Here is a 112651-nt window from a genome sequence, read left to right as displayed (position 1 = left end):
TCCGCGAGTACGGAGCGCCGGAGCCCGGACCGGTCGGGGTCCGCATCGCGGATCCGCTTCTTGGTGGCAGTGGCCACGGCGGCCTTCTGCCGGGCCAGTTGGGAGGCTCGCGCGGGGTCCTCGGGCCCGGCGTCCGTCTCCGGCCCGGCGTCCTCCGCCGGGGAGCCGTCCGGGCCGGTGGAGTCGTCCTCCGTGGCGGCCTCGGCCGGCGCCTCGACGGCGGCCGTCGTCCCCGCGGTCAGCCGGGCGGTCCAGCGTCGTGAGATCCAGGCGATCCCGACCAGCACCGCGACGAGGCCCACCTTCACGAGCAGCAGCTGCCCGTACCGGGTGCCGGTGAGCGCGGACCAGGAGCCGACCTGGCGCCAGGACTGGTAGATCCCCGTCGCGGTGAGGACGAGCACGCTGCCGAACGCGATGCGGGAGAAGCGCCGTACGGCGGTGACGCCGATGTCCGGGGTCCGGTACAGCGCGACCAGGAGCGCCGCGAGTCCGCCCAGCCAGGCGGCGACGGCCAGCAGGTGCAGGACGTCCACGGGCATCGCGATTCCGGGCTGGAGTCCGGTCGAGGCGTGCTCGGCCAGGGCCCAGGTCCCGGCGATGCCGGCGGCGACGACCGTGCCGCCGACGGCGAGCCCGAAGGTGAGGTCCTTCTTCTCCTGTTCGTCCTCACGTTTCGCGTACGCCCCGAACAGCACGGCGATGAAGAGTGCGGAGGCGCCGAGCAGCAGCAGCCGGGAGACGAGTGCGGCCCCGGGCTTGGTCTCGAGCACGGCTTTCAGGCCGTCGAGGTCGAAGGCGTCGGCGAGTTTCCCGGAGCCGGTGTACGGATTCCGCAGCAGCAGCATGGCGAGGGTGGCCGCGGTGAGGGTCAGCCAGCCGCGTACGACCAGGCGCTGCAACGGGCGTGCGCCCGCCCCACGCTGCCAGCAGGCCAGGATGAAGGCGGCGCCGCCGGCGAGCAGGATGAATCCGGCGTACGCGGCGTACCGCGCGATGCCGTAGAGCGTGCCCACCAGGCCGCCGCCGGCCTGGTCCGTCGGAAGGGCGACCGTGGTCTTGGACGGGGCACCGATGGAGAAGGTGAAGGCGCCGGAGACCGGGTGGCTGTCCGCGGACACGGCCTGCCAGGCAACCGTGTAGGTGCCGTCCGGGAGCCCGGAGTGGAGCGCGACGCCGTACTTCGCGGTGGAGCCGCTCCGCAGATCGCGGGGGGCCGCGCCGGTGTCGGCGCGCTTGCCGCCGGGGTCCAGGACCCGGATCGAACCGGCGCCCACGGCGACCTGTTCGGAGAAGGTGAGCGTGACCTCCTTGGGTGCGGAGGCGACCACCGCCCCGTCCTGCGGATCGCTCCCGGTCAGCGCGGCGTGCGCGGATGCGGGCGCCGCACCGCCCAGCAGCAGGCCGGCCACCGCGGTGATGAGCGCGGCGAGGAGCGCGGCCGCGGCGAACGGCCGGCGGGTCGGGGACGGGGAGGGCCCGAAGGGCGGGGCGGTGGCTGTCATGGTGTGTCAGTCCCTCACTGCTGCTTCGGGTTGTGGGTGGTCTCCTTCACGGGAAGGTCGACCTTGATGGGGTCGGCCTTCTCGAAGTGCAGCTCCACGGACACCTTCTGGCCCTGTCTGGGCTGCTGCTTGAGCTTCATGAACATGATGTGGTTGCCGCCGCGTTCCAGGTCCAGCTCGCCGCCCGCGGGCACCTCGAAGGACGTCACCATGCGCATCGTCTGGTTCGTCGTCTCGTGGATCGTGATGTTGTCGGAGAGCGGGCTGGTGACCGAGGTGAGCCGGTCGGAGCTGCCGCCGCTGTTCCGCACGACGAGGAAGCCCGCCGCCATGTCGTTGACGGGCTGCGGCATGAACGCGCCGGTCACCTTCAGCTCGGGTCCGCCGTCCGAGGAGCACCCCGCCAGCGTCAGCCCGGTGGAGAGGGCGAGGACGCCGGCGAGGAGGGTACGGCGGTTCACGGAGTCTCCCCCTTGGCGATCTTGGGGAGGTCCTTGGCGTAGTCGTCGGGCGTGGTGTCCTCGCTGTACAGCACGTACCCCTTGTCGGTCTTCGGGGAGAACGCGATGACCTGCGAGCCGTGCATCGAGATGACGGTGCCGTCCTTCTCCTTCTTCGGCGGGTCGATACCGATGCCGATCTGGCGGGCGCCGGCCTGGATGGCCGTGAAGTCGCCGGTGAGGCCGATGAAGGAGGCGTCCTGGGCCCGCAGCCAGCTGCCCAGCGAGGCGGGGGTGTCCCGCTCGGGGTCGGTGGTGACGAAGACGACCCGCAGCTTGTCCTGGTCGGTCTTGGACAGGGACTTCTTGGCGACGGCGATGTTGCTCATGATCAGTGGGCACACGTCGGGGCAGTTGGTGTAGCCGAAGTAGATGAGCGTCGGCTTGCCCTCGGTCTCCTTGCGGAGGTCGTACTTCTTGCCGTGGGTGTCGGTCAGCACGAGGTCCGGTTTGGTGAACGGCTGGTCGAGCACCGTCGCGGCCTGGGTCTTCGTCTCGGCGGACACCTCGGCGAGGGGCTTCTGTGCGCTGTCGTCGCCGCTGCCGCAGGCCGTCAGGGTGAGTGCGGCCGCGGCGACGAACGCCGCGGCCAGCACTGTCTTCTTACGCATGTATCGCTGATTCCTGGTGGGTCGGTGAAAACGATGGGGCTGGTGTGTCAGGCGGTGCGGCGGCGGCCGGAGAGCACGCCGAAAGCCACCCCCGCGGCGCCGATGACGATGCCGACGATGCCGAGGACACGGGCGGTGGTGTCGCTGGAGGAGTCGGCGGAGGCGGACGCGGCGGACGTTTCCGTGTGGTTGTCCTTCGCCGCGTCGGCACCGGCCACGCCGCTCTTGTCGTCGGCGGCGCCGTGCTCGTCGGTGGTCGCGGCGGTCAGCTTGAGTACCGGCGCGGGGGTCTCGGGCTCCGCGGCGCCGTCCTTCTGCTCCTCGATCCAGCGGACGACTTCCTTGTTGTCGTACGTCTGGATGGCCTTGAAGACCAGCTGGTCGGTGTCCTCGGGGAGCTGGCCGACGGAGAGCGGGAACTGCTGGAACCGGCCCGGGGCGATACCGAGGTCGTCCTTGCCGCCCTCGGCGGTCCAGGTCACCTTCGAGACGGCCTCGTCGATCTTCTGGCCGTGCATGGTCAGCGGCTTGGCGAGCTTGCTCCTGGTGACGGCGATCTTCCAGCCGGGGACCGCCTGGGGCATGACGGAGGCCAGCGGGTGGTCGGTCGGGAAGTTGACTTCGAGCTTGGTCGTCGAGGCGTCGTCACGCTCGTTGGGGACCTTGAAGTTGATGGTGGCGTAACCGCCCTTGGCGGCCTCACCCTGCGGCTGCACGCTGACGTGCGCGGAGGCCGTACCGGCGAGGATCAGCACGGTGGACGCGGCGACGCCGCCGGCGAGAGCGATGCGGGAAACGTTCATGGCAGGAATCACTCCACTGAGCAGGTGGGAAGGGTGGTGGCCCGTCGCGCGGGTGCGCGACGGCATCGCGACACCTCTTCCTCACGTGCGGCGTGCGTGTGCCGGGCCGGGCGGGCACCACCGGGCGTGCGACGGGGTGGTGCCTGCGGAACGGTCCGAGCGTGCAACGGGCGGAGGGTGTCGCGTCAGGCTGCGAGGGTGAATACGGACGGAGGCCCGCGCCTGATCACCAGATGCTGCAGTGGATCGCCGGTGGCCGGTGCCGGTGCGTCTGCCGCGGTACGGGGGAGCCGCGGCCCGGCCGCCGGTTCGCCGTGGAGACCGGCGCGCAGGGCCCGTACGAGAACGAGCGCGGCCCGCAGCGCGCGCAGCCGGGCTCCGGCCGCGAGGTGCTGGGCGCCGTGCGCGGAGAGCCTGGCCAGCCGGAACAGGGCGATCTCGCCGTGCCGCAGGAGCCAGCCCGCGGTGAGCGCGGCCAGCAGGTGACCGAGCAGCATCGGCAGGCCGGGCAGCAGCCCCGGAAGCAGTTGGGCGAGGGCGGCCGGGTCGGTGGCCGCGGCCATGTGCTGATGGCCCTGGCCCGCCACCGTCGCCGGATCGATGCCCGCCGCGGTGACGATGCGGTGGGCGTCGGCGGCGTTCAGCTGCGCCGGTCCCGCGCCGCAGACGAGGCTTGCCGCGAACCGGATCAGCGGGCCGTCGCCCGCCGCGGTGCTCGCGGCGGTGCCGGACGCGAGGTGCGTGCTCAGACCGAAGAGGGTGTGCAGCGCGATCTGCCCGCCGGCCAGGGCGGTGGCGATGGACGGCAGGGAACGCTCGCGTCCGGCGAGCGGCGCCACCACCGCGAAGACCCCGAGGAAGCCTGCGAGCAGCGTCCACCGGGGGACGGTCGCACAGGTGGCCAGTGCGTGCCCTGCCGCGGACAGCGCGACACAGGCCGCGGTGAACACCGCGGCCCTCAGGAGCCGCAGACCGGCTCCGGCGCGTGCGACAGGCGTAGACATGGCCGGGTCATCATCGCACTGCGCCCCCGGTCTCCGTGCGGCAGGTCCGGAAGGTCACCTTCCGTCCGATTGGCTGTGCGGTGGGTCCGCTGTGCCGGACCTGTCATACACAGGTGCACGGAGTGCGGGTATCCGCCGAATGAGCGGTCTCACATCCGGTCTGTGCTTACGAACCGCCCTGTGCGGCAATACGTATCGGTATGTCGAGCCGCAGCCAGGAGGCTGGAGCATGAGCATCTGGTGGTCACTCCATTTGCGGCGCGAAGCTGCGAGCGTCCCGCTCGCCCGTCGCTTCCTGCTCGGCACCATGGAGACCGCGGGCGTGGATCCGGACGTCTCCTTCGACCTGTCGGTCGCGCTCAGCGAAGCCTGTGCGAACGCCGTGGAGCACGGCGGGGGCCGCAGGGACGACGACCTCGATGCCCCAGGGGACCCCTGGGATACGTGGGACGCGTGGGGCGAGCAGCCCGCTACGGCCTCCGGGCAGTACCGGGTCACCGCGTATCTGGACGGCGAGCGATGCCGGATCGAGGTCGCCGACGCGGGGCCCGGGTTTCCCGCCCTGTGCGAGCTCGGCGCGGCGGGGCAGCCACAGCCGCAACTTCCGTCGCTCAGCGCCGAGGACGGCCGGGGGCTCTGTCTGATCGAGCAGCTCGCCGACCACGTCCACTTCGGCAACCGCCCCGGCCGCGGTGCGGTGGTGAGCTTCGACAAGGTCCTGAAATGGCGGGAGGGCGCCCTGCTCATGGTGTCCTGAGCGGGGCGCCCTCCGGCGCGGTGCGGATCTGCCGGTGATCAGCCCTTGAGCTGAGCCATCCAGGCCTCGACCTCGTCGGACCGGCGCGGCAGCTTGTCGGAGAGGTTCCGGCTGCCGTCCTCGGTGACGAGGATGTCGTCCTCGATCCGGACGCCGATGCCGCGGTACTCCTCCGGCACGGTCAGATCGTCGGCCTGGAAGTACAGGCCCGGCTCGACGGTGAGGCACATGCCGGCCTCCAGCGTCCCGTTGACGTACGTGTCGGTGCGCGCGGTGGCGCAGTCGTGGACGTCCATGCCGAGCATGTGGCCCGTGCCGTGCAGGGTCCAGCGGCGCTGGAGACCCAGCTCGAGGACCTTCTCGACGGAGAGGTCGCCGAGCAGGCCCCACTCGACGAGCTTCTCGGCGAGCACGCGCTGCGCGGCGTCGTGGAAGTCGCGGAAGGCGGCGCCCGGCCTGACGGCGGCGATGCCCGCCTCCTGGGCCTCGTACACCGCGTCGTAGATCTTCCGCTGCAGCGGCGTGAACGTGCCGTTGATGGGAAGGGTCCGGGTCACATCGGCGGTGTAGAGGTCGTTGGTCTCCACACCGGCGTCGAGGAGCAGCAGCTCGCCGGAGCGGACGGCGCCGTCGTTGCGCACCCAGTGCAGGGTGGTGGCGTGCGGACCGGCGGCGCAGATCGAGCCGTAGCCGATGTCGTTGCCCTCGACGCGGGCGCGCAGGAAGAACGTTCCCTCGATGTAGCGCTCGCTCGTCGCCTCGGCCTTGTCGAGGACCTTCACGACGTCCTCGAAGCCGCGCGCCGTGGCGTCGCAGGCCTTCTGCAGTTCGGCCGTCTCGAAGGCGTCCTTGACCAGCCGCGCCTCGGAGAGGTGGACCCGCAGTTCCTCGTCGCGCTCCGCGGTGACCTTGTCGGTGAGCGCGGCGTCGATGCCCGCGTCGTGGCCGCGGACGTTGCGGACCGGTCCGGTGGCCTCGGCCAGCGCGGCCGGGAGCTCACGTACGTCCTTCGCCGGGATGCCCAGCAGCTGCTCGGCCTCGGCGAGGGAGTGGCGGCGGCCGACCCAGAGTTCGCCCTGGCCGTCGAGCCAGAACTCGCCGTTCTCGCGGTTGGAGCGCGGCAGCAGGTAGACCGTCGCCTCGTGGCCGTCGCCCTTCGGCTCCAGGACGAGCACGCCGTCCTGGGTCTGGTCACCGGTGAGGTACGCGTACTCGGTCGACGCGCGGAAGGCGTACTCGGTGTCGTTCGAGCGGGTCTTCAGCCTGCCGGCGGGAACGACCAGGCGCTCGCCGGGGAAACGTGCGGACATTGCGGCGCGGCGGTCGGCGGTGTGCCCCGCCTGCGCGATCGGCTCGAGGCCGTGCAGCTCGGTGTCGGCCCAACCCGACTTCATGCTGGCGGCGAGCTCATCGGAGACGCCCGGGTACAGGCCGTTCTTCCGCTGCTTGACCGTCTCTGCTTCTTCGGTCTCCGGGTTCTCCGGGGTGAGCTCCTCAGACACGACGTGACTCTCCTTGATACGACATTGGACCCCGTCCATCGTACGGGCGTACGGAAGGGGGCCCAGGGTCGAAGGGCCTGTTACACGGGCCGGCCGGACCACGCGGCCCGGAGGCGGTCACGGAACACGGCCGGATCGCCGCCCGGCGTGTGCTCACCGGGCCGGGACGGCGCCCGGCCCCATCGGGCGTCAGTCGAAGCGTGCGGCCAGGACGACGACGTCCTCCGTGCCGTCGGCCCGGTCCCGTCCGTCCGGCAGAACGGTCCGCAGTACGTGGTCGGCGACGGCCCCGGCGTCGTGGCGCAGCGCCTTCGGCACACTCGCGGCCGCCGAGTGCAGCCGTGCGAACGCCCGGTCCATCGAGTCGCCGGTGCGGCGCAGCAGCCCGTCGGTGTAGAGCAGTACGGTTTCGCCGGACGCGGGTGCGATCTCCACGCTCGGCGCCTCCCAGCAGGCGAGCATGCCCAACGGCGCCGACAGCGACGTCTCGACGAACTCGGTGCGCCGGTCCCCGATCACCAGCGGCGGGGTGTGCCCGGCGCCGGCCAGCAGGATCTTGCGGCGCGCCGGCTCGCAGTAGGCGAAGAGCGCGGTGGCCGACCGGGCGGGTTCGGTCAGCCGGAGCAGCAGCTCCAGGTCGGAGAGGACGGCGACCGGATCCTCGCCCTCCATCACCGCGTACGCCCGGAGACTCGCGCGCAGCCGGCCCATGGCGGCCAGGGCGCCGGGCCCGGAGCCGCTCACCGAACCGACGGCGAGGCCGAGCGTGCCCTCCGGCAGGGCCAGCGCGTCGTACCAGTCACCGCCGCCGTGCGGTGCGGGGCGGTGCCGTGCGGCCAGTTGTACGCCGGCGACCCGGGGCAGTCGGCTGGGCAGCAGCTCCTCCGTGAGGGTGGCGATGTCGGCCCTGGCGCGTTCCAGCTCCAGCAGCCGGGCCAGATGGTCACTCGCGTAGCCGGCGTACAGGCCGACGAGATGGCGCTGGCGTTCCACGGGCTCGGCGGGCTCGTCGTAGAGCCAGACGGCCGCGCCGAGCCTGCCGGTGGAGCCGGCGGTGATCGGCAGGGCATAGCTGGCGGCGTAGCCGAGCCGGGCGGCGACCTCGCGGTGGCGGGGGTCGACGCCCGTGTCGCCGAGCAGATCGGGGCTGGTCAGCGGCGTTTCGGTGGCCGGGAGTCCTTCCAGGATCCGGCCGAACGAGGTGGCGCTGCGCGGCAGTGTCTCGATGTGTCCGAGCTCGGCATGGGCGAGGCCCAGTCCGATGGTGGAGACCGGGCCGCGACGGTCGGAGGGTTCGAAGACGATCAGTCCGCGGCGGGCACCGACCAGGGCCGCGCCGGCACTCAGGAACTCGTGCAGCGCGTCGTCGAGCGTGCTGGTTCCGGCCAGTCGTTCGGTGAGTTCGTGGAGCGTGGTCAGATCGGACACCCAGCCGGCCAGGCGGTCCTGGAGGAAGGATCCCGGGGCGGCGGGCACTTCGGCCAGCGGCCCGGCAGTGTGCGTCGAAACAGGAACTGAGGGATGGATTCCAGCCACTTTCGGCAGGTGAGGGGCGCTCATGGCAACCGGCTTTCCGACCAGGGCGTTTCGTCGAATAGCATCGCAAACCCTCATGCCATTCTGCGCCGCTATCAGTGCATCCACATGTACACGCACAAGTAAGGCGATGTCCAGCATTGTCCCTGCGGGATTCGTGGTGTCCATGTGACCAGTAAGTTGGCTAAAAATTGCACCCTATGGCGGCCAATTGCGGTCGACTGGGTCCGGCTCGACACGGTGCGCCCTCGGGGTTGAAGTCCCCGCGGGAGCGTCATTGACGGCCTGTGGGGTACGTAATCGGTGAAGGATCGGCGACGGTTCAGGCCGTCCCGGAACCCGGCGGCGAGCCGGGACGTCCTCACTACGACGACCGCGCCCCACCCCCGAGTGGCGGGGTTGTGCACCATGGGGCGACAGGCGCGACGCGCGCTGCTCCTCGCCATGACTGTGGCTGGACCTGGCTCGGCTCGACTCGGCTCACGCTCGGTACCGACGGGGTACCCGTACCGCAGATTTAGAGAGCTTGTACGCACGGTGAAGTAACACGCACGTGGTGTGACGCACGCGTGGTGTGATGTGGCCCTCGGCGTTCAACGGAAAGGAACGAGCGCTCATGCGCGAGATCCTCGGAAGGCGACGCAGGCTCCGGCTCCGGCGCAAGGAACGGCCCGCCCAGCTCGTAGCGGCCCTGACCTGCGCCACCGCATGGCAGTGGCCCGTGCTCCCCGGAGTGGGGCTGAGTGCAGCAGGCGGTCGCGGTGACCGCGGTCGTGGCTGCGCCTGTCCCGATCCCGAGTGCGCCGTACCCGGCGCACATCCCTTCGATCCCGGTCTCCTGGCGGCGACCACCGACGAGCGCATGGTGGGCTGGTGGTGGACCAACCGGCCGACCGCGCCGATCATGCTGGCCACCGGCGGCCGCGCCCCGTGCGCGCTGAGCCTTCCGGCCGTGGCGGGCGCCCGTGCGCTCACCGAGCTCGACCGCATGGGTGTGCGGCTGGGGCCGGTGGTGGCGACGCCGACGCGATGGTCGCTGCTGGTCGCCCCGTACACCCTCGAACAGCTCGGTGAGCTGCTGCACGCCAAGGACTGGGTGCCCAGTTCACTGCGCTTCCACGGGGAGGGCGGCTATCTCGTGCTGCCTCCGTCCGGGGTGGGTGCCGGGCAGGTGCGGTGGGAACGGTCTCCGCTGCCCGGCCCTGCGGCGCCCTGGCTGCCGGGTGTGGAGGCGGTCCTGGACGCGCTGGTCACGGCGAGCACCAGTGCGCCGGACGGCGGCAGCCGGCTCGCGTTCTGACGGGCGGGCCGTCGGTCCGGTGCGGCCCCGGCCCGGCGCCGGGGCACAGTCACCGGTCCGGGCTCACTCGTTCGGGTGTGAGCCGGTCCGGGTTTCCGCGTTGAACGGCGTACTCCACCCGGGCGCTCGCATTCCACCGATATCTTCGGCGCTCCGTCAGTAATTCCCGTGCAGTCGTCAGGTGGGGCCACCGTGAATCTCCGCGTGATCGCCATGACGGGTATGGCGGTGTCCGCCGTCGTGCTTCCGATCGCCGCTTCGGCCGCACCCGCCGGTGCCCCCGATCACCTACCCCGTAATGCAAAGGCCGCCCGTGCAAAGACATACGCCGGAGCGCATTTCGGCGGGCCTTCGGGAAGAGGCCGGGGGCGGACCCCGGTGACGGCGTCGCCGACGCCGTCGGAGGCGGGTTCCGGGGACGGACTTCCGTCCGGTACCGATCGGTCCGGCGGGGCGGCCGGTGCCGACGGGCCCGACGGCGAGGGGGCTGGTGACGGTGGTTCCGCCGTAACCGGGGCCGCCGGTCCCGGTCGTCGGACCGTCGCCCGGTGCGGGCCCGAACTGACGTCCCCCGCGGGTGTCGAGGCACAGACCTGCGTCATGACCGACGGTCGGGACACCTGGTCGCGCAGCTACTACCGCAACACGACGGGGAGCGAACTACGGTCCGTGCTCACGCTGATGGAGCCCGGCGGCAGGACCGTCGAAGTGCGCTGCACCGTGGGGGCACAGGATGAGCCGGGTCTCTGTGAGACGCCTCGCCATCCGTCGCTCGCCGACGTCGACGCGTACACGGCGGTGGCCGAGTACGCCGGTCGGGGGCCGGTCGAGGAAGCTCCGCTGCTGCTGAGAGCCGGTTCGCATCGGGCGTGGCCCGCATCGCGCTGACGGCGGCGCCGCGCGTCGTCCCGGCCGCTCCGGTGCGCCCTGCACGGGACGGCTCCGGGCATGAGAATGCCCGGTCGCTGGCGACGGGGGATGCACCAGCGACCGGGCTTCCAGAACCGTAACAAGAGATCTGCCGTTCGCAAATTCGATCTCTCTTATTCGGACAGCGATTTACCTGCGGGTACGGCAAGTTGTGATGCGAGTCACCGGGTCGCCGCCCGCGGGTCCCGTCCTGTCCTCACGGTCAGCTGAGGGTCACCTGGCGGTTGGTGAGCCCGCCACGGGCCCGGCGCTCCTCGGAGGTGAGCGGGGCGTCCGAGGCGAGCGCCTTCGCCAGCCGCTCGGCGAGCTCGGCCGCGGGCTTCTCGCACTCCTCGGCCCCCATCGCGCTCGGCAGGTCCCAGACCGGGACCATCAGGCCGTGCGCGCGGAAGGAGCCGACCAGCCGCGTCCCCTCGCCGAGCGAGGAGGTGCCTGCGGCGTGCAGCCGGGCGAGGGCGTCGAGCAGCTGCTCCTCGGCGTGCGGCATGACCCACCGCAGGTGGTTCTTCTCCGGGGTCTCGCACCAGTACGCGGCGTCCACCCCGGAGAGCAGGACGGTCGGGATCGCCGCCTCGTTGGCACGTTCCAGGGACGCGGACACCTCGGGCGTGGCGTTCTCCGCGTCCGGGACCCAGAACTCGAAGCCGGAGTGGACGGCCGGTTCGAACGCCGCTTCCGGGTCGAGGACGTCCTGCAGGCGCGGCCCGTCGGCCGGTACACGCCGGGCCGCGACGGGTGAGCCGGGCTCGGCGGCCAGCGCGCGCTGCAGGGTGTCCGCGAGGTCGCGGCTGAGGTCACCGGACGAGGTGTCGTTCTGCAGCGCGAGCAGGACGGAACCGTCGTCACGGCGCAGCGCCGGCCACGCCATCGGCAGGACGGTCGCGAGCGTCACGGACGGCACGCCCTCGGGCAGCCCGCCCTTGAGTGTCAGCTCGACGGTGGCGGCCGGCACCAGCTCGCGCAGGGCGACCCAGTCGCACTCGCCCGCGAGTCCCTCGAAGGGACGGTGGACCAGCTCGGTCACGGCATGGGCGGCGGCGCGTCCGTGACACGCCTTGTAGCGGCGGCCCGAACCGCACGGGCAGGGTTCGCGAGCCCCGACCACCGGGATCTCGCCGTCCTTGAGTTGCTGCTTCCCGGCCTTGGTCTGAGGGCGCTTCTTCGCCATGGTGGGCTTTCTCCCGATTGCGACAGTGCGGTCTGGGCCGCGAGCCTAGCCGCCCGTGTCGCGTGCGGGGCACAGACGCCCGGGCGCCTGCGGCGCGTACGCCGGAACGCCGGTCCGTACGCAGGTATGTTCGTAGCCCGTCCGCCGGACGGGCTGCCGGTCCGTACGCCCGGGGGTGCGGCTGCCCGCCCCGCCCCCGCACCGGTCCCGCGCGACGCGCAACCGGTGCGCCGGAATCAGCTCATGTCGTCGAAGGCGTCGGCGAAGTCCAGCCCGTCGAGCCCCGGCATCCGGCCGTTTCCCTGCCCCTCGCTGACGACCACCCACACGGTGACCTCACCGGAGGAGCTGTCGCGTACGCCCCACTCCTCGGCGAGCGCACTGATGATGTTGAGCCCGCGTCCGCCGCGCGCCGTCACCGAAGGCGTGGCCGGAACCGGTCTGGTCGGGCCGCCTCCGTCCGTCACTTCGACGGTCAGTCCGCCTCTTCTGTCGACGCGCCATGCGGCGCGGACGTCGCCGTCACCCACATCCGCGTGCAGTCCCAGCGGCCTGCCGTGCCGGCAGGCATTGCTGAGAAGTTCGGAAAGGATCAATACAGCATCGTCGACGACCGAATCCGACATCCCGTAGCTGCGCAACTGCTCGCGCATCCGGTGCCGTGCCTGGCCCACGCCCGCAGGGCCATGGGGTACGGCCATGCTCGACGACGTGGGCACTTCCTGTGCCACCACCAACGCCACCCCCGAGACCTCCTTTGCCCCACGCCACGGAGTGGATGCCCCCCTGGACTGGACCGGAAACCGGCCAACCGCCTGTCGGTGACGCACTCGTAACGATCGAATACTGGCCGAATGCGCCGGTGTACTCCCCGTAACGGTGTTAAAGGCGACCCAGTTGGGACAGAACCTGTTTTGGGCGGTTCGTGATGATCGCCTCGACGCCGAGCCGGGTGCAGAGCTCGACGTCCTCCGGCTCGTTGACCGTCCAGACGTGCACGCGGTGCCCCGCGCGGTGCAGCCGCTCGATGTATCCGGGGTGACTGCGTACGATCCGCAGGCCCGGGCCGGCGATCCGGGCACCCGCCGGCAGCCGCCCGTCACGCAGTCGCGGCGAGACGAACTGCATCAGGTAGACGGTGGGCAGGGTGGGTGAGGCCACCTGGATGCGGTGCAGCGAACGCGCCGAGAAGCTCATGATGCGCACCGGTGAGGGCCCGTCGGCCGGTGGCGCGTCGAGTCCGAACTGCTTCAGCATGTGCAGCAGCCGCTCCTCCACCTGGCCGGCCCAGCGCGTCGGGTGCTTGGTCTCGATGGCCAGCTGGAGGGGGCGCCCGGCGGCCCGTGTCTCGACGACCAGTTCGAGCAGGCGTTCCAGGGTGAGTACGGAGGTGAGCTCGCCCGGCACCGGGTCCCATTCCGGGGATTCCTCGCGGTCCTTCCAGGAGCCGAAGTCCAGGGCGGCGAGCTCGGAGAGCTCCAGGGCGGAGACCGCGCCGCGTCCGTTGGACGTACGGTTCACCCGGCGGTCGTGCACGCAGACGAGATGGCCGTCGGCGGTGAGCCGTACGTCGCACTCCAGGGCGTCCGCCCCGTCCTCGATGGCCTTCCGGTAGGCGGCCAGGGTGTGCTCGGGTGCGTCGTCGGAGGCCCCGCGGTGCGCGATGACCTGGATGGGATGGTGCAGGGTTTGCTGCCGTGCAAGGGTCACCGCGTCATGGTGCCACCGCGGGGCGACGGCTGTGCGCACCTCGCGATGTGGGACCGTTTTGCCGGATATAAAGATTGGTGTGCGGACGCACAGGTCCTGCTTACAGTGGCCTGACGGGTCATGGTAAAAGCTGACTCCAGACACGTACGCAGCGGATCTCTTGCCGAAACTGATGAGGAACCGAGGAGTAAAGAGCTGTGAGCACAGAGAACGAGGGCAACGAGGGCAACGCGGCTCCGGCCGTTCCGTCCGCACCTCCCGTGCCGGCCGCTGCTCCTGAGGGCACGCCGGCGTCCCCGCAGGCGCCCGCCGGGACGGACTCGTCGGACGCGACGGCGACGCAGGCCCAGCGCTCGAACGACTGGCCGCCGCCGCAGCCGCCGCACTCCCCCGCCCCGCCGCACACGCCGCCGGTCCCGTCCGCGGAGAACCCGGCGGCCTCGACGACCCCCATGGCCACGGTTCCCGGCGCCCCTCCGGTCGCGCCCCAGCCCGCCGGCGCCTGGCCGCCGCCCCCGCCCGCCGTTCCCGCGTACGCGCACGGCGGCGCCGGCGGCGACGGCGGTCCCGTGTGGGGCGCGCCCGGCCAGCTGCAGACGCCCGACGCCCCGCGCAAGCGTCGCGCCACCGGCCTGGTGGCGGCGGTGGCCGTGGCCGCTCTCGTCGCGGGCGGTATCGGCGGCGCCCTGGGCTACTGGGCGGCCGACCGGAGCGACAGCAACTCCTCCGGCTCGACCACCGTCGCCGCGTCGTCCAACCCGCAGGCCCTCAAGCGTGATCCCGGGACGGTCGCGGGCGTCGCGGCCGGCGCGCTGCCCAGCGTGGTCACCATCGACGCGCAGAGCGGTGACGGCGAGGGCGGCACGGGTACGGGCTTCGTGTACGACAAGGAGGGCCACATCCTCACGAACAACCATGTGGTCGCCTCCGCGGCGAGCAGCGGACAGCTCACGGCGACCTTCTCCAACGGCAAGAAGTACGACGCCGAGGTGGTCGGTCGCGCCGAGGGCTACGACGTCGCCGTACTGAAGCTGAAGAAGGCGCCGTCGGGTCTGACCCCGCTCGCCCTCGGCAACTCGGACCAGGTCGCGGTCGGTGACTCGACGATCGCCATCGGCGCGCCGTTCGGTCTGTCCAACACGGTCACGACAGGGATCATCAGCGCGAAGAACCGCCCGGTCGCCTCCGGTGACGGTTCCGGCAGCAGCAACTCGTACATGAGCGCGCTGCAGACCGACGCCTCGATCAACCCGGGCAACTCCGGCGGTCCGCTTCTCGACGCGCGCGGCGCCGTCATCGGCATCAACTCCGCGATCCAGTCGACCGGCAGCAGCGGCCAGTCCCAGGCGGGTTCCATCGGCCTCGGCTTCGCGATCCCGATCAACCAGGCGAAGAACGTTGCTCAGCAGCTGATCAAGACCGGTCAGCCGGTCTACCCGGTGATCGGTGCCACGGTCACGATGGACGAGAAGACCGGCGGCGCCGTCATCTCGGACCAGGGCTCGGGCGGCACCCCGGCCGTCTCGCCGGACGGCCCGGCCGCCAAGGCCGGTCTCAAGGGGGGCGACGTCATCACGAAGTTCAACGACCAGGTGATCGACAGCGGGCCGACCCTGATCGGCCAGATCTGGACCCACAAGCCGGGCGACAAGGTGACGTTGACCTACAAGCGCGACGGCAAGGTGCGCACCGCCGAAGTGACGCTGGGACAGCGCGAGGGCGACAGCTGACCGACCGGACCGTCCCGCGTCGCCACCGGTCCGTGGCCGATGACGCGGGACGGACCGCCCGGGTCGCCCCGGAGGCGGTCCGGCGGTCTTCCCCGGCCGGCGATACCCGCAGGAAGCACTCACCCGGTAGGCTGTAGCCCGCTCCTCGGCAGGTGTGACGGAGCGAGGGTGGGTTGCCCGAGCGGCCTAAGGGAACGGTCTTGAAAACCGTCGTGGCAGCGATGTCACCGTGGGTTCAAATCCCACACCCACCGCAGCAGGTCAGAAGCTTGCAGGTCAGAAGGGGTGTCACTCTCCGGAGTGACACCCCTTTCTGCATGCACCCCGTCTCATCCCGACTCGGAGTTCGGTGCCTCGGCGAGTGGCGATGCCGCGTCTTCCTTGCTGAGGAGTCTCCACCGGTCGCATGGCCGCACAGCACCGCCACGCGCGGGCGCGGCCTGGGGTTGCCGGTGGGTCAGGGCTTGGGGCAGAGCGTCTTGCGCGGCGAAGGCTGAAGTGGCAGCTGCGGGGTTCCGGCCGATGGCCGGTTCAGGCGGACGGTCCGGCGGCGTTCTCCGGGCCCGGGGGACGGCCGGACGTGAGGCGGGCGGCCGAGGCGATGGTGGCCCGGGCCTCCTGCTCGGTGAGCCCGGTGCGGACGGCCGCCCTCGTCAGGGTGGCTGCGAGGGCGTCGCCGAAGCCGTGTTCGTAGGCACGGCAAGCGGCCCAGAAAAGGCGGGTGTTGCGCTGGCCCTCGCGCGCCGCGAGGACGAACCGCACGAGCCCGCGGCCTTGGTCGGGCCGGCCCGGCGGGCGGTGAGGGCGTGCGGGCGGTGCGAGCAGGCGGAGGAGCGCACGGGGGCAGGGGGCCGGGAGAAGGTCCGCGGCGCCGGGGGCGAGCCGGTAGGCGCCACGGGTGGTGACCGAGCCGGGGCCGACCAGGTAGCCGCCGGCGCCACGGATGTCGATGCCGGGGGCGAGGCGGCCGGCGGAGTTCGGTACGGCCACGCCGGGCGGCCCGGTCAGCCAGATGTGGCGGCCGCCGCTGGGTGTGATGACCGTGACGGTCGGCGGGATGGTGAACAAGTGGTGCAGCGCCAGCTGTTGCAGGGCCGCCGCGGAGTCGCTCCGGCCGGTGGCGTCGATGTCGAGGTCGACGCCGATGAGGTGGTGCGGGGCGCGGCCGCAGGCGATGCCGTAGCCGGTGGCCCAGGGCGCGGCGGCGAAGAGGGCGCGCACGGCGGCGGGGTTCGTGGTGGCGTCGTGGACGCCGTGCCCGGGGAGGCCGCAGGCGCCCCGGCAGCTGACCGGTCGGCCCTCGTCGCGATGAGGGGAGCGCAGGGCGGGAAGTTTGGTGGCGGACAGCGGAATGACGGGGAGCCCGTGCTCGGCGGCGGAGAGTGCGTGGGCCAGGGCCAGGGTGGCGGTCTGCCGGTCGGTGATGGCCATGCTCCATTTTCGTACACATGTTCGGTAAAGGAAAGGGGGCGGGGCGTACCGGCACCGAGGCGCGGCCGGATGGGGTCGTCGGGGTGGCCGGGCGCGGAGTGTGCCGGAACGCTTCTCCTCCCGGGCCGCGCGGGATCCGGGGTGTGCGGCCGCGTGCGGGGCGGGTGAGCCGGGACTTCGGGGCAGGTGGGGTGTTTATCCGGTGTTCCTCATTCCTGCGGGGGAATCAGGGGTCCTGGGTGATTCATACGGGGTCCGGCGGGCAGCTTTGGTCTCGCGACGTCGTGACCAGCACCGGGGCGGTCGGCCAACTGCTCCGGAACAAGCCGTACTTCCGGTTCCTGGAGGAATTGACATGGCAAGCATCCGTACCGCTCGTGCCCTCGCCGCTGTTGCCGCACTGCCTCTCGCCGTCACTCTCTTCAGCGGCGCGGCCCAGGCCGACAACGGCTCGTTCGCGAGCGACGGATCGAACGCGGGGGTGGCGACGATCGGCAGCGCCGGAGTCGGTGGGAACAACTCCGGCAATTCATCCACGACTCAGCAGCAGGCCACCGGCCCCGGAGCGTCGAACCAGAACAACTCGGCCCAGGTGACCGGTCCGGCCTTCGCCGCGATCGACCAGTCCACCCGGACCATCGCGGTGAACTTCGTCAACTTCTGGTGAGTCCGGGCCGTCCGTGACCGGTCGGGGGGCCGGGGCACGGCGGAGCGAACGGCGGCCCGCGCGAGGAGCGTTCTCGCGCGGGCCGTTCGCGTTCCGCGGGACGCGGAGCGCGGTGCTCGCGCGGCGGCGGCCGCGAGCGGCTGACGGGGGGTTTCCTCCGGGCGACCCTGACCCGTGATGACGGGCCCTACTCCTTCAGGAGGTGGGCCCGGCCCCGCCCCTACAACCTGAGGCGGAGGCGGCTTCGGGACCTGGGGCCGATCCCCCGGGTAGTACGCGCTCCTAGCGTGGACCCATGACCACGCCAGTCTGCACGGGCGCCTCCAGGGGAGCCGCTGCCGCCACCGGACATGCGCCGCACGCCTCGACGGCGACGCCCACGCAGCATGCGTCGCACGGTTCGCACGGATCCCACGGGGGGCGTGCTGCGCACGCTCCGTACCCGTCGTTCTCGTCGTACGTACGGGCGCGGGGACCCGTGCTGCTGCGCACCGCCCGCTCGCTCACCGCGAACCCGAGCGATGCCGAGGATCTGCTGCAGACCGCGCTGACCAAGACGTATGTCGCATGGGAGCGGATCGAGGACCACCGGGCGCTCGACGGGTACGTACGCCGGGCCCTGGTGAACACCCGTACCTCGCAGTGGCGCAAGCGCAAGGTCGACGAGTTCGCCTGCGACGAACTGCCCGAGCAGGAGGCCGCCCCGGCCTCCGACCCCGCCGAGCAGCAGTCGTTGCACGACGCGATGTGGCGGGCCGTGCTGAGGCTTCCGGACCGGCAGCGGGCGATGGTCGTCCTGCGCTACTACGAGGACCTGAGTGAGGCCCAGACGGCCGAGGTGCTCGGGGTGTCCGTCGGCACCGTCAAGAGTGCGGTGTCGCGGGCGCTCGGCAAGCTCCGCGAGGACCCGGGGCTGATCCCCGTCCGCTGACGACCGGCTGCGGCGGGGCTCCGTCTTCGACGAGTGCATGGAAGACGTCGAGGTCAGCGGCGGCTTCCGGTGCCGAAGCCCCGTTTCTCCGGTCACGGGGTATCCGGTGGTCCGTCCGGGAGAATCCGACGGAGACCGATTCGTACTCCCGGGAGTAGTGACATACCAATCGGTATGTGCGCAGAATCAGCGGAACCTTACTGCCGCGTAGCGCCCACCGGGAGGACGCCGTGCTGAGCACCATGCAGGACGTACCGCTGACTGTCACCCGCATCCTGAGGCACGGGATGACGATCCATGGGAAGTCGCAGGTCACGACCTGGACCGGCGAGCCCGAGCCGCAGCGGCGCAGCTTCGCCGAGGTGGGCCGCCGCGCCACCCGGCTCGCCAACGCCCTGCGCGACGAGCTCGGTGTTGTCGGCGACCAGCGGGTCGCCACCCTCATGTGGAACAACGCCGAGCACATCGAGGCGTACCTGGCGATCCCTTCCATGGGCGCGGTGCTCCACACGCTCAACCTGCGGCTCCCCGCCGAGCAGCTGGTCTGGATCGTCAAGCACGCCGACGACAGGGTCGTCATCGTCAACGGCTCGCTGCTGCCGCTGCTCGCTCCACTCCTGCCCCAGCTGATGTCGATCGAGCACGTGGTCGTCGCGGGCCCGGGCGACCGTTCCGTGCTCGACGGCGCGGCCCCGCGGGTGCACGACTACGAGGAACTGATCGCCGGACGTCCGACCACCTACGACTGGCCCGAGCTGGACGAGCTCCAGGCCGCCGCCATGTGCTACACCTCCGGCACCACCGGGGACCCCAAGGGCGTGGTCTACTCCCACCGTTCGATCTACCTGCACTCCATGCAGGTCAACATGAGCGAGTCGATGGGGCTGACGGACAAGGACACCACGCTGGTGGTCGTCCCCCAGTTCCACGTCAACGCGTGGGGTCTTCCGCACGCGACGTTCATGTCCGGTGTCAACATGCTCATGCCGGACCGGTTCCTGCAGCCCGCCCCGCTCGCCGACATGATCGAGCGCGAGAAGCCGAGTCATGCCGCTGCCGTCCCCACCATCTGGCAGGGGCTGCTCGCCGAGGTCACCGCCAACCCGCGCGACCTGAGCTCGATGGCCCGCGTCACCATCGGCGGCGCCGCCTGTCCGCCCTCCCTCATGGAGGCGTACGACCGGCTCGGCGTCCGCCTCTGCCACGCGTGGGGGATGACGGAGACGTCGCCGCTCGGCACGATGGCCAACCCGCCCGCCGGGCTGACCGCGGAAGAGGAGTGGCCGTACCGCATCACCCAGGGCCGCTTCCCGGCCGGCGTCGAGGCACGGCTGGTCGGTCCCGGCGGCGAGCAGCTGCCCTGGGACGGCGAGTCGGCCGGTGAGCTGGAGGTCCGCGGTCCCTGGATCGCCGGCGCGTACTACGGCGGTGCGGACGGCGAGGCGCTCCGCCCCGACGACAAGTTCAGCGAGGACGGCTGGCTGAAGACCGGCGACGTCGGAGTCATCAGCGAGGACGGCTTCCTCACCCTCACCGACCGTGCCAAGGACGTCATCAAGTCGGGCGGGGAGTGGATCTCCAGTGTCGAGCTGGAGAACGCCCTGATGGCGCACCCGGATGTGGCCGAGGCCGCCGTCGTCGCGGTGCCGGACGAGAAGTGGGGGGAGCGCCCGCTGGCGACCGTCGTCCTCAGGGAAGGCATCACCGTGGACTACAACGCGCTGAAGGCGTTCCTCGCCGAGTCCGGAATCGCCAAGTGGCAGCTGCCGGAGCGCTGGTCGGTCATTCCCGCGGTGCCGAAGACGAGTGTCGGCAAGTTCGACAAGAAGGTCATCCGCCGGCAGTACGCGGAAGGCGGGCTGGACATCACCCGGATCTGACCGGCGGCCGGGCCGTACACAGGGGCGAGGGCGGTACGGGAAGTCCCGTGCCGCCCTCGTCGTATGCCTGACGTGCCGTCCTCCGGCAGCCGCCTCAGTTCGTGCCGATCTTCGCCAGCAGGTCGACGATGCGGGCCTGCACCTCGTCGCTGGTCGAGCGTTCCGCCAGGAAGAGCACGGTCTCGCCGGAGCTGAGCTTCGGCAGCTCCGCCCGGTCGATGTCGGCCGAGGTGTACACGACCAGCGGGGTCCGGTTGAGCCGGCCGTTCGCACGCAGCCAGTCGATGATCCCGGCGCGGCGACGGCGTACCTGCATCAGGTCCATCACCAGCAGATTCGGCCGCGTCCGAGTGGCGAGCGCGACGGCCTCGTCGTCGTCGGCCGCGCAGGCGACCTGCATGCCGCGGCGTTCCAGCGTTGCCGTCAGCGCTGCCGCGATCTCCTCGTGCTCCTCGATCAGCAGTACCCGCGGCGGGTGCTGCTCGCTGTCGCGCGGGGCGAGCGCCTTCAGGAGTACGGCCGGGTCGGCACCGTACGCCGCCTCCCGTGAAGCCTGCCCCAGACCGGCGGTCACCAGCACGGGCACCTCGGCGGCGACCGCCGCCTGGCGCAGCGACTGCAGTGCCGTACGGGTGATCGGGCCGGTCAGCGGGTCGACGAAGAGCGCGGCGGGGAACGCCGCGATCTGGGCGTCCACCTCCTCGCGGGAGTGCACGATCACCGGACGGTAGCCGCGGTCGCTCAGCGCCTGCTGGGTCGAGACGTCGGGCTCGGGCCAGACGAGCAGCCGGCGCGGGTTGTCCAGCGGCTCGGGGGGCAGTTCGTCGTCGACCGGCTGCGGTGACGGGCGGTTGGCGACCTCGACCGCGCCCCCCGGGCCGTCCAGCGGCTCCGGTCCCTCGGCGCCCTCGTCGGGTGCCCCTATGGCGTACGAGCGTCCTTCGGCGGACGTGGCGGAGAGCAGCTGCCCGGAGGCGGCGCCGGTGGTGGGCTGCGGCGCGGCGGCGGGTACTCCGGCGGGCTGCGCCGCGCGCTCGTCCGCCGGCGGGGCGGCGAGCCTGCGGCGCCGTCCGGCGCCGCCGAGCGTCTGGTTCTGCTGATGGGTGAGGTGCTGGGCGAACGGCACGCCCTGCCCGAGCGTCCGCACGCTGAACGCCCGCCCCTGCGTCGAGTCCGCCGGCGCCGGCATCGGCTCCTCGGCGGGAAGCGGCTGGCGCCGCGCGTCCGGCACCGGCTCGGCGGCCGGAACGGGTGCGGGCGCGTCGCCGCGCGGCCGGCTCTCCATGGCGCCTGCGGGCGCGCCGGTGGTGTGTGTGGTGTGCCCCGCACCGTCGCGGTCCAGGTCGTTGCCGGGGACGTTCAGGGCGGCCGGGCCCTGTGCCGAGGCGCCGTTCTCCGGCCATCCGACGGGCTGCCCGGGCTCCGGCCGCTGCGCAGCCGGCTGAGCGGCCTGCGGCAGCGGCTGCTCCCGGGTCGTCTCCGGGACGTGGCGGGCGCGGCGCCGGCCGGTCGGCTCCGGATGGGTCTGCGGCGGCGTGCGGGCGTCGTCCTGCGGTGCCCGTACGGTGTCGTGGCGTCCGGGCAGCGAGGCGTCCGCATCACCGGCCGTGGGCGGGATCCGGTCGGCGTCGGCGGGCGGGAGGGCGAACGCGGTACGCGGCTCGGCCGGGGCCGGCCGCTCCTGCGCGGCCGACAGCGCCCGCCGGGCCCGCCGACCCGCAGGCTGCTGCTGGGCGGCCTGCTGCGGTGCGTGCGCGTGCTGCTGGTCGGGAGCGAGAGCGAGCTGGTTGTCGTTGCCCGGGCGTGCCCGGTGTCCGCCCGCGGATGCCTGCGCATCGGCCGACACGCCCTGCGGCGGCACGGTCTGCCCGAGCTGCGGACGGCTGTTCGCGTGCTGTGCGCCCTCGGCGGCCGTCACCACCGACCCCTCGGACGGCGCCGCGCCCGCGGGCAGCGCCAGGGCCTGTCCGGGGCCCTGCGCCTCCGCGGCCCGCGCGGACGGAGCCTGTACGGGCTGCTGGACGCCGGGCGTCTCGGCCGGGCTGGGCCGCCCCCGCCGGCGTCCGGAACCCTCGCCCTGCTGTGCCGGGATGAGCTCGTGAGGCGTCTGCAGACCCGGCCCGCCCTGCGGAACCTGCTCGTCCTGCGTCGCGGCTCCGCGGCGTGCCCGGCGGCGCCCCGTCGGCTCCGCGGCCGCTGCGTCACCACCGGACTCGGCCGGCTGGGCGGGCATCTCCCCGCCCACCGGGCTCTCCAGGAAGGCATCGGTCGACGAGCGCCGCGCTCTGCGCCGCCCGCCGCTCGCCGCGTCCTGCTGCTGCCCGGGCTCCTCCGGCGGCGCCTGGACCGGAGATGCCTCCGGCGGCGGCACGGTCCCCGAGCCCGTGCCCAGCGGCACTTCGAGCACGTACGCGCTGCCGCTCATCCCCGGCATCTCGTGCGTCTGCAGCACGCCGCCGTGTGCCCTTACGATCCCGCGCACGATCGGCTCGTGCACCGGGTCGCCGCCGGCGAACGGCCCGCGCACCTCGATCCGTACGACCTCACCGCGCTGCGCGGCCGCCACGACCACCGTCGAGTCGACGTAACCACCGCCCGGCATCAGCCGGGTCTTTCCGGTCGAGTCGACCCCGGCGACGTCCGCTACCAGGTGCGCGAGCGCCGTCACCAGCCGTCCCGCGTCCACCTCGGCCTCGATCGGCGGCGCGTGCACCGCGAACTGGGCGCGCCCGGGGCCGATCAGTTCGACCGCGCCGTCGATACCGGCCGTCACGACCGAGTCGAGCAGCACCTTCTCCTTGACCAGCTGTTCCGCCCCGCTGTCGAGCCGCTGGTAGCCGAGCACGTTGTCGACGAGGGTCGTCATCCGCGCATAGCCGGCGGCCAGGTGGTGCAGGATCTGGTTGGCCTCGGGCCACAGCTGGCCCGCCGGGTCGGCGGCAAGCGTGGCGAGTTCGCCGCGCAGCTCCTCCAGCGGTCCGCGCAGCGATTCGCCGAGGACGGCGGTCAGCTGGCCGTGCCGGGCGGTCAGCTCCGTGAGCCGCTCGGTCCGCTCCTCCGACTCGGCCGCGTACCGCTCGGTCCGGTCGGCGAGCTCGGCGGCGTGCCGCTCGGTCAGTTCGGTGACCTCGGCGGTGTGGTCCTCGGTCAGCCGGGTGATCTCGGCGGTGTGCTTCTCGGTCAGCTCGGTCAGCTGCGCCGCGTGCTCGGTGGTGAGTTCCTCGTACGGCCTGCGGTCGGTGAACGTCATCACCGCGCCGACCAGCTGGTCGCCGTCACGGACGGGCGCGGTCGTCAGGTCGACCGGCACCTGCGCGCCGCTCTTGGACCACAGCACCTGCCCGCGCACCCGGTGCTTGCGCCCGGACCTGAGCGTGTCGGCGAGCGGCGACTCCTCGTACGGGAACGGCTCGCCCTCCGCACGCGAGTGCAGGATCAGCGGATGCAGCTCCTGGCCGCCCAGGTCGCTGGCGCGGAAGCCGAGGATCTGCGCGGCGGCGGGGTTGACCAGGACGACCCGGCCGTCCGTGTCTGTACCGACGACGCCCTCCGCCGCGGCCCGCAGGATCATCTCGGTCTGCCGCTGCGAGCGGGCCAGTTCGGCCTCGGTGTCGACGGTGCCCGACAGGTCCCGCACGACGAGCATGAGGAGCTCGTCGCCCGTGTAGCTGCCGCTGTAGCCCGGCTGGAAGTCGTTGTAGGCGGCCTGCCCGTCCTCCAGGCTGGCGCTGGTCACCTCGACCGGGTACTCGTTGCCGTCGGTCCGCCGCGCGGTCATCCGCGTCGGCTTCGTCCGGCCTCGCTCGTCCGCAGCCTCGGGCCTGCGCATCGACCCCGGGATCAGCTTGGAGTCGAACTCCGGAAGCAGATCGAGCAGTCCGCGGCCGACGAGCGCGGTGCCCGGCGTCTCGAACATTTCGAGGGCGATGGTGTTGGCGTTGACGACCGTGCCGTTGCAGTTGACGAGCAGGAGCCCGTCCGGGAGGGCGTCGAGTATGGCTGCGAGGCGAGCAGCGCCTCGGGATGGCCTGCTGCTCACGACGACGCTTCCTCCCTGATTACCGCACCTTGCCGACAGCGGGCCCCATCTTGCCCCTCGGGCCGCAGGCTGTCACTTGAGGAGTCTAAAGGCAGGGGAGTCACATCCGACGGCGGATGAGGGGGAGCTCTCACCAAGGTTCTGTGCATACGGTGTACAACTCCTGCTCCTGACGTGCCCTGCGACGTACTCGGTCACCCTGGTCACCGGACGTTCGGCAGCACCGGTCGCAGGTTGTTCCAGCGTGCGATCTCGCAGCCGTTGGTCCGGTCGAACGACGCGTCGACACGCTGACCCTGCCAGGTCCCGGTGATCCTGGCCGTGGCCGATCCACCGAACTGCTGGGTGCACATCGCGTCCGAGGGCACCGGCCGGAAGGGGTCGGCGGTCCCGTCCGCCGGCTTCGCCAGCTCCGTCAGCCGGTCGCACGCCTGCTTCGCCACGGGGTGGTTTCCCCCGGCCGGGGAGCACTTCAGTTCGTATACGCCGTCCGCGGCCCGGTCGCCGGAGCCCGAGACCGTCACGGTCAGCTCGGTGTTCCGGGCGTCGTCGCCCTGGAGCACCGGTACGGGCAGCGGGAGGGACAAGGGCAGCGGCGCGGTGGCGGCGAGCGCGGACGGGGCGGCGGACAGCACGGCGAAGGATGCGGCAGCGGTGAGGGCGAGACGGCGCAGCATGCGTACTCCTGTGGACGGGTGCGGACGGGAGGCCATGCCCCCCGTAGTGACTAACGCTCCGCACGCCCCGGCGTTGCGCAACCCGAACGCTTTGCCCTGACGGCCGCCTGCCTAGTACCGTAGGCGGCGATTGGTGAGGCAGCGTTCGGCTGTGTCATCATCTGCACGCACCACTCGCGTTCGCGCGGGGTGTGCTGGAGGCGTCGCCTAGTCCGGTCTATGGCGCCGCACTGCTAATGCGGTTTGGGTTTTAAAGCCCATCGAGGGTTCAAATCCCTCCGCCTCCGCTTGATCACTGAAGCCCCGTGCCGATCGCACGGGGCTTCAGTCGTTCCCGGCCGGGGTGCGCGTCCGTTCCGGCCGGGGTGCGCGCCCGGGCCGGAGTGCGACAGGCCGCCCAACATGGCGTTTTCGCAGCTCAGAGGGGGTTTGGCTAATGGATTTCGCGTGACGGCGCAGGTCATGTAATGTTGTTCTCGCAACGCCGACCAGGCAGAAAAAGCCCGGAACGCCAAGCACTCGTAGCTTAACGGATAGAGCATCTGACTACGGATCAGAAGGTTGCAGGTTCGAATCCTGCCGAGTGCACAGCAAGCCAGAGGCCCCCAGGAGAAATCCAGGGGGCCTCTTGCGTTGCCCGTACATCAATGAAGTACGGCTGCCCTCCCGGCCGGTGCCACCCCTCGCCCCGGACAGCCGGCCCGGCGCCGCAGGCACCTCTTCCTCGCCCGCCTCCGCGCAGGCCTGATCTGTGAGTGCCGCGGGACCCGTTGCGCCAATCTTCGGGTGCGGCTCGAACGCCGCGATGGGCGAACCGGACGTGTGGCGGGGTTCCTGCTTTGACGTGCGGCGCTGAACGCCGACCGTCGAAGATGGCGGTGAACGGCGTGAGGTCTCGGTGGGAGTTGGTTGCACATGGGGTGGCAGGGCCGGCAGAGCTGGCGGTGCGGCGGGCTGCGCTGGCCTGAGGGCGCCGACGGGCCGGAGCTGGGATGGCTGGGAAGTCCGGCGCGCGCGAGTGCACTCGGGTACGGGAAGGAGCTCGGCTTCCGAGCCGAGGGCGAGCGGCACTGTGTGGGGGCGCGGGGGAACGCGTGTCCGACGGCCGCCGTGGTGTCCGCGCGGAGTACGGGGGCGCGGTGCCCGGAGTGCGCGCGGCTGGACCGGGCGCATTCGGTGGCCGCCGACACGATCGCCGACGACCCGCGGACGTACCGCGTCTATCTCGCCTGGTTCGGGCCCGGAATGGTGAAGGCCGGGATCACCGCCGAGGAGCGGGGGGCCGCGCGGCTGCGGGAGCAGGGGGCCGTCGTCTTCAGCTGGCTGGGGCGCGGACCGTTGATGGCGGCGCGGCGGACCGAGGAGCTGCTCCGCTCGGCGCTGGGCGTGCCGGACCGGATTCCGTACGCGCGCAAGCGGGCCGTGCGGGCCGCACTGCCGGGGGCGGCCGAGCGGGTCGCGGAGGTCGAGGGGCTGTACGGGCGGGCGGCGGCTCTGGAGGCACCCGGGGCCGGGTGGCCGCAGTCGCTGGAGAGGCTGCCGTTCGATCCCGTCGATCACACGGGACTGTTCGGGCTCGACGGGCCGGTCGAGGTCGCGTGGGCGGTGACCGGACTGGTGGACGGCGGAGTCGTCGGAGGGCGGCTGGTCGCCGCAGCCGGGCCCGATCTGCATCTGGCCGCCCCGGGCGGAGTGGTCGTGCTGGACACCCGGCTGATGACCGGGTGGGACCTGGTGGGGGCCGACCCGCGGGCGGGGGTGTCGGTGCCGGTGGCCGACATCGGGGGCGGCGGTATCCAGCACGGGCTGTTCTGAGATCGTCGAGGTGTCAGGGGCGGACCTGGAACGGGTGGTGAGCGGCGTGAGCGGCGAGGGCGTGGGCGGTGTCGACGGGCCGGCCGGTGGGGACGGCGCCGACGTGGTGCGGTTCTGGGAGCGGCTCGGACTGCCGGGACTGATCGACATCCACACGCACTTCATGCCGGAACAGGTGCTCCGCAAGGTGTGGGCGTACTTCGACTCAGCCGGTCCGCTGACCGGCATGGAGTGGCCGATCGCCTACCGCCACGACGAGGACGAACGGCTCGCGCTGCTCCGGTCCTTCGGGGTCCGGCGGTTCACTTCGATGCTCTACCCGCACAAGGCCGGGATGGCGGCCTGGCTGAACGGCTGGGCGGCCGAGTTCGCGCACCGGGTCCCCGACTGCCTGCACACCGCGACCCTGTTCCCGGAGGAGGGGGCGCAGCGGTACGTCCGCGAGGCGGTGGAGGCGGGGGCGCGGGTCTTCAAGTCGCATCTCCAGGTCGGCGCGTACGATCCGAACGACCCACTGCTGGACCCCGTGTGGGGACTGCTCACGGACGCCGGGATCCCGGTGGTGATGCACTGCGGGTCCGGGCCCGCGCCCGGCGCGCACACCGGGCCGGGGCCGGTCGGCCGGCTGCTCGCCCGGTATCCGCGGCTGCGGCTGGTGGTGGCACACATGGGGATGCCCGAGTACTCCGAGTTCCTGACCATGGCGGAGACGTATCCCGAGGTGCGGCTCGACACGACGATGGCGTTCACGGACTTCACGGAGGACCTCACACCCTTCCCGGTGGCGGAGCGGGGGCGGCTCGCCGGCCTCGGGGACCGGATCCTGCTGGGGACGGACTTCCCGAACATCCCGTATCCGTACGCGCATCAGCTGCACGCACTGGAGCGGCTCGACCTGGGGGACGACTGGTTGCGCGCGGTCTGTCACGGGAACGCACGGGCGTTGTTCGGCGAGGGCTGAACGGGCCCTGCCCGCAGGGTTTCTCAGCGAATTCACAGAAACGGGAAAGAACCCTTTCAGAGACGTCGCACAGGGTTGAGGCATGACGACGACCTCGCCCCAGGGGCGCACCGAACTGCTGAGGCCGGATCGCAGCCCCGTCCGCGTACTGGTCGTGGACGACGAGGCTCCGCTCGCCGAGCTGCTCTCCATGGCCCTGCGTTACGAGGGGTGGGAGGTGCGCAGCGCCGGGGACGGGGCGAGTGCCGTCCGGACGGCGCGCGACTTCCGGCCCGACGCGGTGATCCTCGACGTGATGCTGCCGGACACGGACGGGCTGTCGGTCCTCGGCAAGCTGCGCCGGGAGCTCTCCGAGATCCCCGTGCTCTTCCTGACCGCGCGGGACTCGGTGGAGGACCGTATCGCCGGGCTCACTGCGGGCGGCGACGACTACGTGACGAAGCCGTTCAGCCTGGAGGAGGTCGTGGCGCGGCTGCGCGGGCTGATCCGGCGGTCGGGGACGGCGGCGGTGCGGAGCGAGTCCACGCTCGTCGTCGGCGACCTGGTGCTCGACGAGGACAGCCACGAGGTCAGCCGGGGAACGACCTCCATCCACCTCACCGCGACCGAGTTCGAACTGCTGCGCTTCCTGATGCGCAATCCCCGCCGGGTGCTGAGCAAGGCACAGATCCTCGACCGCGTGTGGAACTACGACTTCGGCGGTCAGGCGAACGTCGTCGAGCTGTACATCTCGTACCTCCGCAAGAAGATCGACGCCGGCCGGACGCCGATGATCCACACCCGGCGCGGGGCCGGATATCTGATCAAGCCCGGTGAGTAGCCGGGTGATGCGCTGGCGGAAGGGTCCGTGGACGCTGCGGACCCGGCTGGTGGTGTCCGCGGTGACGCTGATCGCCGTGGTCGCCTCGGTGATCGGCTCGGTCACCACCATCGCCTTCCACAGCTACATGTACGGAAAGCTCGACGACCAGCTGCACTCCATCGCCATGCGGGCCGCGAAGCCGCCGGGCGCCACCGGCGGCCTGCCGATGCCCGGCGCCGCACCGGACGACGGTCCACTCGCCTTCATCGATGCCCGCGGGCAGCCCTTCGGCACGCTCGGCGCGGTGTCCACGGATGGTTCGATCACTTCGTCGAGCGTGGTCGAGGACAGTGCCGCCACGTCCGGCCGGCCGTCCGCGGCGACCGGTGGGAAGCCGCTGAGCGACGCGCAGGAGGCGGCGCTGGAGGCGGCGCACGTCGAGGTCGGGGCGGGGGCGCGGAGCGTCGACCTGCCGGGGCTCGGGTCCTACCAGGTGGAGGCCGTCGCGGGGGCGAACGGGGCGACGACCGTCCTCGTCGGCATTCCCGCCACCGAGGTGCGGTCCGCCCTTACCATGCTCATCCTCGTCGAGGTCTGTGTCACCGGGGCCGGACTGGTCGCCGCCGCGATCGCCGGGATCGTCATGGTCGGGGTCGCGCTGCAGCCGCTGCGCTGGGTCGCCGCGACCGCCACCCGGGTCTCCGAACTGCCGCTGCACAGTGGTGAGGTGGCGCTCCTGGAGCGGGTCCCGGACGCCGAGGCCGATCCGCGCACCGAGGTCGGACAGGTCGGCGCGGCGCTCAACCGGATGCTGGGGCATGTCGGCTCGGCGCTGACGGTGCGTCAGGAAAGCGAGATGCGGGTACGGCAGTTCGTCGCGGACGCCAGCCACGAGCTGCGTACGCCGCTGGCCTCGATCCGCGGCTACGCCGAACTGACCAGGCGCGGACGTGAGGAGACCGGGCCCGACACCCGGCACGCGCTGGGACGGATCGAGTCCGAGGCGGAACGCATGACGGGCATGGTGGAGGACCTGCTGCTCCTGGCGCGTCTCGACGCCGGGCGCCCGCTCTCGTACGAGAACACCGATCTGTCGCCGGTCGTCGTCGACGCGGTCAGCGACGCGCGCGCCGCCGGTCAGCGGCAGGGGCCGGGGCGCGGGCACCACTGGCGGCTGGAACTGCCCGACGAGCCGGCGGTCGTGCACGCGGACCCGACCAGGCTCCATCAGGTGCTGGTCAATCTGCTGGCGAACGCCCGTACCCACACGCCGCCCGGCACCACCGTCACGGCACGTGTGCGGTCCGGCGGCGGCCGTCCGGAGGGCGGTCGCCCCTGGGTGACGCTGGAGGTGGCGGACGACGGGCCGGGCATTGCGCCGGAGCTGCTGCCGCACGTCTTCGAACGGTTCGCACGCGGCGACGCGTCGCGTTCGCGCGGCGCGGGTTCCACCGGGCTCGGACTCGCCATCGTGCAGGCGGTCGTCGTCGCGCACGGGGGGCGGGTGGAGGTGCGGTCGGTGCCGGGGTGCACCGTGTTCGCCGTCCGTCTGCCCGCGGTCCCGGCCCCTTCCGGGGCGCCGGCGAACCGCGCGGAACTGCCGGCGGAAATCCTGGACCGCGCCGACTCACAGCGCCGGCACAGGCCCATCACACCGATGTGACAGCGGGCCCGGCGAGTGTCGTCGGCATGCGAACCGACTCTTCTTGGAGCACCCTGCCGGCCCGGGAGCATCTCCTGGCCGGAGCGGTCGACGCGGCTGGTGCCCCGGTGCTCGATGTGGTGGTACCCGTCTACAACGAGGAGAAGGACCTCGAACCCTGCGTGCTGCGGCTGCACGACCATCTGGCGCGTACCTTCCCGTACGCCTTCCGGATCACCGTCGCCGACAACGCGAGCACCGACCGCACACCGCAGGTGGCGGCCGCGCTGGCGGCGGCGCTGCCGCGGGTGCGCTCGTACCGGCTGCCGGAGAAGGGGCGCGGGCGGGCGCTGCGCACGGTCTGGTCGCACTCGGACGCCCCGGTCCTCGCCTACATGGACGTCGACCTCTCCACCGATCTCAACGCACTGCTCCCGCTCGTGGCGCCGCTGATCTCCGGACACTCGGACCTGGCCATCGGGTCGCGGCTGGCCCGTAGTTCGCGTGTCGTACGCGGGTCGAAGCGGGAGTTCATCTCGCGGGCCTACAACCTCATCCTCCGCTCGTCGCTGGCTGCGCGGTTCAGCGACGCACAGTGCGGATTCAAGGCCATCCGCCGTGAGGTCGCGCAACGGCTGCTGCCGATGGTCGAGGACACCGGCTGGTTCTTCGACACCGAGATGCTGGTGCTCGCCGAGCGTGCCGGGCTGCGCATCCACGAGGTGCCGGTCGACTGGGTCGACGACCCGGACTCCACCGTCCACATCGTGCGGACGGCGACCGAGGACCTGAAAGGCGTGTGGCGGGTGGGGCGGGCGCTCGCCGTCGGGGCGCTGCCGCTGGACCGGCTGGCCCGGCCCTTCGGGGACGATCCGCGCGACCGGGGGCTGAGCGGGGTGCCGGGCGGTCTGGCCCGGCAGCTCGTCGGGTTCTGCGTGGTGGGCGCGCTCTCCACACTCTTCTATCTCGCCCTGTACTCGCTCTTCCGGCTCGGCGTCGGCCCGCAGTTCGCCAACGGCGGCGCGCTGCTGGTCTCGGCCGTCGCCAATACGGCAGCCAACCGGAGACTCACCTTCGGTGTACGCGGCCGGGGCGGAGCCGTACGCCATCAGGCACAGGGCCTCGTCGTCTTCGCCATCGGCCTCGCGCTGACCAGCGGCTCGCTCGCGGCGCTCGGCACGGCTTCCGGGGCGCCCTCGCACGGCACGGAACTCGCCGTGCTGATCGCGGCCAATCTCGCGGCGACGGTGCTGCGCTTCCTGCTCTTCCGCGCCTGGGTCTTTCCGGACCGGCGGGCGGACCGGCACCCGGTGGCCGTAGGCCCCGCGCCGATGACCGGCCTCGCCGACGACACCCACCACGAACCGAGGAACGTCCGATGACCACCCTGCATCCCGACCACCCGCCGGCCCTGCCGGCCACCGCTCCGCAGGCCGCGGCCGTGGCAGCCCACGGACGCCCGAGGGAACCGTTCCTGCGGCGCGTCCTGCGGGGCAGGCCGGAGGACCCGCGCTGGGTGCGGCCCGCCTTCCTCGTCCTGCTGCTGGCCATCGGCCTGGCCTACCTGTGGAATCTCAGCGCCTCGGGCTACGCCAACTCCTTCTACTCGGCGGCCGCACAGGCCGGCAGCCGGAGCTGGAAGGCGTTCTTCTTCGGCTCGCTGGACGCGGCCAACGCCATCACCGTCGACAAGCCCCCGGCCACGCTCTGGCCTATGGCCCTGTCGGTCCGGATCTTCGGGCTGGGCTCGTGGGCGATCCTGGCCCCGCAGGTGCTGATGGGGGTGGCGACCGCCGGGGTGCTGTACGCGGCGGTACGCCGCCGGTTCGGCGCGGCCGCCGGACTGATCACGATGGCGGTGTTCGCGCTCACGCCCGTTGCCGCGCTGATGTTCCGCTTCAACAACCCGGACGCGCTGCTCGCGCTGCTGATGACCGTGACCGTCTACTGCGTGCTGCGCGCCCTGGAGCACGGCCGGACGAAGTGGCTGGTGTGGGCCGGTGCCGCGGTCGGTCTCGCGTTCCTGTCGAAGACCCTGCAGGCGTTCCTGATCCTGCCGCCGCTGGCCGTGCTGTACGCGGTGTGCGCGCCGACGACGGTGCGGAAGCGGTTCGGCCAGCTCGGGCTCGCGGCGCTCGCGATGGTCGTCGCGGGCGGCTGGTGGGTCGCGATCGTCGAGCTCTGGCCCGCCTCCTCCCGTCCGTACATCGGCGGTTCGCAGAACAATTCCTTCCTGGAGCTGACCTTCGGCTACAACGGGCTCGGCCGGATCAACGGCGACGAGACCGGCAGCGTCGGTGGTGGCGGTGGTGGTGGCGGTCAGGCCGGTGGCCAGTGGGGTGAGACCGGTATCGGCCGGATGTTCAACTCCGAGATCGGCAGCCAGATCTCCTGGCTGCTGCCCGCCGCCCTGCTGCTGCTCATCGCGGGCGTCTGGCTCACCCGGAGGGCGAAGCGCACCGACACCGCCCGCGCGGCGTTCCTCGCGTGGGGCGGCTCGCTGCTGATGACCGCGGTCGTCTTCAGCTTCATGGCCGGCATCTTCCACCAGTACTACACCGTTGCCCTGGCCCCCTACGTCGCAGCGCTCGTCGGCATGGGCGTCACCGTGCTGTGGGAGGAGCGGGCCCGGTGGGTGGCGAGCGGGGCGCTCGGTGTCACGGTCGCCGTCACGGCGGTCTGGTCGTACGTGCTGCTGGGGCGGACCCCGGACTATCTGCCGTGGCTGCGCTGGGCCGTACTGGTCGGCGGTCTCGTGGGCGCGGCGGGCCTGCTGCTCGCTGCCAGGGCAGGGCGCCGGGTGGCGCTCGCCTCGGTGGGGCTGGGCCTCGTCGTGTCGCTGGCCGGGCCGGCGGCGTACACCGTGAGCACGCTGAACACCGGACATCAGGGCTCGATCGTCACGGCGGGACCGTCGGGTGCCAGCACGATGGGCGGCGGCCGCGGCGGTCCCGGCGGCGGGATGCAGACTCCCGGCGGGGGCCCGCAGGGCGGCACCATGGGCCGGCCCCCGACCGGCGGACAGCAGGGACAGGGGCCGGGCCAGGGTCAGGGTCAGGGCCAGAACCAAGGCATGGGCCAGAACCAGGGCATGGGTCAGAACCAGGGCCAGAGCCGGCCTCCGGGCATGACCCAGGGCGGTGGGCAGACCCCGCTGCCGGCCGGAACGGGCGAGGGCGGCATGCCGGGCGGTGGCGGGGGCGGTGGCATGGGCGGTCTGCTCAACGGCACGTCCGTCAGCTCGCGGGCCGAGAAGCTCCTGGAGAAGAACGCCGGCACCTACACGTGGGTCGCCGCGGCCATCGGTTCGCAGAACGCGGCCGGCTACCAGCTCGCCACCGGATCCCCGGTGATGGCGATCGGCGGCTTCAACGGCAGCGACCCGTCCCCGACGCTCGCCCAGTTCAAGCGGTACGTCGAGGACGGGAGGATCCACTACTTCATCGCCGGAGGCATGGGCGGTGGCATGGGCGACAGCGGTGCCTCGTCCCAGATCTCCTCGTGGGTGGAGAAGAACTTCAAGAAGGTCACGGTCGGCAGCTCCACCTTCTACGACCTGACGTCCGCGGCCTGATCCGGCCGGCTGCCCGGCCCGGTGTTCAGCGCCGGAGCAGCAGCAGATCCGCGACTACCGGGCGGTGGTCCGAGGCGAGTGTCTCGGCCACCGCCACGTCGCGTACCCGGACGGAGGTCTTCGACACGGCGACGTAGTCGATCCGCTCCACCGGGTCCAGCGCCGGGAAGGTCGGGGCGTCCGGTCCGGCGTCCGTCAGGTCCGCCCAGAGCGGCGCCAGTTCAGGGGCGTCCGGCGTCGCGTTGAAGTCGCCGAGCAGCACCTTCCGCCCCTGGTCCGCCGCCATGATCCGCCGGGTGTCGGCGACCTGCGCGACCCGCACGGACGGGTCCGCGCGGTAGTCGAGGTGGGTCACGTACACATGTACGGGGAGCCCCTTCACCCGTACGACCACCTCTCCGAAGCCGGGTGCGGGCGCCGGAACGGGGTCGGGCACCTGGGTGGAGAGCCGGGTGATCTCGTGGTTCTCGGCGTTCACGATCCGGTACTTCGACAGCACCGCGACCCCGAACTCGCGCCGGGGCGCACCGGGGGTCTCCGGATCGAGGCTGTAGATCGGGGCGAACGACACCCGCATGTGCAGCCGCTCCGCGAGTTCGCCCGCGACATCGCGCCACTCGCTGCGGGTTCCCCAGCGGACGTCGACCTCCTGGAGCCCGATCACATCGGCGTCCAGCGAGCGGAGTTCCGCCGCCTGCCGGTCCAGATCGAAGACGTTGTCCATGCCCGCGCCGGCATGGATGTTGTAGGTGGCGACGCGCAGCGGCACCGGATGTCCCGGCCCGTGCCCCGCGGCTCCGGCGGGCGGGGCGGCGACAGCTCCCAACAGGCCCGCTGCGATCAGGATCTCCACCGTACGACGACGCAGTGACATGCCACTCCAGCCCTAGTCGGTTCCCTGGGATCAGCGTCGAGCACGGTACCGCGCGAAAGCCGGTTGTACGGCGTATGGGAACTGTTTTACGGTGTACAACCGCTTTTCCCGTACACCGTACAAGTGCGCCTGCAGCTCAAGGAGCCCGTATGACGGCGACCGCCGCCGAGCCCGACCACGTCTCGCCGCCGAGCCACCCGCAGCGCTGGCTGATCCTCGGCGTCATCTGCCTCGCCCAGCTCACCGTGCTGCTGGACAACACCGTCCTCAACGTCGCGATCCCGTCCCTGACCCGGGAACTCGACGCGTCCACCGCCGACGTGCAGTGGATGATCAACGCCTACTCACTGGTCCAGTCGGGTCTGCTGCTCACCGCGGGCAGCTCCGCCGACCGCTACGGACGCAAGAAGATGCTGCTCGCGGGGCTCGCCCTGTTCGGTATCGGTTCGCTGGTGGCGGGGCTCGCCCAGTCGTCCGCGCAACTGATCGCAGCCCGGGCGGGCATGGGCATCGGCGGTGCGCTGCTGATCACCACGACCCTGGCCGTCGTCGTCCAGATCTTCGACGACACCGAGAGAGTGAAGGCGATCGGCATCTGGTCCACCGTCAACTCGCTGGGGTTCGCCGTCGGGCCGCTGATCGGCGGGGCCATGCTCGCCCACTTCTGGTGGGGTGCGATCTTCCTGGTCAACATCCCGGTCGCGGTCGTCGGCCTGATCGCCGTGGTCCGGCTCGTACCGGAGTCCAAGAACCCGCGCGGCGACCGCCCCGACCTGCTCGGCGCGCTGCTCTCCACGGTCGGTATGGCAGCCGTCGTCTACGCGATCATCTCCGGACCGGGGTACGGCTGGACCTCGGGCCGGGTCATGCTCACCGCTCTCACCGGCCTCGCGGTGCTGACCGGCTTCGCGCTCTGGGAGCTGCGCATCCCGTACCCGATGCTGGACATGCACTTCTTCCGGAACCAGAAGTTCATCGGGGCGGTCGCGGGCGCGATCCTGGTCGCCTTCGGGATGGGCGGTTCGCTCTTCCTGCTCACCCAGCAGCTCCAGTTCGTCCTCGGCTACGGGCCGCTGGAGGCGGGGCTGCGTACGGCTCCGCTGGCGCTGAGCGTGGTCGCGCTCAACCTCACGGGCCTGGGCGCCAGGCTGGTGCCCAGGCTGGGCACGCCCGTCACGATCGCCTCCGGGATGGGCCTGCTGGCCGCTGGTCTCGCCGCGGTCGCCCTGCTGGGCGGCGACGGTTACGGCGGCATGCTGCTGGGCCTGGTCGTGATGGGGGCGGGCATCGCGCTCGCCATGCCCGCCATGGCCAACGCGATCATGAGCGCCATCCCGCCGGAGAAGGCGGGCGTGGGCGCGGGGGTCAACGGCACGCTCGCCGAATGCGGCAACGGGCTCGGGGTCGCGGTGCTCGGCGCCGTCCTCAACTCCCGGTTCGCCGCGCTCGTACCGGCAGCGGTCGGGGCCGCCTCGCTGCCCGCGGCGCTCGCCGCGGCGGCCGGGGGCGGGGAACGGCAGCGCATCACGGACGCGTTCTCCTCGGGGCTCGAGACCAGCCAGCTGGTCGGTGCGGTGGCGGTGCTGGCGGGCGGACTGCTCGCCGCCGCGCTCCTGCGTCGGGCGGAGCGGGCAGAATCTCTTCAGGCAGACTCCGCCGCGGCAGCGGCATAGCATCGGACGAGGTGTATCGGACCGCGCGAATCCGGTTGCCGCGCACGGGTACGTGTCCCACGACGCGTATCCGGGCCGGCAGCCGGCCCGCGTCCCGTCCGTTCCGCCGGCAAGACGAGGAGAGTGCGCCATGGTGCCCGCGGCCGACCGCGTGAAGAACCCTGCCAGGACCAGCGTGTGGCTGGATCAGCGGGCACCGTCGCGCACCCGCAGAGCGGACCAGCCGGCGGGCCTGGACCGCGAGCGGATCACCGCGGCGTCGGTCCGGCTGCTGGACGCGGAGGGCCTCGCCGGATTCTCCATGCGTCGGCTCGCCGCCGAGCTGGACGTCACCGCGATGTCCCTCTACTGGTACGTGGACACCAAGGACGACCTGCTGGAGCTGGCCCTCGATTCGGTCTACAGCGAGATCGCGCCGCCCCGGGAGGAGGCCCACTGGCACGACCGGCTGCGCGAACTGGCCACCACTTACCGGGAACTGTTGGTCCGTCACGTATGGGCGTCCCCGCTGGCCGGGCACTTCCTCAACATCGGCCCGCACTCGATGCTGTTCTCCCACGCCGTCCAGGACGTCGTCCGGGCGACGGGGCTGCCGCTGCACCAGCAGACGGGCGCGCTCTCCGCGGTCTTCCAGTTCGTGTACGGATTCGGCGCCATCGAGAGCCACATCGTGCAGCGCTCCGCGGAGGCGGGGCTCAGCCAGGACGAGTTCTTCCAGCAGGCGATGGGCCAGATCCGCTCCCAGCCGCAGTTCAGCCGGATGGTCGAGACGTCGCAGGACCTGATGGACGCCCGCGGCGGCGACACGGTCGAGGAGATGCGCGAACGGGACTTCACCTTCGCCCTGGACCTGCTGATCGCGGGCATCGAGGCGATGCGGGACCGCTGACGGTCACGGCTCGGCCGCAGGACCATCCGTCAGTAGCCGCGCACCACGTCCACGGCCGTTGCCGGCACCCGCCCCGCCGCCAGCGCGTCCCAGCACGCGGCGAAATCCGTGATGATGTCCTCGTCCGCCGTGATGCCCGCGGAGTGCGAGGTGACCACCGTGCGCGGCAGCCGCCAGCAGGGGTCGTCGGGCGCGGCGGGTTCCACGGGCAGCACGTCCAGCACCGCCCGGCCCACCGCACCCGAACGCAGGCCGTCCTCCAGCGCCCGCATGTCCACCGTCGCGCCCCTGCCGACATTGACGAACGTGGCGCCGCCCATACCCGCGAACCGCTCCGCTCCGAAGAACCCGGCCGTCGCCGGGGTCAGCGGCAGTGTGGAGACCACCCAGCGCGCGGAGGCGAGCGACGCGGTGTCGTCGTCCGCTGTGACGACCCGGTCGAAGCCCGCCCGTTCCGCGCCCGGCGCGCGTCCCACGCCCACCGTCCGGATGCCGCACGCCCGCAGCAGCCCGGCGACGGACGAGCCGATGCGACCCGTCCCGTACACCACGGCCGTCTGCCCGGAGGCGAGTTCGGAGGGGACGCGGCGCCACTCGGCCCGCGCGTGCGCGGCGGCGAACCCCGGCACCGACTGGCAGTCGGCGAGCACCCAGGCCAGTACGTACTGGGCGATCCGCTCGCCCATGCGGCCCACCGTCCGGGTGAGCAGCGCCCCGGACGGCCACGGGCCGGCGCTCAGCAGGGCGTCCGTACCGGCGTTCACACTGTGGAACCAGACCAGCGGTCCGCCGCGCAGCGCTTCCGGCAGTGCGGCCCCGACGCAGATGAAGGGCTCCTGCGGCGGCGCGCCGGAGAAGCCCTGTTCCACCGGAAGGCCGGTGATCCGCTCCAGATCACGTACGACGGAAGCGCCGACGGCCGGTGCGGCCAGCAGCCGGGCCCGCGTCAGCAGGCCCGGCGCCGGGACGTTCTCGTTCATCTCGGGGGAGCCGTCAGCTGCCGGGAGCCAGGTGGGCGGGGAACCCGCCGGTGGCGATCGGCCCCCACCGCTCGGGGGTGATCCGGATGATCGACTTCCCCTGCTTGACCATTGCGGCCCGGTACTCGTCCCAGTCCGGGTGCTCCCCCGAGATGTTCCGGAAGTACTCGACGAGCGGCTCGACCGAATCGGGGGAGTCGATCACCTCGGCCGTGCCGTCGATCTGCACCCACGCCCCGTTCCAGTCGTCCGACAGGACGATCACGCTGACCCGCTCGTCCCGCCTGGCGTTGCGGGTCTTGGCCCGTTCCGGGTACGTCGACACGACGATCCGGCCCGAGTCGTCGACGCCGCAGGTCAGCGGGGAGCCCTGGGGGCGGCCGTCGGACCGGGTGGTCAGCAGGATCGCCCGGTGCCTGGGCCGTACGAACGCCAGCAGCTCATCGAGGTCCACGGCGGTGTTGGTCGCGATGTTGGGTGCCATGTCCGCAGACTACGACGGCAGGGACTCACCCTGCACGGCCTGGATGTCCAGCTCCACCCGCAGAGTCGTGCCGATCGCCGAGATGCCCGCCTGCACCACCTGGTTGTAGTTCATGGCGAAGTCGTCGCGGCGCAGTTCGGCCGTGGCGCTGAACGCCGCGCGTACGCCGCCCCACGGGTCGGGGCCGGTGCCGAGGTAGCTCAGGTTCAGATCGACCGGACGCTCGACGCCGTGCATGGTCAGCCGGCCGTGGACGGTCCAGCGGTCGGGACCGGCCGGGGTCAGCCCGGACGAGCGGTACGTGATCTCCGGGAACCGGTCCGCGTCGAGGAAGTCGGGCGACCGCAGGTGCTTGTCCCGCATGCCGTTGCCGGTGTCGATGCTGGACGCGTCGATGACGGCGTCGACCCGGGACCGGTGCACCTCCTCCGCGATCTCGATCCGGCCGGTGAACTCGGTGAACCGGCCGTGCACGCTGGAGATCCCCAGGTGCTGCGCGACCGCGCCCACCGAGGAGTGCGCCGGGTCCAGCGACCAGGCACCCGGCGGCGGCAGCTCCACGCCGCCCTGGCGGCTCAGCACGACCGTGCCGGCCTCCACCCGTCCGCTCGCGGTGACGAGGGCGGTCGAGGCGGCGGGGGCGTAGCCGACCGCGGTAACGATCACCGTGTACGCGCCGGCCGGGAGCCGGTCGTCGGTCCGGACCGCCCCGTCCTCGTCCGCGGCCGCTCGCAGCACCTGGGTTCCGGTCATGTCGGTCACCGTCACGACCGCGTGCTGGACGGCCCAGCCGTCCCGCGTCCGTACCTGTGCGCGAAGTCCCATCCCGTTTCTCTCCTTGCTCCATGACTCAATGAGTCGGGGGGCGGCGCGGGGGGGGGGCGCGGCCGGGCCGCGGCGGGGGCGCGCGCGGCCGGCCGGGCGGCTCCCCCCGCCCCGCGTCCCTCCCTGCGCGCTAACCCCCACCCCGTTCCGCCCCTCCCCCCATGACACACCGTGGGGCCCCCCGGGGGGGGGCCGGCAGGCCGTCCCCTGCCTGCCGTCCCCGCCACCGGGGCCCATTTCCACCGGGGGCAGCCTCTCCGCTCGAAGCGCTGTCCGCCAGGGGTCTGTGTTACCCGGTCACTCGCCGGGGTGGGCGAGCTCGATGTCATGGCCGTCGACCCCGCGACCGGCCACGGTCAGCGCGCCGGCCACCGGCGGGTAACCGGTTGCGATCACCGAGTACTCGCCCGCGTCCAGGTCGGCGAAGGCGTATGCCCCGTCCTCCCCGGTCGTGGAGGTGGCGACCACGTTGCCCGCCGCGTCGACCAGCGTGACGCGGGCGTCGGGCAGCGGACGCCGCGCGGAACCGGCCCGCACGACACCCGTGACGAGCGCACCGGACTGCAGTGCCACGTCGACCCGGGTGACACCCTGGCCGCCGATCTCCACCGGCAGTGCCATCGGACGGAATCCGGTGGCGTTCACCGCGACGGTCACCGCACCGGGCACCAGCTCGGCGAAGGTGAACTCGCCGGTCTCGGCGGACTTGCCGGTGGCCAGCACGTCGCCGCGGACGTCGGTCACGATGACCATGGCGCCGTCGACCGGGGTGCCGCCCTCGGCGGTCCGCACGGTCCCGGCCAGGCCGCTCGTACCGGAGAGCAGGATGTCGTACGAGAGCTGCTCGTCACCGACGACCACGGTGGACGCCTGCGGCTGGAAGCCGTCGGCGGACGCGATCAGGACGTAGCTGCCGGCGCCCGGCGCGTCCAGTCCGTAGCTGCCGTCGGCCTGGGCGACGGAGCGCCCCAGCTGCCGGCCGCCCAGCGAGATCAGCGTGACGGCGGCCCCGGCGACGGGTGCGCCCTCGGCGCCGCGCACCACACCGCGGACCGGGGTGCCCTGCACGGTCGCGACCGGCGCTTCGAGCGTGTCGACCGCGGTGACGCCGGCTGTGCCCTCGGAGACCAGTACGGCCGTACCGGACGGAACCTCGGCGAGAGCCGCGGCGGGAACCTCGGCCTCGGCCTCCGGCGCGTCCTTCGGGGCGTCGTTGGCGGCGTTCGTCCTCAACGCGACCTCCTTGATGAAGATCGTGATCACGAAGGCGATCAGCGCGGCCGGAGCGGCGAACATGAAGACGTCGCCGACACCGTGCCCGTAGGCGCTCTCCACGACCGTGCGGAACGGGGCGGGCAGCTTGTCCAGGTCGGGGATGGCCCCGCCGCCGGTACCGCCGTGGCCGAGTGCCGCGCCCTTCGGACCGAGGTCCGCGAGGCCGTCCTTGACGTAGTGGGTGACGCGGTTCGCCATGAGGGCGCCCAGCGCCGAGACGCCGATCGCACCACCGAGGGAACGGAAGAACGTGACGACCGAGCTGGCGGCACCGAGGTCGGAGGGGGCGACCTGGTTCTGCGTGGCGAGGACCAGGTTCTGCATCATCATGCCGATGCCGAGACCCATCACGAACATGAAGATCGCGATGTGCCAGTACGTCGTGTCGTACCGGATGGTGCCGAGCAGTCCGAGACCGGAGGTGACCAGGAAGCCACCGGTGACCAGCCAGGCCTTCCAGCGGCCCGTCTTGGTGATGACCTGACCGGAGATGGTCGAGGACAGGAACAGACCGGTGATCATCGGGATCGTCATGACGCCGGACATCGTCGGCGACTTGCCGCGTGCCAGCTGGAAGTACTGGCTGAAGAAGACGGTGCCCGCGAACATCGCGACACCGACGAACAGCGAGGCGACCGAGGCCAGCGTGATGGTGCGGTTGCGGAAGAGGCGCAGCGGGATGATCGGCTCGCTGGCCCGGGACTCGGTGAAGACGAAGAGCAGGACGAGCACCAGGGAGCCCGCGAGCATCGCGCCGGTCTGCCAGGACATCCAGTCGTACTTGTCGCCCGCGAAGGTCACCCAGAGCAGCAGCAGCGACACGGCGGCGCTGATGAAGAACGCGCCCGTCCAGTCGACCTTGACCTCGCGCTTGACGACCGGGAGCTTCAGGGTCTTCTGGAGCACGATCAGCGCGACGACCGCGAACGGCACACCGACGTAGAAGCACCAGCGCCAGCCCATCCAGCTGGTGTCGGTGATGACGCCGCCGAGCAGCGGGCCGCCGACGGTGGCGACGGCGAAGACCGCGCCGAGGTAGCCGCTGTAGCGACCGCGCTCACGCGGGGCGATCATCGCGGCCATCACGATCTGGGCGAGGGCGGAGAGACCGCCGACGCCGATGCCCTGCACGACACGGCAGGTGATGAGCATGCCGCTGCTCGTCGACAGGCCGGCCACTATCGAACCGGTGACGTAGATGATCAGTGCTATCTGGACCAGCAGCTTCTTGCTGAACAGGTCGGAGAGCTTGCCCCACAGGGGGGTGGTGGCGGTCATCGCGAGGAGCGAGGCCGTGACGACCCAGGTGTACGCGGACTGGCCGCCACCGAGGTCCGAGATGATCTCGGGCAGAGCGTTGGAGACGACGGTCGACGACAGGATCGCGACGAACATGCCGAGCAGCAGTCCGGTCAGCGCTTCCATGATCTGCCGGTGTGTCATCGGCGTGCCGCCGGGGGAACTGGTTCCCCCGTGCTTGGCGTGGCCGCCCCGCACACCGGTCGGTGTGGTCGTAGCCATTGAGTTCCTTGTCTTTGCTTCTGTTACACGGGTGTACGGGTGTACGAGTCGTCGTCGCTGTCGACCGGCCGCGAGCGGCACTCGCCGCTGTGCTTTCCGGGGGCGCACCCACCGGGGCCGCGGCAGGCGAAGCTGTCGCGCAGCCGGGCCAGCAACGTGTTGAGCCGTCCGACCTCGTCGTCGGACCATTCCTGAAGGTGGTGGGCGAACATCTCGGTGGTCCGTCGGTTCAGGTCGTCGAGTACGTCCTGTCCCGCGGGGGTCAGCCGCAGGATGCGGGACCGCTTGTCCGCCGGGTCCGGAGACCGCTCTATCCAGCCGCGCTCGGCCACGTGGGCGACATGGCGGCTGGTCACCGACATGTCGACGGCCAGCAGCTCGGCCAGTCTGCTGATCCGCATCTCACCGTGCTGACTGAGAAGAGCCAGTACGGCGGCGGACCCGCCAGGGCATTCAGGAGGCAGGATGCGGGCGAGCCCTCGTTTGACGGACCCGATGGCGCTGAGCTGCCGGGCCAGTTCTTCGTACTGACTCCGTGCGGCCACGGGACCTCCAGACGGTACTCACTGCATCTTGTTGCTTAGGGCAACCATAGAAGCTGTTGGTTGCTGCAGGCAAACGAAAGGGGGCTTGCAGAAGTAAAGGAACGCAAAAGGCTGTGTAGGGTCCGAGTCAAAGGCCCAGCGTGCGCCGGGGTCGTGGGTGGGGGCGTGTGTCTCGCGACACATGTCGATGACCGGCGGATATCCGTGGGGTCGCGTCCGGACCGGTCCGCGAAGCGCGTCGACGAGGGCGACTGCGGGGCCCGCACCTCGCGCATATGTACGGGAACGACGGCGCACGGGCTGGGCTCCGCCCCGAAAACACCCGGGGGGCGGCAGCCGGCGGGATCCGTCGGCCGGGGTCCGTGCCGGTCACGGCCCGCGCGCCGCCCCCGCCGTTCCTTCACCGGATCCCCGGTTCCGGCCTCGCGCCTTCACTGACCCGGGGGTTGGGCGGTACCGCCGAGTTCGCTAGGGTCCTGGCCCATGGCACACAACCCCCATGCCCCGCAGGGCCCCGAGGGCCACGACCCGGCGGGCAGCACCCAGATGTTCCGCGCCTTCGTCGACGAGGGCGAGCCGCAGCGCCGGCAGCAGCCGGCCGCGTCGTCCGGACCGAAGACCGGAGTGATCGTCGCCGTCGTCGCGGTGATCGTCGTTCTCGGTGCGGTCGCCTGGCTCGCGCTCGGCTGACGGCACTCCCCTCACTCCACCCGTCACTTCCAGACGGCGGCGACTGCCCGGGGCTCGGCATGCATACCCGGGGCACCCGCCAGGCGTCCACACGGACGGTGCACGTCTCTCCCGTGCCGTTCCCGCGTCGACCGGCGCGGGAACGGCACGGTCGGCCCGGTGACCGGTCCGTCCCGGGCCCGTCGATGACGTGCGGGGCGAAGCCGGGCGTTCCCGCATCAGCCGGTACCGCCGCTCCCCGCCGCTCCTCCGGACCTCTCCTCCGGACCCTTCTCCGGCGCGATCGCCGCCGCCGCTTCCCGAGGCGCCACCGCGGCACCACCGCCCCGTTGCCCCGCGGGGCAACCTGCCACTGTCCCCCGGGGCCGTCGCACACCGTCCACGCGCCCCCGGGCAGCTGCCCGGCCCGGGCACGGCACGGCCGCCGAGGCGGCGATCACGGTGCCCCGGCGGCCGGTCGAGCCGCATGCCCGACGTCGCGCCGTGTCCGCGCGACTGACGGTCCATCCCTACGTGACCCGCGCGCGGCTGCGCACGGGTCAGTCGGCGATGAGCCCCTCCCTGAGCTGGGCGAGCGTCCGGGTCAGCAGGCGCGAGACGTGCATCTGTGAGATGCCGACCTCCTCGCCGATCTGCGACTGGGTCATGTTGGCGAAGAACCGCAGCATGATGATCTGCCGTTCCCTGGGCGGGAGTTTCGCCAGCAGCGGCTTCAGCGATTCGCGGTACTCGACGCCTTCCAGCGCCGAGTCCTCGTAACCGAGCCGGTCCGCGAGCGAGCCCTCGCCGCCGTCGTCCTCCGGGGAGGGCGAGTCCAGCGAGGACGCGGTGTACGCGTTGCCGACGGCGAGACCGTCGACCACGTCCTCCTCGGAGACCCCGAGCGCCGCGGCCAGCTCCGGCACGGTCGGCGAGCGGTCGAGCTTCTGGGCCAGCTCGTCGCTGGTCTTGGTCAGCGCGAGCCGCAGCTCCTGGAGTCGGCGTGGCACCCGTACCGACCAGGAGGTGTCGCGGAAGAAGCGCTTGATCTCCCCGACGACGGTGGGCATGGCGAACGTCGGGAACTCCACGCCCCGCTCGCAGTCGAACCGGTCGATCGCCTTGATCAGGCCGATCGTGCCGACCTGGACGATGTCCTCCATGGGTTCGTTCCGGCTGCGGAACCGCGCCGCCGCGTACCGCACCAGCGGGAGGTTGAGCTCGATGAGTGTGTCCCGGACGTAGGCACGCTCCGGGCTGTCCGTGCCCTCGGGCCCCGGAGCGGGTCCCAGCGCGGCGAGCCGCAGGAAGAGGGAGCGGGACAGAGTGCGGGTGTCGATGGCTTCCGACGAGCTGGTGAGCACAACGGGTGCGGGTTCGCTCTTCGTGAGCGTGAGCACCTTCGAGCTGCCCTGTTCTGCGGACATGCCACCCCCTTGAGGTCGCGGACGGTCGCGGTAGCCACGACCATCGGAGGAACGCAGCCTCCACCTGAATACCGGAGGCGGGGCTGCGGCAAACGCGGTTCACGCAGAATGTCACATGTCGGCAACACGCTGTAGTGACATGTCGACAAGTCCAGGTGCTGTATGTGCAGTTAACAGGGGGTGTGGGGCGTTCGGGCCGCCCGAAGCGGCCTGAGAGGTGTCTACCCGTTCCGGTTACGCTTCGATCCTGTTTGCGGATCGAAGTCGCGCGAAGCTTCTGGCCAGCAGTCTTGACACATGCATCTGGGAAACGCCCAATTCGGCGCTGATCTGCGATTGCGTCAGATTGCTGTAATAGCGCAGCAGCAGGATCCGTTGCTCCCGCTCGGGCAGCTGGACGAGGAGATGCCGGACCAGGTCGCGGTGCTCGACGCCGGCGAGGGCGGGGTCCTCGTAACCGAGGCGGTCGAGCAGTCCGGGCAGTCCGTCGCCCTCCTGGGCCGCTTCCAGCGAGGTCGCGTGGTACGAGCGGCCCGCCTCGATGCAGGCCAGCACCTCGTCCTCGGAGATCTTCAGCCGTTCGGCGATCTCCGCGGTGGTGGGCGAGCGGCCGTGCGCGGTCGTCAGGTCCTCGGTGGCGCCGGTGACCTGCACCCAGAGCTCGTGCAGCCGCCGCGGCACGTGGACGGTCCGCACGTTGTCCCGGAAGTACCGCTTGATCTCGCCGACGACGGTCGGCATGGCGAAGGTCGGGAACTGGACACCGCGTTCGGGGTCGAACCGGTCGATGGCGTTGATCAGGCCGATCGTGCCGACCTGGACGACGTCCTCCATGGGCTCGTTACGGCTCCGGAAGCGCGCCGCGGCGTACCGGACCAGGGGCAGGTTCGCCTCGATCAGCGCGTCCCGCACCCTGCCGTGTTCCGGAGTTCCCGGTTCCAGCCCCTTGAGCTGCCCGAAGAGGACCTGGGTGAGCGCCCTGGTGTCCGCGCCCCGGGTCCTGGCGGGCGTCGCACCGTCGGGCGTCTCGGTCTGAACGGTCTCGGTCACCGGGCCCTGAGCGGCGGTCGCGGTGTGCGGGACGGCCGGAACCGGTTGGCCCGGTTGGCCCGGTTGGGCCGCTGCCCGGACCGGCTGGGCCGTCTGGGCGGTCTGGGGAGGCACTTGAGGCGCTGTACTGGCCGGCACGGTGAGGCCACCCCTTTGCGGTCAACTTCGGTCAACTCATCCGTCAAAAGCGGTCATAGCATCACAAGACATGTCCACTGTGTGCAAGCACCGCATAGCTTCGTGTTGAGGTCATGTTGGTTTAAACACATGGAAAAGCCCCTCACCGAAATGGTGAAGGGCTTGTGGGAACGGTGACCGGGGCGTCAGAACGGGTAGTCGGCGATCACCCAAGTGGCGAACGCCCGCCACTGTCCGGCGGCGTCCTGATGGGCCGGATGCTCGATGTAGCGCTTGAGGGCGGCCTCGTCGGCGACGGCCGAGTTGATGGCGAAGTCGTACGCGATCGGCCGGTCGGTGATGTTCCAGGCGCACTCCCAGAACGTCAGCTCCGGGATCTGTCCGGCCAGCTCCTGGAACGCCTTCGCCCCGGCGACGACCCGCGGATCGTCCCGCTCCACGCCGTCGTCGAGCTTGAAAAGAACCAGGTGGCGGATCATGGGGTACTCCTACTTCACGAGCTCGGACATGAAATCGCCGACGCCCTGGGCGGCACTCGAAACGCCCTCGAAGCCTACCTGGACAAGATCCGCGGCCCGGGCCGGTGACGTGATGATCGTGTACAGCACGAAGACCACAATCATGTAGAGCGCGATCTTCTTCGCTTGCACCATCAGCCCCTGCCTGCCCTTCGATCCCCTGTGCAGTCGGGTGATTCTATCCGCACGAATGGCCGTATCCGTTGGCCGTTTCCGATCGTTCACGGGACTGTTGAGGACCGGCTCCGGCGATCGGGGGCCCTTTGCCCGGTCGTACGGCTTCTCGCGGGGTGCGGCGGGGACCCTGGGTTCCAGCCGGATCCGACAGCCGGTCAGCGGGTGCCGACGGAGCCTGTTCCGCCCGGGGACCCGGCCCGGGCCGGGTCAGGTGCGCAGGGCCTCGAGGGGCTCCACCTTGGCTGCCCGCAGCGCTGGATACAGTCCGGCGAGCAGTCCGGTGAGGGATCCGATCACCGGAGCGGGGAGCACCGTGTACGGGCTGATCACCGCTGTCCAGTCCTGGGCCAGTGAGACCGTCGCGACCACCCCGACACCGATGGCCGTTCCGGTGAGACCGCCGAGTGTTCCGAGCACCGTGGACTCGGTCAGGAACTGAGCCGCGATATGGCGTGGTCCGGCTCCCAGGGCGCGGCGCAGACCGATCTCCCCGCGCCGCTCCAGCACGGCGACGAGTGTGGTGTTGGCGATCCCGACAGCGCCGATGACGAGGCAGATCCCGGCGAGCACCAGGAAGAGGCCGGACAGCGAGGTGTCGACCGTGTCCCGCAGGCCGTGCGGGTCGGGTGGAGGAACCGCGGTGAGCAGGTCGGGCCGGTCGGGTCTGAGGGCCGGTGGAGCCTGGCGCGCGATGAGTTTCGCCGCGCCGACATCGGTGTGGATCAGCATCTGGGCCGGGGAGTCGGTCGGCGGACCGTAGGCGCGCAGGGCCGTGGACTCCGGGATCATCACCCCGAGCAGGAAGTCGGGCAACCGCTCCACGTCCGACAGGATGCCGACGACCGAGTAGGGGGTGCTGTTGATGAAGACGACCGGCTGGTTGTCGACCCGGGAGATGCCGAGCAGCCGGGCCGCACCCGAACCGAGCACACAGACCTGCTCCGCCCGTCCGCGGTGGAACTCGTTGTAGAGCCGTCCCGTCGCCACCGTCGGTGCGGCGGCTTCGAGGGCCCCGGGCGACGCGGCGAAGAGACGTACGTTCCGGACGCTCGACTCCGCCGGCGCGGCCGGTCTGGTGCTCACCGAGGGGTTCCGCAGGGAGAGCTGCCACCACACGCCCGCGGATGCCACGCCGTTGAGGCGCTGGACGCGTTCGTCGGCGTCCGCGGGAAAGTCCGGTTCGGTCCGGCCCGTGGTGCCGGCAGCCGCGTGGGCCTGAATCGTGACGGTCGTGGCGGTCAGGGCGTTGAAGGCGTCGCCGATCTGCTGGGTGGCGGTGGAGGTCAGCCCGAGGACCGCCACGAAGGCGCCCACGCCGAGCACGGTTCCCAGCATGGTGAGCACGGAACGGCCCGGACGCTGCACGAGTCCCGCGAGCGCCTCGCCGAGCCCGTCGCGCACCCGGAGCCGGGAGAAGGGCGGCAGTCCGACGGGGCCGGTGTCCCCGGAGCCCGCGCGGATCATGCGCCCGCCTCCGCTCCGGTGCCCAGCACTCCGTCGCGCATGACCAGCGTGCGCTGGGCCCGTGCGGCGACCGTCGGGTCGTGAGTGATGATCACGATGGTCTGGCCGCTCCGGTGCAACTCGTCGAAGAGCTCCATGATGATCTCGGAGGTGTGGCTGTCGAGGTTGCCGGTGGGCTCGTCGCAGAGCAGCAACTGGGGCCGGTTGACCAGGGCGCGGGCGATGGCCACACGCTGCCGTTCACCGCCGGACAGCGTGGGCGGCAGCGCGTCCAGCCGGTGGTCCAGGCCCACCCGGCCGAGCGCTTCGACCGCCCGGTCCCGCCGGGACGCGGCGTCCCGCCCGACGTAGAGCTGTGCGAGTTCCACGTTCTCGGTGGCCGTCCGGTAGGGCAGCAGCTGGAACGACTGGAACACAAAGCCGATCCGGTGGCCGCGCACCGCGGTGCGCTGCCGTTCGCCGAGCCCGGCCACATCGATGCCGCCGAGTTCGTACGTACCGCTGGTGGGGCGGTCGAGCAACCCGAGGAGATTGAGGAAGGTCGACTTGCCGGACCCGGAAGGCCCCACGACGGCAAGGAACTCGCCGCGTTCGACTTCGAGTTCGACGGGGCGCAGGGCATGCACCTCGACCGTGCCGGGGAAGGTGCGGCCGAGCCCGCTCAGCCGGATCACCGGAGCGTCGGCCCCGCCCACCGCGACCGGTGTGCGGGTGCGGCGCCACCGCCCGCGCGGCAGCGACCTCACTGGCCGATCACCACCCGGTCGCCCGCCTTGACCCGCTCTCCCGCGGCGGGGGTGATCTGGACCATGCCGTCCGCGGACACGCCAGCGATCACGACGACCCGGCGCTCGGACCCGTCGGCGGCCAGCACCGTGACGGTCGTACGGGCGTCGGCACCGGTCAGCATCGCCGCCTGCGGCACCGCGAGCACCTCGGAGTCGGTGAGCGCCGAAGAGATCTTGATCATGACGTTCTGTCCGGCCAGGTTCTCGTTCCAGGACTTCGAAGGGGATACCGAGACGGGCAGGAACGGGACCCCGCCGTTCACCGTGCTGGTGTCCTGACGCGGCTGGCTCTGCGCGCCGGACTCCTTCTCCTGGTTCGAGGTGTCGCCCGGCGTGACCTTGGCACCGATCGAACGGATGGTGCCGGTCGTGGTCGTTCCCAGGCTCTCGGCGGTGACCTCGACCCGCATGCCGGCCGTGACGCGTTCCTTGAGGTCCGGGTCCAGATAGCCGGTGAGCTGGGGGCTGCCGCTCGTGAGCACGGCGACCGGGCCCTCCACCTGCTCTCCGACGGCGAGCGGCAGGGATGTGATCCTGGCGGGCAGCCGCGATACGAACACCGCCTCCGACATGGGGACCATGGCGCCGTCGCCGGCCACCGCCCGGTCGTAGGCCTTCCGTGCCTCGGCCAGTGCCTTCGTGGCCAGTCGCAGCGAACCGGCCGCGCCGTCCGGCTCCGTCTGCGACGGGGCGACCGGTGAGCCCGACGGCGTCGGCTGCTGCTCCCCGGTCGCTCCGGAGGCTAGCCGGTCGACCTGCTGCTGCTTCTCCTCAAGAGCGGTGCGTGCCTGTGTCACGGCCTCCCGGGTCCGCTCGCCCGTCACCGGGGCCGCATACCCCATGCGCCGGTAGAGTGCCGCGACCGCCCGCTTCGTGCCGGCGCCGAAGTGACCCCTGGCGTCGCCGCCCCGGGAGTGACCGAGATCCGCCAGGGCGTCCTGCAGCTGGGCGATGTCCTCGCCGCTGCTGCCCGGCACCAGGTCCCGGTAGCTGGGCACCTTCCCCGGCAGTACGAACACCGGCCGGCCGGAGACCTCGGCCAGAGGGCGGGCGGACGCGGCCTCGTCCCCCGGCTTCGCCAGCACCTTGGTGACGACCAGCCGGCTCGCCCCGCCGCCGCTGCCCTCCCCCGAGCTCCCGCCCGCGGCCGGGGATCCGGTGGGGGTGATCTCCGTCTGCCGGCCCGTTCCGAAGTCGCCTCGGAAGACGATGGATTTCACCATCCGGCGCTTTTCGACCGGTGCCGTGATCACACTTGCCTTCGGGGCTTTGCTGTCGGCCATTGCCTGAGCGGGCGATTTGATCGCCATCGAGCCGAGAACTCCGCCGATCGACAGCAGGGCGGCTCCGGCGGCGGCCGACAGCGCCAGACGCCGCCGCCGCGTGAGCGCCGATGCCATCAGGAGGCCGCCCCGCCGGTTCTGGCGATGATCGCGTCGATCCGCTTGTTCTCCTCGACCAGTCGCTTCTGCTCTTCCTTGAGCGTCTCGGCGTTCTTGTCGATCTGGTCGTTCTGGTAGGCCGTCTCCACCGCCACCCAGGTGCCGACCACGTTGGCCTCCTTGCCGCAGTTCCAGGAGGCGACAGCCACCGTGATCTCCGCCGAGGTGGCCTTCGGGGTGTTCCAGCGCGTGTCACCGGCCGCGGCGAAGGATTCCTTGTAGTGGGTGAATCCCTTGCCCGACATGCAGGTCGCCCACTTCTGCTCGGCCTTGATCACGCGGGGATCGTTCTTCGCCACCTCGAACGACCGTGCCTTGATGGCCGCCGCCATGTCGGCATGCCCGCTACGTGTCCCCTTGGGCTCGCCCGCCGAGAGCTTGCGCTGGGCCTCGCCGACGCAGCCGCCCTTCGGGACGGCCTGGCCCCGGAAGGAGGTCACCAGGGTCCCGGACCCGTCGCGCTTCATGCCGTCCATGACGTCGAGGACATCCGCGGGGTGACGGACCATCTTCGTCCCGGAAGCCGCCCGCGGATCACCCTGCGCCATGTGGAACCCGTATTTCCGCGCCGCTTCCAGGCTCTCGGGCGGGCCGTAGCGGCGGGCGTGCGGCGAGCCGGTGTTGACGGTTGCCTTGGGGTATTCGACCGTCAGTCCGTAGCGCGAGAGGCAGTCGACCACGAGCGCGTTCTGCGCCAGTTGCGTCTTGACGATCTGGCTCATCGACACGTCGTAGGCGTCGATGGGCAGCGTCAGTGTGTCGGTGTCCGACTTCTTCTCGACCTTCCCCACACCGGGCACCGCACGCGGTTTGTCCGGGGCTGCGGCGCGCCCGCCGCCGTGGTCCTCGTTCGAGGACGCGGCATCCGAGGAACAGCCGGACACGAGGGTCATGAGGACGACGGCCGCGACCGCGGCGAGCGGACGGCGGGAAGCATTCATGGCTGATCGCACCTTGGAGAGAAGTGACGGTGGGGAACGGGAGCGGCGGCCGCATCGGGTGCTGCGGCCGCCGCCGGTGGATCAGTAGATGCTGCCCCAGGCGATGCCGGTGCCGACCATGGTGGCGGCGTCGTCGTTGTACGTGTAGTACAGCGGACCGCCCTCACCGTCCTTGGCCCAGTCCCAGTTGCCCTTGTAGCCGCTGTTGAACCAGATGGTGCCGCCGCGCCCCTGGGCGTACTCGACCTCCATGGCGGTGGCGTCGTTCTTCACGTACGAACCGGACCCGGTGCCGCTGTTCTCACGGAACCTCTGGCCCGCGAGGTCCGACCAGCTGCCCTCCTGCGCCCACACGGCCTGGGTGCCCGTGTGGTACCAGAACAGACACATCGGCATGCTGCCCTGGACACCGGGGACGTAACACTTCGACGAGCGGGCGTTGCCCGACGAACGATGGTTCGGGTTCCAGTACTCACCGGTCGCCGAGGCAGGCGCCGTGCTCAGCGCACCGAAGGCCAGCGCCCCCAGCGCGACGGCGAAGATTCTGCGTTTCACGTACTCCTCCAGATGCTCGCGGAAGGTTCGGCGCAGGAGGCACCCACAACCCACGAACACCCGCCCCCCGGGCTCGAACCATGGACGTGCATAACGTTCATGAAACGATCACTTCAGTTCCGAACGATATTCACACGGCTCTCGCGAAACCGTCAACGACCTTTTGAGCAGGGGGAGTTGAGCGCACGACAACCGGAGGGAGCTGTGGGCGCCCAACCGGAATCCGGGGCCCGGTCGCCGGCACCCCGCGACAATCCGAGCGGCCGGGCGTGGACCTCGGGCGCGCAGAAAACCCCTCCGGATCACGTTTCCGCAATCGAGAGGGGTTCTGCCGACGGTAGTGGAGGGGGCCGGATCCTCAGCGAGTTTGCCCATATTTGCCTTCGAGGCCCGCTCCGACGGGTCGCGCGTCCGTACGCCACTGTGCAAGGCAGTCTCCCGGCGCTCGGCTCTGTCCGGCGGATCATGTGACCGCAACGCACGATCGCGTCGCGGATTCCGGTCTCGCACGAAACGGAGGAGTTCTGCGTGTTCGTGGTGAGGACGTCCGGCCGAAGCGCGGCGGTCGACGACGACCGCCGTGAGTTCAGCCTCCTGGGCAAGCGCCAGGTCAGCGGGCTGGCCCTTGCACGCCCGGTCACCACGGGCGTCCGGTCCCGCGCGGTCCTGGAACTGCAGCAGAACTACGGCGGTCTGCGGTTCAGGGCTCTGGTGGGTGGCGAGTTCGCGCCGGGAGAGGGCGACCGGCTGGCCTGGCGGGTCAGGTTCTGGGAGACGGTCCGGTCCACTCCACAACAGGGGCTGCTGCGCGGTGCGCTGCTGCCGGGCCTGCCCGAAGGGCTGGATCATGCTGCGGCGGCCGGTCTGCATGCAGACCTCAACAGCGGGGCTCTACCAGCCGGCCGGCTGGTGATCGACCGGGCGGGCTACGACCGGGAGTCCTCCCCGGTGCTGTTCGCGACGGCCGCCGAGCTCTTGCTGCACATCCTGCTGGCGGGCACCTTCGGATCGCCTGCGCAGCCGGTCATCAGGTCCTGGGTGACCACCGGTCGAATTCCGCTGGCGCTGCCCGGAGTTGATGTTCAGGCGTAGGCACCTTCCATCCGGTGCCGTGCATGACCGGAGGCTACGACGCCATGATCCGCCGGGCAGAACCCGGCACCGGCCAGCCTGTCGGGAGGGGCGCGCCTCCTCCCGGAGTGATCGCCGACGGCGGTGATCGGCGGCCTCTGCATGCCGTCGTTGCCGTCGGGGCCGGCATCACTCACGGATCACTGATGGCTGCACCGCCGTGCGAGCGGAACCGTCCACAGAACCCTTGGCCATGGATATTCTCCGGTGATGTCGAATCAGTCAGTGACGGCGGGAGTCGCTCTCGCCGGTGTGATGGCGCACTGCGGTGGAAGCCCGGTCGGCGCCGTGGAGCTCCTGGTGGGGGCGATAGCCTCCGCGCCGGCGGCCCCGGAGCCCCATGCGGCCCTCGCCGAGTTGTGGCGGTCCCGTCGCTCGGAGCTCAAGGAGGGCCTCGAAGGGAACGGGTCCTTGAGCGCTGTGCTGGCACAGGCGTACTTCCTGTTCCTCGACGGGGACATGGACGACGCGGTGATGACCCTCGGTTCGGTCACGGGGGCGCGGCCCGACGTGGCGTGGGGCACCGCCCCCTGGTTCGGCGATGCGCGGTTCCTCGGCGCGGTGAGTGCCGAGGCGTTGGCGGAGGCGTGTCTGCGGACGTTGGACCGTGGCCACAACCTGGACACCGACGAGATGCGCGAGCGGTTCACGCCCTGGTTCCATGCCATCGACGTGGTGTCCGAACGGAGTCCCGTGCCGGAGTCGCTGGCGGCCATGGCCCGGTTGCCCCGTGCCTGCGGCCGCTACGAGCTGGCTTTCGCCCTGTGCGACCGTGGCGATGCTGTCGATCGGGTCATGTGGACCGCGGTCGCACGCGCGAACACCTGGCGTGCGATGGGCGACCTGGACCAGGCTGCGGCGTCCTTCGAAGGCGCCCTGGCCCTGGACCCCGCCAACTGGTCCCTCTATCTGGACCTTGCCGACGTGCGCGCCGAGCAGGGTGATTTCGCCGCCGCCGTGGGTCTCGTCGAACAGGGTCTGCAACACGAACCGCGGGAAGTCTTCCTGCGCGCGGCGGGTGCCGCCTATCGGACGCGCCTGTCCGGCGCGTCCGACGACCTGCGGGCCCTGATCGTCCTGGCCCCGGAGCTCGCGAGCACCTCCTACCGGGACCTGCTGATCGACTACGCGTGCGCGGGGCCGGGGCTGCCCGACCCACTCGTGGCCGAGGCGCGCCGTATCTGCGGGAACTGAACATCCTGGGTGCGTCGGTCGGGTGCACGTGTGTGCGAGGCGGGACCGGGTGGAGGATCAGTGAGCAATCGCGCCGGCGACCTGAGGGACGTCTGAAGAGGTTGCCCGGACTGCGATGAGCTCCAGCACGGTTTCGGGTCTTCAGCTACATCCACCTTCCGCGCGCGCATTTGGAGGCACCTTGAAGCTCTTGCTCACGTCAGGCGGCGTCACGAACCCGAGTATCCACTCGGCGCTCGTAGAGCTTCTCGGCAAGCCGATCGCCGAGTGCCACGCCCTCTGCGTCCCGACGGCACAGTGGGGTCACCCGATGTGCGGTCCGGCATCGGTGCGGGGCTTCGTAGCCGCCGAGCCCGGGTGGCGGCACCTGTCCGGCCTGGGCTGGGCGTCGCTCGGTGTCCTCGAGCTCACCGCGCTGCCCACCATCGGCGCGGAGCGATGCGTCCCCTGGATCCGGGAGGCCGACGTGCTGCTGGTCGACGGCGGCGACGCGACGTACCTGTGCCACTGGATGCGGGAGTCCGGGCTGGCCGATCTGCTGCCTTCGCTGCCCGACACGGTCTGGGTGGGAGTGAGCGCCGGAAGCATGGTGATGACGCCCCGGATCGGAGCGTACTTCGTCGAGTGGCCGTCCGCGCCGGACGACCGCACCCTGGGAGTCGTCGACTTCTCGATCTTCCCGCACCTGGGCGCTTTTCCGCAGAACACCCTGGCCGACGCAGAGCGGTGGGCCGCCGACATCGGCGTCCCGGCCTACGCCATCGACGAACAGACGGCCATCAAGGTCGTCGACGGCTCCGTCGAGGTGGTCTCCGAAGGGCAATGGACGAAGTTCGGGTCGTAGCCGCCCGGCATTCGTGACGTCGCGTCGTCGGACGTGACCGCCCTCTGCCCGAACTGCCATGCACTCACGACGTACGGCGAGAACGAGGAGGGCATGCACGAAGGGTCCGGCTCGATGAGCCGGACCCTTCGTCTACCTGCGGTAGCGGAGGGATTTGAACCCTCGGTGAGTTTCCCCACACTCGCTTTCGAGGCGAGCTCCTTCGGCCGCTCGGACACGCTACCGAGAGAGAGCTTAGACCATCTCGGCCGTGGGTCGAAATCCGATTCTCCCGAGGGGGTGGGGGCGGGGTCGGCGACCCCGGGACGGGCCGGCTCAGCGGTCGCGGAAGAAGGCCGTCAGCTGGGCGGAACAGGCCTCCTCCAGCACGCCGTGGATCACTTCGGGGCGGTGGTTGAGCCGGCGGTCCCGTACGACGTCCCAGAGGGATCCGGCCGCGCCCGCCTTCTCGTCCCGTGCTCCGTAGACCACACGGGCCACCCGGGACTGCACGAGCGCACCCGCGCACATCGTGCAGGGCTCCAGGGTGACCACCAGTGTGCAGCCGGTCAGCCGCCATTCGCCGAGCGCCTCGGCGGCCCGGCGGACGGCGAGGATCTCGGCGTGCGCGGTCGGGTCGCCGACCACCTCGCGTTCGTTGTGTCCCGTGGCGAGCAGGGCGCCGTCCGGGCCGAGGACCACGGCGCCGACCGGCACATCGCCGGCCTGCGCCGCGTGTGCGGCCTCGTCCAGGGCGCGGCGCATGGCCGCCCGCCACGGGTCCCGTACGGGATCGTGCGGAGAATCGTCGGTCGGGTCGTGTAGCTCTGACGGTCCGTGCGGGCCCGGTGGTTCGGTCACCCGCGGACCTTAACGGACGGTCTCCAGGACCTCGGCCGCTCCCAGCGCGTCCGCGATCTCCACCAGGGCGTCCGTCCGCAGCATCAACAGCTCCTTCTCCGGGAGCCCGAGGTCGGAAAGGACCCCGGTGTCCCCGAGCGGACCCGTCGGTACGGCGTCGGCGTCGAGCCCGTCGTCGTCGTTGTCGTTGTCGTCGTCGTGGTCGGTCTGGTTGTCGGTGGCTTGGTCCGGCTCGCCGTCCTCCGTACCGTCGAGGCCGACGAGCTCTTCGAGGGCGGCGATGGAGTCCTCGGCCCCGGGTTCTCGGCCGAGCAGTTCATCGGTGAGCAGGATCTCCCCGTACGAGGAGCGGGCGGCGGCGGACGCGTCCGAGATGTAGATACGGGGGTCCTCCTCACCGTCCACCCGGATGACGCCGAACCAGGCGTCCTCCTGTTCGATGAAGACGAGCACCGTGTCCTCGTCCACCGAGGCCTCACGGGCCAGATCCGTCAGATCGGACAGGGTCTCCACATCGTCGAGCTCCGTGTCGCTCGCTTCCCACCCGTCTTCGGTGCGCGCGAGCAGTGCGGCGAAGTACACCGTGACTCTCCCACTGGTCATAGGGGTGTCGGTCCGGCGGGAGGACATCCGGTGATCCGGCTGTCCTGTGCGCCCCGCCCATCGGAATCGTGGCAGAAACGAAGCGTTCGCGAGAGTAGTTCGACCGTTGCGTCGGCCATCAGTTGTCACGGACGGCGTTCCGAGGGGGCCGGAAAGCCCGTCCCTGCGGCTACCAGCGGAACGTCCGCATCCGCATGGCTTGGCGCATTCGGGCGGCCCTGGCGCGGCGCGGCTGGACCCGGTCGCGCAGCGCCTTGGCCTCGTGAAGCTCGCGGAGGAACTGGGCGCGGCGCCTGCGTCGCTCGGTGTCGGTCTCCGGCGCGTCCTGCCCGGCCTGCGTGTCCTGCGGGGCCGACCGGTCCCGTTTCCGCTGCTCCCCGTACGGCATCGGCACATCACTCCAACGCTGGGTCCGTATGCCTCACCTTCCCTCCGAACGGACGGTTGATGCCAGCGCACGAGTGCGGGTGGCCCGGCTACTGTTGAACCCATGCGGATCCACGTCGTCGACCACCCACTGGTCGCGCACAAACTCACCACCCTGCGCGACAAGCGCACCGACTCCCCGACCTTCCGGCGGCTCGCCGACGAGCTGGTCACCCTGCTCGCGTACGAGGCCACCCGGGACGTGCGCACCGAGCAGGTCGACATCGAGACCCCGGTCACACCCACGACCGGTGTGAAGCTGTCGCATCCCCGGCCGCTGGTCGTGCCGATCCTGCGGGCCGGTCTCGGCATGCTCGACGGCATGGTGCGGCTGCTGCCGACCGCCGAGGTCGGGTTCCTGGGCATGATCCGCGACGAGGAGACGCTCCAGGCGTCCACGTACGCGACCCGTATGCCGGAGGACCTCTCGGGGCGGCAGGTGTACGTCCTGGACCCGATGCTGGCCACCGGCGGCACGCTGGTCGCGGCCATCCAGGAGCTGATCAAGCGCGGTGCGGACGATGTCACCGCCGTCGTGCTGCTCGCCGCGCCCGAGGGCGTCGAGGTGATGGAGCGCGAGCTGGCGGGTACGCCGGTGACCGTGGTCACCGCCTCGGTCGACGAGCGGCTGAACGAGAACGGCTACATCGTGCCGGGGCTCGGCGACGCGGGCGACCGGATGTACGGCACCGTCGACTAGGGCCTCTGGTCCCTTTCGCCCGGATCGGGCCGGATCAGGGTGCCGGGGCACGCGAGCCCGGCATGATCCGGGCGGAAGACGCAGGGCTCTCCGGCCCCCGCGCCCCTCCTGCTAGCGGCAGGAGGACGGTGTGGGGGCCGGCTTGTTCAGGACGGCGAGAGCGGCCGCGGCGTCCTTCGGGGTGCTCAGCTTCTTGAACGCCGTACCGAGAATCAGATCGACGTCCGCGGTCCTACGGGCGTCGGTCTTCGGCGTGGTGCCCTTCAGCTGCGTGCCGAGGACCGGGAACATGCCGTTCGCGGCCGCCGGGGCGCCCAGCAGTATCCCCGTGCCGGGGACCTTCTTGTCGTACGTGGCGGAGGCGTTGCCCACCTTGCCGATGCGGAAGCCGCGCTTCTTCAGCTCGTCGGCGGCGGACTTCGCCAGTCCGCCGCGCGGCGTCGCGTTGTAGACATTGACCGTGATCTTCGCCGGTTTCGGCAGCACCCTGGCGGGCGCGGACTTGGCGGTGGCGCATCCGGCCTCGCGGTCGGCCGCGCTCGCCGCCCTGTCACCGCCCGTGAAGACGTCGATGAGCTGCAGGGCGCCCCATCCGGCCAGCCCGAGGGCGACCACGGAGGCAATGGACGCGAGAACCAGTTTGCGGCGGCTCCGGGGGCGGCGCATACGCGGGTACTTGTCTCCCGTGATGCGGTACTTTCCGCCCATGCCGGGGGGAGTGAGCATGCTCATGGGCGCAGCGTAGTGCGACCCGGTGAAGATACGTACTAAATGATCAACCGATGGCACCCGTCCGAGTGTGAAAGCACCCGAAAGCACCCGGGAACGTGCCGTTCGCGGAGCGCCGCGGCCGACGGCGAGCGCCGGACGGCCGCCGGAGTGTCAGCAGGCCGGTCCGTCAGCCGAGTTCGAGAACGCGGGCGTGCAGCACCTGGCGCTGCTGGAGCGCCGCGCGGACCGCGCGGTGCAGCCCGTCCTCCAGATAGAGGTCGCCCTGCCACTTCACGACGTGGGCGAAGAGGTCGCCGTAGAACGTCGAGTCCTCGGCGAGGAGGGTTTCGAGGTCCAACTGGCCCTTGGTCGTCACCAGCTGGTCGAGGCGGACCGGGCGCGGCGCGACATCCGCCCACTGACGGGTGCTTTCCCGGCCGTGGTCGGGATATGGCCGCCCATTTCCGATGCGCTTGAAGATCACACGGAAAGCCTACCGGCCAAGAGCCTCCGGGCGCAGCCATGGAGCGGTACTGCGATGCTGGGCAGAACGCCGCAAAGCCATGCATTCCTGGATAGGGGCCGTGATGAGTGACAGCGACAGCACGGGCGGGGGCGCGGGAGCGGGCGCGGACGGTGGCACCACGGCGGGTGCCGGCGCGTCCCCGGGCGTACTGCCGCAGCAGGCACGGGAGATCGCCGACGGATACGCCGTCGACGGGGCCGCTCTCGAGCTCGGCGCGCTGCTCTGGGGCGGTGTGTGTCTGCCCGGCGCGCAGATCCGGATCCCGCTGGCGATGCTCAACCGGCACGGACTCGTCGCGGGCGCCACCGGCACCGGCAAGACCAAGACGTTGCAGCTGATCGCCGAGGAGCTGTCGGCCAACGGGGTCCCGGTCTTCCTCGCGGACATCAAGGGCGACGTCTCCGGGATCGCCGCTCCCGGTGCGCCGGGCGGCAAGGTCGCCGAGCGGGCCGCCCAGGTCGGGCAGGAGTGGGAGGGCAGGGGCTTCCCCTGCGCGTTCTACGCGCTCGGCGGCATCGGCCCCGGCATCCCGCTGCGGGCGACCGTCACCAGCTTCGGTCCCGTACTGCTCTCCAAGGTGCTGCGGCTCAACCAGACGCAGGAACAGTCGCTCGGGCTGATCTTCCACTACGCGGACACCAAGGGCCTGGACCTGGTGGATCTGAAGGATCTGCGGGCCGTCGTCGCCTTTCTCGTCTCGGACACCGGCAGGACCGAACTCAAGGGCATCGGCGGGCTGTCCACGGCCACGGCCGGGGTGATCCTCCGGTCGCTCACCGCCTTCGAGCAGCAGGGCGCGGCCGACTTCTTCGGTGAGCCGGAGTTCGACACGGCCGAGTTCCTGCGGCAGGCGCCGGACGGGCGGGGGCTGGTCTCCGTACTGGAACTGGCCGCCGTGCAGGACAAGCCGCAGCTCTTCTCGACCTTCCTGATGTGGCTGCTCGCCGATCTCTTCCACGATCTGCCCGAGGTCGGCGACCTCGACCGGCCGAAGCTCGTGTTCTTCTTCGACGAGGCCCATCTGCTCTTCAACGGGGCGTCGAAACCGTTCCTGGAGTCGATCACGCAGACCGTGCGGCTGATCCGGTCGAAGGGCGTGGGCATCTTCTTCGTCACGCAGACGCCCCGGGACGTACCGGGGGATGTGCTGGCGCAGCTCGGCAACCGGGTGCAGCACGCCCTGCGCGCCTTCACGCCGGACGACGCGAAGGCGCTGCGCGCGACGGCGAAGACGTTCCCGAACTCGCCCTACGACCTGGAGGAGTTGCTGACGGGGCTGGGCATCGGCGAGGCGGTGGTCACGGTGCTGAGCGAGCAGGGCGCGCCGACGCCGGTCGCCGCCACCCGGCTGCGGGCGCCGCAGTCGCTGATGGGGCCGTTCCCCGCGGCTGAGCTGGACGCCGCGGTGAAGGGGTCCTCGGTGTACGGGCGTTACGCGCAGGCCGTGGACCGGGAGTCGGCGTACGAGAAGCTCACCGCGGAGCACGAGGCGGAGCAGCGGACCACGGCGGACGAGGCGGCGGCCGGGACCGCGGCGAAGGGCGGGCGGTCCGGGAAGCGGCCGAAGGCGGCGGAGGACGATGCCTCGCTGGTGGAACAGGTGGTGGGGAGCGGGATGTTCCGGTCACTGGCGCGGTCGGTGGGGACGCAGCTGGGACGGGAGATCTCGCGGTCGCTGTTCGGCACGGCGCGCCGCAGGCGGTAGCGGGAGGCCGTCCCCCCTCCTGTCCTGCCCTCGCGCGGCCGCCTCACTTCGGCTTCGCGGCCGCCTTCGCCGCCGCCTTCGCCTCCTGCTTGTACGCGCGGACGCGGGCGAGCGATTCGGGGCCGGTGATGTCGGCGACCGACCGGTGCGAACCCGCCTCGCCGTAGGGACCGGCGGCGGCGCGCCAGCCGGCCGGCCGCACATGCAGCTGCTTGCCGAGCAACGCCAGGAAGATCTGCGCCTTCTGGACGCCGAACCCCGGCAGCGCCTTAAGCCGTTTCAGCAGCTCGGCACCGGTTTCGGCGTCGCTCCACACCGCGCTCGCGTCCCCGCCGTACTCCGCGACCAGGAACTGGCACAGTTGCTGCACGCGCTTGGCCATGGAGCCGGGATAGCGGTGCAGGGCGGGCTTCGTGACGAAGAGCTCGGCGAACGCCTCGGGGTCGTAGGCGGCGATCTCATGGGCGTCCAGGTCGTCGGAGCCCATCCGCTGTGCCAGGGAGTACGGGCCGGAGAACGCCCACTCCATCGGAACCTGCTGGTCCAGCAGCATGCCGACCATGGCGGCGAGCGGGCTGCGGCCGAGGAGCTCGTCCGCCTCCGGCTGCTGTGCGATCCGCAGGTCGACGGCCTTGCCCCGGTTGTTCTGTCTCATGCCTCGATCATCGCGACAGTGGCGGGGGACGGCGAGTCCAGTGGCCGCCCGCGGACGTGTGCCGGGCGAGCCGGTGCGTTCTCGACACGGTCGCGGAGCCGACCGGGGCGGCCGGGCCCGGGGTTGTGCCCGTCCCCTGCTGTCGGGGTGGACGGCGAGCGGACCGGCACCGGCGCTGACCGCGCGGAGATCAGCGGGCGGCGTGGTGGTCCTGCCGGCTCCGTCCGGACCGAGCACGCCGATCACCTTCCCGGCCGGCGGCCGGGACGCCCTGTCCGGGCGTGGCCGGCCCCGTTCCTGACGGCCGGGGCAGCCGTCAGGAGCGGCAGCCGTCGAACGCGACGTCCAGATGGCGGGGGCCGCGCAGGACGGCGTTCTGCCGGTACGGGGGCGGGTCGTCCACCAGCCGCGGACCGTCGAGCCTGCGGGCGAGTTCGGTCAGGGCGAGCTGTGCCTCCAGGCGGGCGAGGGGCGCGCCGAAACAGTTGTGGATACCGCTGCCGAAGCCGAGGTGCTGGTTGTCCGTCCGCTCCGGGTCGAAGCGGTCGGGGTCGGCGAACCGTTGCGGGTCCCGGTTCCCGGAGGCCAGTACGAGCCAGACGGAGGCGCCCTTGGGGATGGTGAGGCCGCCGATGTCGATGTCGGCGAGGGTGGTGCGCTGCGGAAGCAGCTGCACGGGGGGCTCGAAGCGCAGGAGCTCCTCCACGAGCGGGACGGCCAGCCGCGAGTCGTGCCGCAGCCGCTCCAGCACATCGGGATTGCGCAACAGCGTGAGCATCCCGTTGGTGATGAGGTTGACCGTGGTCTCGTGGCCGGCGATCAGCAGCAGGGCGGCGGTGCTGAGTACCTCCATCCGGCTCATCTGCCCGTCCGGACCGTGCTGGGTGACCAGCGCGGAGAGCATGTCGTCGCCGGGTGCGCCGCTGCGTTCGTCGATGAGTTCCGACAGATACATGCCCAGTTCGGTGCGGGCCTGCTGGGTGGCGCGGCGACGCTCCCCGGGGTCCTGGTCGGGGTCCGGGTCGAGGCCGGCGGCGATGGTGTCGGCCCAGGAGTGGAAGCGTGCCTCGTCCTCGCGCGGAATCCCGAGCAGCCGGCAGATCACGGTCACGGGGAAGGGGTACGAGAAGTCGTCGACGATGTCGACCTGGTTGCGGTCGCCGAAGCCGTCGACCAGGTCGGAGACGATCCGGGCCAGGTCGCCGCGCATGTTGTGGACGCGCCGGGGCGTCTCCGGAGGTCCGAACGGACGCATCGTCATCCGGCGCAGCCGGTCGTGCTCGGGAGGGTCGAGTCTCAGGAAGGCGGGCGGCAGCGGCGACGCCTCCTCCTCCTGGAGGAGGGTGCCGGCGGCACTGGGGGAGAGGTTGCGGGCGTCCGAGCTGATCCGCGGGTCGTGCAGCAGACTCTTGATCTCCCAGTAGGTACTGACGACGAACAGATCGTCCCCCTGCTGGGACACCGGCGTTCTGCGGAGCTCGGCGTAGAGCGGATAGGGGTCGGCGCGGTGGGCGTGGTCGATGATCTGCCGCAGGAGCGTGTCTTGCGTCATGGTGGCGTCCTTGTGAGCGGGGGACGGCGGGCTGCCGGGCTGTGGTCAGGGCCGGCCGGGGACGAAGGTGATCCGCTGATCGGTCGGTGAGTAGCCGCTCACGATGACGGAGGGCCCGTGGGTGGGCAGCGAGGGGTCCGGGAACTCGGCCGGAACCGGTTGCAGCCCCTCGGGCCGGCGGTCGACCGTCGGGTACTCCGGTGGGAACGGCGCAGCCGACTCGATCTGCCGCTGATAGAACTCCAGCCACTTCGTCTGGTCGAAGGTGACTGCGGCGATGACGCGGCCCTGATACCCGTACACGCAGGTGAAGCGCCGCTCGGCGAGCGAGCCCTGGACGACGACGACCTCCCCGCCCAGCGACGGGACGCCGACCGACTTGATGCTGACCCCGAACTGGGAGGACCAGAAGGCCGGCACCCACAGGTGCGGACGGCGCTCGGAGCTGCTGCTGATCATGTTGTGCGCCGCGGTCTCGGCCTGCGCGACGGCATTGCCCCAGTGCTCCAGGGAGAGGAACTGGTAGCCGAAGAGCGCGTGCGGGGACCGTGCGACGTCACCGGCGACGAAGATGTCGTCGGTGACGATGCCCCGGACATCGAAGGCGCGGCATCCGGCATCGCAGGCGATTCCGCGCGGCCCGGCGCCCAGCCCGGACCCGGCCAGCCATTCGGTGTTCCGCTTCGCGCCGAGCGAGACCACGGCGACATCCGTGTCGACGGTGGTCCCGTCGGACAGATGGGCGCGCCGCAGGCGTCCCGCCGAGTCGCCCTCCAGGCCGGTGACCATGATTCCGCAGCGCAGGTCCACGCCGTTCTCGCGTTGCAGCTCGGCGGCCACCCGGCCGACCACGCCGCCGAGCGCGCCCACGAGAGGCGCTGCACCGCGTTCGGCGACGGTCACCGGCAGCCCGCGCTCGCGGCAGGCCGAGGCGATCTCCGAGCCGGTGAAGCCCGCGCCGATGACGAGCACCCGGCGGGGCGATGCCGCCAGCCGCCGCTGGAGCCGGGCCGCGTCGTCACGTGTACGCAGGACGAATACGCCGTCCAGGTCGGCCTCCGTCTCCTGCGGCCAGGGCCGGGCGTGCACACCGGTCGTGATCAGCAGGCGGTCGTACTCCACCTCGTCCCCGTCGGCCAGGCGCACCCGCCGCGCCGCCATGTCCAGTCCGGTGGCGGCCACGCCGAGGCGCCACTGCGCGTCGATCTCCAGGCGCCGGGGCAGCGCGGTGCGGTCGGCGGTCGCGTGGCCCAGCAGGACCTGCTTGGAGAGCGGCGGCCGGTCGTACGGTTCGTGGGGCTCGTCGCCGATCAGCGTGAGCGAACCGGTGAAGCCCTCCGCCCGCAGTGTCTCCGCGGCCCGGAGGCCGGCCAGCGAGGCGCCGACGATCACGATCCGGCCGTCGCGCCTCAGCGCCTCCAGGGATCCGTCACCGGACACCGGACTTCTCCTCTTCCGCCGGGGCGGACGCGTCGTCGAGGCTGTCGACCAGGATGGCCTGGACGGGGCAGGCCGTCGCGGCGCGCGTCACGTACTCCCGCTGCGCGTCGTCGGGCTGCGGGTTGTACAACAGCGCCTCGTCGCCGTGCATGGCGAAGACGTCGGGTGCGAGGAAGGCGCACTGCGCGTACCCCTGGCACCTGTTGAGATCGACCACAAGCTTCAGCACGGGGCCGCCCTTCGAGTAGTTCCCCCGCCCCAGCGTGCGAGTGCCGCTCCGGCCCCGCGAGCACAGATGGGCCGGAGGAGTTGTCGGCCGGCAGGGCTCGGGAACGGGCGGATCATGACGGGACGGACGGGGTGGGCCGTGCCCGGGAACCGGCCACCAGGATGTGGATGCTGACCACCAGAGCCCACAGCGGGAAGGCCAGCTCGGACCAGGCGATGCTGCCCGACATCAGGAGCAGCACCAGGGTGACGAGACCGCCCAGGGCAGCCAGCCAGGGCGGCAGCACTCCGAGCCGGTGTCCGATGGAGGAGGTCGAGAAGGTGAACACTGCGGCCATGCGCATCGAGTAGGTCGTCAGCAGGCTGTACGTGAAGTGCTGGCCGAAGGAACCCGGTGCCGGCCCGGATCCGGGGCCGGACGAACCGGCCATGACCAGGAGGCTTCCGGCCGCCGCCGCTGCCCCGAAGAGAGTCGCCACGAAGATCAGACCGCTGCCCAGGAAGACGGTGGCGAGGAACTGGTCCTCCGCCTTCCCGATACGCGCGCGCACCGCTCCCATGAACCACAGGAAGAAGATCCCGGCGAAGGGGATGAGGTTGAGCGCCGTCTGCACGGTGCGTCGGCGCGAGGAGTCGGTGAGCCATTCGCTGCTCTCGTCACCGGGCCGGCCCGGCATCGCCAGACGGATCAGGACGATCGCGGCCGCGAGCAACAGGGCGAAGACGATGCCGGCCAGTCCTGCCGCTCGTGGAGTGCGCAGTGCCTGACGTCTCTTCTCCATCGGCGGTCGCTCGCTTCCTCGGCCTGCCCGTGTGCCACCCGGTGCGGCGACACCTGTATGCCCGGACACCGCCCAGAACCAGCAAGCACTCGCGCACGCGACCGCGCCACCCGGACCACCCGTGAGGGCGACACGGCGAACGCGCGCCGGCCGCCGTTCCCCCGGGCACCGGTCGCCGGTCGCCGTTCCGGTCAGGGTCTGCGCCAGGCGCCGATCAGCTCCTCCGGCCCGTACGACGCGTGCAGCCCGGAACAACTCACTCCGTTGCGGGAGACCGCCACGAGCGGCAGTGGATCGTCGGTGACCGCCGCCCGGTGCTTCTGCAGCGCCGCCAGGTCGTGGCTGTCGAATGCTGAGTTCTCCAGCCACTTGACCGAGCCGAGGAAGAGCAGCCGCTTGGCCACCGGCTGCCGGTCGGCGCCCACCAGGTCGATCTCGACGTCATTGCTGCGGGTCCAGTAACCACCGATCGCCGGCGCGGCGGGCAGGGCGTCGTCCGGCAGCAGGCGGGCGAGGGATTCACGGACGAGCGGCTCGACGGCGCGGCCGCGCCAGCTCGTCCACCGTTCCTCGATCCGGCTCAGCGTGAGATCGCCCCGCATCCGTTCGATCTCGGCCATGTGCGGATCGACGAACGCCAGCCAGAACCGCAGGTACGGGTCGGCCACCCGGTAGCGGCGTTCCTTGGACGGCCGCAACGAGAGCGGCAGTTCGGCCGCCACCACGCGCTTCTCGGTCAGGACGTCCGTGGCTCTGGTGAGGGTGGTGTGGGCGATGCCGCCGGCGGCGCGCGCGATGTTGGTGAAGGTCCGCTCCCCCGTCCCGATGGCCCGCAGCACCTCACGGGCCATCGCCTGCGGTGGGAACTCCGCGGCCAGTGAGCGTTCGGCGGAGACCAGCAGTGCCGAGAGCGGGTTGTCCAGCGAGTCGCGGAGGAACTCCCAGACGGTCGCTCCGGACCGCCACTCCGAGCAGATCAGCGGCAGTCCGCCGGTGACCAGAGCGGCGTCGAGGGCGGCCGCCGGTGGCAGGCCGAGCATCTCGCCGATGTCCGCCGGGTTCAGCGGGCCCACGACCATCTCGCGCCCCCGCTGGTGGAACGGGCGGTCGTAGCTGTCCAGCGCCTCCATCATCGAGAGGTCGGAACCGACCAGGAGAAGAAGCACGGGCTTTCGGCTGAGCAGCCGGTCCCACGACCGTTGCAGCATGCCCTCGAAGGCGTCGATGCGGTCCATGAGGTACGGGACCTCGTCGATGACGACCACGCTCGGACTGTCGTCGGGCAGGACTTCCGCGAGCAGCCTGAAGGCCGCGTTCCACTGACCCGGGGCCTCCTCGGCGAACAGGCCCCGGTCCGGAAGCGTGGAGGTGGCGACGGCGTCGAGCAGTTCGGCCAGTTCGTCGGCGGCCGAACCGCCGGCCGCGGTGAAGAAGAGAGAGGGCGCCCCGGTGCGCCCGAGGAACTCCTCGACGAGGCTGGACTTGCCGACCCGCCGTCTTCCGCGCATGAGGACGCACCGGCCGGGTTTGGCCGAACCGGTGGCTTCGCGGACTTCCTGGAAGGCGTTGCGGAGCATGTTCAGCTCCCGGTCCCGTCCGATGAAACGGCGCACGGCACACCCCTCCGGCAATGGTGACAGTGGAGATAGTATCGCCACCGATACTATCTCTGAGGGGGAAGTCTCCGCCTCCGTCCGGCGGGTCGGGTCGGGCGCGACCGGCCGAGGTGTCCGGTGGCCCGGGCTTCGGTCGGGCCGGCCCGCGCGGCGGAGAGCCGAGGCGCTAACGGCGTCGGCCGTAGACGCTCTGGAAGTGTCAACTCCCTTTAATTTCAGCTGACTTGATGAAACGCAAACTTGTAGTGGACATGCACCAAGTGCTTTATGGTGCCTATCAACCACGGGTGGTTACTCACATCGCTTCGACCTCAGGGGGAACGGCATGGAGCCAAACGATCCGGCGGAGCGGCCGTGGAACACCCCGCCGCCGATGCCGCCGATGCCCCCTCCGCTCCTGCGTGGCGCCGACGTCGACCTGCGGGTCAGCAAGCGGCTGCTATGGATCGGCGGCGCCGCGTATCCGCTGCAGAACATCGCCCGGGTGCACACGCTCACCATCCATCCCAGGCGCAAGGAAGCCGTCGTCACCTTCTGCAGGAATGTCGCGATCACGCTGGCGGTCGCGGTCGCCCTCACGATCCTCGGCGCCGCGGCCACCCTGGGCAGTGAGGACGCGGGCAGCGGGATCGTCACCTTCACCTGGATCGTCGGCGCGGCGGCGCTGGTCTACTTCCTCGCGGAGCTGATCTCCGTGCTGTCGGCGCATTCGTACTACGTCCTGGCCGTCGAGACGTCCGGCCCGTCCACCGCGGTGGTGACCAGCCCCGACCGGGAGCACCTGAACCAGCTCGTCGGCCGCATCGCCCACGCGATCGAGAATCCCGAGAACGAGTTCCAGGTGAAGGTCGAGAGCATCACGGTCAGCCCCAGGAACTACTACTTCGGGGACAACGTCAACATGTACGGCGGCAGCGGAAACGTGGGGATGGCGGGCGCGTGAGCGGCGACAGCTACTACTTCGGCGACAACGTGAACATGCACGGCGGCCAGGGCAACACCGGCATGATCAAGAACCAGGCGCCGGCCGCGGACGCCGCGCCGGTGTCTCCCGCCCTGCAGTCCGCCGTCGAGGAACTGCTCCGGCTGGCCCAGGAGCTCCGTGACCGGGTCCCACCGGCCGGCGCCCAGGTCATCGACGACTCCCTGGCGGACATCGGCCCCGCCGAGAACGCGCCGTCGCAGGACGGACACCGGGCGCTGATGGCCGTCGCCGGCATAGCGGCGACGGTCGGCGCCGTCGGCCAACCCGTCCTGGACGCCGTCAACAAGGTCCTCGAACTGCTGGGCGCGCGGTAGGACGGCACCGGCCGGCGGCTCCGGGTGGCCGGGAACGGCCCCGGGGGCGCTGGTGTTGCGGAGGCCCGGCGGTGCGTCAGGCGAGCGAGTCGATCCAGCGCTCCAGGCGCCGCCCCTCGGCCGCCATGAGGCCGGGGTCGCGGAGCGTGTTGGTGAGCAGGGAGATCCCCTGGTACGCGGCGACCAGGGCGACCGCGAGTTCACGGGAGTCGTCGCGTCCCATCGCCCGGAACTGCTGCTCGGCCCAGTCGATGAGGGCCTTGACGACCTGGGCGATCGCCTGGTCGAGGCCGTCCGCCCGCTTGTCGAGCTCCGAGGCCAGGGTGCCGGTGGGGCAGCCGTACCGGGCCGTGAGCTCGCGCTGCTCGATCCAGCCGCCCAGGAGGGCTTTCAGCCGGTCCTGGGGGGTGGGGAGCGTGTCGAGTGCGCCGGTGACGGCCCGCAGGCTCTCCGCCTGCGCGTCGATCGCCGCCTCGACCAGCTCGTTCTTCGTCTTGAAGTAGTAGTAGACGTTCCCGACCGGGACGTCCGCCGCACGGGCGATGTCGGCGAGTGTGGTCTGTTCGACGCCCTGCTCGTGCAGCACCCGGGCTGCGGCGGCCGCCAGCCTTTCCCGCTTGCCCGGGGAGCGCGGAGCACTTTTTGAGTGAGTCACCTGACTGACTGTAGACGGACGGCGCGGTGTGGGCTACGGTTCAGGCAAGTTAGTTAGTCAACTAACTCACTCGCTCACCCGTGGGAGATCTCATGATTGTTGTGACAGGTGCGACCGGGAACGTCGGTCAGGAGCTCGTGCGGATCCTCGTCGAGGGCGGCGAGCAGGTCACCGCCGTCTCGCGGCGACCGGCGCCGCTGCCCGACGGGGTGCGGCACCTGCCGGCCGACCTCGCCGACCCGCAGAGCCTGCGCGCCGCCCTCGACGGGGCCGACGCGCTGTTCCTGCTCGTCGCGGGCGACGATCCGCAGAGCATCCTCGACCTCGCCGCGGCCGGCGGAGTGCGGCGCGTCGTCCTGCTCTCCTCCCAGGGCGCCGGGACGCGGCCGGAGGTGTACCGGCACCCTGCGGCGTTCGAGGACGCGGTGCGCCGGTCGGGCCTCGACTGGACGATCCTGCGCTCGGGAGGTCTGAACACCAACGCCTTCGCATGGGCCGGGACGATCCGCGCCCGGCGCACGGCCACCGCGCCGTTCGCCGATGTCGGACTGCCCACCGTCGATCCGGCGGACATCGCCGAGGTCGCGGCCGCGGTCCTGCGCGGGAGCGGCCACACGGGCCGTACGTACGACCTCACCGGACCCGGCCTGCTCACCCCGCGGGATCGGGTCCGGGCGATCGGCGACGCTCTGGGCACGGAGCTGCGGTTCATCGAGCAGACCCGCGACGAGGCGCGCGCGCAGATGCTGGAGTTCATGCCCGAACCGGTCGTGGAGGGCACTCTCGCCATCCTCGGCCGGCCGCTCCCCGCCGAACAGGAAGTGAGCCCCGCCGTCGAGCACATCCTCGGCCGGGCGCCGCGCACCTTCGCCGACTGGGCCGTCCGTACCGCCCCGGCCTTCCGGTGACCTCCGGGTCCGGCCCGACGGCGGGCTCTCCCGCGAGCCGGACCCGGCTGCTTCGATCGCCGCGTCCGTCGCGGCCATCGCGACCGCGATGCGTCCCGACACGGCGCCGCGCGGTTTGCCCGTCCGTACTGCCCGTCCGTAGTGCCGGGGCCACGCCGCCGGCCCCGACATCCGACAGGACCAGTCGCCATGCCCGTTCAGCCTGTACTCGACTCGACCATGTTCCACCGGGAGCGCGGCGCCGGTGCGCCGATGGTCTTCCTGCACGGCAATCCCGCCTCATCCCACCTGTGGCGGGACGTCCTCCCCGCCGTCGGCGGACCGGGCCGCCTGCTGGCTCCGGATCTGATCGGCATGGGTGAGTCGGGCAAGCCCGGCATCGCCTACACGTTCGCCGACCAGGCCCGTTATCTGGACGCCTGGTTCGACGCGCTCGGGCTCGAGGGCGTGGTGCTGGTCGGACACGACTGGGGAGGCGCGCTGGCCTTCGACTGGGCCTCTCGCCATCCCGACCGGGTACGCGGCGTCGCGTTCACCGAGACCATCGTCAAGCCGATGACCTGGGAGGAGTTCCCCGAGGGCGGCCGACCGCTGTTCCGGGCGATCAAGACACCGCAGGTGGGCGAGGCCATGATCCTCGTAGACAACGCCTTCATCGAGCAGGCGCTGCCCGGCACGGTCGCCTCCCCTCTCGACCCGGCCGATCTGGACGTCTACCGCCGTCCGTACCCCACCGAGGAGAGCCGTCGCCCGTTGCTCCAGTGGGCGCGGTCGATGCCGCTGGGAGGTGAACCCGCCGATGTGGTCGCCAGGATCCAGGCGTACGACAAGTGGCTGACGACGAGCAGGGACGTACCCAAACTGCTGCTCACCTTCGCCCCCGGCCCCGGCGTCATGATGGGGCCGGCGATCGTCGACTGGTGCGCGCGGAACATCGCCGGTCTGGAGATCGACCGCCACTCCGGGGTCGCCGGACACCACACCCCGGAGGACCAGCCCCTCGCCGTCGCCACAGCTCTCGCCGACTGGGCGGACCGCCATCACCTCCGCTGACGGCGACGGGCGACGACTCGCCCGGAGCCGCGGCCGGGTCGAGCCGTACCGCGTCCGGCCCGGGAGGCGGCGGTCCGCGGCGCGGCGGCTCTGCCGGAGGCCGGCTCGCCGGTGGCGGCCGGACGGAGCCCGGTGGGCGTCGGCTCGATCGACTGGGCGGGGTCGCGGGAAGCCCCACTCGCCGACGGCCGGGGCTTCGAGCCCGAGCGGCTCGGAGAAGATCATGGCCTTCACGCGGACACGCAGGGCGTGGATGCCGCGCAGGGCGTGCAACGGCGAGAACCACAGGGAGCGGATCAGCACGCTTCGAACCCCACCTGGGGAGCCGCCGCCGAGTCGCCCTGTCGGCCGGTCGGTCAGGCGAGCCGGAAGCTGTCGGCGAGCGTGTGCATCTCCACGTCGAGCAGCACGCGCGGCTCGTGGCCCATGCCGCTGAACTGCCCCTCGACCTCCAGGCTCACCACTCCGTGCATACGGGTCCACGCCATGACGGCCCCGGCCAATGCGTAGCCCGCACGGTCCATGCCGCCCGGCGCCTCGACGTACTGCGCGACCCAGTCGGCGACGGCCGGGTCCTGGCGCACCCAGTCGGTCATCTGCTCGACGACCGGGAGGACCGCGGGGCCGGGCTGCGCGGATGCGAAGAGCGGGAGGAACGGCCCCAGCGCCGCACGTGCCTGCGCGAGGGTCTCCGGTGGGGCGGTGTAGCCGGGCAGCGGTGATCCGGCGATCAGCAGGTAGCGGTGGGGCTGTTGTACGGCCCAGGCCCGGTAGGTGCCCGCCAGGGACAGCAGCCGATGGCGGAGGGCGTGGTTCGCGGACTCCTCCGCGGTCTCCCCGACGGCCGCAGCGAGGTCCTGGTACGCGTCGGCGATGAGAACCCCGAGCAGGTCGTCCCGGCCGGCGAAGTAGCGGTACAGGGCGGGGCCGGAGAGCTCCAGCTCCTTGGCGATCCGGGTGAGGGCGATCGCCGGGATGCCGCCCTCGGCCAGCTGGCGCAGGGCGATCTCCTTGATCTCCGCGCGTGTCTGCTCCCGGTACCGGGCGCGTGGGCCCCCGGTCGTCTTCTTCGCTCCCGCAGCCTGATCCATGCGATTCATCGTAGCTCGCGTTCTTCGGCCTAACTGTTGCGAGAGGTGTTGCCCTGTCCGGTCCGTGTCGAGCGCGGCTGCCGGCGGCGCGGTCGATGGCAGATTGCGCTACTGAATAACTCTAGTTACAGTCTCTAACGTAAGCGAGTGGCAGTAACTGCCGCTGGCTCTCATCCGCTCCCGGCGGATGCCCTCTGCGGTCCCTCACGAAGGAAACTCGCCATGCGCACTGCCGTTGCCGCCCCGCTCGTCGCCCTCGCCGCGACTCTGCTCGTCGCCGCCGCTCCGGGCGACGGCACGTCGTACGACCGGTCGCACAAGACTCCGTCCAGCCGGTCGCTCACCTGCTCCGGCGTGCATGTGGACGAGGCCGCACCGGTGATCACCCGCAAGAGCACCGTGATCCACGCACCGCTGCGGACCATCTGGAAGGTGCAGACGGGTGTCGAGGAGTGGCCCGGCTGGCAGCCCGACGTCACCTCGTCGGTCAAGGACACGCCGGGCCGGCTGCGGTCCGGCTCGGTGTTCCGCTGGGAGACCCAGGGCCTCGACATCACGTCCACCGTCAAGCAGGTCGAGCGCGGAAAGTGCCTGGCCTGGGGAGGTCCCGCCCAGGGAATCGACGCCGTCCATGTGTGGACCTTCACCCCCACCGGGGACGGGGTGGTCGTGCGCACCGAGGAGTCCTGGACCGGCGCACCGGTCGTGGCCGACACCGCCGCGCTGCAGAGCGCCCTCGACGCATCCCTCCAGAACTGGGTGGACAACCTCAAGCACGCGAGCGAAAACCGCTCCTGACCGCGCGCGTTGGCCGGCCCCCACCGGCCGTGCCGATGCCGGTCGTTGTCCCGGCCGGCCCGACCCGCGCCTCGGCCCGTGCGCCCGGAATTCAGTGGCGGACCGAAGTCCGAGCCACACCGGCACGGTGTGGTGTTCCTCACGCGCCGGGTCGGCGAGGATCACTTGGGGATCGCTGTAGCCGGGGCGCCGCCCGCTGTCCTCGGGCGGGCACGCCCCGGCACCGTCCATGCAGTACGGACAGTGGAGCCCGACTGATGACGATACGAGATTCGAACTCGTGAGGGGTTGCCCCCAACCAACACGCTTTCCAAATGTTCGCTCCGGCATTCGGGGACGGTCACGGGCGTGCCGACCTGTGGCGGAGCCAGCGGCTACAGGCGCGCCGAACTGTGGTGTACGCCTGCGAATGAGACCAGAACTGAGACCGGACGCGCGTTCATTTGCCAGCCCCCGGGCCGTACCACTGCATGGCTTGGCCGGTGATGGCGGCGATGCATTCGAAGTCGTGGTCTCGGTGCAGGAGGGTTAGCCCCTGGAGTTCCGCGGTGGCGGCAACGACGAGGTCAACAGCTCCTGCACTACGGTGCTGACCGCGCTGGGTCAGCAGCTCCTGAACCTGCCAGGCGCGGTCGTACGCGCGGTCATCGACAGGCACCCAGCCGAACAGCAGCCGCATGTCCTCGATGCCGCGCGCACGGTCTGCGGCGGAGCGGGCGCCGTAGAAGAACTCCAGCTCGGTAATAGGGCAGGTTGCGATGAGCCCTGCCGTGGCTGCCTGATCCCAGCCGTACTGTTCGGCGTCGTCGCGGAAGAATCGGGCGAGCGCGCTGGTGTCGATCAGGAACTGAGCCGCGCTCACCGCCGGTAGTCCCTCTTGTCCTCGAAGGCATCCAGATCGAAGCCACCCTCGCCCGCTGCGGCCCGCAGCCGAGTGAGAGCGAGAGCCCGTCGGCGGTTCTCGAGCACCTCGCGTAGGGCGGTGTTGACCGTCTCCTTCTTGGTGCCGGTCCCCAGCGCCTGAGCCACGTCGGCCAGCAGTTCGTCGTCGAGGTCGATCACTGTGCGACTCATCGAGTACCTCCGGTGATATCAGCTCGTGCAATAAGTATATCTCATTGGATATCCAGACGTCTCAAGCGGGCATCTGGCGAACACCTCGGCAGCCGCCACCCGGGGTGCTGCGGTGAACCACCACACGGGGTGGCCCTCGCGGTCGGTCGCGTGCGCACAGTGGGCCGGGGGTGAGCGTTACTCCGTGCATCACCATGCTCACCGCCCGGAGGTCCTCTGTCTGCATCAGAAAGGAGGCCTTTTGTGATCTTCGCCCACAAGGTGACGACGCTATCGGCCACGGCTCGGGTCCGATCGCTGCTCGCTGGACTCAGGGACGTGCTCCGCGTGTGCACGAAGTCCGCGCGCTTCCGGCGCTGTCGACCACGTCGTGAAGCGGACCGGGTGGAAGTGGCTCAGGACGCCGAGGGGAGCGGACCGGAGGGTCCCGAAGAATCTCGTTGAGACTGCAAGATGAGACCAGGAACGTCGAAGGCCCCCGCAGCTAGCTGCGGGGGCCTTCGACGTATTGCCCGGTGAGAGCAATGGCGGAGGATACGAGATTCGAACTCGTGAGGGGTTGCCCCCAACACGCTTTCCAAGCGTGCGCCCTAGGCCACTAGGCGAATCCTCCGCGGCAAACAATACAAGACGTTGAGGAGTGCTCGCGAACCCGTTCCCCGGGGAGCGGTCGGGAGGGTGTGCGGGTGGACTCGGCGGGGTGGGGATCGGCTAAGGTGGGCGTCAGCCCCTCACGTGGCGCTATCTGACTGAACTCCCCCAGGGCCGGAAGGCAGCAAGGGTAGGTTGGCTCTGGCGGGTGCGTGGGGGGCCCTTGTATGTCCGGGGTGCGGCGTGATTCCCGGTGGCCCGTGGCGCTGTACGTCCGGCCCCGCCGCCGGTGGTGTGCCCGGACCGGGACCGCTTGTCAGTCGGCCCCGATAACCTCGTAGGTGTGTCGTCCCTTGCGCTGTACCGCCGCTATCGCCCCGAGTCGTTCGCCGAGGTCATCGGGCAGGAGCATGTCACTGACCCGCTGCAGCAGGCCCTGCGGAACAACCGGGTCAATCACGCGTACCTGTTCAGCGGTCCGCGCGGTTGCGGCAAGACGACCAGTGCACGGATCCTCGCCCGCTGCCTGAACTGCGAGCAGGGCCCCACACCGACGCCGTGCGGGGTGTGCCAGTCCTGCCAGGACCTCGCGCGCAACGGCCCGGGATCGATCGACGTCATCGAGATCGACGCCGCGTCCCACGGTGGCGTGGACGACGCCCGTGATCTGCGCGAGAAGGCGTTCTTCGGGCCGGCGTCGAGTCGTTACAAGATCTACATCATCGACGAGGCGCACATGGTCACCTCGGCGGGGTTCAACGCCCTGCTGAAGGTGGTCGAGGAGCCGCCGGAGCACCTCAAGTTCATCTTCGCGACCACCGAGCCCGAGAAGGTCATCGGCACCATCCGGTCGCGTACGCACCACTACCCGTTCCGTCTCGTGCCGCCGGGGACGCTGCGCGAGTATCTCGCCGAGGTCTGCGGCAAGGAGCACAGCTTCGTCGAGGACGGTGTGCTGCCGCTGGTCGTGCGGGCCGGTGCAGGGTCCGTGCGTGACTCGATGTCGGTCATGGACCAGCTGCTGGCCGGCGCGGGCGACGACGGTGTGACATACGCCATGGCGACCTCGCTGCTCGGCTACACGGACGGGTCGTTGCTCGACTCCGTCGTGGAAGCCTTCGCGGCGGGCGACGGGGCCGCGGCGTTCGAGGTCGTGGACCGGGTGATCGAGGGCGGCAACGACCCGCGGCGCTTCGTCGCCGACCTGCTGGAGCGGCTGCGCGACCTGGTGATCCTGGCGGCCGTGCCGGACGCCGGGGAGAAGGGGCTGATCGACGCTCCGGCCGATGTGGTCGAGCGGATGCAGGCCCAGGCGGCCGTCTTCGGCGCCGCCGAGCTGAGCCGCGCCGCCGACCTGGTGAACGAAGGGCTCACGGAGATGCGCGGGGCGACCTCGCCGCGTCTCCAGGTCGAGCTGATCTGCGCCCGGGTGCTGCTGCCCGCCGCCTTCGACGACGAGCGCTCGCTGCAGGCCCGGCTGGACCGGCTGGAGCGGGGCGCCTCGTTCGCGTCCGCCGGGGCCGGCCCTGCCATGGGGTACGTACCGGGGCCGGAGGCGCAGGCTCATGCGCCCGCCGCCGCGATTCCGCCGGGTGGCGGGGTTGCCGCCGCGCGGGCCGCCGCACGGGGGGACGCCCCCGAGACCGCGCCCGCCGGACCCGTCGCGCCCGTCCAGCCCGCGCAGTACGCGGCTCCTGCCGCCCCCGCGGCTCCGGTGGCCCCGGCCGCCCAGCCGCCCGCCGAGGCTCCCCCGGGGGGCCAGCGGCCCGGTGCCTGGCCCACCGCCGGCGCGCCGGAGCAGGGGCGCCGTCCGGGCGGCTGGCCGACCGCCTCAGCCCCCGGGCAGCCGGTCGCTCCCGCAGCTCCGGCTCCTGTGGCCCCCAGCCCCGCTGCCACGCCCGCCGCCGCCCCCGCTCCCGGTGCGGGCGAGCCGAGCCCCGGCACGGCCCAGGGCGCCGCTCAGGTGCGGAACATGTGGCCGGACATCCTGGAGGCCGTGAAGAACCGGCGCCGGTTCACCTGGATCCTGCTCAGCCAGAACGCCCAGGTCACCGGGTTCGACGGGACCACCCTGCAGATCGGTTTCCTCAACGCGGGTGCCCGTGACAACTTCGCGAGCAGCGGCAGCGAGGACGTGCTGAAGCAGGCGCTCGCCGAGCAGTTCAACATGCAGTGGAAGGTCGAGGCGATCGTCGACCCGTCGGGCGGCGCGGGACTGCCCCCGCAGACCGGCGGCGGCAGGCCGTCCGCCGCGTCGGCGCCGCAGCGTCAGGCCGCGCCCGCCCCGCAGCAGTACGAGTCCCGGCCCGCACCGGCTCAGCATCAGCAGCCGGGCGGCGGCGGCGCTTCCGCGGCTGCGCCCGCCCCCCAGCCGCACAGCGCCCCCCAGCAGCCGTACAGCGCCGCCGAGCCGCCGCGTCCGGTCGCCCCGGAGGACGACATCCCGGAGGAGGACGACCCGGATCTGGTCGACTCGGCGCTCTCCGGGCACGACCTGATCGTCCGGGAGCTGGGTGCCACGGTCGTCGAGGAGTTCACCAACGAGTAGCGCGGGCGGAGACCCGCTCCGGCCGTCCACGGAGCGGCGTCCGTCGAGGCCGCGGCGGACCGGCGGCTAGGCTGCACCCCGTGAAGGTCCTCGTCATCGGCGGCGGCGCCCGCGAACACGCCCTGTGCCGCTCTCTCTCCCTCGACCCCGATGTCACCGCTCTGTACTGCGCTCCCGGCAACGCCGGCATCGCAGAGGTGGCCGAACTGCACCCGGTCGACGCACTCGACGGCGCCGCCGTCGCGCGCCTCGCCACCGAACTGGGCGCCGAGCTGGTGGTCGTCGGCCCGGAGGCCCCGCTTGTCGCCGGGGTCGCCGACGCCGTGCGCGCCGCCGGCATCCCCTGCTTCGGCCCCTCCGGCGAGGCGGCCCAGCTGGAGGGCTCCAAGGCGTTCGCCAAGGACGTCATGGCCGGAGCCGGTGTCCCCACCGCCCGCAGCTATGTCTGCACCAACCCCGCGGAGGTCGACGCGGCCCTCGATGCCTTCGGCGCCCCGTACGTCGTCAAGGACGACGGACTCGCCGCAGGCAAGGGAGTCGTCGTCACGGACGACCTCGACACGGCCCGCGCCCACGCGCTGGCCTGCGACCGCGTGGTCATCGAGGAGTTCCTCGACGGCCCCGAGGTGAGTCTCTTCGCGATCACCGACGGCACCACCGTGCTGCCGCTCCAGCCCGCCCAGGACTTCAAGCGCGCCCTCGACGGCGACGAGGGCCCGAACACCGGCGGCATGGGCGCGTACTCCCCGCTCCCGTGGGCGGATCCCAAGCTGGTCGACGAGGTCATGCAGTCGGTCCTGCAGCCGACCGTCGACGAGCTCCGCCGCCGCGGTACGCCCTTCTCGGGCCTGCTGTACGCGGGCCTCGCGATCACCTCGCGCGGCGTCCGGGTCATCGAGTTCAACGCCCGCTTCGGCGACCCGGAGACCCAGGTGGTCCTGGCCCGCCTGAAGACCCCGCTGGCCGGTGTCCTGCTGGGCTCCGCCAACGGCACGCTCGACACGCTGCCCCCGCTGACGTGGCACGACGACGCCGCGGTCACCGTGGTCATCGCCTCGCACAACTACCCGGACACGCCGCGGACGGGCGACCCGATCGGCGGCCTCGAGGACGTCGCGGCGCAGGACGCCCCGCACGCGTACGTCCTGCACGCCGGGACCAGGCGGGACGGCGACGCGATCGTCAGCGCCGGCGGCCGTGTGCTGTCCGTGACCGCGACGGGCAAGAACCTCGCCGCCGCCCGGGAGCGCGCCTACACGGCGGCTGCCCGGATCCGGCTCGACGGGTCGCAGCTCCGCACGGACATCGCCCGGAAGGCCGCCGAGGGCTGACCGGCCCGTTTCCGTACACCCACGTCGCCCCCTCCGGCCCCGGGCCCGAGGGGGCGACGTATGCCTGTGCCCTATGGAAACCGGCGCGTCAGCACCTTTACCCAAAGCCATTCCATCGAGTGACGGCTAGGCCATCTGGATGACGCCCGCCGAGGCCCCAACTAGGGTGCGGCGCAAGCATTCCGGCACTTGGCTCACCGGCATTGCGATGTCGGTGGTGGGTGCCACAGTGGGGGAGTGAGCACTACCGCCGCGGGGGCAGAGGGGGTGACGTCCGGCCGTGTCCGGTACAGGTACGGGTGAGGAGCTGGGCGCGCAGGCTGCGCGCGCCCGGGCTCTCGCGCTGTTGCGCATCCGCAGCAGGGCGACCGCAGTGGCGCTGCTGCCGGCGGCGGTGGCGGTCGTGCTGCTCGTCGCGGGCGCGCAAGGGCATATCGGTGGCGCCGGCTGGGACGCCGCGCGCTGGGCCGTGACGGCCTGCGCGGTGGTCGTGCTGCTGGGCGCCGCGGCGGTCTCGGTCGCGATCCGGCGGGCGAGACCGGCGGTCAGCCCGACGGTCCCGCTCACCGAGCAGTCCGCCCCCGATCTCTACCGACTGGTCCGGGACCTGGCCGACCGGCTCGGCGTGCCCGCGCCGTCGGCCATAGCCCTCACACCGGACTGCGACAGCTGGCTCGAGGACCGCAGCCATCCCTCCGTGCAGCCCGCGGAGAGCGGTGCGGCACGCGCCGTGGCCCGGCGCGCCGTCCGTGGGGGCCGTCGTCATCGTGTGCCGGCGGCGCCCGTGCTGATCATCGGTTCGCCGTTCCTGTGGTGGATGCGGGTCGCGGAGCTACGGGCGGTGCTCGCGCCGGTCGTCGCGGGCACGGGCCCGTCCGCGCACCCCGACATAGCAGCTGCCCGCCGTTTCGTACGCGGGCTGGACGGAGCGGTGGCCGACGCGGCTCTCCCCGCCGCCGCGCGCGGTCCGTTCGCGTCGGTGCGCAGGGTGCCGCGCGGCGTGGTCGGGTGGATCGCCCGGCTGCTGCTCCGCAGCTGTCGTGGCCATGCTGCGGCGATGGAGCGGGGGGTGGCCGCCGCCGCGTCGGAGCGTGCACAGACTGTGGACTACGGGCTGCGGATCGTCGCCCAGGAGCAGGTGGGTCTCGCCTATGCCGGCTGGGACCGGCTGCTCACCCGTGTCGCGCTGCCCGCCTGGCGGATGGGCCGCTGGCCCTCCCGGCTCGACGCGGGCGTCGTCTCCGCCCTCACCGAACTCTCCCGGCGCGACCGGCTGGCCGAGGGCTTCACCTCACGTCTCGGTGAGCGCCCCGCCTGCGATCTCCTGGAGGAGCCCGGTGTGGCCGACGAGGCGGCCTCGCTGCTGGCCGCCCGGCTCTTCCACGGCGGCCCCGCGGAGACCGGTCCCGACTGGTCCCCGGTCGACTGGCAGCAGTATCCGGAGGAGGTCGTCGACCGTAAGTGGCGTACCGAAGCCGCCCGTCTGCACCGCGTCCTCGCCTCCATGGGCGAATCCGTGCCGCCCGCGCAGGGAACGAACGGAACGCACCCTGCCGGTCCCGCGGACGCCGCCGTCCCCACACTGGCCCGGGTCGTCGAGCATCTGGCCGAGCGCACCGGGCACGCCGAGGCGCTGGCGGCCGGGATCAGCGCCGCGGTGGCCCGTGAGGAGGCTGCGGCACCGCAGCCCCCGAAGGGCTCCGAACCGGGCGCCCCGGCAGCCGGCGCGTCCGGCTCGGACGTCCTGGACTTCTGGGGCCCCGACCCGCTGCCGCTCTTCCCGCTCCAGCCGCCGCGCACGGGCACGGAACTGCTCGCCGACCACGTCGCGGCGATGGTCTGCTGCGCCGCCGTGGACACGGCAGGTGCGGCGCCCGGCCTGGACTGGCTCGACGGGCCCGCCCTGCTGGTCGACGGCGAGCGGCGGGCGGATCTGGGCAGCCCCGTCCTCAGCCTGGTCGAGGACGGCGACGCCGGACCGCTGCGTTCCTGGCTCGCCTCGGTCGGCGTCCGCACCGACAAACCCGTCCGCCTCGTCTGACCCAGGGGGCACCCTGTTCCCGGAGACCTATGGTCCCCGACCCGTCGCCGGCCCCGTACCCGGAAGAGAACGTCCCCGTTCCCGTCGATTAACGACGAACGGTGACGAAGTGCATGCGTTATGTGATGTGCTGGGTATAGGCCCTGCCATTCAGCGGCACCGGGAACGTGGCCGGCGCGACCGGGGGTGAGACGGGTCGCTGCCGGTGGGTGGTCTCCATGGGGTGCCGACGCACCACTGTCGCTCCGTGGGACCCGAGGGAGGGAAGCGCCATGGGAGCGGAGCAGATTCGGCGATGGGAGTCGGGTGCGCTCGCGCATGCCGTCTCCGACCCCTTCGGCCAGGGCCCCCTGCCCTGGCTCCGGGGCAGCGAGAACTACTTCGACGCCACCGGCCAGGTCGTCCCCTGGTACGCCGATCCCACGCTGGCCCGCGGTTCGACCGGCGGCGGCACCCGTACCGCCGACGACGTGCACCGCCAGATCAAGGGCTTCATCTCGTCCGGCGCGGCGGCCCCCGGCGAGGCGATCGACTTCCACATCACGGTGGACCCGCCCCAGCAGTTCTCCGTGGACATCTACCGGATCGGCCACTACGGGGGCGACGGCGCTGCCAAGATCACCACCAGCCCGCGGCTCTCCGGCATCGTCCAGCCCGCCCCGCTCACCGCCGACCGCACGGTCTCCTGCCACCACTGGTGGCAGTCCTGGCGGCTGCAGATCCCCACGTACTGGTCGATCGGCGCCTATGTCGCCGTCCTGACCACGGTCGACGGCTACCGCTCCCACATTCCGTTCACGGTCCGCGACGACCACCCGGCCGATCTGCTGCTCGTGCTGCCGGACATCACCTGGCAGGCGTACAACCTCTATCCCGAGGACGGACGTACCGGCGCCAGCCTCTACCACGCCTGGGACGAGCAGGGCCGGCTGCTCGGCGAGGAGGACGCCGCGGTCACGGTCTCCTTCGACCGCCCGTACGCGGGCGCGGGGCTGCCGCTCCACGTCGGCCACGCCTACGACTTCATCCGCTGGGCCGAGCGGTACGGCTACGACATCGCGTACGCCGACACCCGCGATCTGCACGCGGGCCGGATCGACACCAGCCGCTACCGGGGCCTGGTCTTCCCGGGCCACGACGAGTACTGGTCGGTCCCGATGCGCCGCACCGCGGAGGCGGCGCGCGACGGCGGGACCTCGCTCGTCTTCCTCTCCGCCAACACCATGTACTGGCAGGTCAGCCTCTCCGCGTCACCGTCCGGTGTCCCGGACCGCCTGCTCACCTGCCGCAAACGCCGGGGTCCGGGCAGGCCCGCTCTCTGGCGCGAGGTCGACCGGGCCGAGCAGCAGCTGCTCGGCATCCAGTACGCGGGCCGGGTCCCCGACCCCCACCCGCTGGTCGTACGGAACGCCACCCACTGGCTCTGGGACGCGACCGGGGCCGGTGAGGGCGACGAGATCGACGGGCTGGTCGCGGGCGAGGCCGACCGCTACTTCCCGCGCACCACGCTTCCGGAGCACGACAACCGGATCCTGCTCGCCCACTCCCCGTACCAGGACGGCGAAGGCGTCACCCGCCACCAGGAGACCTCCCTCTACCGCGCCCCGTCCGGTGCCCTCGTCTTCGCCTCCGGCACCTTCGCCTGGTCCCCGGCGCTGGACCGCCCCGGCCATGTGGACACCCGCATCCAGCGGGCCACCGCCAATCTCCTCGACCGCATCTGCAAACGCGACTGAGGAGCACCGGACACGCCACGGACGGTGCCGGAACACCCCGCTCCACCCCAGCCCATCCGGATACGGGAGAATCGGAACCACTCCTGGATCAACCTACGCGGAGGCAGCGTGTCCGGATTTGTAGAAAAGCCCGAGCCGGTGGTGGTCCCCGGACTCACCCACCTCCACACCGGCAAGGTGCGGGAGCTGTACCGGAACGAGGCGGGCGACCTCGTCATGGTCGCCAGCGACCGCATGTCCGCGTACGACTGGGTCCTGCCCACCGAGATCCCCGACAAGGGCCGCGTCCTCACCCGGCTCTCGCTGTGGTGGTTCGACCAGCTCGCCGATCTCGTCCCGAACCATGTCCTGTCCACCGAGCTCCCCGCCGGCGCCCCCGCGGACTGGGCCGGGCGCACCCTGGTCTGCAAGTCGCTGCGGATGGTCCCGGTCGAGTGCGTCGCCCGCGGCTATCTCACCGGCTCGGGCCTCGCCGAGTACGACGCGTCCCGTACGGTCTGCGGACTCGCCCTCCCCGAGGGCCTGGTCGACGGTTCCGAACTTCCGGAGCCGATCTTCACCCCGGCCACCAAGGCGGCAGTCGGCGACCACGACGAGAACGTCTCGTACGAGGAGGTGGCCCGCGAGGTCGGCGAGGAGACCGCGTCGCTGCTGCGTCGCACCACCCTCGACGTCTACGCCCGGGCCCGTGACATCGCGCGTGAGCGCGGCATCATCCTCGCGGACACCAAGTTCGAGTTCGGCTTCGACGGCGAGAACCTGATCATCGCGGACGAGGTGCTGACTCCGGACTCGTCCCGCTTCTGGCCGGTCGCCGGCTGGGAGCCGGGCAGGGCGCAGCCGTCGTACGACAAGCAGTTCGTGCGTGACTGGCTGACCTCGCCGGCCTCCGGCTGGGACCGCACGAGCGAGCAGCCGCCCCCGGCGCTGCCGCAGGAGATCGTCGACGCGACCCGGTCGAAGTACCTGGAGGCGTACGAGCTCCTCACCGGCGAGAGCTGGTCGTAGCAGACGAAGAAGGCCCCGGTCGCAGGACCGGGGCCTTCTTCGTAACGGAGCGAACGACGAGGTTCGAACTCGCGACCTCAACCTTGGCAAGGTTGCGCTCTACCAGCTGAGCTACGTTCGCATGCGCCGAAGCGCGATGCCTACTATACCCATCCTCGCTCCCGCGCGAGACGCACCGCCGCGTGGCGGTTCTCCGCGCCGAGCTTCGACGCGGCCGCGGAGAGGTAGTTCCGTACGGTTCCCGGCGACAGCGAGGCCCGCTCCGCGATCTGCGCGACCGGCGCCCCGTCCGCCGCCAGCTCCAGCACCTCGGCCTCGCGGGCGGTCAGCGGCGAGTCCCCGGCGGAGATCGCGTCGGCCGCCAACTCCGGGTCCACATAACGGTTTCCGGCGTGCACGGTACGGATGATGCCGGCCAGCTGCCGGGCGCTGACCGTCTTCGGGACGAACGCCCGCACGCCCGCCGCGAGCGCCCGCTTCAGATGTCCGGGGCGGCCGTGACTCGTCACGATCATGGTCCGGCAGCCGGGCAGTTCGGCCCGCAGCGATGTGGCCACACTCACACCGTCGGCGCCCGGCATCTCCAGATCGAGGACCGCGACATCGGGCCGGTGGGCGCGCGCCATGGCGAGTGCCTCCGGACCGGTCGCCGCCTCCGCGACCACCACGAGGTCGTCCTCCAGCGCGAGCAGCGCGGCCAGCGCGCCCCGGATCAGATGCTCGTCGTCCGCGAGCAGCACCCGTACCGTCTGCGCGTCCCTCATAGTTCCTCCCGCAAGGGGGCCGTACGCGGCCGCGGCACCGGAATGGTCGCCGTCAGCCGGAAGAGTCCGTTCCCCGCCGGACCCGCGTCCAGCGAACCGTCCAGCGTGCCCAGCCGCTCCCGCAGTCCGGCCAGCCCGGAGCCGCCCGCGCCGGCCTTCGCCGCCACCTCCGCGCCGTCGTTCTCCATGTCCAGCACCACCGCGTCGGCGGTCGCGCCGAGCCGGATCGTGCAGCGCCGCGGATCGCCGTGCCGCAGCACGTTGGTCGCCGCCTCCCGTACGACCCAGCCGAGTGCCGACTGCACGGGTGCGGGCAGGCCCGCACCGGCGTCCCCCTCGATGCCGCACTCGATCCCCGCCGCCTGCAACACGCTCTGTGCCCCAGCGAGTTCCGTGCGCAGATCCGTCTCCCGGTAGCCCCGTACCACCTCGCGGATCTCCTGCTGGGAGGCGCGGGCGATCCGCTGCACCTCCACCATCTGGTCCACGGCCTGCGGCCTGCCGCGCTGTGCCAGCTCCACCGCCAGCTCGCTCTTCAGCGCGATCACGGCGAGATTGCGTCCCAGCACGTCGTGCATGTCCCGGCCGAACCGCAGCCGCTCCTCGGCGACCGCCAGCCGCGCCTGTACGTCCCGGGCCTTCTCCGCCTGCCACATCACGCTCAGACTCCAGACGCTGGGCCGTACGGACACCAGGACCAGCAGGCACCCGAACAGGGTCACCGGGACCACCCCGGCCAGCACGCCGCCGCGCAGCCCGGCCGCGGCGAAGAGACCGGTGGTCAGTGCCGTCAGGACCAGGGACTGGACCAGGAAAGTGCGGACCGGGACGAGCAGCACCTGTGTGGTCGCGAGCGCCATCGGCGCGTTGATGACCAGGAGGAGCAGCCCGTCGTCGTCGATGCCGCCCACACCGCACAGCGCCGCCGGCAGTCCCAGCCCCAGCACCAGCAGCACCAGCGGCGCCACCAGTCGGCGCCGCGGGAAGACGGACCTGCCGAGGCAGTGGTCGTACGACGGCTTCACGTTCCGGTTGCTCAGCACACACTGCCCGAGGCTCACCAGCAGGAGCGCCCCGCCCAGCGTCAGTGGCAGCGGATCGCGGCGGATGTCCGAGGCGAAGGACGCCAGATCCCACGTCAGTGTGAACATCCAGGGAATCACCGACACCGTGAACTGCGAATAGAGCTCGATCCGCTGGAGTTTGCTGCGCTCCTGCCAGCCGCGTCGCCAGCGCCTTACCCGCATTCCCATCGCACAAGCCCCCCTCAGCGCCGCGGTTCCCAGCGGAACCACCGCTGCACAGCAAACACCGCGAAGCCTGTCCAGGCCAGCGCGCTCATCCCGGCTCGGAGCAGCTCGGCGCCTTCCCCGCCGCCGAGCCAGCCGGTCCGTACGAGTGTCATCACACCGGTCACCGGCAGCAGTTCGCACACCGAGGCCAGCCCGTCCGGCAGCACCTTCAGGGGCACGAAGAGTCCGGAGCCCACCATCGAGACGAGGAACAGCGGCAGGGTGGTGAGCTGGGCGGTCTGGACGGTGCGGGTCATCGCGGAGGTGGCGGCCGCCAGTGCGGTCAGCATCACCGCACCCATCAGCAGACCGGCGGCGAGGAGGTCGGGCCGCCGCGGGCCGCCGAGCCCGAAGGCTGCGGAGCCGACCGAGATCATCAGCGCGGTCTGTGCGAGCGCCAGGGCCAGGGACGGCATCGCGGTCCCGATCAGGATCTCCCGGTCGGACACCTCTCCGGTGCGCAGCCGCTTCAGCACCAGGTCCTCGCGCCGTGCGACGTAGGCGGCGACCAGGTTCATGTAGACGACCTGGATCAGCACCATGCCGACGCCGCCGCTCAGCGCGGCTCCGGCGACGGTCACCCCGGTTCCGGCGAGGTCGGCCGAGTCGAGTGAGGACTTCATCGTCATGACCATCACCACCGGGACGAGCAGTGCGACGAAGACCGCCGTCCTGTTCCGCAGGAGCAGCGTCAGCTCGGCGCGCCCGAGAGCGCTCAGCCGTCCCTGGACCGTCGTGCCGGTCACGCCGCCACCGCCGTTTCCGGGGTCTGCGCGATATCGAGAAATGCCTCTTCGAGCGAGGCCGAACGGGCGTCGAGCCGCAGCAGTTCCACGTCGGACTCCCGCGCCCAGCCGAGCAGTTCGCCCAGCGAGTCCTGCAGCCGGTGGGTGCGGACCTCGATCCGCTGCCCGTCGGCCGCGGCCCGCAGCCCCAGCGGCAGCCGTCCCGCTCCGATCCCCGCGGGCAGCTCGAACCGGATCCGGGCCGGCCGGGAAGCGGTCACCTCGGCGGGCGTGCCCGTCACCACGATCCGGCCCCGGTGCATGATCGCCAGCCGGCCGGCGAGTGACTCCGCCTCCTCCAGGTGGTGCGTGGTGAGCAGGACCGTCGTGCCGCCGCTCCGCAGGGTCCGCACCAGCTCCCAGGTGGCCCGCCGCCCCTCGGCGTCGAGCCCGGTGGTCGGCTCGTCCAGGAACAGCACGTCCGGCCGGCCGAGCAGTGCCAGCGCCAGGTCGAGGCGCCGCTTCTCGCCGCCGGACAGCTGCTTCACCCGTACCCGCGCCCGGGCGGTGAGCCCGACCAGCTCCAGCGCCTCCCCGGCGGGCCGCGCCGCGGTGGTGCAGCCGGCCCACATCCGCAGGGTCTCGGCGACCGTGAGGTCGGACGGGAAGCCGCCCTCCTGGAGCATCACCCCGATCCGGGGACGGACGGCGCAGCGCTCGCGGTACGGGTCGTGGCCGAGCACCCGCACCGTCCCGCCGTCGGGCGCGGCCAGTCCCTCCAGCAGCTCGACGGTGGACGTCTTGCCCGCGCCGTTCGTCCCGAGCAGCGCGAAGACCTCGCCGCGCGCCACGGAGAAGGAGAGCCCGCGGACGGCCTCGAAGCCGCCGGCATAGCGACGGCGCACGCCGGCCGCCTCGATCACGTATTCATCGCTGGTCATGCCCTCAGGCTTCCGCCGGATCGCGGCGCCGAGGAGTGCGAGCTGTCACGACTGCTCATGACAAACGTCATGAGCGGTCGAGGACGAGGCGCCGGAATACGACGAAGGCCCTGGTCGAAATCGACCAGGGCCTTCGAACGAACACGAGCGGACGACGAGATTCGAACTCGCGACCCTCACCTTGGCAAGGTGATGCTCTACCAACTGAGCCACGTCCGCATTGCTGCCGCTCAGCTTTCACTGGGCGGTGCGAACACCACTCTACCTGATCCACCGGAGTGGTCGGAAAGAGCGATGCAGAGCGGGTGACAGGAATTGCACACTGCGCCTTCCCCCTGGAAGGGGGATGTTCTGCTACTGAACTACACCCGCACGCTGCGTGGGGTTCGGCTTCTCGGCCTTGCCCCTCGGCGTGCTCCAGACTCTAGCCGAACTGATGGGGTGTCGCGCAAGTCGGTGCCCGTGGAGTGTCGCCGGGGGTCGGCGCGGGCGCTCCTCAACTCGCCTCGCGGAACGCCTCGTAGACCTTCTTCGGGATCCGGCCGCGGGCCGGCACCTCCATCCGGTGCGAGCGGGCCCAGGCGCGGACGGCCGCCGGGTCGGGGGCGAGCGAGGTGTGCCGGTAGGCGACGGGGGGCTTGCCGCGCTTGCCGGTATTTGTCTGCTTGCGGCCGGCCGCCATGTACGGCGCCAGGGCCTTGCGCAGTTTCTTTGCATTGGACGGATTCAGGTCGATCTCGTACGACTTACCGTCCAGGGCGAAGATGACCGTTTCCGCCGCTGCTCCCCCGTCGATGTCGTCGGAGAGTGTGACCACTACGCGCTGAGCCACGGATATTGGTCCTTTCCTACGGCATCGGCGCACTGGTGGGCGCTGACACCGGCCTTCCGGCTGCTAGGCGGATACGGGTCGACTGTTGTCGACTGATTAGGGGCAATACTGCTTTCCCAGGTAATCATTTGTACAGCGGTAGGTGCCGCATTGTGAAGCCCGGGCAATTACATCCGCGTGTCCGGCTTCTATGTGCGTGCTGTGCGGTTTTTTTCGCCTGGCTTTCCCCGCGTGTTGTCACGGTCTATATCTCCGCGTGATCATGGCCGTTTGATATCTACCCGCGTAGAATTTCTGGCCAGGTACGCTGAGAGGACCTGCGGGGGTCTGGGGAGCCCCCCGGAGAAACAGCCGCACCACACCACCACCGGGAGTGCCAGTGGCACGCGTCGTAGTCGACGTCATGCTCAAGCCCGAGATCCTCGACCCGCAAGGACAGGCGGTGCAGCGTGCACTGCCCCGTCTCGGCTTCGAGGGAATCGCGGACGTACGTCAGGGAAAGCGTTTCGAACTGGAGGTCGAGGGGCCGGTGGACGATGCCGCCCTCAGCCGCATTCACGAGATGGCCGAGACGTTCCTCGCCAACACCGTCATCGAGGACTTCACCGTGAAGGTGGAGAAGGCCGAGGAGTCGAAGTGACTGCTCGTATCGGAGTCGTCACCTTTCCCGGCACGCTCGACGACCAGGACAGCCTGAGGGCTGTCCGGGTCGCGGGCGCCGAACCCGTATCGCTGTGGCACCGCGACAAGGACCTGCACCAGGTCGACGCGGTCATCCTGGCGGGCGGCTTCTCCTACGGCGACTATCTGCGGGCCGGAGCCATCTCCCGGTTCTCGCCGGTCATGGAGACCGTCATCGAGCAGGCGAAGGCCGGCATGCCGGTCCTCGGCATCTGCAACGGTTTCCAGATCCTGACCGAGGCGCACCTGCTGCCCGGCGCGATGCTGCGCAACAACCACCTGCACTTCATCTGCCGCGATCAGAAGCTGCGTGTCGAGAACGCGGAGACGGCCTGGACCTCGGACTACTCCGCGGGCCAGGAGATCTCCGTACCGCTCAAGAACATGGACGGGCGCTACGTCGCCGACGAGCGCGTCCTCGACGAGCTGGAGGCGGAGGGCCGGGTCGCCTTCCGCTACCTGGACGTGAACCCCAACGGCTCGCTGCGCGACATCGCCGGCATCACCAACGCCGCGGGCAACGTCGTCGGTCTGATGCCGCACCCGGAGCACGCCGTCGAGCCGCTGATCGGAACCGGTCGCACCGACGGCCTCGGTTTCTTCACCTCGATCATCAAGAAGCTGGTCAACGCATGAGCCTGGATACGGTCAAGCACGCGGCCGAGACCCCGGACACCGCGCAGCCCTGGAAGGAGCTCGGCCTCAAGGAGGACGAGTACGCCCGGATCCGCGAGATCCTGGGCCGCCGTCCCACCGGCGCCGAGCTCGCCATGTACTCCGTGATGTGGTCCGAACACTGCTCCTACAAGAGCAGCAAGGTCCACCTCAAGCAGTTCGGCGAGAAGGTCCCCGCCAACGACGCGATGCTCGTCGGCATCGGCGAGAACGCCGGTGTGGTCGACGTCGGTCAGGGTTACGCGGTCACCTTCAAGGTCGAGTCGCACAACCACCCCTCGTACATCGAGCCCTACCAGGGCGCGGCGACCGGCGTCGGCGGCATCGTCCGCGACATCCTCGCGATGGGTGCCCGTCCGGTCGCGGTCGTCGACCCGCTGCGGTTCGGCGCGGCCGACCACCCCGACACCAAGCGGGTCCTCCCGGGTGTCGTCGCGGGCATCGGCGGGTACGGCAACTGCCTCGGCCTGCCGAACATCGGCGGCGAGGTCGTCTTCGACTCCTGCTACCAGGGCAACCCGCTCGTCAACGCCGGCTGCATCGGTGTGATGAAGCACGAGGACATCCACCTCGCCCAGGCCTCCGGCCCGGGCAACAAGGTCATCCTCTACGGCGCCCGCACCGGCGGCGACGGCATCGGCGGCGTCTCGGTGCTGGCCTCGGAGACCTTCGAGTCGACCGGCCCGGCGAAGCGTCCGGCCGTCCAGGTCGGCGACCCGTTCCAGGAGAAGCTCCTCATCGAGTGCACCTTGGAGATCTTCGGCGAGAAGCTCGTCGCGGGCATCCAGGACCTCGGCGGCGCCGGCCTCTCCTGCGCCACCTCGGAGCTTGCCTCCGCGGGCTCCGGCGGTATGCGCGTCGAGCTGGACACCGTTCCGCTGCGCGACTCCTCGCTCTCGCCCGAGGAAATCCTCATGAGCGAGTCGCAGGAGCGCATGTGCGCGATCGTCGAGCCGCAGCACGTCGACCGCTTCCTGGAGATCTGCGAGAAGTGGGACGTCATCGCCACCGTCATCGGTGAGGTGACCGAGGGCTCGCAGCTGGAGATCTTCTGGCACGGCGAGCAGATCGTGGACGTGCCGCCGCGGTCCGTCGCCCACGAGGGCCCGACGTACCACCGCCCGTTCGCCCGCCCGTCCTGGCAGGACGCGCTGCAGGCCGACGACGCGAACAAGCTCGCCCGCCCGGCGGACGCCGCCGAGCTGCGCGAGCAGGTCCTCAAGCTGGTCGCTTCTCCGAACCAGGCCTCGAAGGCATGGATCACGGACCAGTACGACCGGTTCGTGCAGGGCAACACCGTGCTCGCGATGCCCGAGGACGCCGGCATGGTCCGGATCGACGAGAAGTCGAACCTGGGCGTCGCCATGGCGACCGACGGCAACGGCCGGTACGCGAAGCTCGACCCGTACACGGGCGCACAGCTCGCGCTGGCCGAGGCGTACCGCAACGTCGCCACGTCCGGCGCCAAGCCGCTCGCCATCTCCGACTGCCTGAACTTCGGTTCGCCCGAGGACCCGGACGTCATGTGGCAGTTCGCCGAGGCCACCCGTGGCCTCGCGGACGGCTGCCTGGAGCTGGGCACCCCGGTCACCGGCGGCAACGTGTCGCTGTACAACCAGACCGGCGAGACGGCGATCCACCCGACGCCGGTCGTGGCCGTGCTCGGTGTGATCGACGACGTGACGCGGCGTACGCCGGTCGCCTTCAAGGAAGAGGGCCAGCTCCTCTACCTGCTCGGCGACACGCGTGAGGAGTTCGGTGGCTCGGCCTGGTCCGAGGTCGTCCATCAGCACCTCGGTGGAATGCCGCCCAAGGTCGACCTGGGCCGCGAGAAGCTGCTCGGCGAGATCCTGATCTCGGCGTCCCGCGACGGCATGGTCGACGCGGCGCACGACCTCTCCGACGGCGGTCTGATCCAGGCGGTCACCGAGTCCTGCCTGCGCGGCGGGAAGGGTGCCCGGCTGGTCGTGCCGGACGGTCTGGACGCGTTCACCTTCCTCTTCTCGGAGTCGGCGGGCCGCGCGGTCGTCTCGATTCCGCGCAGCGAGGAGCTCCGCTTCAACGACATGTGCGGGGCGCGGGGTCTGCCCGTCACCCGGATCGGTGTCGTGGACGGCGACGAGATCGAGGTGCAGGGCGAGTTCAGCATCCCGCTGAGCGAGCTCCGTACGGCGCACGAGGCGACCATCCCCGGTCTGCTCGCCTGAGCCGGTTCATCGCTCCACGCCGCAGCCCCCGTCCGGTACGCCGGACGGGGGCTGCGGCGTTTCCCCGCGAGCGGCGGATCGGTGACCCGGGACCGTGACCCGGGGGCGGTGGTCCGGCCGTAGGCTCGTTCCCATGCCGCCGTCCCGGAAGCGCGCCCGCCGCTACGACCTGGTCCGTACCCGCACCGCCGTACAGGCGCAGTTCGCCCATGTCCGTTCCGCGGTCGGCACGCTGACGCCCGAGCAGCTCGCGCTGCCGACCCGGCTCGGCGCGTGGACGGTGCGGGAGCTGGCAGTCCATCTGACGACGGCGGTCTCGCACGTCACCCGGAATCTGGAACTGCCGGAGCCGTCCGGCGGGCCCGGCCTCGCGCTGGACCAGTGGCCGTTCTCGACTGCGGGCCGGGCCGACCGGATCGCCGCCGACACCGAGGCGCTCGCAGCGGAGCGGCCCGATCTCGACGCGCTGTACGCGGAGGTCGCCGGCCGGTTCGAGGAGCTGGTGCCGGGGGTGGGCGAGGACCGGCTGCTGCCGACCCGGGTCGGGGTGATGCGGCTGGGCGACTTCCTCGTCACCCGTACCGTCGAACTCGTCGTGCACACGGACGATCTGAACGCGGCGACCGGGCTCGACATCCCGTACGACCGGCAGGCCCTCGCTGCCTGCACCCGGCTGCTCGCCGACGCGCTGGCGGCCAAGGCGCCCGGCGGGTCGGTGGAGGTGCGCATCCCGCCGTTCGCCGTCGTCCAATGCGTCGAGGGGCCCAGACACACCCGCGGTACGCCGCCCAACGTGGTCGAGACCGATCCGCTGACCTGGATCCGGCTGGCCACCGGGCGTACCCGGTGGTCGGCGGCGCTCGACGCGGCTCAGGTCGGTGCGAGCGGTGAGCGGGCCGATCTCGGCGACCTGCTGCCGCTGCTGGGCTGAACGCCGGGCCGGACCGGTCGGCCGCCCCCCGGCCGAGGGGAACCGGATCGGCCCTTCACACCGTCAGATGGTCATGTTCAGTCAATGTAGGGCTCTCAGCGCCGGCGTCGTGGCCCTTCTCGCCCTGGCCGGTTGCGCACCGCAACCGGGGTACGGCGACGAGGACGACCTGGGGTCCGGCCGCGCCCGCGGCTCCGTACGGACCGGTCTGCCCGTCACCGACGTCTACTGGAAGGCCGACTCGGTGACGGTCGGCGGCAGGAGGACCGCGGCGCCGGACAGCGCTCACGTCACGATCACACCCGAGGGCCGGGTCAGCGGGAACTACGGCTGCAACCACTTCTCCGCCACCGCCCGGATGACCGACGACAAGATCACCGTCACGCCGGGCACGGCCACCGCGATGGGCTGCGCGAAGGACGTCGAGCGGTTCGAGAAGGCCATGTCCGGCGCGCTCAGCGGCAGACTCACCGCAGCCGTCGCGGACGAGACCCTCACCCTGACCACGGTGAAGGGCGACTCCATCGCCTTCACCTCGGAGCCCCCGGCCCCGCTCACCGGCACCACGTGGACCGTCGGCGCCCTGGTCTCCGGCGCGACCGTCTCGTCGCTGCCCGGGGGCGCGGAGAGGACCGCGCGGCTGACCTTCGGCAAGGACGGGTCCGTGGCGGGCAGCGCCGGCTGCAACCATCTGCGCGGTGCCGCGACGGTCTCCGGGCCGGCCATCACCTTCGGCCGGATCAACGGGACCAAGATGATGTGCCCGGGCCCGCGGATGAAGCTGGAGCGCGCGCTGCTTGCGATCCTGGACGGGAGGACGACGTACCGGATCGATCACCGCACGCTGACCCTCACCGCGTCGAACGGCAAGGGATTCAGCGCGACGGCACCCGCACCCGGGAAGTGAGTCAGGACCCGGCGGGATACGGCAGCAGGCCGGCGTCCGTCCGCTCCCAGGACGCCCTGAGCTCGGCCAGCAGCTCCGGCTCGGCCTGCGCCCGGTCCGCCTGTTCGCGCTGGTCGTGGGCGAGCTGGAACAGCTGGTCGGCACCGCTCCTGCCCCGGTAGTACTTCCAGTCACCGCGCCGCAGCGCCCGCTCCCCGCGCACCCGCCAGAACAGCTCCCGTTCCTCGGGCTCCTCGCCCCGCAGCAGATATCCGGCGAGGCTGGTGCCGTCCAGCGGGTACGCCGGGTCCGGACGCGCGCCGCCGAGCTCCAGCAGCGTCGCCGTCCAGTCCGGCGAGAACAGCGGCACCCCGCTCACCTGGTGCGGGTCGATCCTGGCGGGCCAGCGCAGCACCGCCGGGACCCGGATGCCGCCCTCCTGCAGCGAGGACTTGTTGCCGGAGAGCGGCCACTGGTACGAGAACCGCTCACCACCGTTGTCGCTGGCGAAGAAGACGAGGGTGTCCTCCGCCTGGCCGGACCGGCTCAGTGCCTTGAGCACCTCGCCGACCGAGCGGTCGAGATCCTCGACCATCTGCTTGTACTTCTCGACCGAGCCGCCGTCGGCGTGGAAGAGGCCGCCGAGCCCACCGGCCTTGATCTTGCGGACGATCTCGGCGCTCTCCGCCGTGTCGCCCTCCGCGATCCACGGCCAGTGCGGGGTGGTGAAGTTCAGGTTGAGCAGCCACGGCTTGTCGTGGTCGCGCTGCACGTACTCGCTCGCCCGCTCGGTCAGGATCCGGGTGTAGTAGCGCAGATCCTTGTACTCGGCGTCGCCCTCGAACAGGTCGTACTCCCCGGCGAGCCCGAGCTTGGAGTAGTACTCCAGTGCGCCGCCGAAGTTCCCGAAGAACTCGTCCCAGCCGGACTTGGTCGGGCTGTAGTCCGGCAGGTAGCCGCAGTGCCACTTGCCGATCAGCGCGGTGGCGTACCCGGCGCCGCGCAGCAGTGAGGCGAGGGTCGGGTGGGTGGGTTCGAGGCCGACGGAACGGTCCGCGATGGGCTCGGCGAGCCCGCCCTTCGTGCGGCCCGGATAGCGGCCGGTGTAGAGGCTGAACCGGGTCGGGGAGCAGGTCGCGGAGCCGGCGTAGGCATCCGTGAACCGCACTCCCTCGCGTCCCAGCCGGTCCAGGTTCGGGGTGTGGATGTGCGGGGACCCGTACGAGGACAGATCGGCCCAGCCGAGGTCGTCGCCGAGGATGAAGAGGATGTTGGGCCGCCGGGAATGTCTGCCGCGGGCCGCCCGGAAGGGGCGTTCCCGGACCGCCTCGGCGGGGGTGGGTGACGCGGCGGCGGGGGAGGCGGCCGCCAGTCCCACGGCGGCCGTGGCGGCGGTCGCGCCGACGGCGGTTCCGAAGGCGCGCCGGGTCAGCGCCCCGGTGTCCGTACCTGTGTTCGAATCGATGGGCTCGTGGGACGTCATGGCTGCTCCAGGGCAGGGCTCGGCCGCGCAGGCACGGCGGCGAAGGGGAGAGAGCTGAAGAGCGGGAACCCGTCAGGCGTCAGGCGCAGGGCGATGCCGGGTACGGGGGAAACGCGGTGCGCCGCCGACGCGTGGCCGGAGGCCGGCGCGGAGCGCCGTACCGGCAGGGGTGCGTGAGGCGGGGATCAGGCGCAGCGACAGATGGCGCTCGCGACACGTCCCAGATCGACGTGGCGGCGCTCCACGAGCGTGACCGAGTGATCACCGAGAGGCTGCATGGCCAGGAGCCTGCCAAGAGGGCATGCGCCTGTCAACGCCGGTCTCGCACTCCGGACGCCGCCGCATCCCGCGTCGGACGCCCGCGCCTACGCGCGTCACACGCATTCCGTCGACGACGGAGAAGCCGCATACCGGCCGCCGCGCTCCGTGCGCGGTGTGAGGCTCACCACGGAACAACCGTTCTTCCGGCCGCCCTCGCGCGCCGCCGGAGGACTCACCGAGCGCCACCGCCGGACCCGAAGGGTCCGACGCGCCCGGTGGCTTGAACTGGCCGGTAATGCGCCGACAGCCCCGTCGTCAGCCGCCCCGTGGCGCATACGGCCCCGCCTCCGGATCCCGCGCCGAGCCGACTTCCGTCACGCTCCGTGGTCAAATGTGACCGCTCGGGCCGCCCCCGGAAAGGCGCTCCAGGCCCCTTCCCCGGTGCTCCGGGGGGATGTCCCCAATTCGGACCAGTGGTCGATCTCGCCTACACTCGGTGGTGTGCCTCGTGGTGATGGACGACTCAACCACGACCTGCTCCCCGGAGAGAAGGGCCCCCAGGACGCTTGCGGCGTCTTCGGTGTCTGGGCTCCGGGCGAAGAGGTCGCCAAGCTCACCTATTTCGGACTGTATGCCCTGCAGCACCGTGGACAGGAGTCCGCGGGCATCGCAGTGAGCAACGGGTCCCAGATCCTGGTCTTCAAGGACATGGGACTGGTCTCGCAAGTCTTCGACGAAACGTCTCTGGGATCTCTCCAGGGCCATATCGCGGTCGGTCATGCCCGCTACTCCACCACCGGTGCCTCGGTGTGGGAGAACGCGCAGCCGACGTTCCGTGCGACCGCGCACGGCTCGATCGCCCTGGGTCACAACGGCAATCTGGTCAACACGGCCCAGCTCGCCGAGATGGTCGCCGACCTTCCTCGTAAGGACGGCCGCGCCACCCAGGTCGCCGCGACGAACGACACCGATCTGGTGACCGCGCTGCTCGCCGGCCAGACCGACGACGACGGCAAGCCGCTCACCATCGAGGAGGCCGCCGCCAAGGTGCTTCCCGGTGTGAAGGGCGCCTTCTCGTTGGTCTTCATGGACGAGCACACCCTCTACGCGGCCCGTGACCCGCAGGGCATCCGCCCGCTGGTCCTCGGCCGGCTGGAGCGCGGCTGGGTGGTGGCCTCCGAGTCCGCCGCCCTCGACATCTGCGGCGCCAGCTTCGTCCGTGAGATCGAGCCGGGCGAGCTCGTCGCCATCGACGAGAACGGCCTGCGCACCTCGCGCTTCGCGGAAGCGAAGCCGAAGGGCTGTGTCTTCGAGTACGTCTACCTGGCGCGCCCCGACACGGACATCGCCGGACGGAACGTCTACCTCTCCCGTGTGGAGATGGGCCGCAGGCTGGCCGCCGAGGCGCCGGTCGAGGCCGATCTGGTCATAGCGACTCCGGAGTCCGGCACCCCCGCCGCCATCGGCTACGCGGAGGCGAGCGGTATCCCGTTCGGCGCCGGTCTGGTCAAGAACGCGTACGTCGGCCGGACCTTCATCCAGCCCTCCCAGACCATTCGCCAGCTGGGCATCCGCCTCAAGCTGAACCCGCTCAAGGAAGTCATCAAGGGCAAGCGCCTGGTGGTCGTCGACGACTCGATCGTCCGCGGCAACACCCAGCGCGCGCTCGTCCGGATGCTCCGTGAGGCGGGCGCGGCCGAGATCCACATCCGGATCTCGTCCCCGCCGGTCAAGTGGCCCTGCTTCTTCGGCATCGACTTCGCGACCCGCGCGGAGCTGATCGCCAACGGCATGACGGTCGACGAGATCTCCACCTCGATGGGTGCCGACTCGCTCGCGTACATCTCCCTCGACGCGATGATCGAGGCGACGACGATCGCCAAGCCGAACCTCTGCCGCGCCTGCTTCGACGGTGAGTACCCGATGGAGCTGCCGGACCCGGAGCTGCTCGGCAAGCAGCTGCTGGAGACCGAGCTGGCCGCAGGGCCTGCGGCGACCGCCGCGTCCGACGCGCTGCGTCGGCCGTGACCGGCCACCCGCACCAGCCCTGCCATCAGCCCCGTACTTCCACACGAAAGATCCCAGGCAATGTCTGAGACAACAGGTGCTTCCTACGCGGCAGCGGGCGTCGACATCGAGGCCGGCGACCGTGCCGTCGAGTTGATGAAGGAGTGGGTGAAGAAGACGCGGCGTCCCGAGGTCCTCGGCGGCCTCGGCGGTTTCGCCGGGCTCTTCGACGCCTCCGCCCTGCGGCGCTACGAGCGCCCGCTGCTCGCCTCCGCCACCGACGGCGTCGGCACGAAGGTCGACCTCGCCCGCAAGATGGGCGTGTACGACACCATCGGCCACGACCTCGTCGGCATGGTCGTCGACGACCTGGTCGTGTGCGGCGCCGAACCGCTCTTCATGACCGACTACATCTGCGTCGGCAAGGTGCACCCCGAGCGCGTCGCGGCCATCGTGAAGGGCATCGCCGAAGGCTGTGTCCTGGCGGGCTGCGCACTGATCGGCGGCGAGACCGCCGAGCACCCGGGGCTCCTCGGTCCGGACGACTTCGATGTCGCCGGCGCCGGCACGGGCGTGGTCGAGGCGGACCACCTGCTCGGCCCGGATCGCATCCGTAAGGGTGACGCGGTGATCGCCATGGCGTCCTCCGGTCTTCACTCCAACGGGTACTCGCTCGTCCGTCACGTCGTCTTCGACCGGGCCGGCTGGGCGCTGGACCGCAAGGTCGAGGAGTTCGGCCGGACGCTCGGCGAGGAGCTCCTGGAGCCCACCAAGATCTACTCGCTGGACTGCCTGGCGCTGACCCGCACGACCGAGGTGCACGGCTTCAGCCACGTCACCGGCGGCGGTCTCGCCAACAACCTGGCCCGGGTCATCCCGGACGGGCTGCACGCCACGGTCGACCGTTCCACGTGGACGCCCGGTGCGGTCTTCGACCTGGTCGGCAAGGCCGGTCAGGTCGAGCAGCTGGAGCTGGAGAAGACGCTCAACATGGGCGTCGGCATGATCGCGATCGTCCCGGCGGAATCGGTGGATGCCGCTCTGACGACGCTGGCCGACCGCGGTGTCGACTCCTGGGTCGCCGGTGAGATCACCGACCGCGGCACGCACACGACGGGCGCCGAGCTCACGGGTTCGTACGCACGCTGAGAACGGCCGCTTCCGATCGCCGGGCAGCTCCGCCCGCCCGGCGATCGGGACCGCCGGCCTGACGCGGCCCATCCTTGTCGGAACAGCACAGAACCCGGTCCGGGCAGGCCCGGACCGGGTTGATGTGTCAGCGCGAGGTCAAGCGCCGCGGCGCTGTGACGACGGACCGGACTGTTCGTCCTCGTCCTCGTCCTCGTCGTCGTTGTACAGATCCGCGTACTGTGCGTACGGGTCATCTTCCTCGTCGTCGTCCTCGAACGGCTCTGCGTTCGGTGGTTGACTCGAAGGCGATGCGCCCAGCTCATTGGCCAGACGCGACAGGTCAGTCCCGCCGCTGCTGTACTTCAGCTGGCGGGCGACCTTTGTCTGCTTGGCCTTTGCCCGGCCGCGCCCCATGGCTCGACCCCCTCGGTGACGGGGCTCGACGGCCCCAGAGTCTTGACACGCGTTCATGTTTCAGGACGGACTCTCGGCAGAGAGACCGTGCCCGTAGGGCTTTAACGGTACCTGCTTCCGTGGCCATACGGTACGCCGCCCGCATCACACGCCCCGGAACACGACCCGCGAGAAGCCCCGTCCTCGCTGGTCAACTGCGATTTTAACCTCTTCTTGGCGTGCGACCCGCCGACCGGCGTGAGTCTTGTCTCGCCGGTCGGCGGGCGGGCGCCGCCGCAGCGGGCGGCGACGCCCGGCAACGCCCGGTGACGCACCTGCGACCACGGGTGACCGAGGGTCAGGGGCGGCGCGCCTCGGCCATCCGCTGCTCGGCGATCCGGTCGGCCGCCGCGGCCGGCGGAATCCCGTCGGCCTTCGCGCGTGCGAATATGGCCAGCGTCGTGTCGAAGATCTTCGACGCCTTCGCCCGGCACCGGTCGAAGTCGAACCCGTGCAGCTCGTCGGCGACCTGGATGACCCCGCCCGCGTTCACCACGTAGTCGGGGGCGTACAGGATCGAACGGTCCGCGAGGTCCTTCTCGACGCCCGGGTGCGCCAGCTGGTTGTTGGCCGCGCCGCACACCACCCTGGCGGTGAGCACAGGGACGGTCTCGTCGTTCAGCGCCCCGCCGAGCGCGCACGGGGCGTAGATGTCGAGGCCCTCGGTACGGATCAGCGCCGCGGTGTCCGAGGCCACCGCGACCTCGGGGTGGAGCTCGGTGATCCGGCGCACCGACTCCGGCCGGACGTCCGTGACCACGACCTCGGCACCGTCCGACAGAAGGTGCTCGACGAGGTGGTGGCCGACCTTGCCGACCCCCGCGACCGCTACTTTTCGGCCACGCAGTGTCGGGTCGCCCCAGAGGTGCTGCGCGGAGGCCCGCATGCCCTGGAAGACGCCGAACGCGGTGAGGACCGAGGAGTCGCCGGCGCCGCCGTTCTCGGGGGAGCGGCCGGTGGTCCACCGGCACTCGCGGGCCACGACGTCCATGTCGGCGACGTAGGTGCCGACGTCGCAGGCGGTCACGTAACGCCCGCCGAGCGAGGCCACGGCCCGCCCGAACGCCAGCAGCAGTTCCGTCTTCCGGGTGGGCTCGAACGCCTCCGGGTCGCCGATGATGACGGCCTTGCCGCCACCGTGGTCGAGACCGGCCATGGCGTTCTTGTACGACATGCCGCGCGAGAGGTTCAGGACATCCGCGAGCGCCTCCTCCTCGGAGGCGTACGGATAGAAGCGGGTGCCGCCGAGGGCCGGGCCCAGGGCGGTGGAGTGGATGGCGATGACAGCCTTGAGGCCGCTGGCACGGTCCTGGCAGAGCACGACCTGTTCGTGCCCCCCCTGATCCGAGTGGAACAGGGTGTGCAGGACGCCGTCGGTCACATCGGTCACTGTGGTGACTCCCAAGTACGAAGCGGCGGAAGACCCTCCTGAAGGTGGGGAGGGTCCCGGACCGGCCGGCACGGCCGGTCCGACTGGGCAAGAGCGTAAGTCCTGGGAGGGCGCGGATCCGGTCCAGTGCTCAGGATCACCCCCTGGCGGAGTACGGGCGTGACACGATTTGCCGCATGTCGGTGGTGTCTTCGGTGCTGGTCCCATACGCGTCCTACCTGCGGGTGTACGAACCGCTGGCTGCCTTCCCGGAGCCGGAGCGTGCCCACTGGGCCCGCTACGCGGGGCGCGCCCGCCTCCCCACGGCCCAGGACGAACTCCGCCGCTCGCTGGCCGACTTGGCGGCCACCCCGCCGGTCGGCGTGCCGGCCCACGAGAGCGGGGACGCGTTCGTCGCCGAGCTGAACGGCGTGGTGTGCGTCTGCCCCTGGCGGACCCGGCTGCGCGGCTGGCTGGCGCTGGGCGAGCTGGCGGAGATGTTCCCGGCCCCGGTGCTCGACGCCGTGCTGCCGCCGGTGGTGCGCGGACAGGCGGTGGCCGACCACGAACGGTGGGCGGAGCGCAACCCGGACGCCAGGCCGTGGATCCGTACCGCGGTGTGGCAGGTGCCGGTGCGGTGGTTCGTGCTCTTCTCCGACGGGGAGCGGGAGCACACGGAGGCGGCCGGCGACGGCGTGGCGCCGGTGCTGCGCTACCGGACCCCGATGGTGCAGGCGCGCCGCCGGCTGGCCCGGGCGCTGAAGACGCTGCGTGAGACGGTCGACGACGGTCCGCTGGCCGCGGGACTGGTGGACGTCGGGCGGTGGCTGGAGGAATTCCACCCGCGCGCGTTGGTCGAGCTCGACTACGGCGGACTGGTGCACGCGCTGTCGGCGGAGCAGCTCGCCGCGGACCGCTCGGCCGCGGACGTCGCCGAGGGCATCGCGGCGCTGCAGGCCGGTGACACCGAAGGGGCGGGCGAGGCGTACCGGCGGCTGGCGGAGCGCTGGCGGGCCGTGAGGGATCGTCAATTCGCCAACTGAGCCCGGGACCGGAACCGCTTTCCCGTGTGACACGTGAGAGTGGTGGGGATGAAGTGGCGGGAGTGTGCGTCCGTGGTCCTAGGACCTACGTCCTGAACCGGGCCTATGCCTCAAGCGTGACGGATAGCACTAACGGGGCCCTTGCGTCCTTCCCTACCCCTCGTGCCAAAATAGGACAAGGAGTCCGGGGAGGACTCCATCCGTCCAAGTATGGGCGGAATGCTCGGCATTGCGCTCTATGGGGGGTCTGGCGACTCCTGATCGCTCTGTGACTGATCGTCACGGTGGTGTGACTGTCCGCTATGGCATGGTCCATCGGCTTCCGTCGCTGATGAACACCTGGGAGGGCAATTCCATCGGTTTGGCCGACGTGGCTGGACGGATGGTGTAGTTGTAGTGCCGAGGACAAGCCGTTCGTCCTATAACCGACTCGGCCCGCGTCCGCCATTTCGGGCAACGCGGGTCAAGGTGCAGAATTTAAAGGAAAGAACCGAGATGGTTCGGTTCTCCCGAGGAGGCCGCTCATGACCGCTCGCACCCCTGATGCCGAGCCGCTGCTGACCCCGGCTGAGGTTGCCACGATGTTCCGCGTGGACCCGAAGACGGTCACCCGTTGGGCCAAGGCAGGCAAGCTCACGTCCATCCGCACGCTCGGTGGACATCGCCGGTACCGCGAGGCAGAGGTCCGCGCACTGCTTGCGGGTATTCCGCAGCAGCGCAGCGAGGCCTGACATACCCCTGTCGCCGCGCCACAACCGGGCTGCCCGGGTCCCCCAACCCGTGTTCGCCCACCCATAGCTCCACACGACGGGCGCCCGCCCCAACGGGCGCCATACCCGTGCAAATGCGGGTGTGTCGTTCGATCGCGCTGGACTCCGCCGGGTCCAGCGCGATCTTTTTTTGTGCCCGTACGGAGGCCCGTCTTCCGGGGCCGGGCGGCGGAAGGCTCCTCTGCGTGCCTCGCGTGAGCCGGCCGGCGGCCCGTGGGGCGGGTTCCGGGCGGGGCGGCTGACGGCCCTGCGGTGGCCTCGTCAGGGTGGTGCAATTGCACATATTAAATTCGCCAGTTGTAGGAAGGGTGTAAAGTCACCCTTTCTCAAAACTCTTTCAGTGACTCCCGTCACACGGTGCGAGTCTTGCCAAGGTCGAGCCTGCCACTGACGGGAAGTCGAAGTCGTCGCCATCGGTCACGTGGTGGCGGGACTTCCGTCCTCGGCCCGCCGCTCGCGGCCCTGCCCGTCCCGCGCCTTCGGGGCGGTGGAGCGGGTGCGGGAGGGGGTGTCGGTCGCGACGGAGCCCTGAACGGCCACCGAGGCCCCGCCGGACAGCGCGGGCGGTTCAGGGGGCGGGATGGGCGCAGAGGCCGTCACGGGCTCCATGGCGAGCCGCAGGAGCCGGTGGCAGATCGGGCAGTGCCGGGTGAGGTGCCGGTAACCGGAAGCGGCCGCCAGGTGGGCGCGCAGCAGTGCGCGGGTCTCATGCCTCGCAGTGGATGCCGCCATCCGCGCCACCTCCCGGTGGACCGCGCCGCCCCGCGCCGAGGAACTGGGACGGTCCCTGCTGTCTGAGTACCCGTCGGCAGTTGCCGGAGTCAAGACGCGCGAAAGCCCGGATCCAGTGGATCCGGGCTTTCGTTACTGCGGTCCTGACGGGATTTGAACCCGCGGCCTCCACCTTGACAGGGTGGCGAGCACTCCAAACTGCTCCACAGGACCAGGTTTTCGCTGCTTGCCTTGCGGCTGGCTGTGAAACCAGACTGTACAGGAGGTTGGCGGTCCAGGTCGACTTCACTCCTGGTGGTGGATCCGTTACGCCCCCGAGCCGCCCCAAATCACGGCGCCGCGGCGTCGATCGCCTTCACGATCCGCTTGTCGGAGACGGCGTACGCGGTGCCCAGGGCATGCGCGAAGTAGCTGACCCGGAGCTCCTCGATCATCCAGCGGATGTCCAGGACCTCCTGCGGAACGGGCCTGCCCTGCGGCAGCTGTTCGAGCAGCCAGGCGTACTCGTCCTGCATCTCGTGGACCTTCTCCATGCGCGTGGTGTCGCGCTGGACGGCCGTCGGCATCTGCTGGAGCCTGCGGTCCGCGGCGACCAGATAGCGCATCAGGTCGGGCAGCCTGCGCAGCCCGGTCCCGGTGACGAAGCCGGGCGGTACGAGGGCGGCCAGCTGGTTCCGTACGTCGGTGACGTTCGCGACCAGGACGAGGCTGTTGGTGGCCTTCAGGCGGCGCTCGCACGCCTGCCAGGCGGCCAGCACCTGCTGCACCTGGGCGACCGTGTGCTCGGTCAGCGCGACCAGGTCCGCGCGGACCTTGTCGTACAGCTTCCGGAACGACTCCTCGTCCCAGGCCGGTCCGCCGTGGGCGCCGATCAGCCGGTCCGCCGCCGCGGTCGCACAGTCCTCGAACAGCGCCTGGATGGAGCCGTGCGGATTGCGGGACAGGGCCAGCTTCTGCTGGTTCGTCAGCTTGTCCGAGGCGAACTTGGCCGGGTTCACCGGGATGTTCAGCAGGATCAGCTTCCGGGTGCCGCGCCACATCGCCTGCTGCTGCTCGGCCTCGGTGTCGAAGAGCCGCACCGCCACGGTCTCGCCCTGGTCCACTAGCGCCGGGTACGCCTTGACCGGCTGGCCGGCCCGGCGGGTCTCGAAGACCCGGTTCAGCGTGCCGATCGTCCAGCCCGTGAGGCCCGAACGCTCGATGGACTCGCCCGAGGGGCCCGCGGTCGCCGCGGCGGCCTTGGAGAGGGCCTGACGGGCCTTGGGGCGCAGCTGGAGCTTCAGCGCCTCCAGGTCCTTGTCCTCGGCCACCTTGCGGCGTCGCTCGTCGACGATCCGGAACGTGATCTTGAGGTGGTCCGGGATCCGCGACTGGTCGAAGTCGTCGGCGGAGACCGGGACCCCGACCATCCGCTGCAGCTCGCGGGCGAGTGTGACCGGCAGCGGCTCCTGGAGGGGGACCGCCTGGTCCAGGAACCTGCCCGCGTAGTTCGGCGCGGGGACGTAGTGCCTGCGGACCGGCTTGGGCAGCGACCGGATCAGCTCGGTGACGACTTCTTCGCGCAGACCCGGGATCTGCCAGTCGAAGCCCTCCGCGGTGACCTGGTTGAGCACCTGGAGCGGGACGTGGACGGTCACACCGTCGGCGTCCGCGCCGGGCTCGAACTGGTACGTCACCTTGAACTTGAGCCTGCCCTGCCGCCAGGAGTCCGGGTAGTCGTCCTTGGTGACGGCGCCGGCCTTCTCGTTGATGAGCATCGAGCGCTCGAAGTCGAGCGCGTCCGGCTCGTCCCGGCGCTTGTGCTTCCACCAGGAGTCGAAGTGCGCCCCGGAGACGACGTGCGCCGGGATCCGCTGGTCGTAGAAGTCGAAGAGCGTCTCGTCGTCCACCAGGATGTCGCGGCGGCGCGCCCGGTGCTCCAGCTCCTCGACCTCGCCGAGGAGTTTGCGGTTGTCGTGGAAGAACTGGTGGTGGGTCCGCCAGTCGCCCTCGACCAGTGCGTTCCGGATGAAGAGGTCACGGGAGGTCTCGGCGTCGATCCGGCCGAAATTGATCTTGCGCTGGGCGACGATCGGCACTCCGTACAGGGTGACCCGCTCGTACGCCATGACCGCCGCCTGGTCCTTCTCCCAGTGCGGCTCGCTGTAGGTGCGCTTCAGCAGATGCTGGGCCACCGGCTCGATCCACTCCGGTTCGACCTTGGCGTTGACCCGCGCCCACAGCCGGGACGTCTCGACCAGCTCGGCCGACATCACGAACCGCGGCTGCTTCTTGAAGAGTGCCGACCCCGGGAAGATCGCGAACTTGGCGCTGCGGGCGCCGAGGTACTCGTTCTTCTCGGTGTCCTTCAGCCCGATGTGCGACAGCAGCCCGGCCAGCAGCGAGGTGTGCACCGCCTGCTCCGGCGCGTCCTCCTCGTTCAGATGGATGTCCATCTGCTTGGCCACCGTACGCAGCTGCGCATAGATGTCCTGCCATTCGCGGATGCGCAGGAAGTTCAGGTACTCCTGCTTGCACATCCGGCGGAAGCTGGACGAGCCGCGCTCCTTCTGCTGCTCGCGGATGTACCGCCACAGATTCAGGAACGCCAGGAAGTCGGAGGTCTCGTCCTTGAAGCGGGCGTGCTGCTGATCGGCCTGCGTCTGCTTGTCCGAGGGCCGCTCGCGCGGGTCCTGGATGGAGAGCGCGGCGGCGATCACCATGACCTCACGGGTGCAGCCGTTGCGGTCGGCCTCGATCACCATGCGGGCCAGCCGCGGGTCGACGGGCAGCTGCGAGAGCTTCCGGCCCAGCGGCGTCAGCCGCTTCTTCGGATCCTTCTCGTCCGGGTCCAGCGCGCCGAGCTCCTGGAGGAGCTGCACACCGTCGCGGATGTTGCGGTGGTCCGGCGGGTCGATGAAGGGGAACTTCTCGATGTCGCCGAGACCGGCCGCGGTCATCTGGAGGATGACGGACGCCAGGTTCGTACGGAGGATCTCCGCATCCGTGAACTCCGGGCGGGTCAGGAAGTCGTCCTCGGAGTACAGCCGGATGCAGATGCCGTCCGAGGTACGGCCGCAGCGGCCCTTGCGCTGGTTGGCGCTGGCCTGCGAGATCCGCTCGATCGGCAGCCGCTGGACCTTGGTGCGATGGCTGTAGCGGGAGATCCGGGCATTGCCCGGGTCGATCACGTACTTGATGCCGGGAACGGTCAGCGAGGTCTCGGCGACGTTCGTCGCCAGCACGATCCTGCGGCCGGTGTGGCGCTGGAACACGCGGTGCTGCTCGGCGTGCGACAGGCGCGCGTAGAGGGGGAGCACCTCGGTGTGGCGGAGGTTCTTCTTGTTCAGGGCGTCCGCGGTGTCGCGGATCTCGCGCTCACCGGAGAGGAAGACCAGTACATCGCCGGGGCCCTCCGCCTGGAGCTCGTCGACGGCGTCGCAGATCGCGGTGATCTGGTCGCGGTCGGAGTCGTCGCCCTCTTCCTCGAGCAGCGGCCGGTAACGCACCTCGACCGGATACGTACGCCCGCTGACCTCGACGATCGGCGCGTCGCCGAAGTGCCGGGCGAAGCGATCGGGGTCGATGGTCGCCGAGGTGATGACGACCTTCAGATCGGGGCGCCGGGGGAGCAGCCGGGCCAGGTAGCCGAGCAGGAAGTCGATGTTCAGCGACCGCTCGTGGGCCTCGTCGATGATGATCGTGTCGTAGGCGAGCAGCTCGCGGTCCGTCTGGATCTCGGCCAGCAGGATGCCGTCGGTCATCAGCTTCAGATACGTGGCGTCCGGGTTCACCTGGTCGGTGAAGCGGACCTTCCACCCGACCGCCTCGCCGAGCGGGGTCTTCAGCTCGTCGGCGACGCGCTCGGCGACCGTGCGGGCCGCGATCCGGCGCGGCTGGGTGTGCCCGATCATGCCCCGTAGGCCACGCCCCAGCTCCATGCAGATCTTCGGGAGCTGGGTGGTCTTGCCGGAGCCGGTCTCACCGGCGACGATCACGACCTGGTGGTCGCGTATCGCCTCCAGGATCTCGTCCTTCTTCTGACTGACCGGAAGCTCTTCCGGGTACGAGAGGGCGGGCAGCCTGGCGGCGCGTCCCGCGAGCCGCTCGGCTGCCTTCCCGGCCTGGGTGGCGATCTCGTCCAGCACGGCCTGCTGGGCCTCGGGCTTGCGGATCCGGCGCGCCCCTTCGAGGCGGCGGCCGAGCCGGTGCGCGTCGCGGAGCGAGAGCTGTCCGAGCTGGGACTGGAGATCGGCGAAGGAAGTAGACATACGGGTCCCAGGATCGCACCCGGGCCCGAGGATCGGCGAACCTATTTCGCGCGGTCTGCGTCACGGCGCCGGCCGCCGGGTGAAGGGCCGGGGCGCACCACATGCCATTTCGGGCACCCGAGACCCCGGACGGTCGGTTCCCGTCGTCCCCGCCGTCGGTCGAATGGCCGTCGGCCGTGTCGCGTACGCGAGGTGGGGGCCGCGGCCGCACGGGCGCGGGGCGGCCCGGCCGAGCGGCCGTACGAGTCAGGTTGCGCGGGCCGGAGCCTGTCCCGCCGTTCCCGGTGGAACGCTCCGTACTGCGGGTGCGGGCGACCCTCGCCCTCCGGCCGTCCCCCCGTCCTCTCTCCCGCGCATCACGAGCACGGAGTCCTGCCATGCCCACGCCCCAAGCGCCCTCGTCCAAGAAGCCACTGCTCTACGGCACCGCTGTCGTCCTCGCCGCCGTGCTGCTCGGCTTCCTCTCCTACCGGGCCACCGCCCCCGCCGAGCACTCCGGCGCCTCCTCGGCCGCCGACGCCACCGCCGACCCGGACGCCGGCGTCTATCCGGAGCTGGCGAAACTCGCCCGCCGCGACCCCGGCGACGCGCTCGCGCGGGGGCGCGTCGACGCCCCGGTGGTCCTCATCGAGTACGCCGACTTCAAGTGCGGCTACTGCGGCACGTACGCCCGTGACACCGAACCCGCCCTGGTGAAGAAGTACGTCGACAACGGCACCCTGCGCATCGAGTGGCGCAACTTCCCCATCTTCGGGACCGAGTCAGAGGCCGTCGCGCGCGCCGCCTGGGCCGCCGGACAGCAGCGCCGCTTCTGGCAGTTCCATGCGGCCGCCTACGCCCCGGGAGCCAAGGAGAAGGGGTTCGGGAAGGCCCGGCTGAAGGCGCTCGCGCAGCAGGCGGGGGTCCCGGACCTCGGCCGGTTCGCACGCGACGCGGACGGTGCGGCAGCCGCCGGCGCGGTGAGCAAGGACCAGCAGGAGGCGTACGGGATCGGCGCCAGCTCCACCCCGTCGTTCCTGGTCAACGGCCACCCGATCGCCGGATCCCAGCCGGTGGCGGTCTTCGAGTCGGCCATCGACGCGGCGGCCGACCGGGCTGCCGGCACCAAGGACGCCAAGGATGCCGACGGCACGCGGGCATCGGGAGTCGGGCGGGAATCCGGGGGCACCGGCAGGGTGACGGCCGGTGCCGGGGCATGAAGGTGAACTCCGCCGTACGGGAGGTGGCCTGACGCGACGAAAGCCCCGTCCGACGGACGGGGCTTTCGGGTGGTGGCTGGGGCCGGGATCGAACCGGCGACCTATCGCTTTTCAGGCGATCGCTCGTACCAACTGAGCTACCCAGCCACGCAGCGCATAAGAGCTGCAGCGGTCCTGACGGGATTTGAACCCGCGGCCTCCACCTTGACAGGGTGGCGAGCACTCCAAACTGCTCCACAGGACCAAGCAATGTGCGAGACAAGTCTCGCACACGTTAAAGCGTGCCCCCAACGGGATTCGAACCCGTGCTACCGCCTTGAAAGGGCGGCGTCCTGGGCCACTAGACGATGAGGGCTAAGGGCCCACCTGCGCGCTTTCCAGCGCGTCGGGGACGTGAGAAGCATATGGGATGGGTGGAGCTATCGCCAAAACGGTTTACGGCGAGCGGGTGGGAGCGGTCGGCGAAGGGGTCCCGTCCGCCCGGATCTCCTCCGGCAGATGGCGGCTGACCTCGGCGGTCGTCAGGCCGAGCCCGCCGAGCGTGATCTCGTCCCAGGCCTGCAGGCGGCGCGTCGCGCGGTCCAGGTAGAGCACCGAGGCGCGCACCGGCTCGGGCTTCCTGCTCTGCAGGGCGCGCAGTCCGCCGCCGCCCGTCGATCCCTCCACCTTGAGGCGGGTGCCGAGCTTCATCAGCTCGTTCTCCCGGTGGTGCACATGACCGGCGAGGACCAGCGGGACCGTGCCGTCCGTCTCACGTGCCGCGTCCGGCTCATGGGTGACGGCGATGTCGACCGGGGTGCCGGCCTGTTCCTGGGCGCGCAGCGCGGCGGCGAGCCGCATCCCCGCCAGCCGTTCGGCCGGCGCGCCGCGGGCCGCCAGCGAGCGGTCGGGGGTGAACTGCGGGTCGCCGATGCCGGCCACCCGCAGACCGCCGACGTCCACGGCCCGGCCGTCGTCGAGCACGCGCACGTTCTTGAACCGCTTCAGATATTTCTGGGTGGCCCGGGAGTCGTGGTTGCCGCGGACCCATACGTACGGCACGCCGAGGTCGCGGACGGGGTCGAGGAAGCCGTTCTCGACCGCGGCGCCGTGGTCCATGGTGTCGCCCGAATCGATGATCACGTCGATGCCGTACTGCTCGACCAGCGAGCCGATGATCTGCCAGGCCGCCGGGTTGAGGTGGATGTCCGAGACGTGCAGGACGCGGAGGGTGGCGGGGTCCGGCCGGTAGACCGGGAGCGTCGAGGTGGCCTCGTACAGCTTGGTCACATTGGTGACCAGCCTGGCCAGTTCGCGCTGGTAGACGTCGAAGTCGGTGACGATCGAGCGCGCGTCGCCGACCACCGAAGGGGCGCTGGAGAGCAGTCCCGAGAACCTGGGCTCCAGGACGGACTTCGGGTTCCACGTGGCGTACGCGCTGACTCCGGACGCGGCGAGCAGCGCCAGGGCGAGACCGCCGGCGGCCAGTGCGCGGCGCGGGCGCCGGTAGACGGCGAGACCGAGCGCGGTGGCGCCGGAGACGACGGCGACGCAGGAGCGCACGGCCAGTTCGCGGGTGCCGGTGGAGACATCGGCGGTGATCTCCTGCTGGAGCCCGGAGAGCCGTTCGGGGTGCTGGACCAGGGCCTGGGAGCGCACCGGGTCGAGGCGTTCGACATCGACGTCGAGTCGGACCGGGGCTGTGTGGGAGTTCAGTTCCAGGGCGCCCAGCGGGGCCACGTCTATCTTCGTGCCGCCGGTCAGGGAGGGGCGCAGGGCCATGGTGGTGTCCATGGGGCCCACGGGCGTACGGACGCCGCCGACGATCAGCAGCCCCAGCCAGGCACCGAGGAGCACGACGCCGACCAGGCCGAGCGCACGCGCACAGGGGTGCGGGGTGGAGGTGAGGATGCTGTCGGGGGGCGTGGAGCGGGTGCGCCGCTGCCGCCGGACACGGACCGCTGCGGCGAGGGCTGAGGCACGGAACGAGTCGCGGAACGGGGCGCGGGGCATGGGGCGCGTATGCCCGGGCCCGAGGACGGCCATGCGGGACGGGGCGCGGTTCCGGGGCCGGGCGGGCGGGGGTACGTGACAATGGCGGGGTGCTGGAGATGACGCGCGAAGAGTTCGAGGAACTGGTCGCCGAGGCGCTGGACCGGATCCCGTCGGAGCTGACGCGGCTGATGGACAACGTCGCGGTGTTCGTCGAGGACGAACCGGAGCCCGGCGATCCGGATCTGCTCGGGCTGTACGAGGGCACGCCGTTGACCGATCGCGGCGAGTGGTACGCGGGGGTGCTGCCGGACCGGATCACGATCTACCGCGGGCCGACGCTGCGGATGTGCGGGACGCGCGAGGACGTCGTCGCCGAGACGGAAGTCACGGTCGTCCACGAAATCGCCCACCACTTCGGCATCGACGACGAGCGGCTGCACGCCCTCGGATACGGCTGAGAAGGGCGCGGCGGGACGCGGCCCGGATCCGCGGCGCGGCAGCGGTGGGAGGGCCGAAGGGGCTCGGGGCGTGTCCATGGCGGGGGATCGGGAGTTGGACAGTGCGCCCCCGCCCGCCCCGTTCCACTTCCCGCTCCGGAGGTGCCCCGTGCGCCACTTGTCCGCCCCTGTCCGATGGGCAGCCGTCACCGCAGTGACGATCGCCACGTCCACCGGCTGTATGAGCATCAGCGCCGACGACGGCAAGCCGGCCCCGTCGCCGTCGGCCTCGCAGAAGGGTTCGACGGCCGGGCCGAACGGCTCCACGGTGGTGGGTACCGGTCGCGGCCGTACCGGCGGCGCCGGAACGCACGCGGGCCGGAAGGCCGGCGAATCGCCGAGCCCGAGCGGGTCGGCGGACGCCTCCGCCGGGCCGGGCGGCGCAAAGGCGGACGCGGAGCCGGGGGCCGCGCTGCCGACCGGGGGCGGGACACCGTCGTCGCCCGGGGGCGGACAGCAGCAGCCGGGTTCGTCCTCGCAGCCCTCGGGATCCGCGGCGCCGTCCGGGTCGGCCGACCCGGGGCAGCCGGGCTCGCCCGGTCCGGAGTCCTCGGATCCGCCGGTGGTGCCGTCCGCGTCCCCGGCCGCTCAGCCCCGCAGGCATGGCAGGAGGTCGGCGAACGAGGCGCGGGCGCTGCGGACGCCCGAGGCGTCACCGCAGGTGGGGCCGGTGTAGGGGGCGGTCCGAAGGGTGCGGTTTGCGCAATGCGGGTGAGAGTGCGTATGGTAGTAGATCGTTTGATCCCATTGCCCGGCGCCGACACAGAAGAGCGCCGTGTGGCGCGTACTCTCCCTTGCCGTGGCTGGACCGCATTGAGGCGGTCGAAATTGCGAATCACGGAGTTATGGGCGCGTGCCGAGACTCCGGAAGGTTTCGCATTTCGCATGTCCAATTTCAGCTCTGACAACACCGTCATGCCCGAGAACGACGAGATTGTCGCCGACGCCGAGGCCGTAGTGGCCGAGGCCGCCGAGGTGTCCGAGACGGTCGACACGACCGAGACCGTCGACACCGCCACCGCCGACACCGACGTTCCCGCCGAGGACGCCGAGCCGACCATCACCTTCGGAGACCTCGGTCTGCCCGAGGGCATCGTCCGCAAGCTCGCGCAGAACGGCGTGACGGCGCCCTTCCCGATCCAGGCCGCGACCATTCCGGACGCCCTGGCCGGCAAGGACATCCTGGGCCGTGGCCGTACCGGCTCCGGCAAGACGCTCTCCTTCGGTCTGCCGACCCTGGCCACGCTGGCCGGCGGCCACACCGAGAAGAAGAAGCCCCGCGCGATCATCCTCACCCCGACCCGTGAGCTCGCGATGCAGGTCGCGGACGCGCTGCAGCCCTACGGCGACGTGCTCGGCCTGAAGATGAAGGTCGTCTGCGGCGGTACGTCGATGGGCAACCAGATCTACGCGCTGGAGCGCGGTGTCGACGTCCTCGTCGCCACCCCGGGCCGCCTGCGCGACATCATCAACCGGGGCGCCTGCTCCCTGGAGAACGTCCAGGTCGCGGTCCTCGACGAGGCCGACCAGATGTCCGACCTGGGCTTCCTGCCCGAGGTCACCGAGCTGCTCGACCAGGTTCCGGTCGGCGGCCAGCGCATGCTCTTCTCCGCCACGATGGAGAACGAGATCGGCACGCTGGTCAAGCGCTACCTGAACAACCCGGTGAGCCACGAGGTCGACAGCGCCCAGGGCAACGTCACGACCATGACGCACCACGTCCTCGTCGTGAAGCCGAAGGACAAGGCGCCGGTCACCTCCGCCATCGCCGCCCGCAAGGGCCGCACGATCATCTTCGTCCGCACCCAGCTGGGCGCCGACCGCATCGCCGAGCAGCTCGTCGAGGCGGGCGTGAAGGCGGACGCGCTGCACGGCGGCATGACGCAGGGCGCCCGTACCCGGGTGCTCGCCGACTTCAAGGACGGTTACGTCAACGCGCTCGTCGCGACCGACGTCGCCGCCCGCGGTATCCACGTCGACGGCATCGACCTGGTGCTGAACGTGGACCCCGCCGGTGACCACAAGGACTACCTGCACCGCTCGGGCCGTACCGCCCGTGCCGGCAAGTCCGGTGTCGTCGTCTCCCTGGCGCTGCCGCACCAGCGCCGCCAGATCTTCCGTCTGATGGAGGACGCGGGCGTCGACGCCTCGCGCCACATCGTCGGTGGCGCCGGCGCCTTCGACCCGGAGGTCGCCGAGATCACCGGCGCCCGTTCGCTGACCGAGGTCCAGGCCGACTCCGCGAACAACGCCGCCAAGCAGGCGGAGCGCGAGGTCGCCGACCTGACCAAGCAGCTGGAGCGCGTCCAGCGCCGCGCCGGTGAGCTCCGCGAGGAGGCCGACCGCCTGGTCGCCCGTGCCGCGCGCGAGCGGGGCGACGACCCCGAGGCCGCGGTCGCCGAGGTCGCCGCCGAGGCGGAGGCCGCGATCGAGGCCGCCGTCTCCGTGCCGGAGCAGCCCACCGCGCGTGACGACCGTCGCGACGACCGGGGCAACTTCGACCGCCGGGACAACCGTGGTGGCGACCGCCGGGACGACCGCGGTGGATTCCGCGGTGGTGACCGTCGTGACGACCGCGGTGGTGACCGTGGTGGTTTCCAGCGTCGTGACGACCGTCCGTCGGGTGGCTTCCGCCGTGACAACGACCGTCCGTCGTCCAACCGCGACCGTCGTGACGACCGCGGTGGTGACCGTGGTGGTTTCCAGCGTCGTGACGACCGTCCGTCGGGTGGCTTCCGCCGTGACAACGACC

The 112651-nt window shown here is 71.1% G+C and carries 99 protein-coding genes, 12 tRNA genes, 1 other RNA gene and 1 pseudogene (1 of these 113 cut by a window edge); 48 read left to right on the top strand and 65 right to left on the bottom strand.

Annotated features, from left to right (window positions below; translation table 11 throughout):
* The 5 genes from ACFVXE_RS05630 to ACFVXE_RS05610 form a co-directional block, all read right to left on the bottom strand.
* Positions 1-1505, bottom strand: partial view of a copper resistance CopC/CopD family protein gene (locus ACFVXE_RS05630; RefSeq protein ID WP_389669442.1) — the 5' portion only. Its footprint begins 457 nt before the window's first position; the window shows 1505 of its 1962 coding nt (coding positions 1-1505); it begins with the start codon at positions 1503-1505; its stop codon lies beyond the left edge, outside the window.
* Between the two features lie 14 nt (positions 1506-1519).
* Complete coding sequence (locus ACFVXE_RS05625; protein WP_389669440.1) at positions 1520-1966, bottom strand: copper chaperone PCu(A)C; 447 nt, start codon at positions 1964-1966, stop codon at positions 1520-1522.
* A complete protein-coding gene (locus ACFVXE_RS05620) occupies positions 1963-2616 on the bottom strand; it encodes an SCO family protein (RefSeq protein ID WP_389669438.1) in 654 nt (217 codons plus the stop codon). Before ACFVXE_RS05620 ends, ACFVXE_RS05625 begins: the two co-directional genes overlap by 4 nt.
* 47 nt (positions 2617-2663) lie before the next feature.
* Positions 2664-3419 (bottom strand): YcnI family protein, encoded by a 756-nt coding sequence (locus tag ACFVXE_RS05615; RefSeq protein ID WP_389669437.1) that lies wholly within the window; start codon positions 3417-3419, stop codon positions 2664-2666.
* Between the two features lie 185 nt (positions 3420-3604).
* The gene (locus ACFVXE_RS05610; protein ID WP_389669435.1) at positions 3605-4423 is read right to left on the bottom strand and encodes a hypothetical protein; all 819 of its coding nucleotides are present in this window, start codon (positions 4421-4423) and stop codon (positions 3605-3607) included.
* Between the two features lie 229 nt (positions 4424-4652).
* Here ACFVXE_RS05610 and ACFVXE_RS05605 point away from each other — a divergent pair, with 229 nt between their 5' ends.
* Entirely contained in the window at positions 4653-5180 is a 528-nt protein-coding gene (locus ACFVXE_RS05605; RefSeq protein WP_389669434.1) for an ATP-binding protein, read from the top strand.
* 38 nt (positions 5181-5218) lie between these two features.
* Here the strand turns inward: ACFVXE_RS05605 and ACFVXE_RS05600 are convergent, their stop codons facing one another.
* Both ACFVXE_RS05600 and ACFVXE_RS05595 read right to left on the bottom strand, forming a co-directional pair.
* Positions 5219-6682 carry an aminopeptidase P family protein gene (locus ACFVXE_RS05600; RefSeq protein ID WP_389669432.1) on the bottom strand — a complete coding sequence of 488 codons (1464 nt, stop codon included), beginning with the start codon at positions 6680-6682 and terminating at the stop codon, positions 5219-5221.
* A gap of 189 nt (positions 6683-6871) precedes the next feature.
* Positions 6872-8359, bottom strand: a complete 1488-nt coding sequence (locus ACFVXE_RS05595) for a PP2C family protein-serine/threonine phosphatase (RefSeq protein WP_389669544.1) — start codon at positions 8357-8359, stop codon at positions 6872-6874.
* A 475-nt stretch (positions 8360-8834) separates the two neighbouring features.
* Between ACFVXE_RS05595 and ACFVXE_RS05590 the strand changes: the two genes are divergently transcribed.
* Positions 8835-9518, top strand: a complete 684-nt coding sequence (locus ACFVXE_RS05590) for a bifunctional DNA primase/polymerase (RefSeq protein WP_389669431.1) — start codon at positions 8835-8837, stop codon at positions 9516-9518.
* A gap of 600 nt (positions 9519-10118) precedes the next feature.
* Entirely contained in the window at positions 10119-10406 is a 288-nt protein-coding gene (locus ACFVXE_RS05585) for a hypothetical protein (RefSeq protein ID WP_389669430.1), read from the top strand.
* A gap of 244 nt (positions 10407-10650) precedes the next feature.
* On the opposite strand, the gene ACFVXE_RS05580 is transcribed toward ACFVXE_RS05585, so the two are convergent.
* The 3 genes from ACFVXE_RS05580 to ACFVXE_RS05570 all read right to left on the bottom strand — a co-directional run bounded on the left by ACFVXE_RS05580 (position 10651) and on the right by ACFVXE_RS05570 (position 13326).
* The gene (locus ACFVXE_RS05580) at positions 10651-11616 is read right to left on the bottom strand and encodes a DUF5926 family protein (protein ID WP_389669428.1); all 966 of its coding nucleotides are present in this window, start codon (positions 11614-11616) and stop codon (positions 10651-10653) included.
* Between the two features lie 236 nt (positions 11617-11852).
* Positions 11853-12446, bottom strand: a complete 594-nt coding sequence (locus ACFVXE_RS05575) for an ATP-binding protein (protein WP_389669427.1) — start codon at positions 12444-12446, stop codon at positions 11853-11855.
* A gap of 52 nt (positions 12447-12498) precedes the next feature.
* Positions 12499-13326: a glycerophosphodiester phosphodiesterase gene (locus ACFVXE_RS05570; protein WP_389669425.1), complete on the bottom strand. Its 828-nt coding sequence runs from the start codon at positions 13324-13326 to the stop codon at positions 12499-12501.
* Between the two features lie 197 nt (positions 13327-13523).
* Between ACFVXE_RS05570 and ACFVXE_RS05565 the strand changes: the two genes are divergently transcribed.
* Together ACFVXE_RS05565 and ACFVXE_RS05560 are read left to right on the top strand one after the other, a co-directional pair.
* Entirely contained in the window at positions 13524-15056 is a 1533-nt protein-coding gene (locus ACFVXE_RS05565) for a S1C family serine protease (RefSeq protein WP_389669423.1), read from the top strand.
* A gap of 167 nt (positions 15057-15223) precedes the next feature.
* Positions 15224-15310, top strand: a tRNA-Ser gene (locus tag ACFVXE_RS05560).
* A gap of 277 nt (positions 15311-15587) precedes the next feature.
* Here the strand turns inward: ACFVXE_RS05560 and ACFVXE_RS05555 are convergent.
* Positions 15588-16487: a bifunctional DNA primase/polymerase gene (locus ACFVXE_RS05555; protein ID WP_389669421.1), complete on the bottom strand. Its 900-nt coding sequence runs from the start codon at positions 16485-16487 to the stop codon at positions 15588-15590.
* A gap of 355 nt (positions 16488-16842) precedes the next feature.
* On the opposite strand from ACFVXE_RS05555, the gene ACFVXE_RS05550 reads away from it, so the two are divergent.
* The 3 genes from ACFVXE_RS05550 to ACFVXE_RS05540 all read left to right on the top strand — a co-directional run bounded on the left by ACFVXE_RS05550 (position 16843) and on the right by ACFVXE_RS05540 (position 19965).
* A complete protein-coding gene (locus tag ACFVXE_RS05550) occupies positions 16843-17154 on the top strand; it encodes a hypothetical protein (RefSeq protein ID WP_389669420.1) in 312 nt (103 codons plus the stop codon).
* Positions 17155-17449: 295 nt separating this feature from the next.
* Positions 17450-18085, top strand: coding sequence for a SigE family RNA polymerase sigma factor (locus ACFVXE_RS05545; RefSeq protein ID WP_389669418.1), 636 nt, complete (start codon positions 17450-17452; stop codon positions 18083-18085).
* A 230-nt stretch (positions 18086-18315) separates the two neighbouring features.
* On the top strand, positions 18316-19965 hold the full coding sequence (locus tag ACFVXE_RS05540) for a long-chain fatty acid--CoA ligase (RefSeq protein ID WP_389669417.1): 1650 nt from the start codon (positions 18316-18318) through the stop codon (positions 19963-19965).
* Positions 19966-20059: 94 nt separating this feature from the next.
* On the opposite strand, the gene ACFVXE_RS05535 is transcribed toward ACFVXE_RS05540, so the two are convergent.
* On the bottom strand, positions 20060-24004 hold the full coding sequence (locus ACFVXE_RS05535; RefSeq protein ID WP_389669416.1) for a PAS domain-containing protein: 3945 nt from the start codon (positions 24002-24004) through the stop codon (positions 20060-20062).
* Positions 24005-24207: 203 nt separating this feature from the next.
* Positions 24208-24681, bottom strand: coding sequence for an SSI family serine proteinase inhibitor (locus ACFVXE_RS05530; RefSeq protein WP_389669415.1), 474 nt, complete (start codon positions 24679-24681; stop codon positions 24208-24210).
* 196 nt (positions 24682-24877) lie between these two features.
* Between ACFVXE_RS05530 and ACFVXE_RS05525 the strand changes: the two genes are divergently transcribed.
* The 8 genes from ACFVXE_RS05525 (at position 24878) to ACFVXE_RS05490 (ending at position 33475) form a co-directional block, all read left to right on the top strand.
* Positions 24878-24968, top strand: a tRNA-Ser gene (locus ACFVXE_RS05525).
* A 228-nt stretch (positions 24969-25196) separates the two neighbouring features.
* Positions 25197-25269, top strand: a tRNA-Arg gene (locus ACFVXE_RS05520).
* A gap of 327 nt (positions 25270-25596) precedes the next feature.
* Positions 25597-26496, top strand: coding sequence for a DUF2797 domain-containing protein (locus ACFVXE_RS05515; RefSeq protein WP_389669414.1), 900 nt, complete (start codon positions 25597-25599; stop codon positions 26494-26496).
* A gap of 61 nt (positions 26497-26557) precedes the next feature.
* Entirely contained in the window at positions 26558-27457 is a 900-nt protein-coding gene (locus ACFVXE_RS05510; protein ID WP_389669542.1) for an amidohydrolase family protein, read from the top strand.
* 82 nt (positions 27458-27539) lie between these two features.
* The gene (locus ACFVXE_RS05505; RefSeq protein ID WP_389669412.1) at positions 27540-28277 is read left to right on the top strand and encodes a response regulator transcription factor; all 738 of its coding nucleotides are present in this window, start codon (positions 27540-27542) and stop codon (positions 28275-28277) included.
* Between the two features lie 7 nt (positions 28278-28284).
* Positions 28285-29922, top strand: coding sequence for an ATP-binding protein (locus ACFVXE_RS05500; RefSeq protein WP_389669410.1), 1638 nt, complete (start codon positions 28285-28287; stop codon positions 29920-29922).
* A 26-nt stretch (positions 29923-29948) separates the two neighbouring features.
* Positions 29949-31283 (top strand): glycosyltransferase, encoded by a 1335-nt coding sequence (locus ACFVXE_RS05495; protein ID WP_389669408.1) that lies wholly within the window; start codon positions 29949-29951, stop codon positions 31281-31283.
* Complete coding sequence (locus ACFVXE_RS05490; RefSeq protein WP_389669407.1) at positions 31280-33475, top strand: ArnT family glycosyltransferase; 2196 nt, start codon at positions 31280-31282, stop codon at positions 33473-33475. The genes ACFVXE_RS05495 and ACFVXE_RS05490 overlap by 4 nt, the downstream gene beginning before the upstream one ends.
* A gap of 25 nt (positions 33476-33500) precedes the next feature.
* Here ACFVXE_RS05490 and ACFVXE_RS05485 read toward each other — a convergent pair whose 3' ends face one another.
* The gene (locus ACFVXE_RS05485; RefSeq protein ID WP_389669405.1) at positions 33501-34349 is read right to left on the bottom strand and encodes an endonuclease/exonuclease/phosphatase family protein; all 849 of its coding nucleotides are present in this window, start codon (positions 34347-34349) and stop codon (positions 33501-33503) included.
* Positions 34350-34498: 149 nt separating this feature from the next.
* Here ACFVXE_RS05485 and ACFVXE_RS05480 point away from each other — a divergent pair, with 149 nt between their 5' ends.
* Both ACFVXE_RS05480 and ACFVXE_RS05475 read left to right on the top strand, forming a co-directional pair.
* Complete coding sequence (locus ACFVXE_RS05480; RefSeq protein ID WP_389669404.1) at positions 34499-36022, top strand: MFS transporter; 1524 nt, start codon at positions 34499-34501, stop codon at positions 36020-36022.
* A gap of 130 nt (positions 36023-36152) precedes the next feature.
* Complete coding sequence (locus ACFVXE_RS05475; protein WP_389669403.1) at positions 36153-36911, top strand: TetR/AcrR family transcriptional regulator; 759 nt, start codon at positions 36153-36155, stop codon at positions 36909-36911.
* A 29-nt stretch (positions 36912-36940) separates the two neighbouring features.
* Here the strand turns inward: ACFVXE_RS05475 and ACFVXE_RS05470 are convergent, their stop codons facing one another.
* From ACFVXE_RS05470 to ACFVXE_RS05450, 5 genes are all read right to left on the bottom strand, one after another.
* Positions 36941-37891, bottom strand: a complete 951-nt coding sequence (locus ACFVXE_RS05470; RefSeq protein WP_389669401.1) for an NAD(P)-dependent oxidoreductase — start codon at positions 37889-37891, stop codon at positions 36941-36943.
* Between the two features lie 13 nt (positions 37892-37904).
* Positions 37905-38375, bottom strand: a complete 471-nt coding sequence (locus ACFVXE_RS05465; protein ID WP_389669400.1) for a PPOX class F420-dependent oxidoreductase — start codon at positions 38373-38375, stop codon at positions 37905-37907.
* A 9-nt stretch (positions 38376-38384) separates the two neighbouring features.
* The gene (locus ACFVXE_RS05460) at positions 38385-39200 is read right to left on the bottom strand and encodes a YceI family protein (RefSeq protein ID WP_389669398.1); all 816 of its coding nucleotides are present in this window, start codon (positions 39198-39200) and stop codon (positions 38385-38387) included.
* 297 nt (positions 39201-39497) lie between these two features.
* A complete protein-coding gene (locus ACFVXE_RS05455; protein ID WP_389669396.1) occupies positions 39498-41996 on the bottom strand; it encodes an MFS transporter in 2499 nt (832 codons plus the stop codon).
* A gap of 23 nt (positions 41997-42019) precedes the next feature.
* Entirely contained in the window at positions 42020-42541 is a 522-nt protein-coding gene (locus ACFVXE_RS05450; RefSeq protein ID WP_389669394.1) for a MarR family winged helix-turn-helix transcriptional regulator, read from the bottom strand.
* A gap of 483 nt (positions 42542-43024) precedes the next feature.
* On the opposite strand from ACFVXE_RS05450, the gene ACFVXE_RS05445 reads away from it, so the two are divergent.
* Entirely contained in the window at positions 43025-43231 is a 207-nt protein-coding gene (locus ACFVXE_RS05445; RefSeq protein WP_389669393.1) for a hypothetical protein, read from the top strand.
* 539 nt (positions 43232-43770) lie between these two features.
* Here the strand turns inward: ACFVXE_RS05445 and ACFVXE_RS05440 are convergent.
* From ACFVXE_RS05440 to ACFVXE_RS05400, 9 genes are all read right to left on the bottom strand, one after another.
* Positions 43771-44637 (bottom strand): RNA polymerase sigma factor SigF, encoded by an 867-nt coding sequence (locus ACFVXE_RS05440; protein WP_389669391.1) that lies wholly within the window; start codon positions 44635-44637, stop codon positions 43771-43773.
* 234 nt (positions 44638-44871) lie between these two features.
* On the bottom strand, positions 44872-45825 hold the full coding sequence (locus ACFVXE_RS05435) for an RNA polymerase sigma factor SigF (protein WP_389669390.1): 954 nt from the start codon (positions 45823-45825) through the stop codon (positions 44872-44874).
* A 185-nt stretch (positions 45826-46010) separates the two neighbouring features.
* Positions 46011-46304: a Dabb family protein gene (locus ACFVXE_RS05430; protein ID WP_389669388.1), complete on the bottom strand. Its 294-nt coding sequence runs from the start codon at positions 46302-46304 to the stop codon at positions 46011-46013.
* A gap of 9 nt (positions 46305-46313) precedes the next feature.
* Positions 46314-46478 carry a hypothetical protein gene (locus ACFVXE_RS05425; protein WP_389669386.1) on the bottom strand — a complete coding sequence of 55 codons (165 nt, stop codon included), beginning with the start codon at positions 46476-46478 and terminating at the stop codon, positions 46314-46316.
* A 249-nt stretch (positions 46479-46727) separates the two neighbouring features.
* Positions 46728-47984 carry an ABC transporter permease gene (locus ACFVXE_RS05420; protein WP_389669384.1) on the bottom strand — a complete coding sequence of 419 codons (1257 nt, stop codon included), beginning with the start codon at positions 47982-47984 and terminating at the stop codon, positions 46728-46730.
* Positions 47981-48721, bottom strand: coding sequence for an ABC transporter ATP-binding protein (locus tag ACFVXE_RS05415; RefSeq protein ID WP_389669540.1), 741 nt, complete (start codon positions 48719-48721; stop codon positions 47981-47983). The genes ACFVXE_RS05420 and ACFVXE_RS05415 overlap by 4 nt, the downstream gene beginning before the upstream one ends.
* A 5-nt stretch (positions 48722-48726) precedes the next feature.
* Positions 48727-50172, bottom strand: coding sequence for a peptidoglycan-binding protein (locus ACFVXE_RS05410; protein ID WP_389669383.1), 1446 nt, complete (start codon positions 50170-50172; stop codon positions 48727-48729).
* Complete coding sequence (locus tag ACFVXE_RS05405; protein ID WP_389669382.1) at positions 50172-51155, bottom strand: hypothetical protein; 984 nt, start codon at positions 51153-51155, stop codon at positions 50172-50174. The genes ACFVXE_RS05410 and ACFVXE_RS05405 overlap by 1 nt, the downstream gene beginning before the upstream one ends.
* Before the next feature lie 81 nt (positions 51156-51236).
* The gene (locus tag ACFVXE_RS05400) at positions 51237-51710 is read right to left on the bottom strand and encodes a hypothetical protein (protein ID WP_389669380.1); all 474 of its coding nucleotides are present in this window, start codon (positions 51708-51710) and stop codon (positions 51237-51239) included.
* Positions 51711-52238: 528 nt separating this feature from the next.
* On the opposite strand from ACFVXE_RS05400, the gene ACFVXE_RS05395 reads away from it, so the two are divergent.
* The 3 genes from ACFVXE_RS05395 (at position 52239) to ACFVXE_RS05385 (ending at position 54879) form a co-directional block, all read left to right on the top strand.
* Positions 52239-52802 (top strand): hypothetical protein, encoded by a 564-nt coding sequence (locus tag ACFVXE_RS05395; protein WP_389669378.1) that lies wholly within the window; start codon positions 52239-52241, stop codon positions 52800-52802.
* A 249-nt stretch (positions 52803-53051) separates the two neighbouring features.
* Positions 53052-54035, top strand: coding sequence for a tetratricopeptide repeat protein (locus ACFVXE_RS05390; RefSeq protein ID WP_389669376.1), 984 nt, complete (start codon positions 53052-53054; stop codon positions 54033-54035).
* 181 nt (positions 54036-54216) lie between these two features.
* The gene (locus ACFVXE_RS05385; protein WP_389669374.1) at positions 54217-54879 is read left to right on the top strand and encodes a Type 1 glutamine amidotransferase-like domain-containing protein; all 663 of its coding nucleotides are present in this window, start codon (positions 54217-54219) and stop codon (positions 54877-54879) included.
* Between the two features lie 139 nt (positions 54880-55018).
* Here the strand turns inward: ACFVXE_RS05385 and ACFVXE_RS05380 are convergent.
* The 4 genes from ACFVXE_RS05380 to ACFVXE_RS05365 form a co-directional block, all read right to left on the bottom strand.
* A tRNA-Ser gene (locus tag ACFVXE_RS05380) sits at positions 55019-55103 on the bottom strand.
* Between the two features lie 91 nt (positions 55104-55194).
* Entirely contained in the window at positions 55195-55623 is a 429-nt protein-coding gene (gene tadA, locus ACFVXE_RS05375) for a tRNA adenosine(34) deaminase TadA (RefSeq protein ID WP_389669538.1), read from the bottom strand.
* Between the two features lie 105 nt (positions 55624-55728).
* Positions 55729-56301, bottom strand: coding sequence for a hypothetical protein (locus ACFVXE_RS05370; RefSeq protein WP_389669537.1), 573 nt, complete (start codon positions 56299-56301; stop codon positions 55729-55731).
* Positions 56302-56491: 190 nt separating this feature from the next.
* The gene (locus tag ACFVXE_RS05365; RefSeq protein ID WP_389669372.1) at positions 56492-56710 is read right to left on the bottom strand and encodes a hypothetical protein; all 219 of its coding nucleotides are present in this window, start codon (positions 56708-56710) and stop codon (positions 56492-56494) included.
* A gap of 102 nt (positions 56711-56812) precedes the next feature.
* On the opposite strand from ACFVXE_RS05365, the gene upp reads away from it, so the two are divergent.
* Entirely contained in the window at positions 56813-57448 is a 636-nt protein-coding gene (gene upp / locus ACFVXE_RS05360; RefSeq protein WP_037695091.1) for a uracil phosphoribosyltransferase, read from the top strand.
* A gap of 111 nt (positions 57449-57559) precedes the next feature.
* Here the strand turns inward: upp and ACFVXE_RS05355 are convergent, their stop codons facing one another.
* On the bottom strand, positions 57560-58156 hold the full coding sequence (locus ACFVXE_RS05355) for a LytR C-terminal domain-containing protein (RefSeq protein WP_389669535.1): 597 nt from the start codon (positions 58154-58156) through the stop codon (positions 57560-57562).
* 190 nt (positions 58157-58346) lie between these two features.
* On the bottom strand, positions 58347-58643 hold the full coding sequence (locus tag ACFVXE_RS05350; RefSeq protein ID WP_003955420.1) for a type II toxin-antitoxin system VapB family antitoxin: 297 nt from the start codon (positions 58641-58643) through the stop codon (positions 58347-58349).
* 103 nt (positions 58644-58746) lie between these two features.
* Between ACFVXE_RS05350 and ACFVXE_RS05345 the strand changes: the two genes are divergently transcribed.
* Complete coding sequence (locus ACFVXE_RS05345) at positions 58747-60390, top strand: helicase HerA-like domain-containing protein (RefSeq protein ID WP_389669370.1); 1644 nt, start codon at positions 58747-58749, stop codon at positions 60388-60390.
* A 43-nt stretch (positions 60391-60433) separates the two neighbouring features.
* Here the strand turns inward: ACFVXE_RS05345 and ACFVXE_RS05340 are convergent, their stop codons facing one another.
* The 6 genes from ACFVXE_RS05340 to ACFVXE_RS05315 form a co-directional block, all read right to left on the bottom strand.
* Positions 60434-61045, bottom strand: coding sequence for an HhH-GPD-type base excision DNA repair protein (locus ACFVXE_RS05340; RefSeq protein ID WP_389669368.1), 612 nt, complete (start codon positions 61043-61045; stop codon positions 60434-60436).
* Positions 61046-61361: 316 nt separating this feature from the next.
* Entirely contained in the window at positions 61362-62597 is a 1236-nt protein-coding gene (locus tag ACFVXE_RS05335; RefSeq protein WP_389669366.1) for a cytochrome P450, read from the bottom strand.
* 45 nt (positions 62598-62642) lie between these two features.
* Positions 62643-64037, bottom strand: coding sequence for an NAD(P)/FAD-dependent oxidoreductase (locus tag ACFVXE_RS05330; RefSeq protein ID WP_389669364.1), 1395 nt, complete (start codon positions 64035-64037; stop codon positions 62643-62645).
* Entirely contained in the window at positions 64027-64263 is a 237-nt protein-coding gene (locus ACFVXE_RS05325; protein ID WP_389669533.1) for a ferredoxin, read from the bottom strand. Before ACFVXE_RS05325 ends, ACFVXE_RS05330 begins: the two co-directional genes overlap by 11 nt.
* Positions 64264-64378: 115 nt before the next feature.
* Positions 64379-65047 carry a hypothetical protein gene (locus ACFVXE_RS05320; RefSeq protein WP_389669362.1) on the bottom strand — a complete coding sequence of 223 codons (669 nt, stop codon included), beginning with the start codon at positions 65045-65047 and terminating at the stop codon, positions 64379-64381.
* Positions 65048-65238: 191 nt separating this feature from the next.
* Positions 65239-66660 (bottom strand): ATP-binding protein, encoded by a 1422-nt coding sequence (locus ACFVXE_RS05315; protein ID WP_389669360.1) that lies wholly within the window; start codon positions 66658-66660, stop codon positions 65239-65241.
* Positions 66661-66988: 328 nt separating this feature from the next.
* Here ACFVXE_RS05315 and ACFVXE_RS05310 point away from each other — a divergent pair, with 328 nt between their 5' ends.
* Both ACFVXE_RS05310 and ACFVXE_RS05305 read left to right on the top strand, forming a co-directional pair.
* Positions 66989-67606, top strand: a complete 618-nt coding sequence (locus ACFVXE_RS05310) for a DUF6232 family protein (protein WP_389669358.1) — start codon at positions 66989-66991, stop codon at positions 67604-67606.
* Positions 67603-67962, top strand: a complete 360-nt coding sequence (locus ACFVXE_RS05305) for a hypothetical protein (RefSeq protein ID WP_389669356.1) — start codon at positions 67603-67605, stop codon at positions 67960-67962. Before ACFVXE_RS05310 ends, ACFVXE_RS05305 begins: the two co-directional genes overlap by 4 nt.
* 76 nt (positions 67963-68038) lie before the next feature.
* Here ACFVXE_RS05305 and ACFVXE_RS05300 read toward each other — a convergent pair whose 3' ends face one another.
* Entirely contained in the window at positions 68039-68617 is a 579-nt protein-coding gene (locus tag ACFVXE_RS05300) for a TetR/AcrR family transcriptional regulator (protein WP_389669355.1), read from the bottom strand.
* 92 nt (positions 68618-68709) lie between these two features.
* On the opposite strand from ACFVXE_RS05300, the gene ACFVXE_RS05295 reads away from it, so the two are divergent.
* Complete coding sequence (locus ACFVXE_RS05295; protein WP_389669353.1) at positions 68710-69525, top strand: SDR family oxidoreductase; 816 nt, start codon at positions 68710-68712, stop codon at positions 69523-69525.
* Between the two features lie 189 nt (positions 69526-69714).
* Positions 69715-70578 carry a haloalkane dehalogenase gene (locus ACFVXE_RS05290; RefSeq protein WP_389669351.1) on the top strand — a complete coding sequence of 288 codons (864 nt, stop codon included), beginning with the start codon at positions 69715-69717 and terminating at the stop codon, positions 70576-70578.
* 356 nt (positions 70579-70934) lie between these two features.
* On the opposite strand, the gene ACFVXE_RS05285 is transcribed toward ACFVXE_RS05290, so the two are convergent.
* Complete coding sequence (locus tag ACFVXE_RS05285; protein WP_389669349.1) at positions 70935-71669, bottom strand: TetR/AcrR family transcriptional regulator; 735 nt, start codon at positions 71667-71669, stop codon at positions 70935-70937.
* Between the two features lie 222 nt (positions 71670-71891).
* Between ACFVXE_RS05285 and ACFVXE_RS05280 the strand changes: the two genes are divergently transcribed.
* Complete coding sequence (locus ACFVXE_RS05280) at positions 71892-72467, top strand: SRPBCC family protein (protein ID WP_389669347.1); 576 nt, start codon at positions 71892-71894, stop codon at positions 72465-72467.
* A gap of 117 nt (positions 72468-72584) precedes the next feature.
* Here the strand turns inward: ACFVXE_RS05280 and ACFVXE_RS05275 are convergent.
* The 4 genes and pseudogenes from ACFVXE_RS05275 to ACFVXE_RS05260 all read right to left on the bottom strand — a co-directional run.
* Positions 72585-72797: pseudogene (locus ACFVXE_RS05275) on the bottom strand (hypothetical protein); the annotation flags it as partial.
* A 109-nt stretch (positions 72798-72906) separates the two neighbouring features.
* Positions 72907-73329 carry a PIN domain nuclease gene (locus tag ACFVXE_RS05270; protein WP_389669345.1) on the bottom strand — a complete coding sequence of 141 codons (423 nt, stop codon included), beginning with the start codon at positions 73327-73329 and terminating at the stop codon, positions 72907-72909.
* Entirely contained in the window at positions 73326-73541 is a 216-nt protein-coding gene (locus ACFVXE_RS05265; protein WP_389669343.1) for a type II toxin-antitoxin system VapB family antitoxin, read from the bottom strand. Before ACFVXE_RS05265 ends, ACFVXE_RS05270 begins: the two co-directional genes overlap by 4 nt.
* Positions 73542-74066: 525 nt before the next feature.
* Positions 74067-74154 (bottom strand) — tRNA-Ser (locus ACFVXE_RS05260).
* 109 nt (positions 74155-74263) lie between these two features.
* Between ACFVXE_RS05260 and ffs the strand changes: the two genes are divergently transcribed.
* The 6 genes from ffs to ACFVXE_RS05230 all read left to right on the top strand — a co-directional run bounded on the left by ffs (position 74264) and on the right by ACFVXE_RS05230 (position 82796).
* Positions 74264-74360: signal recognition particle sRNA small type (gene ffs, locus ACFVXE_RS05255), an RNA gene on the top strand.
* 115 nt (positions 74361-74475) lie between these two features.
* Positions 74476-76680: a DNA polymerase III subunit gamma and tau gene (locus ACFVXE_RS05250; RefSeq protein ID WP_389669341.1), complete on the top strand. Its 2205-nt coding sequence runs from the start codon at positions 74476-74478 to the stop codon at positions 76678-76680.
* An 80-nt stretch (positions 76681-76760) separates the two neighbouring features.
* Positions 76761-78011, top strand: a complete 1251-nt coding sequence (gene purD, locus ACFVXE_RS05245) for a phosphoribosylamine--glycine ligase (RefSeq protein ID WP_389669340.1) — start codon at positions 76761-76763, stop codon at positions 78009-78011.
* Positions 78012-78291: 280 nt separating this feature from the next.
* Complete coding sequence (locus tag ACFVXE_RS05240; RefSeq protein ID WP_389669338.1) at positions 78292-80052, top strand: hypothetical protein; 1761 nt, start codon at positions 78292-78294, stop codon at positions 80050-80052.
* A gap of 272 nt (positions 80053-80324) precedes the next feature.
* Positions 80325-81788 carry a N,N-dimethylformamidase beta subunit family domain-containing protein gene (locus ACFVXE_RS05235; protein ID WP_389669336.1) on the top strand — a complete coding sequence of 488 codons (1464 nt, stop codon included), beginning with the start codon at positions 80325-80327 and terminating at the stop codon, positions 81786-81788.
* Positions 81789-81896: 108 nt separating this feature from the next.
* Positions 81897-82796: a phosphoribosylaminoimidazolesuccinocarboxamide synthase gene (locus ACFVXE_RS05230; RefSeq protein ID WP_389669335.1), complete on the top strand. Its 900-nt coding sequence runs from the start codon at positions 81897-81899 to the stop codon at positions 82794-82796.
* A 48-nt stretch (positions 82797-82844) separates the two neighbouring features.
* Here ACFVXE_RS05230 and ACFVXE_RS05225 read toward each other — a convergent pair.
* From ACFVXE_RS05225 to ACFVXE_RS05190, 8 genes are all read right to left on the bottom strand, one after another.
* Positions 82845-82917: transfer RNA gene (locus ACFVXE_RS05225), tRNA-Gly, on the bottom strand.
* 22 nt (positions 82918-82939) lie between these two features.
* A complete protein-coding gene (locus ACFVXE_RS05220; protein WP_389669333.1) occupies positions 82940-83560 on the bottom strand; it encodes a response regulator in 621 nt (206 codons plus the stop codon).
* The gene (locus tag ACFVXE_RS05215; RefSeq protein ID WP_389669532.1) at positions 83557-84807 is read right to left on the bottom strand and encodes a sensor histidine kinase; all 1251 of its coding nucleotides are present in this window, start codon (positions 84805-84807) and stop codon (positions 83557-83559) included. The genes ACFVXE_RS05220 and ACFVXE_RS05215 overlap by 4 nt, the downstream gene beginning before the upstream one ends.
* Positions 84808-84827: 20 nt before the next feature.
* A complete protein-coding gene (locus ACFVXE_RS05210; RefSeq protein ID WP_389669331.1) occupies positions 84828-85598 on the bottom strand; it encodes an ABC transporter permease in 771 nt (256 codons plus the stop codon).
* Positions 85595-86518 (bottom strand): ABC transporter ATP-binding protein, encoded by a 924-nt coding sequence (locus tag ACFVXE_RS05205; RefSeq protein ID WP_389669329.1) that lies wholly within the window; start codon positions 86516-86518, stop codon positions 85595-85597. Before ACFVXE_RS05205 ends, ACFVXE_RS05210 begins: the two co-directional genes overlap by 4 nt.
* Positions 86519-86664: 146 nt before the next feature.
* Positions 86665-86737: transfer RNA gene (locus ACFVXE_RS05200), tRNA-Gly, on the bottom strand.
* Positions 86738-86818: 81 nt separating this feature from the next.
* Positions 86819-86890, bottom strand: a tRNA-Gly gene (locus ACFVXE_RS05195).
* A gap of 124 nt (positions 86891-87014) precedes the next feature.
* Positions 87015-87350, bottom strand: a complete 336-nt coding sequence (locus tag ACFVXE_RS05190) for an Lsr2 family protein (RefSeq protein ID WP_389669328.1) — start codon at positions 87348-87350, stop codon at positions 87015-87017.
* 379 nt (positions 87351-87729) lie between these two features.
* Between ACFVXE_RS05190 and purS the strand changes: the two genes are divergently transcribed.
* From purS to ACFVXE_RS05165, 5 genes are all read left to right on the top strand, one after another.
* Positions 87730-87990 (top strand): phosphoribosylformylglycinamidine synthase subunit PurS, encoded by a 261-nt coding sequence (gene purS, locus ACFVXE_RS05185; RefSeq protein WP_176729353.1) that lies wholly within the window; start codon positions 87730-87732, stop codon positions 87988-87990.
* Entirely contained in the window at positions 87987-88667 is a 681-nt protein-coding gene (gene purQ / locus ACFVXE_RS05180; protein WP_030929707.1) for a phosphoribosylformylglycinamidine synthase subunit PurQ, read from the top strand. The genes purS and purQ overlap by 4 nt, the downstream gene beginning before the upstream one ends.
* On the top strand, positions 88664-90913 hold the full coding sequence (purL, locus tag ACFVXE_RS05175) for a phosphoribosylformylglycinamidine synthase subunit PurL (RefSeq protein ID WP_389669326.1): 2250 nt from the start codon (positions 88664-88666) through the stop codon (positions 90911-90913). The genes purQ and purL overlap by 4 nt, the downstream gene beginning before the upstream one ends.
* Positions 90914-91046: 133 nt before the next feature.
* Positions 91047-91844, top strand: a complete 798-nt coding sequence (locus ACFVXE_RS05170) for a sterol carrier family protein (protein WP_389669324.1) — start codon at positions 91047-91049, stop codon at positions 91842-91844.
* 109 nt (positions 91845-91953) lie between these two features.
* A complete protein-coding gene (locus ACFVXE_RS05165) occupies positions 91954-92751 on the top strand; it encodes an META domain-containing protein (protein WP_389669322.1) in 798 nt (265 codons plus the stop codon).
* 1 nt (position 92752) lies between these two features.
* Here ACFVXE_RS05165 and ACFVXE_RS05160 read toward each other — a convergent pair whose 3' ends face one another.
* Both ACFVXE_RS05160 and ACFVXE_RS05155 read right to left on the bottom strand, forming a co-directional pair.
* Positions 92753-94213, bottom strand: coding sequence for a sulfatase (locus ACFVXE_RS05160; RefSeq protein WP_389669320.1), 1461 nt, complete (start codon positions 94211-94213; stop codon positions 92753-92755).
* Between the two features lie 185 nt (positions 94214-94398).
* Positions 94399-94491, bottom strand: a complete 93-nt coding sequence (locus ACFVXE_RS05155) for a putative leader peptide (RefSeq protein ID WP_351527697.1) — start codon at positions 94489-94491, stop codon at positions 94399-94401.
* Between the two features lie 484 nt (positions 94492-94975).
* On the opposite strand from ACFVXE_RS05155, the gene purF reads away from it, so the two are divergent.
* Together purF and purM are read left to right on the top strand one after the other, a co-directional pair.
* The gene (gene purF, locus ACFVXE_RS05150) at positions 94976-96502 is read left to right on the top strand and encodes an amidophosphoribosyltransferase (protein WP_389669318.1); all 1527 of its coding nucleotides are present in this window, start codon (positions 94976-94978) and stop codon (positions 96500-96502) included.
* 60 nt (positions 96503-96562) lie between these two features.
* Positions 96563-97630 carry a phosphoribosylformylglycinamidine cyclo-ligase gene (gene purM, locus ACFVXE_RS05145; protein WP_389669316.1) on the top strand — a complete coding sequence of 356 codons (1068 nt, stop codon included), beginning with the start codon at positions 96563-96565 and terminating at the stop codon, positions 97628-97630.
* A gap of 138 nt (positions 97631-97768) precedes the next feature.
* On the opposite strand, the gene ACFVXE_RS05140 is transcribed toward purM, so the two are convergent.
* Together ACFVXE_RS05140 and ACFVXE_RS05135 are read right to left on the bottom strand one after the other, a co-directional pair.
* The gene (locus ACFVXE_RS05140) at positions 97769-98026 is read right to left on the bottom strand and encodes a DUF3073 domain-containing protein (protein WP_389669315.1); all 258 of its coding nucleotides are present in this window, start codon (positions 98024-98026) and stop codon (positions 97769-97771) included.
* A gap of 337 nt (positions 98027-98363) precedes the next feature.
* The gene (locus ACFVXE_RS05135; protein ID WP_389669314.1) at positions 98364-99455 is read right to left on the bottom strand and encodes a Leu/Phe/Val dehydrogenase; all 1092 of its coding nucleotides are present in this window, start codon (positions 99453-99455) and stop codon (positions 98364-98366) included.
* Between the two features lie 176 nt (positions 99456-99631).
* Here ACFVXE_RS05135 and ACFVXE_RS05130 point away from each other — a divergent pair, with 176 nt between their 5' ends.
* Both ACFVXE_RS05130 and bldC read left to right on the top strand, forming a co-directional pair.
* Complete coding sequence (locus ACFVXE_RS05130; RefSeq protein ID WP_389669312.1) at positions 99632-100477, top strand: hypothetical protein; 846 nt, start codon at positions 99632-99634, stop codon at positions 100475-100477.
* A 524-nt stretch (positions 100478-101001) separates the two neighbouring features.
* Positions 101002-101208, top strand: coding sequence for a developmental transcriptional regulator BldC (gene bldC, locus ACFVXE_RS05125; protein ID WP_003949541.1), 207 nt, complete (start codon positions 101002-101004; stop codon positions 101206-101208).
* A 456-nt stretch (positions 101209-101664) separates the two neighbouring features.
* On the opposite strand, the gene ACFVXE_RS05120 is transcribed toward bldC, so the two are convergent.
* From ACFVXE_RS05120 to hrpA, 3 genes are all read right to left on the bottom strand, one after another.
* Positions 101665-101979: a DUF6274 family protein gene (locus ACFVXE_RS05120; protein ID WP_389669311.1), complete on the bottom strand. Its 315-nt coding sequence runs from the start codon at positions 101977-101979 to the stop codon at positions 101665-101667.
* A gap of 138 nt (positions 101980-102117) precedes the next feature.
* A tRNA-Asp gene (locus ACFVXE_RS05115) sits at positions 102118-102192 on the bottom strand.
* Between the two features lie 116 nt (positions 102193-102308).
* The gene (hrpA, locus tag ACFVXE_RS05110) at positions 102309-106229 is read right to left on the bottom strand and encodes an ATP-dependent RNA helicase HrpA (RefSeq protein WP_389669309.1); all 3921 of its coding nucleotides are present in this window, start codon (positions 106227-106229) and stop codon (positions 102309-102311) included.
* Between the two features lie 377 nt (positions 106230-106606).
* On the opposite strand from hrpA, the gene ACFVXE_RS05105 reads away from it, so the two are divergent.
* Positions 106607-107428 carry a DsbA family protein gene (locus ACFVXE_RS05105; RefSeq protein WP_389669308.1) on the top strand — a complete coding sequence of 274 codons (822 nt, stop codon included), beginning with the start codon at positions 106607-106609 and terminating at the stop codon, positions 107426-107428.
* A 70-nt stretch (positions 107429-107498) separates the two neighbouring features.
* On the opposite strand, the gene ACFVXE_RS05100 is transcribed toward ACFVXE_RS05105, so the two are convergent.
* The 4 genes from ACFVXE_RS05100 to ACFVXE_RS05085 form a co-directional block, all read right to left on the bottom strand.
* Positions 107499-107575: transfer RNA gene (locus tag ACFVXE_RS05100), tRNA-Phe, on the bottom strand.
* Between the two features lie 22 nt (positions 107576-107597).
* Positions 107598-107672: transfer RNA gene (locus ACFVXE_RS05095), tRNA-Asp, on the bottom strand.
* 38 nt (positions 107673-107710) lie between these two features.
* Positions 107711-107783 (bottom strand) — tRNA-Glu (locus tag ACFVXE_RS05090).
* A gap of 80 nt (positions 107784-107863) precedes the next feature.
* The gene (locus ACFVXE_RS05085; protein WP_389669307.1) at positions 107864-109420 is read right to left on the bottom strand and encodes a metallophosphoesterase; all 1557 of its coding nucleotides are present in this window, start codon (positions 109418-109420) and stop codon (positions 107864-107866) included.
* An 89-nt stretch (positions 109421-109509) separates the two neighbouring features.
* Between ACFVXE_RS05085 and ACFVXE_RS05080 the strand changes: the two genes are divergently transcribed.
* The 3 genes from ACFVXE_RS05080 to ACFVXE_RS05070 all read left to right on the top strand — a co-directional run.
* Positions 109510-109860: a metallopeptidase family protein gene (locus tag ACFVXE_RS05080; protein WP_389669305.1), complete on the top strand. Its 351-nt coding sequence runs from the start codon at positions 109510-109512 to the stop codon at positions 109858-109860.
* A gap of 220 nt (positions 109861-110080) precedes the next feature.
* Positions 110081-110575, top strand: a complete 495-nt coding sequence (locus ACFVXE_RS05075; protein ID WP_389669303.1) for a hypothetical protein — start codon at positions 110081-110083, stop codon at positions 110573-110575.
* A 209-nt stretch (positions 110576-110784) separates the two neighbouring features.
* Positions 110785-112651: DEAD/DEAH box helicase (locus ACFVXE_RS05070; protein ID WP_389669301.1), on the top strand; the 1867-nt coding region annotated here is incomplete at its 3' end.

This window comes from Streptomyces sp. NPDC058231 (genome assembly GCF_042882275.1).
In the GTDB taxonomy this organism is placed as follows: Bacteria; Actinomycetota; Actinomycetes; order Streptomycetales; family Streptomycetaceae; genus Streptomyces.
This window is presented reverse-complemented; position numbering and strand designations above follow the sequence as displayed.

What these genes read in the sequence shown, in the direction of transcription:
- ACFVXE_RS05345 (WP_389669370.1), top strand. Translation starts at nt 58,747, where the DNA reads ATGAGTGACAGCGACAGCACGGGCGGGGGCGCGGGAGCGGGCGCGGAC.
- ACFVXE_RS05485 (WP_389669405.1), bottom strand. Translation starts at nt 34,349, where the DNA reads ATGTCACTGCGTCGTCGTACGGTGGAGATCCTGATCGCAGCGGGCCTG.
- ACFVXE_RS05495 (WP_389669408.1), top strand. Translation starts at nt 29,949, where the DNA reads ATGCGAACCGACTCTTCTTGGAGCACCCTGCCGGCCCGGGAGCATCTC.
- ACFVXE_RS05265 (WP_389669343.1), bottom strand. Translation starts at nt 73,541, where the DNA reads ATGAGTCGCACAGTGATCGACCTCGACGACGAACTGCTGGCCGACGTG.
- ACFVXE_RS05410 (WP_389669383.1), bottom strand. Translation starts at nt 50,172, where the DNA reads ATGGCATCGGCGCTCACGCGGCGGCGGCGTCTGGCGCTGTCGGCCGCC.
- ACFVXE_RS05555 (WP_389669421.1), bottom strand. Translation starts at nt 16,487, where the DNA reads ATGGCCATCACCGACCGGCAGACCGCCACCCTGGCCCTGGCCCACGCA.
- ACFVXE_RS05130 (WP_389669312.1), top strand. Translation starts at nt 99,632, where the DNA reads ATGTCGGTGGTGTCTTCGGTGCTGGTCCCATACGCGTCCTACCTGCGG.
- ACFVXE_RS05160 (WP_389669320.1), bottom strand. Translation starts at nt 94,213, where the DNA reads ATGACGTCCCACGAGCCCATCGATTCGAACACAGGTACGGACACCGGG.
- ACFVXE_RS05340 (WP_389669368.1), bottom strand. Translation starts at nt 61,045, where the DNA reads ATGAGACAGAACAACCGGGGCAAGGCCGTCGACCTGCGGATCGCACAG.
- bldC (WP_003949541.1), top strand. Translation starts at nt 101,002, where the DNA reads ATGACCGCTCGCACCCCTGATGCCGAGCCGCTGCTGACCCCGGCTGAG.
- purM (WP_389669316.1), top strand. Translation starts at nt 96,563, where the DNA reads ATGTCTGAGACAACAGGTGCTTCCTACGCGGCAGCGGGCGTCGACATC.
- hrpA (WP_389669309.1), bottom strand. Translation starts at nt 106,229, where the DNA reads ATGTCTACTTCCTTCGCCGATCTCCAGTCCCAGCTCGGACAGCTCTCG.
- ACFVXE_RS05390 (WP_389669376.1), top strand. Translation starts at nt 53,052, where the DNA reads ATGTCGAATCAGTCAGTGACGGCGGGAGTCGCTCTCGCCGGTGTGATG.
- ACFVXE_RS05455 (WP_389669396.1), bottom strand. Translation starts at nt 41,996, where the DNA reads ATGGCTACGACCACACCGACCGGTGTGCGGGGCGGCCACGCCAAGCAC.
- ACFVXE_RS05610 (WP_389669435.1), bottom strand. Translation starts at nt 4,423, where the DNA reads ATGTCTACGCCTGTCGCACGCGCCGGAGCCGGTCTGCGGCTCCTGAGG.
- ACFVXE_RS05470 (WP_389669401.1), bottom strand. Translation starts at nt 37,891, where the DNA reads ATGAACGAGAACGTCCCGGCGCCGGGCCTGCTGACGCGGGCCCGGCTG.
- ACFVXE_RS05155 (WP_351527697.1), bottom strand. Translation starts at nt 94,491, where the DNA reads ATGCAGCCTCTCGGTGATCACTCGGTCACGCTCGTGGAGCGCCGCCAC.
- ACFVXE_RS05335 (WP_389669366.1), bottom strand. Translation starts at nt 62,597, where the DNA reads ATGACGCAAGACACGCTCCTGCGGCAGATCATCGACCACGCCCACCGC.
- ACFVXE_RS05215 (WP_389669532.1), bottom strand. Translation starts at nt 84,807, where the DNA reads ATGCGGGTAAGGCGCTGGCGACGCGGCTGGCAGGAGCGCAGCAAACTC.
- ACFVXE_RS05075 (WP_389669303.1), top strand. Translation starts at nt 110,081, where the DNA reads ATGAGCATCAGCGCCGACGACGGCAAGCCGGCCCCGTCGCCGTCGGCC.
- ACFVXE_RS05465 (WP_389669400.1), bottom strand. Translation starts at nt 38,375, where the DNA reads ATGGCACCCAACATCGCGACCAACACCGCCGTGGACCTCGATGAGCTG.
- ACFVXE_RS05220 (WP_389669333.1), bottom strand. Translation starts at nt 83,560, where the DNA reads ATGAGGGACGCGCAGACGGTACGGGTGCTGCTCGCGGACGACGAGCAT.
- ACFVXE_RS05550 (WP_389669420.1), top strand. Translation starts at nt 16,843, where the DNA reads ATGGCAAGCATCCGTACCGCTCGTGCCCTCGCCGCTGTTGCCGCACTG.
- ACFVXE_RS05580 (WP_389669428.1), bottom strand. Translation starts at nt 11,616, where the DNA reads ATGGCGAAGAAGCGCCCTCAGACCAAGGCCGGGAAGCAGCAACTCAAG.
- ACFVXE_RS05490 (WP_389669407.1), top strand. Translation starts at nt 31,280, where the DNA reads ATGACCACCCTGCATCCCGACCACCCGCCGGCCCTGCCGGCCACCGCT.
- ACFVXE_RS05530 (WP_389669415.1), bottom strand. Translation starts at nt 24,681, where the DNA reads ATGCTGCGCCGTCTCGCCCTCACCGCTGCCGCATCCTTCGCCGTGCTG.
- ACFVXE_RS05585 (WP_389669430.1), top strand. Translation starts at nt 10,119, where the DNA reads ATGACCGACGGTCGGGACACCTGGTCGCGCAGCTACTACCGCAACACG.
- ACFVXE_RS05420 (WP_389669384.1), bottom strand. Translation starts at nt 47,984, where the DNA reads ATGATCCGCGCGGGCTCCGGGGACACCGGCCCCGTCGGACTGCCGCCC.
- ACFVXE_RS05285 (WP_389669349.1), bottom strand. Translation starts at nt 71,669, where the DNA reads ATGGATCAGGCTGCGGGAGCGAAGAAGACGACCGGGGGCCCACGCGCC.
- ACFVXE_RS05425 (WP_389669386.1), bottom strand. Translation starts at nt 46,478, where the DNA reads ATGGTGCAAGCGAAGAAGATCGCGCTCTACATGATTGTGGTCTTCGTG.
- ACFVXE_RS05235 (WP_389669336.1), top strand. Translation starts at nt 80,325, where the DNA reads ATGGGAGCGGAGCAGATTCGGCGATGGGAGTCGGGTGCGCTCGCGCAT.
- ACFVXE_RS05505 (WP_389669412.1), top strand. Translation starts at nt 27,540, where the DNA reads ATGACGACGACCTCGCCCCAGGGGCGCACCGAACTGCTGAGGCCGGAT.
- ACFVXE_RS05440 (WP_389669391.1), bottom strand. Translation starts at nt 44,637, where the DNA reads ATGTCCGCAGAACAGGGCAGCTCGAAGGTGCTCACGCTCACGAAGAGC.
- ACFVXE_RS05615 (WP_389669437.1), bottom strand. Translation starts at nt 3,419, where the DNA reads ATGAACGTTTCCCGCATCGCTCTCGCCGGCGGCGTCGCCGCGTCCACC.
- ACFVXE_RS05205 (WP_389669329.1), bottom strand. Translation starts at nt 86,518, where the DNA reads ATGACCAGCGATGAATACGTGATCGAGGCGGCCGGCGTGCGCCGTCGC.
- ACFVXE_RS05365 (WP_389669372.1), bottom strand. Translation starts at nt 56,710, where the DNA reads ATGCCGTACGGGGAGCAGCGGAAACGGGACCGGTCGGCCCCGCAGGAC.
- tadA (WP_389669538.1), bottom strand. Translation starts at nt 55,623, where the DNA reads ATGCGCCGCGCCCTGGACGAGGCCGCACACGCGGCGCAGGCCGGCGAT.
- ACFVXE_RS05280 (WP_389669347.1), top strand. Translation starts at nt 71,892, where the DNA reads ATGCGCACTGCCGTTGCCGCCCCGCTCGTCGCCCTCGCCGCGACTCTG.
- ACFVXE_RS05355 (WP_389669535.1), bottom strand. Translation starts at nt 58,156, where the DNA reads ATGGGCGGAAAGTACCGCATCACGGGAGACAAGTACCCGCGTATGCGC.
- purL (WP_389669326.1), top strand. Translation starts at nt 88,664, where the DNA reads ATGAGCCTGGATACGGTCAAGCACGCGGCCGAGACCCCGGACACCGCG.
- ACFVXE_RS05590 (WP_389669431.1), top strand. Translation starts at nt 8,835, where the DNA reads ATGCGCGAGATCCTCGGAAGGCGACGCAGGCTCCGGCTCCGGCGCAAG.
- ACFVXE_RS05460 (WP_389669398.1), bottom strand. Translation starts at nt 39,200, where the DNA reads ATGGGACTTCGCGCACAGGTACGGACGCGGGACGGCTGGGCCGTCCAG.
- ACFVXE_RS05475 (WP_389669403.1), top strand. Translation starts at nt 36,153, where the DNA reads ATGGTGCCCGCGGCCGACCGCGTGAAGAACCCTGCCAGGACCAGCGTG.
- ACFVXE_RS05290 (WP_389669351.1), top strand. Translation starts at nt 69,715, where the DNA reads ATGCCCGTTCAGCCTGTACTCGACTCGACCATGTTCCACCGGGAGCGC.
- ACFVXE_RS05320 (WP_389669362.1), bottom strand. Translation starts at nt 65,047, where the DNA reads ATGGAGAAGAGACGTCAGGCACTGCGCACTCCACGAGCGGCAGGACTG.
- ACFVXE_RS05480 (WP_389669404.1), top strand. Translation starts at nt 34,499, where the DNA reads ATGACGGCGACCGCCGCCGAGCCCGACCACGTCTCGCCGCCGAGCCAC.
- ACFVXE_RS05595 (WP_389669544.1), bottom strand. Translation starts at nt 8,359, where the DNA reads ATGCTGGACATCGCCTTACTTGTGCGTGTACATGTGGATGCACTGATA.
- ACFVXE_RS05140 (WP_389669315.1), bottom strand. Translation starts at nt 98,026, where the DNA reads ATGGGGCGCGGCCGGGCAAAGGCCAAGCAGACAAAGGTCGCCCGCCAG.
- ACFVXE_RS05445 (WP_389669393.1), top strand. Translation starts at nt 43,025, where the DNA reads ATGGCACACAACCCCCATGCCCCGCAGGGCCCCGAGGGCCACGACCCG.
- ACFVXE_RS05085 (WP_389669307.1), bottom strand. Translation starts at nt 109,420, where the DNA reads ATGCCCCGCGCCCCGTTCCGCGACTCGTTCCGTGCCTCAGCCCTCGCC.
- ACFVXE_RS05170 (WP_389669324.1), top strand. Translation starts at nt 91,047, where the DNA reads ATGCCGCCGTCCCGGAAGCGCGCCCGCCGCTACGACCTGGTCCGTACC.
- ACFVXE_RS05295 (WP_389669353.1), top strand. Translation starts at nt 68,710, where the DNA reads ATGATTGTTGTGACAGGTGCGACCGGGAACGTCGGTCAGGAGCTCGTG.
- ACFVXE_RS05405 (WP_389669382.1), bottom strand. Translation starts at nt 51,155, where the DNA reads ATGAATGCTTCCCGCCGTCCGCTCGCCGCGGTCGCGGCCGTCGTCCTC.
- ACFVXE_RS05500 (WP_389669410.1), top strand. Translation starts at nt 28,285, where the DNA reads ATGCGCTGGCGGAAGGGTCCGTGGACGCTGCGGACCCGGCTGGTGGTG.
- upp (WP_037695091.1), top strand. Translation starts at nt 56,813, where the DNA reads ATGCGGATCCACGTCGTCGACCACCCACTGGTCGCGCACAAACTCACC.
- ACFVXE_RS05430 (WP_389669388.1), bottom strand. Translation starts at nt 46,304, where the DNA reads ATGATCCGCCACCTGGTTCTTTTCAAGCTCGACGACGGCGTGGAGCGG.
- ACFVXE_RS05605 (WP_389669434.1), top strand. Translation starts at nt 4,653, where the DNA reads ATGAGCATCTGGTGGTCACTCCATTTGCGGCGCGAAGCTGCGAGCGTC.
- ACFVXE_RS05515 (WP_389669414.1), top strand. Translation starts at nt 25,597, where the DNA reads ATGGGGTGGCAGGGCCGGCAGAGCTGGCGGTGCGGCGGGCTGCGCTGG.
- ACFVXE_RS05620 (WP_389669438.1), bottom strand. Translation starts at nt 2,616, where the DNA reads ATGCGTAAGAAGACAGTGCTGGCCGCGGCGTTCGTCGCCGCGGCCGCA.
- ACFVXE_RS05105 (WP_389669308.1), top strand. Translation starts at nt 106,607, where the DNA reads ATGCCCACGCCCCAAGCGCCCTCGTCCAAGAAGCCACTGCTCTACGGC.
- ACFVXE_RS05120 (WP_389669311.1), bottom strand. Translation starts at nt 101,979, where the DNA reads ATGGCGGCATCCACTGCGAGGCATGAGACCCGCGCACTGCTGCGCGCC.
- ACFVXE_RS05310 (WP_389669358.1), top strand. Translation starts at nt 66,989, where the DNA reads ATGGAGCCAAACGATCCGGCGGAGCGGCCGTGGAACACCCCGCCGCCG.
- ACFVXE_RS05545 (WP_389669418.1), top strand. Translation starts at nt 17,450, where the DNA reads ATGACCACGCCAGTCTGCACGGGCGCCTCCAGGGGAGCCGCTGCCGCC.